A 112,015-nucleotide genomic window follows, 5' to 3' on the forward strand; every position below is an offset into this window, starting at 1 on the left:
GGGTCCGTTGAGGATCCGGTCCAGGGCCGTACGGCTCATGACCGTGCCGCCGGGGCATCCACGCTGCTGCTCTCCATGCTGCTCTCGGGTCCGGTGTCCGCGGACATGGCGGGGCCTCCCTCTGTGAAGGACTGCACGTCGAAGGACTGCCCGTCGCGGGACGGCGGGTCGAAGGACACCGCACGTCATGACGGGTCGTCATGTGGCATGGCAAGAAGGGGGTCGCCGCATCGGGTGCCCCTTGTCGCTTGCTGATCAACGGTAGGCGGGGAGGCGCACGCGGGGGCGCTCCGGAGTGCTTCCTGTACCCGATAGGGTGAACGTTTGCGATTACCAGGTTTGAAGCGCGCGGGCAGCGCTCGGCGCCGTCGCGCAGTGCTCCTGTCGGAAGATCCGGTGCGCCGGTGGTGGCCGGCTAGCGCTGCGGCGCGGCGGTTTCGGGGAAGGCGCGGCCCAGCAGCGTGCGGAGGGTCACGCGCTCGTCGGGGGTGAGCTCCTCCAGTGCGGTGAGACTGGACATCAGCTCGGTCCGGATGCGGCGGACGGTGAGCTCGCCCTGCTCGGTCAGGACGATGTTCTTGATCCGGCGGTCGGCGGGGTCGGCCTCGCGGCGGACGAGCCCCTGGGCCGTCAGCCGGTCGACGATCCCGGTGACGTTCGAGGCGTCGCAGGCCAGCAGCTCGGCGAGGGTGCGCATGGGCCGGGGGCCGCGCAGCAGGCTGAGCGTCTTGCCCTGCATCAGGGTGAGCCCGTGCCCGGCGGCCACCGTGGCGAAGTGGCGGTAGTAGGCCGCGGCCACCCGTGCGAGCTGGTCCATCAGCTCGTCGGGGGAGGGCGGCGACACGGGCCGGGGCGTCTGGGGCATGCAACCAGCATAGGGAGGATGCTTGACATCCTCAACCATCGAGGTCTACCGTCGAAATTACTTGAAGACATCAACCATCTAGGACTTCAAGCCTCCCGGAAGGACCGCGAGACCCTCATGACGCACACCCCGACCCCCGCCGAGGCGGACATCCCCGCCCTGGTCGCCCGCCTGCGCGCCACCTTCGACAGCGGCCGGACCAAGCCGCTCGCCCGGCGCCTGGACCGGCTGGCGGCCCTGCGCGCCCTGCTCACCGAGCAGGCCGAGGTGTTCCAGCAGGCGCTGGCCGCCGACCTGGGCAAGAGCGCGACGGAGGCCTACCGCACCGAGATCGGGTTCGTGCTGAACGAGCTCGACCACACCGTGGCACACCTGGAGGAGTGGCTCCGGCCCAAGCCGGCCGCCGTCCCGGGGTTCTTCCAGCCGGCCGAGGCCCACGTGGTGCGCGACCCGCTCGGCGTGGTGCTCGTCGTCGCGCCGTGGAACTACCCGCTCCAGCTCGCGCTGGCCCCGCTGGTGGGCGTCCTGGCCGCCGGCAACACCGCCGTCGTCAAGCCGAGCGAGCTGGCCCCCGAGACCTCCGCGGCGATGGCCCGGCTGCTGCCGCGCTACCTCGACCCGGAGACCGTGGCCGTCGTCGAGGGCGCCGTCCCGGAGACCACCGCCCTCCTGGAGCAGCGCTTCGACCACATCTTCTACACCGGCAACGGCGCCGTCGGGCGGATCGTGATGGCCGCGGCCGCCAGGAACCTCACCCCGGTCACCCTGGAGCTCGGCGGCAAGAGCCCCGTCGTCGTCGAGCCCGGCGCCGACCTGGCGGTCACCGCACGGAGGATCGCCCAGGGCAAGTTCCTCAACGCCGGCCAGACCTGCGTCGCCCCCGACTACGTCCTCGCCATCGGCGAGAGCGCCGCCGGGCTGGAGAAGCACCTGGCCGACGCCGTCCGGGAGATGTACGGCGACGACCCGGCGGCCAGTCCGGAGTACGGCCGGATCGTCAACGAGCGTCACTTCGACCGCCTGGCCGCCCTGCTGGACGACGGGCGGACGGTCACCGGCGGCGGGCACGACCGCGCCGCCCGCTACCTCGCCCCGACCGTCCTCGCGGACGTCTCCCCGGACGCCGCCGTGATGCGCGCGGAGATCTTCGGCCCGATCCTGCCGATCGTCGCCGTGCCCGACCTCGACGCGGCCATCGCCTTCATCAACGAGCGGGACAAGCCGCTCGCGCTCTACGCCTTCACCGAGTCCGAGCGGACCAAGCGGCGGCTGACCGAGGAGACCTCCTCCGGCGCGCTCTCCTTCGGCCTCCCGGTCTCCCACCTGGCCATGCCCGAGCTGCCGTTCGGCGGCGTGGGCGAGAGCGGCATGGGCCGCTACCACGGCGAGTACTCCATCGACACGTTCAGCCACACCAAGGCCGTGGTCGACAAGCCCCTCGTCGACCGGCCCGTCGCCGACCGGCCCCGTGCGTGAGGTGCCGGGCGTACCCGACGTGCCTGAGGTGCCGGGCACACCCGACGTGCCCGAGGCGCCTGCAGCGTCTGCCGCGCCCCTGCCCCTGCCACTGATCGAGCCCCTGACCGTACCCCTGCCCGTGCCCCAACGGGACCGCCTCCCCGGGAGAACGATGTCCGTGACCACCACCGTCGACCACGCCGCCGGCATCGCGGCCGAGACCGCCCGCTTCGTCGCCACCGTCCGGACCGCCGATCCGGCGACCCCGGTGCCCAGTTGTCCCGGATGGACGCTGACCGACCTGGTCCGTCACGCCGGAAGTGTGCAGCGCTGGTTCACCGTCCTGCTGCGGCAGCGGATCCAGGAGCCGCCGCGCAGCCGCGAGGTGGACCTCCGGCTGCCCGAGGGCCCGGACGGCTACCCCGACTGGCTGGACGACGCCGCGGCGCAGGCCGCCGCGGAGTTCGCCTCGGGCGACCTCGACGAGCCGATGTGGGCCTGGGGCGCCGACCAGCACGCCCGGTTCTGGGTGCGCCGGATGCTGTTCGAGACCCTGGTGCACCGCGTGGACGCCGAGCTCGCGCTGGGCCTGCACCCCGGCATCGACCCGGCCCTCGCGGCCGACGGGGTCTCGGAGTTCCTGACCAACCTGCCCTTCGCCGCGTTCTTCGCGCCCGGGACCGCCGCCCTCCGGGGCGCGGACCGGACCATCCGCTTCACCCGCACCGACGGGGACGGGGACTGGCTGGTCCGGCTGCGCCCCGACGGCTTCGGGCTCGACCCGGACGGCGCGGGCGCCGTCGCCGACGGGACCGCCGACGGGACCGCCGACGTGACGGTCCGGGGCACCGCCGCCGACCTGCTGCTGTTCCTCTACGGCCGGCTGGACCGGTCCGCGGACCGCATCGAGGTGCACGGGGACGAGGAACTGCTGGCGCACTGGGTCGCCAACTCCGCCTTCTGACCGGCCCGCAGGCGCGACCGGAGGGTGGTCGGATGGCGGGAGTGGACCGTACGACCTAGGTCGTACGGTCCACTCCCGCCGGGGCCGAAGTCGGTGGTCGGATCCCCAGCGCTGTTTGTACGGTGACCATATGACTGTTGATCTGGAAAAGTACTTCGCCCGCATCGGATGGGCCGGGGAGTCCGTGCCCACCCTCGCCACCCTCCGATCCCTGCACCGTGCCCACGTCCACGGCATACCCTTCGAGAACCTCGACGTGGTCGTCGGTTCGGTGCCCTCGCTCGACGTCGCCGACCTCCAGGCCAAGCTCGTCGAGTCGTCCCGGGGCGGCTACTGCTTCGAGCACAACACCCTGCTCGCCGCCGTGCTGGAGCAGTTGGGGTTCGAGGTCACCCGGCTCACCGGCCGTGTCCGCCTCGGTGCGCGCCCCGGGGAGATCCGGCCGCGGACCCACATGGTGCTGGCCGTCGGGGTGCCCGGCGAGTCCGGCCGCCACCTCGCCGACGTCGGATTCGGGGCGATCGGTGCCCTGTTGGAGCCACTCCCGATGGTTCCCGGGGAGGTCCGCGAGGGTGCCGGGCGTCACCACCGCCTGGTCGTCGAGGAGCCGGACGGCCCCGCCCCCGTGTGGGTGCTCCAGGCGAGGACGGGCGACGCCTGGGAGGACCAGACCGCCTTCACCCTGGACCCGGTCCCCGCGCCCGACATCGCGATGTCCAACTGGCACGTGGCGACCCACCCGCGCTCGCCCTTCAAGCGGATCTACGTCCAGGGCACCCGCGCCGACGCCCACCTTCGGCTCGAAGGGGCGACCCTGACCCGCACCGAGGCCGGAGGCGCGGTCTCGGTCCGGGAGTTGGACGGTGCCGAGGAGGTCGTCGAGGTCCTGGAGTCCGGGTTCGGGATCTCCCCGCCGCCCGGCCTCGGCGCGGCGATCTGACCGGCGTCCGACCGGAGCCCGTTCGGTGTCCGTTCGGTGTCCGACCGGAGCCCGTGCGGAGCCCGTGCGGAGTCTGATCAGCGTCTGATCGGCGTCCTGCCGGCGTCCGACCGGATTCCGGGGGCGGACCGGTGCGGTGTACTGCCTCGCGGTGATTCCCGTGCTCCGGGCCCCCGTTCTCAGGCGGGGCCGGAGCGGAACCGGAGGCGGTATTCCGTCGGTGTCGTGTTGAGCCTGCGGCGGAACGCCCGGATGAGCGTGTCCGTGGTGCCGAACCCGCAGGTGGACGCGATGCATTCGAGGGTCATGTCGGTGGACTCGAGCTGGTTGCGCGCCATTTCGACGCGGGCCGACTCGATGTAGACGCTCGGGGTCATGCCGAGTTCGGCCTTGAAGATCCGGGTGAGCTGCCGCTCGCTGACGTGGGCGAACGCGGCGAGGCCGGCGACGGTGTGCCGTTCGCCCAGGGTGCGGGTGATGTGGTGGCGGAGGTCCTCGATGCGCCGTGTCGTCGACACGGGCTCGAGGGGGACGCTGAACTGGCTCTGCCCGCTCGGGCGCTTCAGGTACATCACGAGCTGCCGGGCCACGCGCAGCGCGGTGGCCTCGCCGAAGTCGTCGGCGACGAGGGCGAGCGACAGGTCGAGGCAGGCGCTGATTCCCGCGCCGGTCCACACGTCGCCGTCGCGGATGAAGATCGGGTCGGCGTCGACCTCGATCTCCGGGTGCTCGGCGGCGAGTTGCTGCGCGGTCGACCAGTGGGTGGTGGCGCGCCTGCCGTCGAGCAGCCCGGCGGCGGCGAGGATGTGCGCCCCGACGCAGACGGAGGCGACCCGCCGGCTCCTGGCGGCGAGCGCCCTCACCCGGTCGACCACCGCGGGGTCGGTGAGCGGGCGGACGCGGCGCCGGTCGTCGATCTCGACCGCGCCGGGCACCAGGAGGGTGTCGACGGCCCGCGTGGACACCTCGTCGAACGTGACGTCGGGGAGGACGCGCACACCGGCGGAGGTGGTGACCGGGTCCAGGGTCTCGGCGGCGAGGACGACTTGATAGCCCGTGGCGTCGTCCGTCTCGCGCTGCACGAACGAGAACACCTCGGGCGGTCCCGTGACGTCGAGCAGGTCGACGCCCTCGAACAGGACGATGACGATGAGCCGGTTGACGGTGTTCACGGGTCTCCGCTGGTCGGCAAAGGTGATGTCGGTATCTGCATGTTAGACGGCATTGCCGCCATCAAGCGGCCGGCCGTAGCGTTCTGGACGGCGCAGCTCACCGAGGGTGAACTGCAGGACACGGCACCGGACCCAAGGCGGTATTCCCATGGCCACCACGACCCTGCGCGAGCTCAACGGCTTCGACGAGACGCCTGCCTCGCTCGCGGACTCGACCCTGATCCTGATCGACTACCAGAACACCTACGTCCGCGGCGTGATGGAGCTGGAGGGCTGGCAGGCCGCGCTCGACTCCGCGGCCGAGCTGCTGGCCAGGGCCCGGGCGGCCGGCGCGAAGGTCATCCACGTCATCAACGACGGCGGCGAGGGCACCCCGTACGACATCCGGGCGGAGATCGGCCGGATCCACCCGAGCGTGGCCGCGATCGAGGGCGAGCCCGTCGTCGTCAAGCACGTCCCGAACGGCTTCGCCGACACCGACCTGGGCAAGCACGTCGACGCGGCCGGCAACACGGACGTGATCCTCGCCGGGTTCATGACGCACATGTGCGTGACGTTCACGACGGCGGGCGCGTTCCTGCGCGGGAACCGGCCCACGGTCGTCGCCGACGCCTGCGCGACCCGGCCGCTGCGGTCGGGCGGCCACGAGCTGACCGCCGACCAGATCCACCACAGCGCGCTGGCGACGATCGCGGACCTGTACGGGGTCGTCGTGGAGTCCGGGAAGTCCCTGAGCTGAGTGCCGGGGGTGTACGGGTCGGCGGGCCGGCCGCACGGCGGGGCCGGCCCGCACGTCCGCGTCGCGGCGACGCCCGCACCGGCCCGGCCCGCCGGCCGTGGCCCGGGAGCTCAGTGCGACCAGTGGGCGTCCTCGATGTCCGGCTGGAGAGCGGCCGCGGGGCGGGCGGCGGCCGGGTCGTACTCGACGCCGTCGCCGCGGACGGACACGGTGAGGCCGAGCGTCTGGTCTGGGCCGGGCACGAGCTGGACGAAGACCCCGATGCCGTCGGGCGATTCGGCGCTGAAGTTGTAGTCCGGGCCCTTCTCCGGCTCGGAGGGGGTCCAGATCCACCCGCTCTCCTTGTAGCCGTGCGCCCGCCATTCGGCGGCGACGGCGTCCCGCAGCTCCGCGCGGTGGGAGGCGAGGATCCTGGTGCGGGCGGTGAGCTGTCGGTCGACGTGGGACAGCCTGCTCGGCACGCCGTTGGCACGCGGCCCGTACTGACGGACGTCGTAGCCGCTGTCGCTCAGCACCAGGTTCGGGCCGAGGCCGCCGACCGTGTCGCGGAGGGCCTGCTCGCTGCGTTCCCGGAACTGCGCCGAGGTGTGGCGCACGAGCTCCGGACCGGACTTCGGCGCGTACGGGTCGTCGAGCCCGATGGACCACCACACGCCCATGTTGAGGACCAGGACGGCGAGGACGATGGCGACCAGGCCCGCCACCGCCCCCAGGCAGCCCTTCGCCAGCCCCTTGTCGAACACTCCGGCCCCTTCCCCCGTCCCGCTCCCTACCGTCACCGTAGGCGGTCGGCCCGGGCCGGCGCCTGAGTACCCGTACTCAAAGGGGTTCCGACGGCCAAAGGGGTTCCGACTGCGCCAGGGCCGGTACGGGCGGCACGCGGGCGGGCACGCGGGCGGGCACGGGCGGAGTGGAGCGGGGGTGCCGGTTTTCGGGTCGCAAGATCATCTGTCGATATGCTGCGGGACCGCCGGGCACGTGGTGTGCCCGCAGCTGACCGAGGGATGGTTGTCGCGATGATGGGACCGGCACACGCGCTTTCCGGGGCGGCGGCCTGGCTGGGGGTGGGTGCCGCGGCTGCGGCCTGGGACCACCCGATGCCGTGGCCGGTGCTGCTCGCGGGAGCCCTGATCTGCGCCGGGGCGGCGCTGGCTCCCGACCTGGACCACAAGGCGGCGACGATATCGCGGGCCTTCGGGCCGGTCTCCCGGATGCTCTGCGAGGTGATCGACAAGCTCTCGTACTCGGTCTACAAGGCGACCCGGGGCAAGGGCGACCCGCGCCGCTCGGGCGGGCACCGGACGCTGACGCACACATGGCCCTGGGCCGTGCTCTGCGGCGCCGGGGCGTCGGCGGTCTGCGTGTACGGCGGGCGCTGGGGCGTGCTCGGGGTGCTGTTCGTCCACATGGTGCTCGCCATCGAGGGACTGCTCTGGCGGCACGCCCGGGTCTCCAGTGACGTGCTGGTCTGGCTGCTGGGCGCGTGCAGCGCCTGGATGCTGGTCGAGGTGCTCGACCGGCCCGGCAACGGGTCCGGGTGGCTGTTCACCGAGCCCGGCCAGGAGTACCTCTGGGTGGGCCTGCCGATCGTGCTCGGCGCGCTGGTGCACTGCATCGGCGATGCGCTGACGGTCTCCGGCTGCCCGGTCCTGTGGCCGATCCCGATCGGCCGCAGGCTCTGGTACCCGGTCGGGCCGCCGAAGGGCATGCGGTTCCGGGCCGGCAGCCGGGTCGAGATCAAGGTCCTGATGCCCGTCTTCATGCTCCTGGGCGGAGTCGGCGCCCTGGGCGCACTCGGCTTCATCGGCTGAGGCTTCGTCGGCCCGCGGGGTGCGGGGTGCGGGGTGCGGGCGCGGTGCGGGGAGCCCGGAGGGCTCGGGGCAGGTCCTTACGCGGCGCTGATTTGCGAACCCTTTACACTCCTGTAGAGCGCGCTGCGGTGCCCCGACCGGGCCCGCCCGCCGCACCGACCACCCTCGACGAAGCGAAGGAGTCGCGGTCCCCGCGATGGACGAGCCTCCCAGTGCCCACCGTGCCGTTCCCTCTCTGACAGGTCGTCCGCGTGCCGGGGCGGGGGTGGCACGGTGACCGAGGTCCTCCTGCTGCTCCTCGCGCTGGTGCTCACCGCCGCCTGTGCGGTGTTCGTCGCCGCCGAGTTCTCGCTGACCACCGTCGAGCGCGGCGCGGTGGAGCGGGCCGCAGAGCGCGGTGAGCGCGGCGCCGCGACCGTCCTGAAGGCGGTCGGTCGCCTCACCTTCCAGCTGTCCGGGGCCCAACTGGGCATCACCATCACCAGCCTGGTGATCGGCATGATCGCCCAGCCGTCCGTGGCCGCGCTGCTGCGCGGACCGCTGGAGGCGGTCGGCCTGCCGCACGGCGCCGCCGCGAGCCTCTCCGTGGTCCTCGGCGTGCTGCTGTCGACCGTCGTGCTGATGGTGGCGGGCGAGCTGGTGCCCAAGAACTGGGCCATCTCCCGCCCGCTCGCGGTGGCCAAGGCGGTGGCCGGGCCGCAGTACTGGTTCTCGGCCGCGTTCTCCCCGTTCATCGGGCACCTCAACAACACGGCCAACCGGGTGGTGCGCAGGCTCGGCCTGGAGCCCGCCGAGCACCTCGCCTCCGCCCGTACCCCGCAGGAGCTCGTCGCGCTCGCCCGGCACTCCGCCCGCGCCGGGGCGCTGGAGCCCGACACCGCCGAGCTGTTCGTCCGCTCGCTGAACCTGCGCGAGCTGACGGCGGAGAACGTGATGACCCCGCGGGTCGACGTCCGGGCGCTGGAGGAGCACGCCACGGCCGCCGACGTCGCCAACCTGACCCGGGCCACCGGCCTGTCCCGCTTCCCCGTCTACCGGGACAACCTCGACCACGTGGTCGGCGCCGTCCACATCAAGGACGCGCTGACCGTGCCCGCCGGCCAGCGCCACCTGCACCCCGTGTCGGAGCTCATGACCGAGCCGCTGCTGGTGCCCGAGACGCTCACCGTCGACCGCCTGCTGGACCGGCTGCGCGGGGAGCAGACGATGGCCGTCGTCATCGACGAGTACGGCGGCACCGCCGGGATCGCCACCCTGGAGGACATCGTGGAGGAGGTCGTCGGCGAGGTCGTGGACGAGCACGACCCGGCCGGGCCGGCCGACCTGGTCGACCTCGGCGAGGGCCCGGACGGCCGCCACCGCTGGGACGCCGACGGCATCACCCGCACCGACCAGCTCGACGCGATCGGCCTGCCGGGCACCGAGGGTCCGTACGAGACCCTGGCCGGGCTGATCGCGGAGCGGCTCGGCCGGATCCCGGTGCCCGGGGACACCGTGGACGCCGACGGCTGGACGCTGGACGTCACCGCCGTCGCCCACCACGTCGCCGAGCGCGTCCGCATCACCGCTCCCGCCCCCGAGGACGGCGACGAGGACGGCGACGGCGGCACGGGCACCGGCCGCCGGGAGGGCACCCGATGACCGCCGTCCAGCTCGTGATCGGCCTGCTCACGCTGGTCACCAACGCCTTCTTCGTCGGCGGCGAGTTCGCGCTGATCTCGGTGCGCCGCAGCCAGATCGAGCCGCGTGCCGAGGCCGGCGATCGCCGGGCCCGCACCGTCATCTGGGGCCTGGAGCACGTCTCGGCGATGCTGGCCACGGCTCAACTCGGGATCACCGTCTCCTCCCTGGTGCTCGGCGTGGTCGCCGAGCCGGCCATCGCCCACCTGCTGGAGCCGCCCTTCCACGCCGCGGGTGTCCCGGACGCGCTGATCCACCCGGTCTCGTTCGTCCTCGCGCTGGCCGTCGCGACCTACCTGCACATGCTGATCGGCGAGATGATCCCCAAGAACATCGCCCTCGCCTCGCCGGAGAAGGCCGCCTACCTGCTCGTGCCGCCGCTGGTGGCCGCGACCCGGGCGCTGCGGCCGGTCGTGTTCTCGATCAACGCGTTCGCCAACCGCATCCTGCGGATGCTGCGCGTCGAACCGAAGGACGAGGTCGCCTCGGTGTTCAGCGAGGAGGAGCTGGCCCGGATGGTCAAGGACTCCTCCGACGCCGAGCTGCTGAGCGAGCGCGACACCGCACTGCTCCAGGACGCCCTGGAACTGGGCTCCCGCCCGGTCTCCGAGGTGGTCACCCCCCGCGGGCGGATCGTCTTTGCGGGCCCCGGCACCACGCCGGAGGAGCTGGAGCAACTGGCCGCGCGGACCGGGTTCTCACGCTTCCCCGTCCTCTCCGCGGACCGGACGGTGACCGGCTACCTGCACATCAAGGACGCACTGGAGCAGGACGACGCCCGCGACCGGCCGTTCCCCGCACGCGTCCTGCGGCCGATCGCCCGCGTCCCGGCGTCCACCCCGCTGGACGACGTGCTCACGGCGATGCGCCGCTCCGGTACGCACCTCGCCGCAGCCGTCGATCCCGACGGCACCGCGATCGGCCTGGTCACGATGGAGGACGTCCTCAAGGAACTGGTCCGCCCGGTGCCCGCCGCGTCCTGACACCGCCCGGCGCCCCGCGGGGTGGGGCGCCCCGCCGGGCCGTCGCACCGGAACGAACAGGCGTGGGCCGGCCGTGCCGGGGAGTACCCCCGGCACGGCCGGCCCACGTGTCGCCCGTCAGGCGGAGGCCAGGAGCGCCTCCAGGGCCAGCGCCGTCTCCGGGTGGCGGCCCAGCAGCGCCGCTCCCGCCGGGGCCGGCCCGGCGGGAGCCCACTCCCCGGCGCAGCCCAGCAGGTCCGCCACCGCGTCGCAGGCCGCCGGGTGCGCCGCCAGCAGCGCGACGCCCCGAGCGGCCGACGCCCGCCCGGCCGGGACGGCGGCGGCCGGCTCCGGCTGCGCCCGCCACGGCGGCACCCAGTCGTCCAGCGCCGCCAGCCGGCCGGGGAAGACCCGCCCCGCCTCCCTGATCAGCAGCGGCGCCAGGTCGGCGCCGTCCGCGCGCAGGGTGGTGATCAGCGTCGGCAGCCACGGCAGCAGCACCGCGTCCGGCAGCCGCCCGAAGGCGTTTGACACCGCCTCCACGACGAAGTCGGTCAGGCCGGGTACGGGCTCCAGCGCGTGCAGCAGACCGCTCAGGTAGCGCGGATAGGCGGGCAGCACCAGCGGGTTGGCGAGCAGCTCGTCGCAGTGTGACCGCAGCTCCGCGCGGGACATCCCACCCAGGTGCACCTGCGCCGCCCACAGCAGCGCGACCTTCGACGGGTCCTGCGGATGCGACTGCGCGACGGCCAGCTCCAGCTGCGTCCGGTCGCACCCCAGCGAGAGCGCCAGGCCCTCCATGCTGAACAGGAAGCCCAGCATCGCCGCGACCTGACGGACCGTCGCGTCCTCGTCGGCGAACGCCGTCGGCAGCAGGGTGCAGTAGTGCGCGTACCCCGTCCGGACGAAGGACTCGATCCAGCCGGGCAGGACGGGCTCGCTGGTCCGGTAGAACGCCAGCAGCCGCCGCACCCGGCGCAGCACCTCCGGCGCGCCGTCGACGCTGCGCTCGGTGGCCAGTACCTCCAGGGCGCGGCTCCCCAGCTCGTGGGCGAGCCGGCGGCTGCGCAGGTAGAGCGTGGCGTCCTCGACGGCCTCCAGGACGACGGCCGCGGTGGCCTGCGGTGCGTTCGCCGTGCGCCGCAGGCGCTGCTCCAGGACCTGCTCGATGCTGACGCCCTCGTAGCCGAGCTCGATCAGCGCGCGCTGGTGGGTGCCGAGCGCGAGGTCCCAGGACTCCTGGATCGGGCGTTCGCCGAGCTTGCGCTCGCCCATGATCGGGCGGGCCGCGCCCTGCGGCAGCAGGTACCGCAGCATCCACAACACGTCGGAGCAGGGCTCCAGTTCCGGCTGGGAGGCGATGTCCAGGAGGGCCCGCTGCACGCCGCGCTGCTCCAGCTTGAGGGCCAGCGGTGCGAGCCGGTCGTGGACGTCGCGGGCCAGCGGCGGCAGCGCGTCGTAGCCGACCTGGCCGATCCGGTCGCCGCCCATCATGATCTCGACCAGCCGGGCGACGTTGCGCCGGCCCGGCACGGTGTCCTTCTCGATGCAGGTGACCGCCGCGTCCTGGAAGTCGTACGGCGTGGGCTTCGCCCGGTCGCGCATCCCGGCCAGCAGGATCGACGTCTCGAACACCGCGATGGCGTCGGCGGTGGAGGCGAGGTAGCCGTTGCGGCGGGCGGCGCGCACGATCTCCACCGACCAGCCGAGCAGCTCGGCCTCGTCCAGGCGGTCGAGCACCGGGGGCCGCCGCAGGAAGCCGGAGAGCCGGTCCTCGGGCGGCAGGTCCGGCCCGGGGGCCGCCACGGCTGCGGCCTTCCGGGCACGCGAGGGCTTCCGGGCGCCCGTCTGCCCGGCCAGCCGGAACGGCTGCACACCGGTGCGCTTGAGGTTCTTCGTCCAGAGCGTCGAGGCGATCGACACCGAGCCGGCGGCCAGCCCGAACTGGGCCTCGATCGCCGCGTGGCTGGACGGGATCAGGCCGTGCTGCCAGGTGGTGGCGGTGCGCGGGCCGATCTCGAACGTGTCGCTGCCCGCGACGCCGAACTCCGCGACCCGGCTGGCCGCGTGGAACGCGCCGCAGACGTAGAGGCAGTCCGCGGGATCCGTGCCGGTGGCGGCGAGGTGCTCGCGCATCCGCGTCCACATGTAGCGCTCGCGGTCCTCGTCCACCCGGACCCGCTGCCCGTCGCCGGGGGCCAGCCGCCGGAAGAGGCTGCCGATCAGCAGCATGACCTGCCGGTAGGTGTCGTGGTCGGCGTCGCCGAGCGGCAGCTCGACGTACTGGTGCCACCACTCCGACCAGTGCCGCACCTTGCCGTGGCGCAGCAGGTGCTCCTCCAGCTCGGCGAAGCGCGGGCGCAGGTCGCCGATCTCCACGCCGACCGCGTCGCCGTGCAGCGCGGCCTCCTCCTCGGCCGCGGGCGCGTCGGGGTCGGCGGGCCCGGAGTCCCCGGTGCCGCGCGGCTCCCACTGGAAGACGTGGTCCGAGGAGCGGTCGACCAGGACGAGTTCGACGCCCGGTGTGTCCAGCGCGTAGGCGATGGCCTGGTACTCGGCCGAGGCCTCGGTGATCGGCGCGACCACCGACAGCGGCGACCAGTCGGCAGGGAAGCCCTCGACCTCGGTGGCGAAGGCCTGTACCGCCACCGGGAGCCGGCAGTTGCGCAGCTCGGACAGGAGCGGTGCCATGTCCTCGCAGAGCTCCAGGTAGACCACCTTGGGCTGCTTCTCGCGCAGCCGGCGCGCCATCGCCACGGCCGAGGCGGGGGAGTGGTGGCAGACCGGGAAGATCTCCAGCGGCTCGCGCACCGCGCGGTCGACGTCGTCGACCAGGCCGAGCAGGATGCCCTCCAGTGCGTCCGGCCCGCCGGCGAACGCGGCTGCGGCCTCCTGGAGTTGGCCGCGCAGCGCGTCGAAGACGGCCGTCGGCCCGACGGCGCTCAAGAGAGCGTGGCGATCGCGTCGCGGCCGCCCTCCAGGAACTCCGGCCAGGGCCCGCCCTCGTCCTTGCTGCGCGGCTCGACCACGCCGTGCAGGTACTTGTTGAGGATGGCGAGGTCCTCCGGCTCGCGCCGGGCCAGCGAGCCGACCAGCGAGGAGGCCAGGGTCCGGGCGGTCAGTGCGCGCTCGCCGAAGAAGTTGCCGTGCAGGATGGCGTCCTCCAGCACGCCGATCTGCTCGGCGGTGGAGAGCGCCGACTCCAGCTTCTCGTCGTCGCTGCCGGCCGCGGCGGCCGAGGCGCGCAGGTCGCCGAAGCTCTGCAGCAGGACGTCCAGCAGCGTCGGCGGCACGTCGAGCTCGATCTGGTGACGGCGCAGCAGCTCCTCGGTGCGGAAGCGGACGATCTCCGCCTCGCTCTTGCGGTTCGTCACGACCGGGATCCGGACGAAGTTGAAGCGCCGCTTGAGCGCCGAGGAGAGGTCGTTGACGCCCCGGTCGCGGCTGTTGGCGGTGGCGATGACGGAGAAGCCGGGCTTGGCGAAGACGATGCCGTCGCTGTCCAGCTCGGGCACCGAGATGTACTTCTCGGACAGGATGGAGATCAGCGCGTCCTGGACGTCGCTGGTGGAGCGGGTCAGCTCCTCGAAGCGGCCGATCGAACCGGACTCCATCGCGGTCATGATCGGCGAGGGGATCATCGACTCCCGCGACTGGCCCTTGGCGATCACCATGGACACGTTCCACGAGTACTTGATGTGGTCCTCGGTGGTGCCGGCGGTGCCCTGCACGACCAGGGTGGAGTTGCGGCAGACGGCGGCGGCCAGCAGCTCGGCCAGCCAGCTCTTGCCGGTACCGGGGTCGCCGATCAGCAGCAGTCCCCGGTCGGAGGCCAGGGTGACGATGGCGCGCTCGACGATGCTGCGGTCGCCGAACCACTTCTGCTGGATCTCCCGGTCGAGGCCGTCGGAGCGCTCGGAGCCCAGCACGAAGAGGCGGACCATCTTCGGGGAGAGCCGCCAGGTGAAGGGCTTGGGGCTGTCGTCGATCGACTCCAGCCAGTCCAGTTCCTCGGCGTACTTGAGCTCGGCGGGGGCGCGCAGCAGGTCGGACATGCGGGGGGCCTTTCTGGGTGTGGGCCGGGGGAGTGCGGGAGGGGCCTGGGACGGCATCGGCACGCCTCAGGCGAGGAAGGTCTTGAGCTCGTGGACGAGCTTGCGGATGTGGCCGGAGAGCACCGGGGTGCCCTGGTCCTTGAAGCGTTCGCGGAACCACGGGTTGACGCTGGCGCGGCCGGAGCTGGTCACCGAGCCGACCGGGATGAACTTGGCCCCGGAGCGGTGGATCGCGGCCATGGACTCGAAGAGCTGCTCGCTCTGCCACTCGTAGAAGTCGGAGATCCAGACCACGACGGTGTTGCGCGGCTCGGCGATCTTCGGCTGGGCCAGTGCCATCGCGACCCGGCCGTCGGTGCCGCCGCCGAGGTTGGTGCGCAGCAGCGTCTCGAAGGGGTCGTGCACCCACGGGGTGAGGTCGACCGCCTGGGTGTCGTAGGCGATCAGGTGGACGTCCACCTTGGGCAGACCGGCGAAGATCGAGGCCAGGATGGTGCAGTTCACCATGGAGTCGACCATCGAGCCGGACTGGTCCACCACCACGATCAGCCGCTGCGGCGTCGTCTTCCGCGCGGTGTGGCGGTAGTAGAGGCGGTCGACGTAGAGCCGCTCCTCCTCCGGGCTCCAGTTGGTGAGGTTCTTCCAGATCGTGCGGTCGAGGTCGAGGTTGCGGAACACCCGCTTGGGCGGGACGGACCTGTCCAGCGCGCCGACCGTGGACTTCTCGACCTGGGTGCGCAGCACCTCGGCGACCTCGTCCACGAAGCGGCGGATCAGGGCCTTGGCGTTGGCCAGGGCGACGCCGGAGAGGTTGTCCTTGTCGCGCAGCAGCTGCTCGATCAGCGACATGCTCGGGGTGAGCTGTGCGGCGAGCGCCGGGTCGGCGAGCACCTCGCGCAGCCGCATCCGCTTGACGAGGCCGGCCTCGATGGCGCCGAGCTCCGGGCCGATCGCGGGGATCAGCGTGGAGAGGTCGGGCGTGGTGCCGCCGCCGCCCGATCCGCGCCCGGCCGTCGTGCCGCCGGGGCGGCCGGCCCGCAGCTCGCCGGGCTTGCAGCCGAGCGCCCGCTCCAGCCAGCCCGCGTCGGACTGCCAGCGGGCCAGCTGGCCGGCGGTCACCGCGCCGGAGCCGGTGCCGAACACGTTGAGCAGCACCTTCGAGACGAGCGCGGCCCGGCGCACCTCGGCGGCGCCGTCCCGTTCACCCCCGTCCGCCGCGGTCTCGTCGGGCACCATCAGGCCGTCGAACTCCTCGGCCAGCGCCGGGTGGCGCTGGACGACGGCGTCGACGGAGGCCTGCGGGTCCAGCAGGGCGGGCGGCAGGCCGATGGCCTCGACGACGGCCATGCTCGCCGACTCCAGGGCCGGCTGCTCCTCGTGGTCGAAGAGCCGGGCGAGCAGCCGCCAGTACAGCACCTGGCGGCGGTTCTCGTCCGCGTCCACCCCGGGTGCCGGATCCGGTGCCGGGCCGGGTGCGTGGTCGGGTGCGTGGTCGGTCGTCATTTGCGAAGGAGCCTTCCCGCTCGCTCCCGCAGCACCGTCACCGCGTCGGTGGCGGCCTTCTCGGCCTTCAGGCCGGTCTTGTCGGTGGTGCCGCCGGCCCAGGCGCCGGCGTGGACGGCGACGGTCTTCTTCTTCACGACGGTCTCGACGGCGAGCGGCTGGAGCAGGTACGCCCCGGTGTCCCAGCGCAGCAGGCCGATGCAGGCGCTCGACGCCGCGACGGCCTCGGCGGAGAGCGGACCGGCGGCCGGGATGCGGTCGGTGTCGACGGTGAGCCGGTGCCCGGCCAGGGCGAACGCCACGGCGTCGCCGTCCTGCTGGACGGTGTAGCCCTCCAGGAAGACCGGCAGGGCGATGCGGGCCGGGTGGCGGTCCAGGGGCGCCGTCGGTGCGGCGGCTGCGCCGGCCAGTGCGACGCGCGCGGTGGCGAAGGCGTCGGCGGCGGCGCCGGGCCGGGCGTGCTCGTCGTTCCAGAGCAGGTCGCCCTCGGCGGTCACCGGCATGCCGGTGAGCTCCATCGCCAGGCCCTCACCGGCGGCCGCCAGCAGCGACAGGTGGGGGCGGAGCAGCTGCCAGACGCCGGCGCCGACGACGGTGTCCGGCTTGGGCACCGCGACGCCGGCGCGCACCAGGCGGGCCGGGCCGCCGTCGGCGGGTTCGAACACCGCGTGGACCTGGGCCTGGGCGGCGGTGGCGTGCTCGTGCAGGTCGACGCCGAGCGGCAGCAGCCGGCCGGTCACGGTGGCGACGGCCGGTGCACCGGCGGCACCGGGCAGCGTCAGCAGCATCGCGCGGGACCAGAGGTCGGCCCAGCGGCGCAGCGGGATCCGCTCCAGGGTGGCGCCGGGGCAGGAGGCGGCCAGCTCGGCGGCGAAGCCGTCCAGCAGCGTCGCCAGGCGGCGCAGGGCCGGATCCGGCAGCATCGCGGAGACGACCGGGGCCGCGCCGGAGACCAGCTCGTGGTCGAGGCCCTGCCACCCGGCGCGCGCGAGGTCGGCGAGCCAGGAGCGGGCGGCGGCGAGCAGGTTCGGGGCCGTCGGCTCGCCCGTCACCGGGGCGGCGACGTCGCCGGGCGTCCGCCCGGTCGCCTCGTCGAGGCGGGCCGTCAGCGCGTCGTGGACGGAGCCGAGCAGTGCGGTGCGGGCGGCGGCGAGGGCGACGAGGTGCTCCTCGCCCGCGGCTCCGGCGGCGGCCTTTCCGGCCGCCTCGGCGACCCGTTCGGCGAGCGGCGATCCCGCGACGGCGTCGGCCAGTCCGGCGAGGCCGGTCGCCTGCGCGGGCTGCGGCCGGAGCAGGCCGCCGACGAGCGCCCGGTCGAAGGCGTCGACGGCCGCGAGGGCCTCGTCCAGCCCGTCGACCGGTTCGGTGAGGAGGTCCGTACGCATCACGCCACCGCCCTGGTGGTCGGGAACCAGTGGAGTTCCGGGAGCGGGTCGGTGGTGGGCGTCAGTTCGAGGTAGGCGAGGTGGCGCAGGAACCGGCTGAACACCGGCGCCGCCGCGGTGGCGTCCGCCTTGGCCGGCCGGGTGGCGGTCATCGCGGAGGTGATGCCCTGCGTGCTCGCCTCCCCGTGGGACGGCTCGACCCGCAGGTAGCGGGCGACGCGCTCGCCGCCGTACTGCAGCACGGCCTCGCCGATCAGGGCCGCGATGTGGTTGCAGAACGAGCCGCGGGCGCCGCCGCAGGGCCGGTTGTTGTTGGTGCTGCACGCGAACGCGTAGTCACCGGCGGCGACCGACGAGACGTAGACCCGTTCGATGTCCGAGCCGCTGGACACCACGCCCTGAAGGCGCCCGTCGGCGAGCTCGACGAACGGGACCTTGGCGAGTTTGCGTGGCCGCGCGGGCGGTATCACGCGTGCCGTGCTCGACTCCTCCCGGACTGACAACACACCATCTCCTTCACAACGAGGGGGCCGCCGCGCCGGACCGGCGGGCTGTGTTCCAGAAACCTACTCGCGGGCACTGACAGCGCCCGCAGGGCCCCTGACGTCGGCTCTCCTGCTCCGCCGGCCCCGCCGGGGCGTGGGCTCGGGTGACCGGCCGTCGGCCCGCACGCGAAACGGCCGGCCCGCCCCGGGACGGGGGCGGGCCGGCCGGGTGCGGCGCGGGTGCGGCGGTGCTCAGGGCGCCGTCCGGGCCGCGGCCACCGTCGCCCGGGGCGTCCGGGGTGCCCGCAGTGCGAGGCGGGCGTAGGCACGGACGTCGGCGTCGGGATCGGCGAGGCGGGCCCGGAGGGCCGGGGTGACGGCGGGGTCGGCGGCGGAGGCGGCGAGGGCGCGGACGGCGGCCTTGCGGACGTCCGCCTCCTGGTCGTCGAGCAGGCCGAGCAGCGGCGCGGGCGGTGCGGCGGCGGGCGGCGCGGCGGCGGCCAGGGCCGCGGCGGACGCCTTGCGCACCTGCCACGCCTCGTCCTCTGCGGCGGCCCCCGCCCGCGCGGCCAGTTCGGGCGGGCAGCCGATCCCGGCCGCGCCGGTGAGGGCGGCGGCGCGCACCAGCGGGTCGGGGTCGCCCGCCAGCCGGAGCAGGGCCGCGGCGGCGGCCGGGTCGCCGACGGTGCCGAGGCCCTCGCCGACGGCGACCCGGACCTCGCGGGCGGCGTCCCCGGCGGCGGGGGCGAGGGCGGCGGCCGCGTCCAGGGAGACCAGCCCGTGCACGGCCTGGAGCCGTACCGGGACGGCCGGGTCGGCGAGCGCGTCCGCGAAGAGCGGCACCGTCCCGGCCCGCAGCACCCGGGCCAGCTCCAGCACCCCGGCCCGCACCACCGGGTCGGACGAGGCCGCCGCCGGGAGGAGGGCCGCGCCGAGCGGGGCGTCCAGCACCTCGGCCAGTTCGCGCAGCCCGGCCACCGCCGCCGCCCGGACGGATGCGTCCGGATCGTCCAGCGCCCGCGCGAGGGCCGGGCCGGTGCCGTCCGGCGCGGTCTCCGTCAGCACGGTGACCGCGGTGCGCCGGACCTCGGTGGCCGGGTCGGCCAGGAAGGGCGCCAACTGCTCTGTCCCGGGCTGGAGTTCGGCGAGCCGGAGCAGGTCGAGCAGGCGCGGGGAGGCCGGCGTGTCGGCGGAGCCGCGGACCGGGGCCTGGGGCGCGGCCGTGCCGGTGCGGCCGACCGGCAGCGGGTGGACCTCGCCGAGGACGGTCACCGGGAGGGCGGGCGGCTCCAGGCCGTCGACCGGGACGAGGTACGGGGCGACGGGCCGGGTGAGGAACTCCATCGCGCCGGCCGCGTTCTTCCGCAGGTTGAGGTGGCTGAACCAGCGCTCGTCGTCCCGCCCGGGGTGGTCGACGCGCTCGTGGTAGAGGCCCCAGCGGCTCTCGGTCCGGGCGAGCGAGGAGCGGGCCGCCATCTCGGCGCAGTCCCGGATGAAGTCCACCTCGACGGCGCGCATCAGCTCGTGCGGGGTCCGGGCGCCCATCGCGGCGATCTCGCCGCGCATCCGCTCGACGTGTTCGAGTGCGAGCGAGAGCCGCGCGCCCGTCTTGGGCGGGGCGATGTAGTCGTTGACGAAGCGCCGCAGCTTGTACTCGACCTGCGGCTGCGGCGGCCCGTCCGGACGGCGCAGCGGGCGGTAGACCAGCTCGTGCGCGGCCGCGATCTGGTCGGGCGGCAACTCGGCCCGCCCGGACGGGAGATGGCCCGCGGCATGGGTGCCGGCCAGGTCGCCGAAGACGAACGCGCCGATCATGTAGTTGTGCGGGACGCAGGCGAGGTCGCCGGCCGCGTAGAGGCCGGGCACCGTGGTGGCGGCGTTCTCGTCGACCCAGACCCCGCTCGCCGAGTGCCCGCCGCAGAGGCCGATCTCGGAGATGTGCATCTCGACGTCGTGGGTCCGGTAGTCGTGCCCCCGCCCGGCGTGGAAGGTGCCCCGGCTGGGCCGTTCCGTGGTGTGCAGGATCGACTCCAGCGCCTGGACGCTCTCCTCGGGCAGGTGGGTGGTCCGCAGGAAGACCGGGCCGCGGTCGGAGCCGAGCTCGGCGGCGAACTCGGCCATCATCTGCCCCGACCAGTAGTCGGAGTCGACGAACCGTTCGCCGTGCCGGTTCACCTGGTAGCCGCCGAAGGGGTTGGCGACGTACGCGCAGGCGGGCCCGTTGTAGTCCTTGATCAGCGGATTGATCTGGAAGCACTCGATGCCGCTCAGCTCCGCGCCCGCGTGGTAGGCCATCGCGTAGCCGTCCCCGGCGTTGGTCGGGTTCTCGTATGTCCCGTAGAGGTAGCCGCTGGCGGGCAGGCCGAGCCGGCCGCAGGGGCCGGTGGCGAGCACCACGGCGCCGGCCGACACGGTGACGAACTCCCCGCTGCGGGTGTCGAATCCGGCGGCGCCCACGGCCCGGCCGCCGGAGGTGAGCACCCGGACCGGCATGACGCGGTTCTCGATGGTGATCCGCTCGCGCATGTGGCGCTGCCGCAGGACCCGGTACAGCACCTTCTTGACGTCCTTGCCCTCCGGCATCGGCAGCACGTAGCTGCCCGAGCGGTGCACCTGGCGGACCAGGTACTCGCCGTGCTCGTCCTTCTCGAACTTCACCCCGTACCGCTCCAGCCGCTGGACCATCGCGAACCCGCGGGTGGCGGTCTGCCGGACGGTGCGCTGGTCGACGATGCCGTCGTTGGCGCGGGTGATCTCGGCGACGTAGTCGTCCGGCTCGGCGCGGCCGGGGACGACGGCGTTGTTGACGCCGTCCATGCCCATCGCCAGCGCGCCGGAGTGCCGGACGTGCGCCTTCTCCAGCAGCAGGACGTCCGCCCCGGCCTCGGCCGCGCTGATCGCCGCCATCGAGCCGGCGGTGCCACCGCCGACCACCAGCACGTCGCAGCTCAGCCGCCGGGCCTCGGCGAGGTCGGGGATCTTCATCGGGAACCTTTCTCGGGTGTCCGGCGGCCGACGCCGGACAGTTGGGACAGCAGCAGTGCGCGCAGCGCGCGGACGGCCGGTTCGGTGCGGGCGGCGGGGTCGCGGGCGTACGGGACGTCGTGGACGGCCGCGACCGTCCCGCCGCCGAGGACGGCGACGCGGTCGCCGAGCAGCAGCGCCTCGTCGACGTCGTGGGTGACGAAGACGACCGTGCAACGCTCCTTCTCCTGGACGGCGAGCAGGAGTTGCTGCATCTCGGACCGGGTCCGCGCGTCCAGTGCGCCGAACGGCTCGTCCATCAGGACCGCCCGCGGTGCGCCGACCAGGGCGCGGGCGAGCTGCACCCGCTGCCGCTGCCCGCCGGAGAGTTCGCGCGGCAGCCGTCGTTCCAGCCCGGCCAGGCCCACCCGGCCGATCCAGTCGGCGACCGGCGCGCGCCGCTTCGCGCGCGGCAACCGCCGGACGGCGAGCGGGAGTTCGACGTTGCGCCGGACGTTCCTCCAGGGCAGCAGGCCGTCTTCCTGGAAGACCAGCGCCCGTTCGGCGCCGGGGCCGCGCAACTGCTCGCCGTCGGCGAGCAGTTCACCGCCGAGCGGCGGCAGCAGCCCGGCCAGGGCGCGCAGCAGGGTGGACTTGCCGCCGCCGGAGGCGCCGACCACGGTCAGCACCTCGCCCGGCGCGACGTCCAGGTCCACGCCGTCGAGCACCGGGTGCCCGGGGTGGCCGAGGCGCAGGCCCCGGGCGGTCAGCCGCAGACTCATACCCTCGCCTCCTGCCGTCCGGGCGCGACCGCCGTGACGGTGGCCGGCCCGGCCGGCTCCGTACGGGCCGGCGCCGTGGGAGCGCCCGCCCGGGCCGGCGGCAGCCAGGAGGTGAGCCGGCGGCCGAGCAGCTCGACCGCGCCCGAGGTGGCCCAGCCCAGCAGCCCGATGGTGGCCATCCCGACGAACACCCCCGGGTAGTCGAGCACCGTGTACGCGGACCACGTCCGGTACCCGACGCCGAACTGGCCCGAGACCATCTCGGCCGAGATCACGCAGATCCAGGCCACCCCGATCCCCACCGACAGGCCCCCGACCACGCCCGGCAGCGCGCCCGGCAGCACCACGCTCCAGAGCACCCGCCCGCGCCCGGCGCCCATGGTCCGGACGGCGTCCTCCCAGAGCGGGGGCACGGCCCGAACGGCGTGCCGGGTCGCGACCAGCACGGGGAAGAACGCGGCGGTGAAGGTGATGAACACGATGCCCTGCTCGTTCTCCGGGAAGAGCATGATCGCGACCGGTACCAGCGCGATCGCCGGGACCGGCCGGACCACCTCCAGCACCGGCCCGAGCAGGTCCGAGGCCCAGCGGGAGCGGGCGGTCACCACCCCCGCCGCCACCCCGAGGAGCGCCGCCAGCAGGAAGCCGCAGCCGATCCGCCGCAGGCTCTCGGTGAGGTCCTGCCAGTACTCCGCGGTGCCGAGCCGCGCGGCGAACGCCTGCCAGACCTGGACGGCCGTCGGCAGGTGGTCGAACCGCACCCAGCACTGCACCCGCTGCGCCGTCAGCAGCTGCCAGAGACCGACGAACGCGAGCAGCGAACCGGCCCGGACGAGCCGTCGTGCGGGCGTCATGACGCGGCCAGTGCTTCGTGGTACGAGAGCTGCCGGGCGCCGGGGTGGGCCGCCAGATAGGCCTTCGCACCGTCCTCGGTGGTGAACGGCAGCAGCGCGGCGGCGTCCTGCACCCACCAGTCCTTGTCCGCGAACCAGCGGGTGCCGGTGGCGGCGTCGGGGACGTACGCGGCGCGCACCTTCCCCGCCGGGTTCTTCAGCGCGCGCAGCAGGCAGCCGGGGTCGGCGGCGGGCCGGGTGGTCTCCTCGCCGTCGTACCAGATCTCGCCGGCCAGCCGCGGGTCCCCGACGGGCCGGCCGCAAACCGGGTCGGTGCCGGTGATCCGGGCCGGCGCGATCTCGGGCAGCCCGGCCTGCTGCTGGTAGGAGGGGTCGATGAACCTCTCGACGTCCAGCGCCTTCAGCACGCCCACCGACCGGAGGAACGGCACGTCCTCGCGCAGCGCGTCCAGCAGCTTCGGGTCCAGCGGCGTGGCGAAGGTGGCGATGCCGTTCGGGCCGTTGTAGAGGTGCACCACCTCGGGCGGCAGGCCGGTGGCCTCGGCGACCTTCCGGCTCGCGTCCAGCGGGTGCTCGTTCAGGTACCGGGTGGCCTCCGCCTGGGCGCGGAGGAAGGCCCGCACCACCTCCGGGTGTTGGGTGCCGTACTTCTGCCGGATCACCACGCCGTGCAGGGTCGGCCGGCCGAGCGCGGCGCCGTCGTACAGCAGCCGGCCGTCGCCGGCGAAGACCACCGCGCCGGGCCAGGCCACGAACTGCGCCAGCGCGTCCACCCCGCCGGCCTTCAACGCCGAGGCGCCGACGGCGGGTTGCTGGTTCTGCTTCTGGATCTCGGCGTCGGCCACGCCCGCCTTGGCGAGCGCCTGGACCAGGGTGCCGTCGGCGGCGGAGCCGACCGAGGTGGAGACCTTCCGCCCCTTCAGGTCGGCCAGTGTGTGCGCGCTCGAAGTATTCGGAACCACCACGGAGTTGAGGGCACCGAGCAGGTTGTATCCGGTCACCGAGACCAGCCGGGTGCCGGGCCCGCCGGCCTCCTGCGCGCGGGAGCCGTTGATCAGCAGCGGGTAGTCGCCCATCGAGCCGATGTCGGTCTTCTCGGCGAGCATCTGCGCGGTGATCGGCGCGCCGGAGTCGTAGTCCTGCCAGGTGACCTTGTACGTCCTCCCGTCCGTGCGCCCCTGCTCGGCGAGCTGCTGCTCGAAGTAGCCCTGGGCGCGCAGCAGGGTGCCGGCGGTCACGGTGTTGATGGTCTTCGACTGGTAGCCGACGACGACCTCGACGGTGGCGCCGCCGGCTCCGGGCGAGGACGAGCAGGCGGCCTCGGCGGCCAGCGTCGCGGCCGCCAGGAGGAATCTGAGCGGGCGTGCGGTGTACGGCATCTGACGGGATCCTCAGCGGAGTAGGTAGGGCATGTTGACGGTGACCGCGCCGGTCGGGCAGCGGGCGGCGCACGGGCCGCAGTACCAGCACTCGTCGACGTGCATGTAGGCCTTGTTGCTGTCCGGGTCGATGGCCAGCGAGTCCAGCGGGCACATCTCGACGCACAGCGTGCAGCCGTCGATGCAGAGCGAGGCGTCGATGGTCACGGGCACGTCGGAACGGTGGTCGGCGAGCGCCACGGGTTCCTCCTCAGGGGGTGTCGCGCAGCAGCCGGCCCTGCATGGTGATCCGGTCGCCGCGGAAGCGGACGTACTCCAGGTCCACGGGGCGTCCGTCGGCCAGCGCGGTCAGCCGCTCCAGCATCAACAGGGCGGAACCGCGGGGGACTTCGAGAACGGTGGCGGAGTGCGGGTCGGCGTTGACCGCCTCCAGGGTGATGTCGGCCCGGCCGAGCGGCCGGCCGGTGACCTCCTCGATGAGCCGGAAGATGTCCTGGCCGGCGAGGTCCTCCGCGACGAGCCCGGCGCCGATGTCGGGCGCCAGGTAGGTGAGGTCGAGCGAGAGCGGCAGGCCGTTGAGACGGCGCAGTCGCTCCACGTACACCACGTCCGAGCCCTCGGGCAGTTCGAGCCGGCGGGCGACCGGGCCGGGCGCGCGGACCGGCCCGAAGGCGCGGACCTCGTTGGTCACCTCGCCGTGCTCGTGCAGGGTCTCGGCGAGGCCCTGGAGCCGGTTCAGCCCGTGCGGCACCTTCTCCGCCACCACGAGCGTCCCCGAGCCGGGCACCCGGCGGACCAGGCCCTCGCCGCGCAGCAGGTCCAGCGCCTCCCGGATGGTGTTCCGCGAGGCGCCGAACTCCTCGGCCAGCCTGTCCTCGTGCGGAAGCTGGCCGTCCCGGTACGCCTCGCTCAGCACCTGCCGGCGCAGGACGTCCGCGACCTGCCGGGCGCGGTCGGCGCGCAGCCGCCGGGCACCGGCAGGGTTAGGGTTCTCGCTGGTCATCGGCACTGCTCCGGGCCTCGGGGTCGGGTTCGGCCTGAACCATAGGGCCCTACCAGCGGGTTTTTCGTTGCCACCGCATTACGCCACCTGACGCCCTGTCGAGACCCCTTCCCACCTGCGGAAAGAGCGTTCGGCCGAGCCGAACTGCCACCGGCGTGGACCGACCGCCGGGCCGGAGCCGGGCCGGAGCCGGGCCGGAGCCGGACCGTGGCCCGGGACCGCCGCCGGGGCTGCCGGGCCGATGCACCCCCGCGCCCGAAAGCCACCGCCGAGCCGGTACGCCACCACTGCGCCGGTACGCCACCACTGCGCCGGTACGCCACCGCTGGACCGGCACCCCGCCGCTGCGCCGGAACGCCACCGCCCGCGGCCACCGGGGGCTCCGGTGATCGCGGGCGGGGTCGTCAGACGGATGCGGCCGCCGTGCCGCCGGTACGCGTCACCGCCCCCCACACCGGGCGCCCCGCCGGGACAGCGAGCCGCCGGCGAGAGCGGCGCCCGCGACGGCCGCGACCACGCCGGCGGCCATCAGCCCGTTCCGTGACCGCCAGGACAGCACCGACCAGCGGGAGTTGGCGGACAGCAGCGAGCCGAGGCTGAACCAGGAGCCGGCGGAGAGCGCGGAGAGCGCCGAGCCGGCCGAACCGACCGACAGCACGCTGCCGACCGAGCCCACCGAGAGCACGGAGCCGACCGATCCGATCGACAGGGCCGAGCCGACCGAGGCGACGGCCAGGACGGAGTCCTTGGACCAGAGCGCCCACGTGGACGACGCGGACGACGCGGACGAGACGGACGACTCGCACGACGTGGACCTCGTGCACTTCGCGGACTTCGCGGACGACAAGGAAGCGGATCGCGTGGACATGCGCCGATCGTATGCCGGGGCCGGGCCGAACCGGCCGCTCCCACGGCGGGTCCGGGCCCGGTCCCGGCCCTCGGACACGTCCTCCGGGCGTGTCGGACTGCGACAGAAGGTGTCCCGGATCGACGGGGCGCGGCCGTCTTCGGCGGCGGCACCCTCGACCTGGTAGGGCTGCTAGTGGTTCCCGTGCCAGGAGCCCTGCGACTCCTCGCCGTCGGGCCCGATCCGCTCCGCCTCGATCCGCTCCGCCTCGATCCGCTCCGCCTCGATCCGCTCCGCCTCGATCCGCTCCGCCTCGATCCGCTCCGCCTCGACCCGCTCCGTCCCGTCCTGCTCCGTCTCGTCGTGCTCCGCCGCGGCGGGCAGGAGCAGGGTCGCCACCGCGCCGCCGTCGGGGTGGTTGGCGAACGTCAGGGCCGCTCCGATCACCCGGGCGTGGCCCTGCGCGATCGTCAGGCCCAGCCCGTGGCCGCGCCCGCGCTCGCGCGCACCGGTCCGGAACCGCTGGGGTCCGCGCCGCAACAGGTCCTCCGGGAAGCCGGCGCCGTGATCGCGCACGGTGATCCGCAACCCGTCCACACCCAGGAGCACGGGGCCGCTGCCGTGCCGGTCCGCGTTCACCAGCAGGTTGCCCAGGATGCGGTCCAGCCGGCGCAGGTCGGTGCGGACCACCGCATCGGCCTCGCCCGTCACCGTCACGGCCAGCCCCGTCAGCGCGACGGTGCGGCGGACCGCCCGTTCGAGCGGTACCGCCGACAGGTAGGGCGTCTCGGCGTCGGCGTCCAGCCGGGAGACCTCCAACAGGTCCTCCACCAGCGAACGCAACACCTGCACCCGGTCCCGGACCAGTTCGGTCGGCCGGCCCGGGGGCAGCAGTTCGGCTGCCGTCACCAGCCCGGTGAGCGGGGTGCGCAGCTCGTGCGCCACGTCCGCGGTGAACTGCTGCTCGTCCTCCAGCCGGCGGTGCAGCGCCCGGGACATCGAGTCGACCGCCGCCGCGAGGTCGGCGACCTCGTCCCGCCCGTCGACGAGTTCACCGATCCGGGTGTCCGTCCGCCCGCCGGCGATCCCGCGCGCGGCCGCCGCGGCGGTCCGCAGCCGGCGGCTGATCCGGTCCGCGACCAGCACCCCGCCCAGCACCGTGGTGAAGACCGAGGCGGTGACGGTGATCAGGATGATCCGGTCGAGGTCGGCGATGGCCTGCCGGTCCTGCGCGAAGTCCACCCGGACGGAGAGCACCCCGTCCTGGACCGGGCCGGCCGCCCACATGGCCTCGCCCTGCGGCCCGGCCGCCAGGAGGGACCCCTGCCGGCTGTCCGCCACCAGCCTGCGGAGCCGTTCCGGCAACGCCGGGTCGTTCACCGCGGCGCCCTGGCCGGCGACCTCGCCGCGCTTGTACGCCCCGAGTGACGATTCCAGCGCGGCCAGCGCGGACGCCCGGGCCTGGTCCATGTGCTGGCGCACCATCGCCTGGTGGACCAGCAGGCCGACCGTGACCGCGACCAGGACGGAGATCGCGGCGACGGCGGTGGCGATCTGACGGCGCAGCGTCATGCCGGGCGCCGCAGCTTGTAGCCGAACCCGCGCACCGTCTCGATCCGGCCGGCGCCGATCTTCGCGCGCAGCCGTTGCACGTGGACGTCCACCACCCGGGTGTCGGCGCCCCACTCGTAGTCCCAGACCCGCTCCAGCAGGCTGGACCGTTCCAGCACGATGCCGGGTGCGGCGGTGAACTCCAGCAGCAGCCGCAGCTCGGTCGGCGTGAGCGGGACGAGCCGGCCGTGCACCCGGACCTCCATGCTGTCGGTGTCCACCTCCATCCCGTCCAGGCTGCGCACCGTCCGCGCCGGGGGTTCGGCGGGAGCCGCGGGCGCCCCGGGAGGCGCGGGTTCGACCGGTGCCGTCGCCGAGCCCGGGACGCCGGCCGGCGCCGGGACGACTGCTGGGGCTGCGGCGACTGCGACGGTGGGAACGGCCGGGACGGGCGGCGCGGCCTCGGTGGCCGGCACCACCCGGACCCGGCGCAGCACCGTCCGGATCCGGGCCACCAGCACCGCGCTCTCGAACGGCTTGACGACGTAGTCGTCCGCACCGGCCTCCAGCCCCGAGACCACGTCGACCGGGTCGGTGCGCGCCGACATCATCAGGATCGGCAGCTGGCTCTCCTCGCGGATCCGCCGGCAGAGGCCGACCCCGTCCAGGAGCGGCAGCATCACGTCGAGCAGCAGCAGGTCCGGGCGGACGGCGTGGAACGCCTCCAGCCCCTCCAGTCCGTCGGCGGCGGTGGAGACCGGGAAGCCGTACCGCTCCAGGGCCATCCGGGTGGCCTCCCGGATCACCTCGTCGTCCTCGACGATCAGGATGTGCGGGTGGGCGGGCGGAACTGCGGCGTTCATGGCTTCGCTTCCGGGGCTGAGGTCGGACGGGCGGGCGGTGCCGGGACGGGGGTGGCGGTGCGGGGGGCGGTGCCCGCGCCGCCGGTGCCGTTCCCGGGTACGACGGTCCGGCCCGGGGGGACCGGCACGGCGGTCGGACGGACGGACGGGCGGGCCGGGTCGGGCGGTGCGCCGGGTGTCGCGGAGGACGTCACCGCAGGGTCGGTGCTGCCCTGGGCGGGGCCGGGGATCGGGCCGATCCCCTCCAGCTTCTGCTCCAGCAGGCTGAGCCGGACCCCGTCCCAGCCGTAGTGGCTTCTGGTCTGGGCGGAGACGGAGGTCGGTTCGTCCAGCCACAGGTCGGAGCCGACCGTCTTCGCGCTGAAGCCCTTCAGCACCTGGACCCGCAGCACCGGCAGCACGCGGTCCCCGGTCAGGGTGTAGACGTGCAGCACCGCCGCCGTGGCCGTGCCGACCGCGGTGACCAGCTCGGGCCGTCCGTCGCCGGTGAGGTCGCGGAACTCGGGGCTGCGGAGCTCGCAGCCGGGGCAGCCGTCGAGGGCGCGACGCTCGTCGGCCGTCACCCCGGGGTCCTTGGCCAGGAGGGCGCGGAGGTCGAGCGCCGTGAGGTCCTGGCCCGGCGCGGTGACGTCCGGGACGGGCTGCGGCGGCGGCTCGGTGGCACGGCCGCTGCCCTCCGGCGGTGAGGTCGGGGACGGAGCCGCCTCGAGGTCCGGCCAGAGCGGCTGGGGGACCGGGGGCGGGGTCACCCGCGCCGTCACGCCGTTGTCCCGCAGCTCGCCGGGCGTCGCGCAACCGGCCAGGAGCGCGGCCAGCCCCGCAGTCGCGACGGCCGCACCGGCCAGGGACGGCACACCGGCCCGCAGCCGGGCCGTCAATGCTGCTGCCACGGTCCGTGGCCTCCCTTTTGATCTGCGGCGATGCGCCGGTTCGTCCACGGTGACTAGGTCGTCCGAACAGGAGCCCCCGGTTCCGCCCGCGGCCCGGATGGTTGCGGACGGAACCGGGGGCGGCCGGGGCGGTCGGGCTGGCCAGGGTGGCCGGGGTGGCCGTGACACGCCGACGGCCGGCCCGGCCCCGGCCTCCCCTCTCACCCGGCCTTGGTGGCCAGGTCCGCCAGGATGATGATGTTGTCGGTCCAGTGGCCGTCCGGGCCGATCCGGCCGCCACAGGTGATCAGGTGCAGCTCGGGCGCCGCGGTGTCGCCGTAGACCGTCTCGGTCGGGAACTGGTCCTTCGAGGCCTGCAACAGCGTGCGGACACGGAAGTCGACCGTGCTGCCGTCGGCCCGCCTGACCTGGATGGTGTCGCCCGGGCGGAGCTTCGGCAGCGTGTGGAAGACGGCCGGGCCGTGCGCGGTGTCGTAGTGCCCGATCAGGACGGCGGGGCCGGTCTCGCCGGGGGTCGGACCGTTGCGGTACCAGCCGACCTCGCCGCCCCGGTCGGCGGCCGGCACCTCGACCGTGCCGTCGGCGTTCAGGCCGAGTCCGACGACCGGGGCGTCCACGCCGGCCGCCGGGACGAGCAGTCTGGTCGGCGGGGAGGCGGCGAAGGGCCGCGGGCTCGCGGGAACCGCGGGTGCGCTCGTGCCGGTGCCCGTGCCGGCGCCCTTCGCGGGCGTCGCGGGCGGATCGGCGGCGTTGTGCACGGAGGGTTCCACCCGCACCACGGGGGTGTGCCGGCCCGACAGCGCCACGGTGGTGCCGAGGACGAGGCAGAGAAGGCCGGCCGCGCCGAAGGCGGTCCGGCGCAGCCCGTCCACGGCCGTCCTGGAGGCCGGGCGCCCGCGGTGGGCCCCGGGGCGCCTCCCACGGCGGCCGGTCCGGTGACCGCCGTGCCCGGCGGGGTCCGTCCGTGCCGCCCGGTCCGCCGCCTCGCCGGTTCCAGGCCTCCCGTCGTCCGGCAGGGGCCCGCCGCCCCACCCCGGCACGTGACCGTGCGGGGGCGGGACGGCGGGGTGCCCGGAGGGCCCGGAACCGGTGTCAGCCGCGCGCACCGGAGCGGCGGCGCAGGAGGGCGAAGCCCAGCGCCCCGGCACCGACGGCGGCCACGGTGCCGCCGCCGACGAGCATGAGGCCGGAGTCGCCGGCCGAGCCGGAGCCGTCCCCGGCCTGGGCCGCGCCCTTGGGCACCTCGCGGACCTGCGGCGCGCCACCCCCGGCCGGTGCCGGCGCGGCGGGGGTGGCGGTGGTGACGGTGCCGTTGCCGGAGCCCGCGACGGCGGGTGCCCCGGGGCGGGACGGCTGGGGGGCGGCGGTCGGTGCGGCGCCGTTGACGGCCGGGGCGTTGGGCGCGCTGGGGGCGGCGGACGCCGGGGCCGGGGCCGGGGTGGGCTTCGTGCCTCCGTCGGCCCAGGCCGTTCCACCGGTGACGGTGGTCAGCAGCGCGGCCCCGGTGAGGGCGCAGACCGCCAGGCCCCGACGGGCGGCAAAGCGGTGGGTACGGCTCCTGGTCATGCGGTGTGTCTCCTTCGTCGTGGTCCGCCCCTGGCCGGGTTCGGCCGGGGCGTCGTCAGTGACGGTAGGAGGCGGGTGTCGCGGTCCCCGGCCGGTCGTGTCACGGGCGCCCATCGGCCGCTCATCGGCTGTGTAACGGCGGGCGCGCGCACGACGGCCGGGCAACGGCCGGCACGGTGGGGCGGGTGTCACCCCGCCTTCGTGGTGCCCTCCGGCTTCGTGGCCCGGAGTGAGTAGACCAGCGGGACGCCCCGCCCGTCGGGGAGGCGGAAGTGGCCGCCGTCGTGCTCGTGCAGGAACTCCAGGCGCAGGCCGGCGGCGGTCAGCGCGCTGACGACGTCGCCGACGCCGTGCCGCCATTCGTACGTCAGGTTGGCGGTGGTCGCGGCGTCCGGGTCGGCGTAGGTGCCGGGCTCGTCGAACACCATGGGGCTGCGGCGGAAGTAGTCGTCTTCGACGGTGCGGCCGTCCTCGGCGAGGACGTCGGCGACGGGGTGGTACTCGGCCAGGTAGAGGAAGCCCCCCGGAGCGACCAGGGCCGCCACCGTCCGCGCCCACCGGTTGACGTCCGGCAGCCAGCACAGGGCGCCGCGGCCGGTGTAGACGATGTCGAAGGCCCGTCCGTCGAGGGCCTCGACGGCGTCGTACACGTCCGCCGTGACGAACCGGGCGGTGCCGGCGCCGATCCTGGCGGCGAGGTCGCCGGCCACCTCCACGGCGGGTGCGGAGAAGTCGAGGCCGGTGACGGTCGCTCCGCGGCGGGCCCAGGACAGGGTGTCCAACCCGATGTGGCACTGGAGGTGGAGCAGGCTCTTCCCGCCGACGCCGCCGACCTCGGTGAGCTCGAAGTCCTGGAGCGTGTCGCCGCCCGCGACGAAGGAGGGGACGTCGTAGAAGCGGCCGGCGACGTGGATCGGGACGCGCTCGTCCCAGTTCGCACGGTTGGCCGTGCGCCAGTCGGCCGGGTCTGAGGTCGTTACCATGGCGGACAATCTAGTCAGCACCGCGGATGGCGTTCCATCAGATTTCGCGGGGGGCACCTGTGGAGGGGTGGTCGGCACCATGGCGACAGCGTCCGGACCGTCCGATTTCCGTGGCTTCGACCTGGTGCGGCGGGGCTACGACCGCGGCCAGGTCGACGGCTTCCTCGCCGCTCTGGAGACCGGGCAGGCGCCCGCGCAGCCGCCCCGGTTCAAGATCGTGTGGCGCGGCTACGACCGCGAGCAGGTGGAGGCACACGTGCGCGGGCTCCTGGGGCGCGCCTGAGGATTCCCGCCGGGCGCCCGACGCACTCCGCGCCGCCGGTTCAGGCGTCGGTCGGGAGGACCGGGGCGGGGCGGCGGGGCGGCGCCGTGCGGGGGTGGGCGGGGAGGGCGAGGGCGAGCGCGTCGGGGGAGTCGGCCGGGAGGGCGAGCGCGGCGGTGACCTCGGCAGGGAGGTCGCGCAGGCCGAGCAGTCCGGCGCCGAGGCGGGCGGTGGCGCGGTGCCAGTCGCCGATCCGCTGGAGCAGGGCGTGGCCGCTGCCGGTCACGGTGTAGCCGCAGACCCGGGCACCGGCCGCCCGGCCCCGCGTGGCGAAGCCGAGGGTCTCGGCGGGGGAGGTGACCTTGTCCCGGTCGCCGTGCAGCATCAGCACGTCCCGGCCGGCGAGCTGTTCGCACGGGTCCTCGGGCGGGCACCAGGGGGCGAGGGCGATGACGCCGGTGACGTTCGGGTGCCCGGCCGCGCGAAGGGCCGCCCGGCCGCCCATCGAGTGGCCGACCAGGACGGTCGGCACGTGGCCGAGCTCCTCGGCGAGGTCGCCGAGCGCGGCGGTGGTGTCCCGGGCGGCGTCGGCACGTTCGCCGTTCCAGCCCCGGTGGCGGTAGCGGACGGTGCCGATCGCCACCCCCGCGCCCGTCGTCTCGTGGCGCAGCGCGCGCAGGAACCCGTACATCCGCAGGCCGGGCAGGTTGAGCGGGCCGGGCCGGGAGAGGTTGTGCTCCTCGCCGCCGTGCAGGACCAGCACCGCGGCGGCCGGCCGCTCCGGCAGCTCGCGCCAGACGAGCGCGCGGTGCCCGCCCGCACTGGGCTCGCGGCCGGTTCTGACCGTGCCCGACGCGTCGTTCCTGCTCACCTGTACCGCCCCGCCCCGCCGTCCGTTCCGTGGACCGCCACTGTACGCCGCCGGTGGCCGGCGGGCGGGTCACCCGGGCGGCCCAGTCCGGCGGTCCGCTGCAGGACGCGTGCAGGGCGGCTCCGTCCGGGCCGGTCAGGGCGTGTGGGGGACCGTCGCGTCCGGGCCGGTCAGGGCGTGAGCAGGCCCTGTTCGCGCACCAGCCAGCAGATCGCGGTCAGCCGGTGCACCGCGTAGTCGTACCCCACCGGCTCCAGCCGGCCGGTCTCGCCGAGCGCGTCCAGGAGGCCGAGCGCGTAGTCCGAGAGCTCCGTGCGGTCCAGGGGCAGCGGCAGCAGCTCGGGGCCCTGCGCGTACAGCAGCTCGCGGATCTGGGCGGCGTGCTGGTCGACCGCGGCGCCGAAGCCGGGCCGGAGGGCGAACTCGGCGAGCCGCGGCGCGAAGGCCGCGACGATCCCGGGCAGCGGACAGCCGGCGGGCTGGTCGGGGGAGCCTCGGTGGGACTCGTCGGGCGTGGCGAACATCCGTCCACGGTAGGCGAGCCGGACGGCCCTCCGGGCGGCTCCGGCTGAGACCTTTGCCACCCCGCCGCGGACCCCCGGGGACCCTCCACGGGGAGGCCCCGGCCACCCCGTGGACCGCCGCCGTTCGCCGCCCCGACGCCCGCCGTGTCCGGCGAACCGCCGTGAGCGCGGGATGCTCTGTACCAGAATGGCCCGCATGGATCTTCGAATCTTCACCGAACCCCAGCAGGGCGCGAGCTACGACACGCTGCTGCGCGTCGCCCGGACCGCGGAGGAGCTCGGCACCTTCAGCGCCTTCTTCCGCTCCGACCACTACCTGAAGATGGGCGCTGTCAGCGGCCTGCCCGGCCCGACCGACGCCTGGATCACCCTGGCCGGCCTGGCCCGCGACACCAGCACCATCCGGCTCGGCACCCTGATGACCGCCGCCACCTTCCGGCTGCCCGGGGTGCTCGCCATCCAGGTCGCGCAGGTCGACGCGATGAGCGGCGGCCGGGTCGAGTTCGGCCTCGGCGCCGGCTGGTACGAGGAGGAGCACACCGCGTACGGCATCCCCTTCCCGAAGGAGAAGTTCGGGCGGCTGGAGGAGCAGCTGGCGATCGTCACCGGCCTCTGGAACACCAAGGCCGGCGACACCTTCGACTTCGAGGGGCGGTACTACCGGCTGACCGACTCGCCGGCGCTGCCCAAGCCCGTCCAGGAGCGGATCCCCGTCCTGGTCGGCGGCACGGGCCCGACCCGCACCCCGGCGCTGGCCGCCCGCTTCGCCGACGAGTTCAACATGCCGTTCACCTCGGTGGAGGAGAGTGCCGCCCAGTTCGGGCGCGTCCGAGCCGCCGTGGAGCAGGCCGGCCGGCAGCCCGACGACCTGGTGTACTCCAATGCCCTGGTCGCCTGCGTCGGCCGGGACGACGCCGAGGTGGCCCGCCGGGCCGCCGCGATCGGCCGCGAGGTCGGCGAACTGAAGGCCAACGGCCTGGCCGGCACGCCGGACGAGGTGGTGGAGAAGCTCGGCCGCTACGCCGCCGTCGGCACCGGGCGCGTCTACCTCCAGATCCTCGACCTGGACGACCTGGACCACCTGGAGCTGATCGCCTCCCGGGTCGCGCCGCAGCTGGGCTGACCGGCCCGGACGTCCGCCGCGCTGCCGTCGCCCCGGGGCGCCCCCGTCACCCCCGTCGCCGCCGTCACCCCCGTCGCAGGCCCGGCGTCGCCGGGCGCCGGTGCCCGGGTGGCGGCGGCGCGGTGCTGTGAGCGGACGGTGAAGGGACTCGGCCGGACCGCCGCTGACCACTAGTCTTTACTTCCTCTTGGAGGAGGGCAGGCTCCTTCGAAAGGCGGAGGCCGGGGAGTCAGGGGGGAGTGCCGGTGGCGAAGACGACGGTGCCGGGGGCGGGGCCCACCGGCACGGGACTGTCCGGAGCGGGCCTGCCCGGGGCCCAGGTGCCCGTGCCGCGATCCGCCGGCGGAGGCGCCCCGGCGAGGGCCGGCGGCCCGCCCGGTCCGCCCGGCCCGGTGCTGCGCCCGCGCGGACTGCACGACCTGCGGCAGAGCGGTCCCGGGCCGGCGCCGGCCGCGCTGCACTACCGGGCCGACGACCTGCTGGTCGTCTCCGGCCTGCCCGGCAGCGGCAAGAGCACCCTGATGCGCCGGTGCATCACCGCCCGGCTGGTCGACTCCCAGCAGGTGCGGGCCGAGTACGCGGCCCGGCTGCCCGGCTGGCTGCCGTACTTCGTCTACCGGCCGCTGGTCCGGGCCGCGCACTACCGGCGGCTGCGCCGCGCGGTGCTCGGCGGCGGCCCGCTCGCGGTGCACGACTGCGGGGCGCTGCCCTGGGTGCGGGGCTGGCTCGTCCGGGCGGCGGCCCGGCAGGGGCGGCGGGTGCACCTGATCCTGCTGGACGCCAGCGCCGACGAGGCCAGGGACGGTCAGCACGCCCGCGGGCAGCGGGTCTCCGCGTACGCCTTCGCGAGGCACCGCGAGTCCGCCCGGCGGCTGCGCCGCAGGCTGGCGGGTGCGGGGGAGCCGCCGGCCGGCTGTGCGTCGGCCGTGGTACTCGACCGGGCCGGTGCGCGTGCCCTACGGGAGATCGTCTTCGTGGCGTCGTAGTCTCGGCGAGGCGGTGCGGGGCCGCCCGCCGACCCGTCCGGGTGGCCCTCCGGGGCCTGCCGGGGCTTTCCGGGGCGGACGGGGTGTCAACTTTCGGACAACTCGGGGTCATCGCTGCGATCGCGCGACACGGGAAATGCTCCACCTGTGACCGGTGTCGATCGATCAGGCTTCCGGGTTATGTCCGAATTGTCGTCAGAACTTTCAGGCTGGAAGACAACTGACGCGTACACGCGGCCCTGCGTAGCCTTGGCTCGGCGGCTCCCCCAAACGGCCGCCACCCCCCACAACTCCCCCTCAGGAGCGCAGATGCGTCGTTCTGCCCGCGTCCCTTCGAGCGTTTCCCGCAGATTCCTCAGCGCCGCCGCCCTCGTCGCCGCGCTCGGGCTCACCCAGTTCGCCGCACCCGCCTCGTTCTCCACCGCCGCCGCCCAGGCCCCGGCCGGCCAGTGCGTCGGCGGTGACGGTGCGCAGAGCCAGGACGCGGGCGCCCGCAAGCCCGCGGGCAGCGCCGTCGGCCAGGAGCCTAACGCCGTCACCGACGCCCAGGCCAAGGCCATGGACGCGGACCTCCAGGCCCGGGTGGCCAAGCTGGCGAGCTCCTCCCAGGGCAGTACGCTGCTCGCCCCCGGCACGCTGGCCGCGACCACCACCATCCCGGTGTACGTCCACGTCGTCCACTCCGGGACGACGGGCAAGCTCAGCTCGACGGACATCAGCAAGCAGATCTCCGTGCTCAACGCCGCCTACAGCGGCCAGGGGGCGGGCAACACCGCCAGCCAGTTCCAGTTCCAGCTCGTCGGCACCGACTACACCGACAACGGGACCTGGTACAACGGCATCACCCCGGGCTCCTCGGCCGAGAAGGCGATGAAGACCTCGCTGCGCAAGGGCGGCGCCAACGCCCTCAACCTCTACACCGCCAAGCTCGGCCAGTCGCTGCTCGGCTGGGCGACGTTCCCCAGCTCCTACAAGGGGAACCCGAGCGACGACGGCGTCGTCATCCTCGACTCCTCGTTCCCCGGCGGCTCGGCCGCCAACTACAACGAGGGTGACACCGCCACCCACGAGGTCGGCCACTGGCTCGGTCTCTACCACACCTTCCAGGGCGGCTGCAGCGGCCAGGGCGACTACGTCTCCGACACCCCGGCCGAGAAGAGCGCCGCCTACCAGTGCCCCGCGGGCCGCGACACCTGCACCGCGACCGGCGTCGACCCGATCCACAACTTCATGGACTACACGTACGACTCCTGCATGACGCAGTTCACCCCCGGTCAGGTCGCCAGGATGTCCAACTCCTGGGCCGCCTACCGGGCCTGACGCGGCTCCGGCCGCCTGAATCCCTGGCGGGTGCGTGGGTGATGGGGCCCGCGCACCCGCCAGAACCATGCCCCGGCCCGGGCCGGGCTCAGCAGAGCGTCCGGATCTCAGCAGAACGTCTGGATGTAGAGCAGCGTCCGGCCGTCCTGGTCGGTGAACTCGTAGGCCAGGTACGACAGCAGCTCGTCGACGTCGTACCGGCTGCCGGCCTCCAGCCAGGCGCCCGGGCGGTCCGCCTCGGGGAGGAACGCCGGGAACCAGCGCTCCTGCTCGTCGTCGTAGGCCTCGCCCATGGACATCAGGTCGGCGCTCACGGCCAGCCGCTTGGCCCGTCGCGGGTCCAGCGGGCCCCGGGCCAGCGTCCAGCGGCAGCCGGCCGCATCGGTGAACCCGCGGTCGGCGACCGGCGACCGGGCGGGAACGGGGCTCGCGTCCCCCTCCGCCCGCTCCGGCGCCGACAGGGTCCCGGCGAATCCGGGGGTGAGATGCGGCTTCTTCGGCCTGTTCCTCGCCATCCGGTCAGGATCGCACAGACTTCGAAAGCGTTCGGCGCTCCCGGTGTGGCAATCAGTGGTGGAATATCCCTTTTGATCTATGTTCTGGGAGACAGAGGCTGGTGAAGCCGAGGTAGCACTCGAACAAGGAGCAGCGGCATGGCCAACAGCGCCACCCCCCGGATCGTCGTCGGCGTGGACGGCTCGCCCGCCTCGGAGCACGCGCTGCGCTGGGCCGTCGACTACGCCCGGCTGGTGGGCGGCAGTGTCACCGCGATCGCCGCCTGGGAGTACCCCGCCTTCTACGGCTGGGCCGGGCTGAGCATGCCCCCGGCCGAGGGGTTCAACCCCGAGGAGCTGGCCGGGCGGACCCTCTCCGAGACCGTCACCAAGGTCGTCGGGGACGACCCAGGGGTGCGGATCACCGAGGCCGTGGTGCCCGGCAACGCCGCCCAGGCGCTGCTGGAGTCGGCCGCCGGCGCCGCTCTGGTCGTCGTCGGCAGCCGCGGCCTCGGCGGCTTCTCCGGCGCGTTGCTCGGCTCCGTCAGCCGGCACCTCACCGAGCACGCCCCGTGCCCGGTCGTCGTGGTCCGCGACCGGCCGGCGCCCGCGGCGGCCGGCTGACCGCACCGCCCCGCGGTGTACCGGCCACCGGCCCGCCGATGCGCGCCGGGGCGCCGGCGGGAGAGGATGGACACATGCCAGAAGGTGACTCCGTCTACCGTGCGGCGGCTCGGCTGCACGAGACCCTCGCCGGCCGGGTGCTGACCACCGCGGACCTGCGGGTGCCCGCGCACGCCACCGCCGGGCTCGCCGGTCGGCGGGTGCTGGAGGTCGCCCCGCGCGGCAAGCACCTGCTCACCCGCCTCGAAGGCGGCCTCACCCTCCACACCCATCTGCGGATGGACGGCCGCTGGGAGGTCTACCGCCCCGGCGAGCGCTGGGCGGGCGGGCCCGCCTGGCAGATCCGCGCCGTCCTCGGCACCGAGGAGGGGACGGCGGTCGGCTACCGGCTGCCCGTCGTCGAACTGCTGCGCACCGCCGACGAACAGCGCGCCGTCGGACACCTCGGGCCCGATCTGCTCGGCCCGGACTGGGACCAGGCGGAGGCCGTCCGCCGGCTCCTCGCGCACCCCGGTCGGCCGGTCGCCGAGGCCCTCCTCGACCAGCGCAACCTGGCCGGCATCGGCAACGTCTACGCCAACGAACTCTGCTTCCTCGCCGGCGTCACCCCGTGGACCCCGGTCGGTGAACTGCCGCGCCCCGACCGGCTGGTGGAGCGCGCCCGACAGCTCCTCGACGCCAACAGGCTGCGCGACGGCCACGTCACCACCGGCGACACCCGCCGCGGCCACCAGCACTGGGTCTACGGCCGCGCCGGGCGCCCCTGCCCGCGCTGCGGCACGCTGGTGCTGACGGCGCAGCAGGGGACGCCGCCGCAGGAGCGGGTGGCGTTCTGGTGTCCGTACTGCCAGCGCGGCCCCGCGCCCGAGGCCCGGTCTACGGGCGCTCGACCAGGGCCGGGTGGCGGGGGTCGTCGACCCGGACGATGACGTCGGCGAGGTCGGCGGGGACGGTCTCGGCCTCGTAGCGGGCGAAGGCCGGAAGCGTCCACTGCTCCCCGGGCGGGGTACGGCGGGCCAGCGCGGCCGGGGAGAGCGCCAGGTGGACGGTCAGCTCCAGCGGGAGCCAGCGGCCGAGCAACAGCGCGCCGTCCAGCAACAGCACTCCGCCGGGCGCCAGTTCGGTGTAGGGGGCGCGGGTCGAACGGTCCGTCACCGGGTCGCGCAGCGAGGGCAGGACGCGGCCGCTGCCCCCCGGCTCCAGCGGGTCCAGCACCTCGCGCAGCAGGGCCCCGTCGTCCAGCCACAGGTCGTGGAAGGCGTCCGCGTCCTGCTTGCCGTACTCCAGCCGCACCGAGGCCGGGCGGAGGAAACCCGCCGCGGACACCCGCAGCGTCGGGCGCCCGCGCAGCCGCAGCGGCTCCACCAGGGCGTCCGCCAGTTCGCCGGGCCGCGCCGCCGCGGCACCGTCCACCGCCACCCGCAGCCACCGCTCCCCGGCCCCGGGGAGCTCGGTGATGCGGTCGGCGAGGAGCTCGGCGAGCCGGTCGGGCGAGATCGGGTGTACCTGCATCCGCCCATCCTGCCCCGGCACCGGCCGGCCGGGCGGCCCCGGGGTCACGAGTGGCGGCCGGGGGCCAGGAGCGGGCACCCGGAGGTCACGGGCAACGCGGTCACGGTCAACGGGTCACGGGAGGGGGAGGGCGTGCAGGACGTCGTCGTGGCCGGCGTAGAGGCGCTGGGCGTCGTTGGAGAGCGACCAGACGTCCACGCCCGGCCCGGAGTCCCGGAACGTCCACCGCTCCTCGCCGGTCGCGGCGTCGAGCGCGCAGACGCCGGACGCGGCCGGCCCCGGCACGAACAGCGTCGGCCCGGCCAGCAGCGGGCGGCTGCGGCGGTCCAGCCGGAACGGCAGCCGGTGCACCCAGAGCCTGGCACCGGTGGCCGCGGCGTACGCGGTGACCACACCGTCGTCGCGGGGCACGTAGACCCGGGTGCCGTCGCCGACCGGCGGCAGCAGGCGCCACTCCTCGTTCGGTCCGGGCGCCACCGACCAGCTCGGGGCGCCGTCGGCCAGCCGCAAGGCCCGGAGACCGGCCGTGCCGGCGGGCGCGTAGATGTGCTCGGTGTCGGCGACGGCCCAGTTCAGGCCCACCTCGACCGGCACCTCCCAGAGCCGCTTGCCGGTGGCGGTCTCCAGCAGCGTCAGGTGGGCGCCGGCGGCCGAGGTGTCGAAGAAGGGGACGCGGCCGCCGACCGCGGTCAGCGGCGTGAGCGGCCGCTCGGAGCCCGTCGACGGGCGGGCCCACGCCACCACGTTCTCGCGGTAGCGCACGGCGAACAGGTTGTCGTTCCCGTTGTACGGCCGGGGCATGGCCCGCCCGTAGACGAGGTCGCCGTCGCAGCCGAGCAGCGTGATGCCGGTGCCCAGCTCCTCGGGCAGCGGCAGGCTCCACTCCGAGGCCGGGTCGGTGAGGTGGCGGCTGTCGACGTGGCCGTTGGAGGCCGTGTACACCCGGTCGCCGCTGATGACCACGCGGCCGTTCGACAGCTCGACGTCGCTCGGCCAGTCCGTCTTGGGCAGGGCGAAGTCCAGCGTGCGCAACGGGGTGCCGGTCGCGGGGTCGAGCACCTGGAGTCCGGAACGGGAGAGGAAGACCGGCCGGGAGGGCCGGTCGCTCAGCCGCTCGGGCGTCATCGCCTCCGGGCCCCGGTACGTCCAGAGCGGTTCCGGCCCGGCCAGCCGGGTCGGCCGCGGCCTCGGCGGCGCGGGGTCCGCCCCGCCACCCGCGCGGGTGAACGCCCAGAGTGCCCCGCCCGCCACCAGTACCCCGGCCCCGGTCAGCAGCCGCCGCCGGCTCAGCAGGGGCCCGCCGTCCTCCCCGGCGCCCCCGCTCACCACGTCCTCCGGCGCCTCCGACCCTCCGTCCTCCTCGCCGTCCCACTGCCACGAAGCCCCGGCGTCCCCGTCGGGCCGCCCGGCCTGCTCGGGCACACGCGCTTCGGAACGGTCGGACCCGGCCGGCTGCATCTTCGCTACTCACTTCCCCCTGGGCGGCCGCTGCGCCGCCCTGTCCGAGGGAGGATATCGAAGGCCGCCCGAACGGTTCGCAGGCGCCCGTCCGGCGGCGCCGCTCCGTCAGCCCGTGACAGTAGGCTGTGCCGCGCGGCACCAGTCCGTCGAACAGGCTCCGGGGAGGCAGGCCGTGAGCGCCGAGATCACCGCACCCGCGTGGATGCACCGGCGGGTCACCAGCGAGCAGTACGACTCCTGGTCAGAGGAGCAGTGCGCGGGCATCGAGATCGTGGATGGAATGGTGGTCGTGAGCCCGAGCGCCTCCGAGCGCCACAACCGGTTGGCCCGTCTCCTGGCGAACGCACTGGACCGGGCCGGTGGCGTCGAGTGGAACGCCGACACGGACTTCGACGTCCGGTTGCAGGACGTGCCGTTGAACAACCGCCGCCCGGACGTGGTCGTCTACCGGGCGGACACCATCGACATCGCCCCCACCAGGCCCGAGCACGTGGCGCTGGTCGTGGAGGTCGTCCCGCCGGGCTCGGAGACCACCGACCGGGTGGTCAAGGTGGATCAGTACGCGAAGGCCGGCATCCCGTTCTACTGGAGGGTCGAGCAGGCGGCATCGGACGCCCCCGTCGTCCACACGTCGATTCTGGATCCGGCGGGCTGCGCCTACCGCGACGGTGAGGTGTTCACCGGCACGGTGAGGGCGACGGTGCCGTTCCCGGTGGAGATCGACCTCGGGCGCTCTGAACGCTACGGCGTGCCGTGGTCGGCGAGGTCGGCGAGGACCTGGGCGTGGCAGGGGAGGGGGACGCACCAGCAGCCGAGGCGGTGGCCGCGGAGGGAGGGGACCAGGGCGAGCAGCTCGGGACGGGCCAGCAGGTAGGCGCGGTAGTCGGCGAGCATCTGCTCGCGGGTGAGGTCCGGGCCGGGGCGGAAGGGGCAGTGCAGCGCGTGTTCGGGCAGGTGCCAGCCGCCGCGGTGCATCGCGCGGCCGACGTAGACGACGTCGGCGTACGCGGGGTCGTCGCGGTGACCCTTGAGGTTGACGACGGTGGTCGGGCCCGGCCGGCTGTGCGCCATGGTGACCATGCTGGCCCAGGCGGGGGCGCCGGGCACGCCGGAGCCGGTCCCGGGCTCGCCTTGACAGTCCCTTGACCCGGGCGTAGCAAGGGAGAATGCGCCAGGGCTTGCCAGCGGACCAGGCCGGTCCGCACGTGACCGGCGGTGCCCGGGCGGCGCGACCCGACGCGCACCGCCCCCGGGAGAGCGATGCCGCCGCCAGGGCGGCGCACGAGCGCGACGCGCTGCTCGCCACCGCCGTCCGGAACGCGATCGGCAGCACCGATGCCTACGGCGGCATGGCGTACCTGCGCTCGCGCGACCGGCGGTCGCTGGTGCTCTGCACGATCGCGGGCGTGCCGCTGTCCATCGTCAGCGCGTTCCGCCGGGTGGCCGCGGCCGGGCCGCTGCCGGTGGCGGTGAGCTACCGCACCGGGCGGATGATCACGCTGTCCGACACCGAGGACACGATGCGGCGCTTCCCGCAGCTCGCCGTCGGCATGCCGTACGACTTCGCCTCGGCGTGCGTGCCGGTCACCGCGGGCGAGGAACGGTACGGGGTGATCAGCGTGCTCTGGGCGGCCTCCGACGAGGGGGTGCCGGACAACGCGCGGCGGCACCTGGGCGCGGCGGCCGACCGGCTCGCGGCCGAGCTGGCGGCCCTTGAGGCGGACGGGCACCCCGTCGAGCCGAACGGCGACACCGCCGTCGTCGAGCTGGTGCCGGCGACCCCGCCGAGCACCCGGGTGGGGCTGTTCGACTGGAACGTGGCCACCGGGGCGCTCTCCGTCGACGACCAGTTCTGCGAGATCTTCGGCCTCGACCCCGCCGGGTTCGACGGCCGCGTGGCCAGCCTGACCACCCGGATCGCCCCCGGCGACCTGCCGGAGTTCCGGTCCGCCGCCCGCGCCGCCCTCGACCAGGGCCGGGTGCTGGCCGCCCGGGTCCGGGTACTGGACCGGGAGGGCCACCCGTACCCCGTCGAGCTCTGGGGCCGCGTCCCCGAGGGCGGCCCGGAGGTGCGCACCCACCTGGTCGGCGCCGTCCTCGACACCCGGACCGGCACCGCTGCGGCCGCCGCGGTGGAACGCCTGCGCGACGGCGTCTTCTCGCTCGACCCGGACGGCCGGATCACCTACGCCAACCGCAGCGTCGAGCTGCTGCTGCGCACCCGGCGGGAGGACCTGGTCGGACTCCACCCCTGGGAGGCGCTGCCCTGGCTGTCCGACCCGGTGTACGAGAACCGCTACCGGGCCGCGATGCTCTCCCAGCAACCCACCGCGTTCCTGGCGGCCCGCCCGCCGGACGACTGGTTCGCCTTCTCGCTCTACCCCGACGCCCACGGCGTCACCGGCCGGGTGGTCGCCGCCGAGCCGCCGCCCGGCGCGGCCGAGCCGCCGACCGAACCCCCGCCCGGCGTCCGGACCGGCGTCGGCGGCATGTACCACCTGCTCCAGCTCGCCAGTGCGCTCACCGAGGCCGTCACCGTCAAGGAGGTCTGCCGCGCCGTCGCGGACGAGATCCTGCCGGCCTTCGGCGGCCAGGAGCTGGCCATCTACGCCGTCCGGGACAAGCGTCTGCACCTGATCTCGCAGAGCGGCTACCCGGACGGGTTCCTGGACCGCTTCGAGGGCACTCCGATCGGCGCCCGCGTCCCCGGCGCCGAGGCGCTCAGCACCGGCACGCCGATCTTCTTCGAGTCCATCCACGACCTCGCGGCCGCCTACCCCGGCATCGCCCTGGACGAGATGCGCGCCTGGGCCTTCCTGCCGCTGATCGCCTCCGGCCACCCGGTCGGCAGCTGCATCATCGGCTTCGACGAGCCCCGCGCGTTCACGCTGGAGGAGCGCGGCCTGCTCACCGCCCTCGGCGGCTTCATCGCCCAGGCGCTGGAGCGCGCCCGGCTCTACGACGCCGAGTTCGCGCTCGCCCGCGGCCTCCAGCAGGCCCTGCTGCCGCACCGGCTGCCGCGGCTGGACGACGTCCGGATCGCCGCCCGCTACCTGCCCGGCACCCAGGGCATGGAGATCGGCGGCGACTGGTACGACGCCATCGTCACCGGCCGCGACCTCACACTCGTCATCGGCGACGTCGAGGGCCACAGCGTCGGCGCCGCCGCCACCATGGGCCAGCTCCGCAGCGCCGTGCGGGCCTTCACCACCGGCGGCCACCCGCCGGACGAGGTGCTCGTCCGCACCAACCAGCTGCTGCTCGACCTCGACCCCGGGCTGCTCGCCAGCAGCTGTCTGATCCGCTTCACCCCCTCCGACGGCAGCGCCCTGATCGCCCGCGCCGGACACCTGCCGCCGGTGCTGCGCCACCCCGACGGGCACACCGAGGCGCTGTACGTCGCGGGCGGGCCGCTGCTCGGGGTCGATCAGACGGCCGAGTACCCGGTCACCGAGCTGCGGCTGTCCCGGGGATCGCTGCTCGCGCTCTACACGGACGGCCTGGTCGAGGACCCGGCCGTGCCGATCGACGAGGGCGTGGACCGGCTGCGGGCCGCTCTGGAGCGCACCGCCGGGGTGGCGGGCCACGCCGGGGACGGGCTGGACCGGCTGGCAGAGGTGCTGCTGCACGAGGTCGGCTCCACGCACCGGGTGGACGACGTGGCGCTGCTGCTCACCGCGTACGGGTGAGGCGGGCCGGTCGGGGCGGGCGGTGCGTACGGGTGAGGCGGGCCGGTCGGGGCGGGCGGCCGGTCGGGGTGGTTGTTGCCGTGGCGGTTGCCGCAGGGGTTGCCGGGGCGGTGGCCGCAGGGGCCGCCGGGGCCGGGGCGCGACTTTCGTCAGGTGAGCGGACGCGACTTTCGTCGGGGGTGGATCTAGACGAAGGGTGAAGGCGCCCGGTGAGGCGGCTTCGCTAGCCTCGACGGGTGGATGCACTGGCGAAGGCCTGGTCGAAGGCGGTACGGACGGCGTTTCCCGGGCCCTGGCGGCCCGGGCTGGTGGTGCGCGAGGTCGGCGGCGCGCTGCTGCTGGGCGCGCTGGCGATGCCGCTCGAAGCCGGTAGCGACTCCGGCCTCTTCCTGCTCTCCGGACCGGCCACCGCCGTGCTCTTCCTGCTCCGGCGCGGGCTGCCGGCGACCGTCCTGGTGCTCACCGCCGCCGCGAGCGGCTGGGCCGCAGGGCCGCTGCCGCTGCTGGTCTGCGCCGGCTGGTCGGCCGGGGCCCGGGTGAAGCGGGTCGGCGTGCTGGCCGGCTCGTTCACCGGCGGGTTCCTGCTGATGACGGCCGTCGGCGTGGTCAAGGACATCGGGGCGGCGCCGGTCAAGCTGATGATCGGGTTCTCGCTCGGAGGGTTCCTGCTGCTCGCCGTGCTGCCCGCGCTCTGGGGCCGTTACCGGGCGCAGCGCCGGGCGTTGCTGGACGCGCTGCGCGAGCGCAACGACCAGTTGCTGCGCGAGCGGGTCATGGTTGCGCACCAGGCCCGGCTGCGCGAGCGGCACCGGATCGCCCAGGACATGCACGACAGCCTGGGCCACCAGCTCGCCCTGATATCCGTCCACACCGGGGCACTGGAGGTGGACCGCACGCTCACCGACCGCCAGCGGGAGGCCGTCGGCGTGCTGCGGCTGGCTGCCGTCGCCGCGATGCGCGAGCTGCGCGAGGTGGTCGGCGTGCTGCACGACGAGTCGACCGCCCCGCTGCCGGCGCCGGCAGCCGCAGCGACGCCCGGCACCGGGCGGACGGGGGGACTGGACGACATCACGCGGCTGGTCGAGTCCTCCCGCGCGGCCGGGACGCCGGTCTCCTTCAGCGAGGCGGGTGATCGCCGCCCGCCGGCCGCCAACGTCGGCCACGCCGCCTACCGGATAGTCCAGGAGGCGCTGACCAACGCGCACAAGCACGCGCCCGGCGCGGTCATCACCGTCGCCCTGCGCTACGAGCCGGACGCGCTGGTGGTGGAGGTCGTCAACCCGCGGGCACCCGAGCCGGTCGGTGTCCACGCGGCTGGCTTGGCGACGGCGGTCAGCGGCGGCCAGGGGCTGACCGGCCTGCGCGAGCGGGCCCGGTTGGTCGGCGGGATGGTGCACGCCGGGCCCACACCGGAGGCGGGGTTCCGGCTCGCCGCCGTGCTGCCGTACGAGGGGGCGGGCGGGGCGCCCGCGGACGGGGCGGGGGACACAGCGGCGGGTGCGGTCGGCGGCGACGGAGCCATGGCCGGGGTGGCGGGTGCGGAGGCGTGGCTGCTGGACACCTTGCCGGCGGCCGACGGCAGGCCCGGCGCACGGCGGTGGCGCAGCCCCGCGCTCGGCTGCGCGCTCGGCGGTCTGCTGGTCCTGCTCGTCGTCGGCGGCCTGCTGGCCTGGGGCGTGGTCTCCTTCGTCCGTGCCGCCGACGAGGCGACCGTGAAGCGGTCGGTGTACGACTCGCTCCAGGTCGGCACGCCGCAGGCCGAGGTGGAGAAGCGCCTGCCCGCCGGCAACGCCTTCTTCACCAAGAACTACGAGGGCTCCGGCCCGACCCCGCCGGCGGGAGCGGCGTGCCGCTACTTCCTCTCCGGGGAGACGACCGACACGTGGGGCGAGGACAACATCGTGCGGCTCTGCTTCAAGGACGGCGCCCTGGTGGAGAAGGAGCACTACCCGGTGAAGTCCTGACCGGACGGCCCGTCGGGGGCGTGACCGGGGCCCCGACCGGACGGGCTGACCCGACCGGCCGACCGGACGGGCTGACCAGACGGGCCGACCGCACCGGCCTGACCGGCTGACCGGCTGACCGGCCTGAACCGGCGGGCCTGGCCGGCGGCTTGACCGGGAACCTGGCCGGAACCCCCGACCGCGGGAAGGGCCGGGTACAGGAGGTGTGAGGATGGTGCCGAGCAGCGCCACCCGCACCACCGAGGGGATGACCAGCAGTGATCCGAGTCCTCGTCGCCGACGACGAGCCGCTCATCCGGGCCGGAATCAGGATGATCCTGTCCTCCGCCGACGACATCGACGTGGTCGCCGAGGCCGCCGACGGCCGTCAGGCCCTCGATCTCGCCCTGGCGCACAGAGTGGACGTCGTCCTGCTGGACATCCAGATGCCGGTGATGGACGGGCTCACGGCGCTCGGCGAGCTGCGCCGGGTGGTACCGGGGGCGCGGGCGCTGATCCTCACCACCTTCGGGGAGCGCGACAACGTACTGCGAGCCGTCACCGAGGGCGGCGCGGGGTTCCTGCTCAAGGACACCGCGCCGGCCGAGCTGATCCAGGCCGTCCGGGCCGCCGCCACCGGCAACGCGTTCCTGTCGCCCGCCGCCACCCGGCACATCGTGGACTCGCTGGCCGGTACGCGCACCGGCCCGGTCGCGGCCAGGGGCACGGCGGCCCGGCGGCGGCTGGAGGTGCTGACCGCGCGCGAGCTGGAGGTGCTGGCGCTGTTGGGCGAGGGGCTCTCCAACGCGGACGCCGGCGCCCGGATCCACATGAGCGAGGCGACGGTGAAGACGTACGTCAGCCGGATCCTGGCCAAGTTGGGCTGTGACAACCGGGTGCAGGCGGCGTTGCTCGCGCGGGACGCGGGGCTGGACGGCGGGGGCTGACGGTTCCCGGCCGGGCCTCACCCTCGGCCGGCTGTCCCGTCCTTGCGCAGCTGTCCCGCCCTTGCGCGGCCGTCCCCTTTCCCTGCCCGTCCTCGGCCGGACCGCTCGGGGGCGGTGGGGCGGTGGGGCGGCGCGGGCACGGTGGCAGGGGCGGCGCGGGCGCGCGAGAGGGGTGCGGTGGCGGCGTACGGAGGCACATCAGATACGTCGGATACGGACCGGTCGTGCACCATACGCTGCGCCACCGAGTGGCCACGGCGGGTAGCGACTGTGGGCGACGCCACGCCGGCCCGGCGCGGAACCGGGAACTCCGGCAGGGGTGGTGACGATGCGTCAGTTCCCGGTCGCTCTGGGTTGATGGTGTGAGCGGACTTACGGATGGACAGATGTGAGCGAGGGCACGGGAATTGACCATCCGATCTTGAAAATGCGGTCAAACCTGGTCATTTCGGATGGGGTTTCATGATCGATACCGCCGGTAACAGTCAACTGACCTGCGGCGTCCAAGAATTGCTTGTGGCGGCCCGGGAGGGCCCGTAGCTTCATTGGCGGTGCAACGAGCACCACCCGGGTTCACCCCCGACGCACAGCCCGCCGACTGACCCCCGGCGCGAGGGCGGTGCCCGCCGACACGGCCGGCTCGAACAGGCCGTCGGCGAGCGGGGGTGGCCGCGGCGGCACGGCACGTCCGACACGTGCGTGGCCGCCCGTCGAGTGAGGTGAGCGCGACGGCCCTGCCAAGGGTCTGGTTCCGCCTGCCCGCCCGGGGCTTGTCGAGAGGACTTTCATGACACTCCGTAACGAGACTGCCGCCGCCACCACCAACACCGCCACCACGGGCAAGCGCCGCAACCGCGCCCGCCTGGCGCTGGTCGGCGGGGCTGTCGCGGCCCTCCCGGTGGCCGGCCTCGTCACGGCCACCTCGGCCTCCGCCGCATCCACCTCCGCCTGGGACGCCGTCGCCCAGTGCGAGAGCGGTGGCAACTGGAGCATCAGCACCGGCAACGGCTTCTACGGCGGACTGCAGTTCACCTCGTCCACCTGGGCCGCGTACGGCGGCACCGCGTACGCGTCGCAGGCCAACCACGCGACCAGGGCGCAGCAGATCTCGGTCGCCGAGAAGGTCCTCGCCTCGCAGGGCCCCGGCGCCTGGCCGGTCTGCTCCGCCAAGGCGGGCCTGACCAAGGGCGGCGCTCCGGCGGCCGTCGACACCTCGGCCCCGGCCGCCAAGGCCGAGGCCCCGAAGGCGGCTGCGCCCAAGGCGGCCACGCCCAAGACCCAGCAGCAGACCAAGCCCGCGCAGACCCCGCAGGCGGGCCCGGCCCAGGGCGCGAAGGGTCGGCCGGTCGCGAAGTCCCAGAAGCCGCAGCCCAGGGACTCGCAGGACGCGGCCAAGCCGTCCAAGCCGGCCGCTTCCGGCACCAACACCTCCGGTGGCAGCTACACCGTCAAGAGCGGTGACACCCTGAGCGACATCGCGGCCAAGTTCGGCACCGACACCGCGAGCCTGCACGCCAAGAACGCCAGGACGATCGGTGGGAACCCGGACCTCATCTTCCCGGGTCAGACCCTGAGCCTCTGACAATTCGCGGATGACAGAAGGCTCCTGACGGTGAGTCTCCGGCAGCGGGCTTCTGGCAGTCCGGCCTCCGTCGGTCAACCCTGCCCGTGCCGAGCGGCCGCCCCCTCCCGGGGGTGGCCGCTCCGGCGCGTCCGGCGCGTCTGGGGGGCCGGGGCGTCCGGGGCGTCCGGCGCGACCGTCGTCGCGAACGACGCGACGAACCGCGGCGGGGGAGGGCTCAGCGGCGTGAGCAGCGACGTCAGGGCGTCGGCCCTCGACCCGGCCGAGTGGCTGAGTGCCCGCAGCCCTGGACCTGGTCGCGGCCATGGCACCGGTCGCGGCCAGGGGGCGGCCCGGCCTGGCTCGGCCTGTGCGGTGGGGCGGGCATTCGCCGCAGCGGCCCGCCGGCCTGCCGGTCCGCCGGTCCGTCGGCTCCCGGCGGTCGGGCTGTGTCGGGCTGTGTCGGGGCGTGCCGGCGCTGCTGCGAGGACTGCCGGGGCGACGAAACGCCCCGTCGGCACCGCAGTACCGACGGGGCGGACGTGCCGAACTACATGTCGTACTCACGGGGCTTGTCGAGCCAGCCTGCCGTGGTCACGGGGTGCCCGGTCGGGCGGTACTCCCACGCGGCGGTGTTCGGAAGCGCGTTCCGATGCGGGTCGCCCGCCAGGGCGCGGTGTTCCTTGTGGTTGATCCAGGCGTTCACGGCGCCCTGGGCAGGCATGTCCGGGGCAGCCGGGGCATCCGGGGCAGCCGGAGCGGCCGGGGCCCGATGGTGATCGGGGCTGATGGAGGTCTGGTGGGCGGTCGGTCGTGCGGTGCTGTCCTGCGTCGCGTTGGCGACCGCCGCACCGGCGCCGAGTGCGCACAGGGTGGCCGCTGCCATGCCGACGGCTACACGCTTGATCACGGGGGTTCTCCAGGGTCTCGAAGGGGTGGTCTGTGCTTGCAGTAGACCGTCCGCGTGTGGACATCCGATCGACGTCGGCCGTGTGCGGCCGCCCTGAGGAGGTTGCGAGGGCCACCGGAGGAGGACCTGCGGGTCCTCGTCGCGAGGGCGAGGGCCCGTGAGATTTCGAGGGGCCGGGTGTCGGGCCGGTCCACAGCAGCCTTGGCCGGTAGCCCGATCGGCGGCCCTGACCGGTCCGCAGCAGCCCTGAGGAGGGCTTTCGCGGCGTGCTCGTCGAATGACCGGCTCGGCACGATCGTCCGCTCGGCCTGCTTCGAGTGCCGCGTGCGTCGGCACCCGCTGGTCGTGCGGCGGCGCCTGCTGGTGCTGGGCGGCAGGCGGACCGTCCGGCCGCCCTTGGAGTGCTCCGAGCCCCACCCGGGCGGCCCGGACGGGATGGTTGTTGAACGTTGAACGCGATGTCCGAATGCCGCCGGACTCGCGGGCCCCATGGGGCGAGGATCGAGTCATGTCGGAGAACGAGTCAAGGAGTTCAAGCGATATGACGACGAGTGAGACCGTGACGACGGCGGCCGTGAACGGGTTCGCGAAGCTCGACGGCAAGGTGGCCCTGGTGACCGGCGGCAGCCGGGGGATCGGGGAGGCGGTCGCGTTGCGGCTGGCCGAGGACGGTGCCGATGTCGCGCTGACCTACCAGGGCAGCGCCGAGCGGGCCGAGGCGGTCGCGGCGAAGATCACGGCGATGGGCCGGCGGGGTTGGGCGGTCCGTGCGGACAGCGCCGACCCGCAGGCCGTCCGGGATGTCGTGGAGGCGGTGGCCGAGCGCTTCGGGCGCCTCGACATCCTGGTGAACAACGCGGGCGTCGGCGTGCTCGGCCCGATCGAGGAGCTGGCGTTGGACGACGTGGACCGGGTCCTGGAGGTCAACGTCCGGGCGCCGTTCCTGTTCGCCCAGGCCGCCGGCGCCCACCTGACCGAGGGCGGGCGGATCGTCACCATCGGCAGCTGCATCGCCAAGCGCGTCGCCTTCCCCGGCGCCTCGCTCTACGCGGCCAGCAAGGCCGCGACGATCGGGCTCACCAAGGCGCTGGCCCGTGAGCTGGGTCCGCGGGGGATCACCGTCAACGTGATCCACCCCGGGCCGATCGACACCGAGATGAACCCGGCGGACGGTCCGTCGGCGGAGTTCCAGGCGGGCCTGACCGCGCTCGGCAGGTACGGCAGCGGCGCCGACATCGCCGCCACCGTCGCCCACCTCGCGGGCGAGGACGGCCGTTACATCTCGGGCGCCGAGATCGCCGTGGACGGCGGGTTCGCGTCCTGACCCGCTGAGCCCGGGGGCGGGCACGGGGATCCGGCCACCGGCCCGGCGCGGTGTCGCGCCGGGCCGGTGGCGGCGGTCCCGTTTACGATCGGCCGGTCCGAGCACATGTCCCAGCCCCGAAGAGGTGTCGCCATGACCGCAGCGGAAGACCCGATCGACCTGCTCGCCCGGGCGCTCGCGCAGACCGCCGGCCTGATCGACGGCGCCGGCACCGAGCAGGCCGGTCACCCGACGACCTGCCGTTCCTGGGACGTCGCCGACCTGATCAGCCATCTCCTCCACGACCTGCGGCAGTTCACCGTCCGGGCGAACGGCGGCAACCCGGACTGGTCGCAGCCCTTCGAGCGGGTCGAGGACGACTGGCTGCACGCGTTCGAGGCCGGTGCCGAGGAGCTGGTCGCCGCCTGGCGGAACGCCGGGGACCTCTCCGGGACCATCGAGATCCCCGGGGGCGGCACGCTGCCCGCACGCTTCCCGGTGGACCAGCAGATCGCCGAGTTCGCCGTCCACGGCTGGGACTTGGCCCGCGCCACCGGCCAGTCCACGGCGGGCCTCGACCACGACGTGGCCCGCGCCTCGCTCGCCTGGGGCCGCGGCGCGCTGCGCCCCGAGTACCGCGGGAGCGAGGAGGACGGCCGCGCCTTCGGCCCCGAGGTGACCGTTCCCGAGGACGCGCCGCCCTACGACCGGCTGGCCGCCTTCTTCGGCCGTGACCCGCGCAAGGTCTGAGCCGCTCCGGCGGGGGCCGGGGCGCAGGCCCGGGGCGGCAACGCGTCCGGTCAGTGGAAGGCGGCGAGGACGGCGCCCCACTGCGCGGTGGTCTGTCCGGTCGCGGCGCAGCGACCGGAGTCCGTCGCGACCTGGTGGGCGGTGGTGAGGCGGTAGGAGGAGAGCCGGAGCACCGGGAGGGTGGTCCAGCCGGGGCTGAACTCGGGGGCGGTGCCGGTGTTGGTGCCCACCGTGCCCACCAGCAGGTCGCCGGCGGTGCAGTCGAGCGGGCCGGCGCTGGTCGTGAAGGCGGTCCCGCCGCTCTCGCCGGAGGCGTGGGCGCTACCCCGGGCGGCGGAGACACCGCGGAACTCGTCCACCGCGACGTGGTACTTGCTGGAGTGCGGGTAGGACACGTGGATCGCGTCCGCCGTGGTCAGCGCGGGGACCCCGAAGGCGGCCAGCACGAGCACCCGGTGCCGGAGCGAGTCCGTCACGTCCCCGACGATTCCGAACCTGTCGCCCTGGGTGTCCGTCACCGTCACCTTTCCGGGGCAGGTGCTGGTCAGCATCATCGTCACGATCAGGGCGTCCCCCCGGGTTACCGGCGAGAGGACGGGCAGGACGACGTCGGTGCCGGAGAGGATCTGCTGGTCGAAGGCGGGCCGGGACACCCAGGAGGGAGCCGGGCCGGCGGTCGCCGTGCGGTCCGTCGCCGGAAACGGACCGGGAGGGGCGGGGTGGGCGGCCGAGCCGGCCTCCGGTTCGGCGGGCCGACGGGTGGCGGCGTCGCCGACCGGGCAGTCCTGCGGCAGTGCGGACTGCGCGACGGGGCCGCGGAAGGCGACCAGACCGAGCGTGCCGCAGGCTCCGAGCAGCGTGCCGACGAGCAGGCTGACCGCGTGGGTCCAGAGGCGGTGACGGTGTAGCGGCAGTCCGGTGCTCCCGGAGGCGCGTGAGGTCGGCGGCTCCACGGGGCTCTCGGCGGGAGTGGCCGCCGGCGGGGGCACCACCGGCCGGGTGTCCGCGTCCGCGGCCGGGCTCTCGTCGGTGATGGACATCCAGCGGCGGTGCCACTCGGCCTCGTCGCCGCCGCAGGCCTGGACGTAGGCCCTCGTCGTGGGCCAGGACGGCAGCCTCGACCCGGAGGCCGCCTCGTACAGGGTGGTGTGGGAGATCGAGCCGGCTTTCCTCGCCATGGTGCGGAAGGAGGGCTGGCCCGCCTCCCGGCGCAGCCTGCGCAACTCGGCGGCGAAGTCCTCGGCCGCTCTCACGCGTTCAGGGCCTCCCGGTCGTGACTCCCGCTCCGCCATGACGCCCCCCGCTGTCAGACGGTGTCAGATCCCCCGGCACCGCTCCTCGCTTGTCGCGTACGGATCATAGCGACGCGTGACGGCGGTGTTCGGACATCGGTTGAACGATCCCGGCGGAAGGCGGCTCCCGGGCCGGCCCGTCGCCGCAGTCAGCTGTTGTCAGTTTCCGTCAGGCGGTACCGAACACCGCAGGTGGTCGGGTCAGCTGTCCCCGCCGTCGCAGTCACGGCGACCGGCCAACGGGACGACAACGACAGACGACAACGACAGGGGAAATCGACATGCGCAAGGGACTCCTCCACAGGCTCGGGCGGCGCGGCGCGACCGTCGCAACCTTCGCGGCCGTGGCGGTGCTGGCGGCCGGTGGCGTCGGCCTGGCGGCGGGCAGCGCGTCCGCCGACGGGGTGTACTTCCTCCACGACCACCCCAGCGGTCACGGAGTGGGCCTGTACAACTCGTCCTGGGGGACCACCAAGGTCACCCAGGACCTGACCCTGCAGTCCTTCAGCTGGTCCGGGGACTGGATCTCCCCCGACTGCTGGATCAGGGGTGTGGACATCAACAACCAGGGCAACGTGTGGTACCGGATCACTTCCGCGTCCCACCCGAACGGCGATCCGTACGTCGGCACCGCGTTCGTCTACGGGGCCTACGCGGACGGCAACTGGCTCTTCCACAACGGGCTGCGCGCGTGCTGACGGCCCGCTGAACCGGTCCGCCCCGCCCGCACCGCCGGGCGGGGCGGACCGCTACGGGGCCTGGCGGGCGGCGGCCTGCTTGATCGCCTCGCGGATGCGGGGGTAGGTGCCGCAGCGGCAGATGTTCTGGATCTGGTCGATGTCCGCGTCGGTCGGGGCCGGGGTGCGGCGCAGCAGGGCCGCCGCGGTCATGATCTGCCCGGGCTGGCAGAAGCCGCACTGGGCGACGTCGCAGGCGAGCCAGGCTTCCTGGACGGGGTGCAGGGTGTCGCCGTCCGCCAGCCCCTCGATGGTGGTGACGCTGCGCCCGGCACAGTCCCTGACCGCCATCGTGCACGGCTGGAACTCCTCGCCGTCCAGGTGGCTGGTGCAGGCGCGGCAGACGCCGACCCCGCAGCCGTACTTGGGGCCGGTGACGCCGAGCTTGTCGCGCAGTACCCAGAGCAGCGGCATGTCGTCCGGTGCCTCGACGGTGACGGGCTGCCCGTTGAGGACGAAGGTGTGGCTGGGCATGGGGAGTTGCGCCCTTCGGGGGTCGGTTGAACGCAGGGGACGCGCAGAGGTCGAGCGCTCAGAGGTCGAGTGGTCGGAGGTCGAGCGCTCGGAGGTCGAGCGCTCGGAGGCCGAGCGCTCAGGAGGCGAGCGCTCAGAAGTCGATCGGGAACGAGCGCGGGCTGGTGCCGGTCGCCCGGGCGTACGCGTTGGCGACCGCCGCCGAGGCGGCCGGGACGCCCAACTCGCCCGCGCCGCCGGGTGGTCCGCTCGGCGGCATGAGGTGGATCTCGACCGACGGCGGGCTGTTGCGCTGCCGGGCGTAGCGGAAGTCGGCGAAGCTCCCCTCCCGGACGGCGCCGCGGTCGATGTGGTTGCCGGCCTGGAGGACGACCGAGATGCCGTCGATCAGCGCGCCGGTCAACTGGGCTTCCAGTCCACGGGGGTTGATCACCAGTCCGAGGTCGGCGGCGATCACGGCCCTGGTGACGCGGGGCTGCTTCGGGTCGGTGGCGTCCAGCTCGACGAGGTAGGCGACGCGCCCGCCGTTCTCGTCGTGGTAGCCGACGCCCTGGGCCTGGCCGGCGGGCATCGGGCGGCCCCAGCGGCCGGCCTGGGCGACCTTGTCGAGCACGGCACGGCCGGCGGCGTCGCGGACCCGGGCCCGGCGGAAGACGACCGGGTCCTGGCCGAGGCGGCGGGCCAGTTCGTCCATCATGATCTCGTCGGCGACGCGGACGGTGCCGGAGTAGACCGAGCGCCAGCTGCCGGTGTGCATGTCCAGCGGGACCTCGGCGAGCAGCTGGGTGGGGATGCCGACGTCGTACGGGTTCTTCTCGCTGAGCAGGAAGAACGCCTGGGCGAGGCTGATCCCGGCCACCGAGAGGTTGAAGCCGGCGGCGGTGAGCGCCTCGCCGAGCCCGTGCCGGAAGTCGGTCCGGACGGTGGCGACCCGGTGCTCGTAGCTGATCACCTGGCCGAGGCCGTAGGTGGCGCGGACCCGGTGGTGGCTGGCGGGGCGCATCCGGCCGTGGCGCATGTCGTCGTTGCGGGTCCACATCAGCTTGACCGGGCGGCCGGCCGCCCGGGAGATCCGTGCGGCCTCCAGCGCGGCGTCGAAGAACAGCCGCCGGCCGAACGAGCCGCCGCCGCGCACCACGTGGACGGTGACGGCGTCCTGCGGCAGGCCGAGCTCGGCGGCGATGGTCTGCTGGGCGACGATCGGGGTCTGCGAGGCGAACCAGATCTCGGCGCGGTTCGGGCGCACGTCGGCGACGGCCGTCAGCACCTCCATCGGCGCGTGGTTGACGAAGGCGAAGTCGAACTCGCCGTCCACGTACTGGGTGAGCAACGGCGGGACGAGGAACGGCAGGTGGGCGGCGCGCAGCCTGGCCCGGATGTCGGCGTCGGAGAGCGCGGCGACCGGGCCGGGGTTCCAGGAGGTGAGCAGCGCGTCGCGGGCCTTGAGCGCCTGGTCGAAGGTCTCGGCGAGGACGGCGACGCCGGTCGGGACGGTGACCACGCCCAGCACGCCCGGCATCGCGCGGGCGGCCGAGGCGTCCAGCGACCTGAGGGTGCCGTTGATGGTGGTCGGCCGGGCGACCACGCAGGGCACGGCGCCCGGAACGGCGAGGTCCCCGGCGTACTTGGCGCGGCCGGTGACGATGTCGCGGGCGTCGATCCGGCCCGTCGGCCGCCCCACCAGGCGCTGCCGGTCCGGTGACTTGGGCACGGCGGGCACGGCCGGGACGGCGATTCCCGCGGCCTCGGCGGCGAGTTCGCCGTAGCCGGCCCGGCGGCCGTCGGGGGCGAGGACGGCGGAGTCGGCGGTGCGCAGCGTGCCGGCCGGCAGCGACCAGCGGCGGGCGGCGGCGGTGACCAGCCGGGCCCGGGCGGCGGCAGCGGCGGCGCGGACCGGGTCGTACAGCGAGCGCACCGAGTTGGAGGCGCCGGTGAGCTGGTTGAAGAGGAGTTCCGGGCGGCCGTCGGAGAGCGGGACGTCGACGTCGGTGAGCCGGGCGTCGAGCTCCTCGGCGACCAGCATGGCGATGGCGGTGGTCAGGCCCTGGCCGACTTCCAGGCGGGGGAGGTGCAGGGCGGCGCGTCCGTCGGCGGTGACCTCCAGCACCAGCAGGTGGGAGGTGGGCAGGCCGGCCACGATCAGCGCGTCGCCGAGGTCGAGGATGTCCGGAATGCCCGGCAGGCCGAGCAACTGCGATGGCGCGGAGGTCTGTTCGGCGACTGCCCGCTCGGCGGCGGTCCGGACGGCGGCCTGCGCGGTGGCGGGCGCGGCGGCGTCGAGACCCAGCCGGGCGGCCACGGTGAGCGTGGGGGCGGCGAGCAGGTAGGTGAGGAAGCGCCGGCGGCCGGTGGGGTCCGCGGGTCCGCCGGAGGGGCTCGCCGCGGGTCCGCCGGCCGGGCTCGCTGCGGGCGCCTCCGCCTCCGTCTCGGGCGGGGCCTCGGTGACGGGAGCGGCGGTGGCCTCGGCGGCGGGAGCGGCGGTGGGATCGGTGGCGTTCCGGGCGTTGCCCGAGGGTGCGATGGAGGTGCTGATGGGAGGAGCCCTTCGAGCCGGCGACGGCTCCGGCCGGGCGGGCCTGGGCGGCCCCGGCCCCGCTGCCGGATCGCGAACGCGGACGAGCATAGGAGGGGGCTACTGGCCGGTCAACACGGGCACTTCGGTCCGGACCGGACAACCCGCCGGATGTCGGATGGGGCGGCTCCGGATGTCGGATGGAGTGGATACGGACGGCACGGGGCGGGCGGGTCGCGGCCTCGGTACCGCCGTCCGGGTGAAGCCCGGGTGACGGATCGTCCGTTCCCGCACGGCAGTTCGGCCGCCGAGGGTCCGTGTGGGGCGCCCCGGGACGGACCCGTGGAGGGGCCCGGCGGAGACGGCCGGTGGCGGGGCCGTCCGGGGCGTCGAAGTGGCCCACCTGCCAGGGTGGTGAATGGACCTTTCCACTGGGCCACCCGACTCCTAGGATTGATCTTGTCAGTCAGTAGAGGAACGGGTGGCCTCCCGGCGGGGCCGCCGCACTGGGGGAGTCTCCTTGCCGATCCGCCTTGTCCCGCCCGCAGGCGTCCAACGGACGCTCGCCACCGCTCAGTTGGTCGGCTCGATCGGCGACGGCGCGTACTACACCTGCTCCGCGCTCTACTTCACCCGGGTCATCGGGATGTCCCCCACCCGGCTCGGTCTCGGCCTGGCCGTGGCCTGGGCGGTGGGCTCGCTGGCCGGTGTCCCGCTCGGCCACCTCGCCGACCGGCGCGGACCGCGCGGCACGGCGGTGCTGCTGGCGCTCGCCACCGGTGCAGTGGTCGCGTCGTTCCTGGTGGTCCGCTCCTTCGTGCCGTTCCTGGTCGCCGTCTGCCTCTACGCCACGACGCAGTCCGGGCTCTCGGCGGCCCGGCAGGCACTGGTCGGCGGCCTGGTCGACCGGGCGGAACGGACAACGCTGCTCGCCCAGTTGCAGGCGGTCCTCAATGCCGGACTGGCCCTCGGCGCCGCGATCGGCGGCGTCGTGCTGAGCACCGGGAGCCGGACCGGGTTCCTGGTCGCCTTCGCGGTCACCGCCGTCGGGTTCCTGGTCAGCGGCCTGATCCTGCTGCGTCTGCCCGAGGTCCCGCCCGCCCCCGCGAGCCCGGGCACCGGACCGAAGCTGGCCGTGCTCTCCGACCGTCCCTACGCCGTGGTGACGCTGGTCAACACCGTGCTGCTGCTGCGGATGCCGCTGCTCAGCCTGATCATCCCGCTCTGGATCGCCGCCAGGGCGGAGAACCTCGCCTGGCTCGGCTCGGCCCTGTTCGTCCTCAACACCGTGGTGGTGATGGCCTTCCAGGTCCGCGCGGCCCGCGGCGTGACCGGGCTGCGCTCCGCCTCGCGCGCCGTCCGCGACGCGGGCGTCATCCTGCTCGCCTCCTGCGCGGTCTTCGCCCTCTCGGCCGGGGACGTCCCGGTCTGGGCGATGGCCAGCCTCCTGGTGGTGGCCGCGACGCTCCAGGTGATCGGCGAGATGAAGCAGTCCGCGGGCTCCTGGCAGATCAGCTTCGACCTCGCGCCCGCCCACCAGACCGGCCAGTACCAGGGCTTCTTCGGCTCGGGCGTGGCGGTGGCGCGCACCGTCGGACCGCTGCTGCTGACCACGCTGCTGCTGGACTGGGGCGCACCAGGGTGGCTGCTGCTGGGCGGGTTCTTCCTGGCGGCGGGCTGCGCGATGGGGCCGGTGGTGCGGTGGGCGGAGCGCCGTCGCCCGGGGGTGGCGGATTCGGATTCGGCGCGGGAGTCGGAGGCCGAGCCGGCGCGGGCGCCGGAGTCAGGCGAGGTCGTGGCGCGGACCTGAGGGGACTGGCGCCGGGCCGGACGCCGGCCCGGACGCCGGGTCCGGCCCCCACGGGTGGCGGATGACCGCCACCCGTGGGGGAGCCGGGAGCTGGCGGTGAACCGTCAGCGCGCCGTGGATCCTGTACCAGATGGCCCGTCAGAGCGCTGAAATCACTGCGACATGACGATTGGCCAGAAGAATTCGTTGTCGTTCATGGTCTTCCCCTCCCGCGCCCCGGCTGCCAGGCTGGCCGGGTTTGCAGAACCGGAGGAGGTCGCGTGTCCCGCATACCCAGTCTGGCGTTGGCCGTTGCCAGCGCGTTCGCTCTCGTCGCCGGAACCGCCGTCGCGGCGGCGGCCGCACCCGAACCACCCTCGGCCGCGCCCGCCGCCGAGGCCCGGGTCGACCCGGTCGCCTGGACGCCCTGCAACCCCGACCCGACGAAGCCGGACCCCGGGATCTACGACTGCGCCGTCTACCCGGTGCCGCTCGACTACGCGGACCCGTCCGGTGAGAAGATCGGCATCGCCATGATGCGCCGCCGGGCCGGGGACCCGTCCAAGCGGATCGGCTCGCTGTTCCTCAACCCCGGCGGCCCCGGTGGCAGCGGCTACCTGTGGGCCACCACCAGCCGGTTCGGCCCCGATGTACAGGCCCGCTTCGACCTGGTCGGCTTCGACCCGCGCGGCGTCGCCCGGAGCAACCCGCTGAAGTGCTTCACCACCGACGAGGAGGCGAGCGCCGTCACCGACCGGCAGGTCGGAGTACCCGTCACCAAGGCAGAGATCGACGGCACCCTGGCCGCCACCCAGGACTACACCGACGCCTGCGAACGCAACGCCGGCCCGCTCATCGAGCACATGTCGACCGAGAACGTCGTCCGCGACCTCGACCGGATGCGCCGGGCCGTCGGCGACAAGCAGCTGAGCTTCGCCGGGTTCTCCTACGGGACGCTGATCGGCGCCACCTACGCCAACATGTACCCGGACAAGGTCCGCGCGCTGATCATCGACGGCAACGTCGACCCCAACCTGCGACTGCACAACGGCCTGGAGTACGACCGCCAGCGCGCCGGCGGCTTCGAACTCGCCCTGGACGAGTACCTGAAGCGCTGCAAGACCGCAGGCGCCCCCCGCTGCGCCTTCGGCGACGGCGACACCCGGGCCAAGTTCGACGCGATCCGCGACCACCTGCGCACCAGCCCGGTCACCCTGCCGGACGGCACCAAGGTCACCCTCTCCAGCTTCACCAGCCAGGTGGCCAACGCCCTCTACGCGCAGACCCGGCAGGCGCCGCTGGCCAAGTCGCTGCAGGCCCTGCACGAGGTGCTCCAGCAGCAGGGCGCGCCGTCGCTGGCGGCCCCGAAGGCCGCCGACGACGCGAACGCGCTGGCCGTGACCGTCCCCACCGCGCTGCGCGAGGCCCTGCCGGAGACCCCGTACAGCGCCGACGACTCGTACTACGGCGTCAACTGCCAGGACAAGCCCTACCCGTCGAACCCGCGGGTCTTCGCCAACGTGGCCCGCGCCTGGGAGAAGGAGTCGCCGACCTTCGGCCGCTACCAGGCCTTCGACGCGCCCGCCTGCGCCACCTGGCCGGCCCCGGCACGTGACGTCGAGCGGTACACCGGCCCCTGGAACCGCCGCACCGCCAACCCGGTCATGGTGATCGGCAACCTCTACGACCCGGCCACCCAGTACAAGTTCGCCCAGAACATGCAGCGCCAGCTCGGCAGCGCCGTGCTGGTCAGCGTCGACGTGATCGAGCACTGCGCGGTCGGCCGGAGCACGGAGCTGAACAAGCTGGTCACCGACTACCTGGTGAACAAGGCCGTGCCGGCGCCGGGCCAGCTGCTGAAGCCCGACGCCGAAGCCTTCCCGCCGGTCGCCTGACGGCCGTGCACCGGGCCCCGGCGGCCTGATCCGCACCGCGAGGCCCGCCCCGGGGCACCATGCCCGGGGCGGGCCTCACCCGTGCCGTTCCCGCGGCCGCCGTCCTCGGTGAGCGTCCGGCGGGCAGGGGCCGGCCCGGGGCGCGTCAGAGGTCGGTCAGGGGGACGTCCGGGTCGGCCAGGGCCTTCGGGTCCACCACCCGCTTCGACCGGACCAGTTCACGGATCGGGTCGGTGACGTCCCAGACGTTGACGTTCATGCCCGCCAGGACCCGGCCGCCGGACAGCCAGAAGGCGATGAACTCGCGGGCGGCGCGGTCGCCCCGGAAGACCACCTGGTCGTATTCGCCCGGTTCGACGTAACCGATGTACTCCATCCCCAGGTCGTACTGGTCGGTGAAGAAGTACGGCACCCGGTCGTAGACCGCCTCCGGGCCGTCCTGGCCGAGCATCGCGCGGGCCGCCGTCTGCGGCTGGTTGAGCGCGTTGGCCCAGTGCTCGACCCGGATGTGGCGGCCGAGCAGCGGGTGGAAGGCGTTCGCGACGTCCCCCGCCGCGTAGATGTCCGGGTCCGAGGTGCGCAGGTGCTCGTCCGTCCTGATGCCGTTCACGACCTCCAGGCCGGCCGACTCGGCGAGCGCCGTGAGCGGGGCGATGCCGATGCCGATGATCACCGTGTCCGCCGCCACCGTGGCGCCGTCCGCGAGGCGCACCCCGGTGACCGTGCCGCCGGTCCCGGTGAGCTCCTCGACCTTGGCGTTGAACCGCAGGTCCACGCCGTGGTCGCGGTGCAGGTCGGCGAAGACCTGGGCGACCTCTCGGCCCAGCACCCGCAGCAGCGGCAGCTCGGCCGCCTCCAACACGGTCACCTCGGCCCCCGCGGTCCGGGCGGCCGCCGCCGTCTCCAGGCCGATCCAGCCCGCGCCGATCACCACGACCCGGGCCCCGGGCCGGAGCGCCGCCCGGATCCGGTCGCTCTCCTCGACCCGGCGCAGGTAGAGCACGCCGTCCTGGTCCGCGCCCGGCACCGGCAGACGGCGCGGTACCGAGCCGGTGGTGAGGAGCAGCTTCGCGTACTCGATCCGGCCGTCGTCGGCGAGCGTGACGGTGTGCCCGGCCGGGTCGACCGAGACGACCGGGGCGCCGAGCCGGAGCGTGACGTCGTGCTCGGCGTACCACTGGGGCGGGTGGACGTAGATCTTCTCGCGCGGCGTCTTGCCGAGCAGGTAGCCCTTGGAGAGCGGCGGACGCTCGTACGGGCGCTCGTGCTCGTCACCGATCAGGACGATGCCGCCGCGGTAGCCGGCCTCGCGCAGCGCCTCCGCGGCCTTCGCCCCGCCGAGGGAGGCGCCGACGATGACGATCGGGCGCTCTCGCCCGCCGCCGTCGGCCGTTCCTGCTGTGCCCGTGCTCATGCTGAACTCCTCGCTCTCCGGCCGGAATCACGGACAGCCTGCCGCCATCCGGCGCAGCCTGTCGAGACCACGCCAGGCGCGCCGCAGTTGGTCGCCCCAACGGGTGAACCGGGGCGCGAGGCGTTTGGTGTGCGCCCGGTGGGCCCGTCCGGTGGGTCGTCCCGGCGGGTTCCTGTGGCGGTCCTTCCGGTGGGCGCCTCCGGGACGGCGGGCCCCTCCGGGATGGTGGGCGGCTCCTGGACGGTGGGCGGCTCACGGGGGGTGGGCGCCTCCGTGTCGTTGGGGATCCGCGGGACGTGCGGTCGGACCGGGCCGCCCGCTACGGAGTCATGGCGTCCCGCACCAGGGCGGTGTCGACGAACTGCTCGAAGCGCACGATCAGTCCGCCGCGCACGGTGAAGTGGTGCGCCACCCGGACCGCCAGCGGGCGACGGGTGGACCGGTGCACGGCGGTGTAGCGGGCCAGCACCACCACGTTCTCGCCGTCCACCACGTAGTGGTCGTCGTGGGCCGTCCAGCCGTCCCACTCGGCGGCCAGGCGCTCCATCACCCCGTTGGTGACGCCCTTCGGGGTGCGGTAGGTGCCGGCCAGCGGGAAGCCGGCCATTTCCGTCCACTCGACGTCGTCGGCGAGCGTGGCCCGCAGGGCGGCCAGGTCACCGCGCGCCGACGCCAGGTACTGGCGGCGGACCACGTCGGCGGGGGCGTCGGACTCGGCGAAGGCGGCGGCGGACCTCGGGATCTCGATCATCTCGGCTCAGCCCCAGGTCATCTCGCCCATGGCGACCTTGGTCCCGAGGTCGACCGCCAGCTTCATCCCCAGATCCGGGAAGCGCCGCTCCAGCGCCTCCTTGGCGGAGGTCGCGTCCGCCGCCCGGCCGATCTCGGTCTCGAACGCCCGCAGGTAGGCGCGGGTGTGGTCGATCGCGGTGGCGATGGCGGGCGCGCCGGCCGTCCGGTGGCCGGGCACCACGAGGGCGGGCTGCAACGCCTCCATGCCGTCCAGCAGGTCGATCCAGGCGGCCCGCTGCTCGGGTCTCGGGGTGTCGGCGGTCCAGACGTGCAGGCCCTCGAAGAGCAGCACCCCGCCGAGGACCGTGCGGTGGTGGTGCTGCCAGAGGTAGTGCCGGTCCGGCAGGTGGAAGTCGGCGCCGCGCAGCTCGAACCGGTGTCCCTCGAAGACGAGTTCGTCGCCGTGCAGCACCTCGGGGCGCACCAGCCTGGACGGCAGCTCCGGGCCGAGGTGGGCCCAGGCCCTCAGCTTGTCCTCGTAGGACTCCTGGATGTGCTCCACCGTGCTGGCCGTGGCGAGGAACCGTGCCTTCGGGAAGGCGTCCTGCACCTCCTGCGCCCCGAAGTAGAAGTCCGGGTCGCCGTGGCTGACGAACACGGTGGTCAGCCGCTTGCCGCTGGCCCGGACCCGCTCGACCAGCCGGCGCCCGTCGGAGCGGGTGAAGCCGGCGTCCACCAGCAGGGCGTGGTCGGGGCCGGTCACCAGCACGGAGGTCTTGTTGAGCGAGCTGTCGGGGCTGTCGATGACCTCGAAGTCGAGGGAGCTCATGCGGGGTCGTCCTTCCTCGGGCCGGCCCGGGCGCCGTACACCGGACACGCGTCGACGCCCAGCATCGGCGACCTGCGAACCGGTCGCACGTCGGGAGGCGCGGGCGGAGCGGACCGCGGACACGGGTTCCGCCTCCGCCTCCGGTGCCGTGGCGGGGGCGCGGTGCGGGCGTTCCGGGGCAGTGACGAGGCGCCGGTGGGCGTGCTGTCCGGGACGGGGTCCGCGGTGCGGGTGGGCGTGGTGGCGGGGTCAGCCGCCGGTGCCGGCGCGGGTCCAGAGGGTGAGGTCGCTGCTGGTGGCCACGGCCAGGGTCCGGCCCGAGGGGGAGAAGCCCGCGGCGCGGAAGGTGGACCAGGAGGAGTGGTACACGTGCCACCAGTTCTCGCCGTGCCCGCCCTCGAACGGCCCGCGGCCGGTGCAGAGCAGCACCCGCTCGTTGGGCCACTCCGGGGTCAGCACCTCGACGTGCCACCCGCCGGTGGCGTGGGTGTGCAGTCCGCCGCCGTACAGGCCGGCCACCGGGATGCGGACGTCCGCGACCGGGCCGATGCCGGGGCAGGAGAGGTCCGGGCCGTAGGGCTCCTCCTCCGGGTCGTACTCGCGCTCGATCTTCTCGCCGGTCACCGCGTCGAAGAGGCCGTGACCGCTGCTGGACACCGTCAGCACGAGGTCGTGGCCGGTGGCGGGGTCGGTGGCGAAGCCGATGCCGAGCAGTCCGCCGACCGGGATCAGGCCGCCGCCGACCGGCTGCCACGGCGGCGGTGGCGCGACCACGGGTGCGGCGAGGAACCGGTCGCGGAGTTGCTGCTGGTAGACGGTGACGGCCATGAATGTGATCATCGCACGGGTTGGAGCGTGGTTGGGGCGTGGTGGGGGATCGGTGCGCAGCCGGGGTCTGGACGGGGTCTGGACGGGGCCTGGACGGGGCCTGGATGAGGCCCGATCGGGGCCCGGTCGTCCTGAGGGCGGCGGTCCCGGACGCTTCGGCCGGACCGTGTGCGGCGCTCTTCGCACCGCGTGGCCGCGGGTGGCGGCGCGAGTTGGGGGCGCGCGTCGCGTGGCGCACCACCGGTCGGTGGGGGAGGCCGGGAACAGCGGGCCGAAGGGCGGTGTTCGAGCGGTCATGACCAGTGACGCCGCGCCCTTGGCCGCCCCCGAGCCCGACATCCTGCGCTACGCCGCCTTCGCCACCGACCCGGGCGGGGGGAACCCGGCAGGCGTGGTGCTCGACGCCTCGGGCCTGTCCGCCGATCGGATGCTCGCCATCGCGGCCGAGGTCGGCTACTCCGAGACGGCGTTCCTGATACCCGACACCTCGGGCGACGCCGGAGGTGCCTACACCGTGCGGTACTTCAGCCCGCTGGCTGAGGTGCCGTTCTGCGGCCATGCCACCGTCGCCTCGGCCGTCGCGCTCGCCGACCGGAACGGTCCCGGCCGGTACGTCTTCGCCACACAGGCGGGTGAGGTGCCGATCGAGGTCGACAAGGGCGCGGACGGCGTGCTGCACGCCACCCTCACCAGCGTGGAGCCGCACGTCGAGGAGGTCGGCGAGGCGGACGTCGCCGAGGCGCTCGCCCTGCTCGGCTGGTCGGCCGACGACCTGGACGCCGCCCTGCCGCCGCGGATCGGTTACGCGGGCGCCCGCCACCTGGTGCTGGCCGCCGCCACCCGCGACCGGCTGGCCCGCCTGGAGTACGACTTCGACGGCCTGGCCGCCTACATGACGGCCCGGGACCTCACCACGATCCAGCTGGTCTGGCGCGAGAGCGAGCACCTTTTCCACGTCCGCGACCCGTTCCCGGTCGGCGGCGTCGTGGAGGATCCGGCCACCGGCGCGGCGGCCGCAGCCTTCGGGGCCTACCTGCGCGAGCGGGGCGCGGTGACCGTCCCGGCCACCCTGACCCTCCACCAGGGCGAGGACCTGGGCCGCCCGGGCGTGCTGACGGTCGAGCTGCGCGAGGGCGACACCCGGATCCGGGTCTCGGGCACGGCGGTGCCGATCCCGTAGCCGGGCCGGGACGGGCGACGGAGCAGGGGCGGCGGGGCCGGGCGGTGGCTGCTGCACCCGCGGGGCCCCTGGTTGTCCGTGGCCTGCGCGTGCTCGGCGGCCCGCGGCGGCCCGCCAGTGCTCGGGCGTGCGGGCCGGGCTCAGGCCGCCTGGGCGGCCTCCTCCGTCCAGACCCCCTGCGGGTGGGCGTCCACCGGCAGCCAGAGCTGCGGCTGGGCCCGGCAGCCGGAGTCGGCCGCCCGCTCCCAGGGCCACCGCTGTTCGGCGTCCGGCCAGACGAGCTGGACGACCGGTACCGGCTCCCGCTGGTAGAAGCCGACCGCCGTGCCGAGCAGCGGCCGGTGCCAGCCCGGGTCCACCGGCTTGACGGTGAGCGGGTAGCCGTCCAGGACACCGGTGAGGAGGCTGTCCTCCGTGGTCGGCGCCCCCTCGCGCAGGCGTGTCGCGGCGGTCCCGACCCAGTGCATCAGGTCGTGCACCCGCAGGCCGAACACGGCCACCTCCGGGAGCCGGTGGGAGTGCCAGAGCCCCACCGTGAACGCCCAGTCCGGTACGTCGCCGCCGACGATCCCGACCACGTGCACGCCGTGGGCCCGGACGTAGGCCGTCTCCTGCGCCCAGTGCTCGGAGCGGTACTCCTCCGACACCCCGGGGGCGCAGAGCCGGCAGGCGCAGCCCGGTCGGTCCGGTGCGTTCGGTGCAGGTGAGTTCGGTGCGGCGGTCACGGGCGCCATCCAAGCAGCCGGCGACCGCCGGTTCCCGGGCAGGTCACCCCCGGTCCGGGCCGGCCACCGGAAAATGGGTCGCACGGATCGGGTCCGATCGGCGAACCTGCCCGGATGAAGCAAGCGAACAGCCGGTCGGTCACGGCCCACCTCACGTACGGTGACGAATATTTCGGTCCGCAGGGCCCCTACGAGGTGGACGAGGCGTGGTGGTCGGCCGCCGCGCCGGTGGTCGAGCGGCTGACGCAGGAGCTGGGCGTGCCCGTGGTGGTGCTCCGGCTGGCCGGGGTGACGGACGGCGAGGGGGGCAACGGCGGCCACGTGCTCTACCACGTCGAGGCGCTGGAGCGGCCCGCCGGACTGGTGCCGCGTCAGGCGGGCCCGGACACCGCCGCGCTGCTCGGCCCGGCCGAGCGACGGGCCGGCTGGGCCACGCCCGCCGGACTCCGGGAGACGCTCGACTGGGCGGAGCAGGCGCTGGACCGGGCCGGTCGCCCCTCGGCCGGACGACCCGAGCAGATCCGGACGTGGAACCTCTCCGGCCTGTTCCGCTACCGCACCGCCACCGGCGGCGACGCCTGGCTGAAGGCGACCAACCCCGCGTTCAACGCCGACGAGGGCGACGTGATCGCCCTGCTCGGCTCCGCCGACCCGACGCTGGTGCCGCCGGTGCTCGGCTCCGACCCGGAGCGCGGCCGCCTGCTGACCGACCACGTGCCCGGGCAGGACTGCTGGGGACCGTCCGCGGAGGAGGTCGCCGACGTGGTGCCCCGCCTGGTCGCCGCCCAGGCGGCGCTGGCCGCCGACGGCCGGGCCGCCTCGGCGGGCCTGCGCGACCGCACCCTGCCCACGCTGGTCGCGCAGGTGAACAGCCTGATCGACCGGCTCGCGGCGGAGCCCGGCGGTGAGCTGACGGCCGGTGAACGCGACGCCGCGCGGGCCCTCGCCGCGCGGCTGCCCGCGCTGGTGGCGGAGCTGGCCGGCTGCGGGCTCCCGGACACCCTGGTCCACGGCGACTTCCACCCCGGCAACTGGCGCTCCGACGGCACGGACGGCACCCACGTGGTGGTCGTCGACTTCGCCGACTCCTGCCTCGGCCACCCCGCCCTGGACGGGCTGCGCCCACGCCAGTACGTCGCGGAGGAGCGGTGGGCACAGGTCGCCGAGGTGTGGGCGCGGGCGTGGCGCGAGCACGTCCCCGGGTCGGCACCGGAACGCGCGCTGGAGCTGGTCGAGCCGCTGTACCACCTCATGTACGCGGTGCGGTACCAGGAGTTCCTGGACCACATCGAGGCCAGTGAGCGGCCGTACCACGAAGGCGACCCGGTGAGTGAGCTGCGCAGGGCCCTGGCCTGCGCGGACCGGGTCTGACGCGGCCGTCGCCGTCGGGCGGGCGGCGCCGTGCGGCGACGTGGCACGGCTTGGTGACACGACCCGGCGTGGTGACGTGGCACGGCGCTCGGTCGTAGGCGCCACCCCGCGAGCGGGGCGGCGCCTACGACCGAGCGGCGCCGTTGGCGGGGTGCTGGGCGGGGCGGTGGACGGGGAGCGCCGTGGGCCTCACCTGGTGTGGGCGATCCGGCGTCCGTCACGGGCGGAGTACAGGGTGAGCGCCTCGACCGGGCAGAAGCCGACGGCCTCGGCCAGCTTCGCCGTCAGCGGTTCCCCGACGGGTGGCGCACCGTCCGGCCGCGGCGCCCGTACCGGGTGGGCCAGCCCGTCCGCGCCGAGCACCAGGGAGCCGGGTACGGCGAGGGCGCACATGCCCGAGCCGACGCAGCGCCCGTGGTCGACCCGGACCACCACCGGGTCGTCGGTCGCCCGTCCGGCGGTCCCCGCCGAGTCCGCCGTCACCAGGCGACCTGGAGCGTGCGCGGACTGCGGGTCACCAGGCCGCGCCGCCAGTCGATGGCGTCCGTCGGTGCGGTGAGCCGCAGTGCGGGCAGCCGGCGGGCCAACCGGTGCAGCGCCAGCTCCATCTCCATCCGCGCCAGCCAGGCACCCAGGCAGTGGTGCGGCCCGGCCCCGAAGGTGAGCATCGGTGCGGCCGGCGGGGAGAACAGTTCGGTCAGCAGGTCACCGGTGAACACCTCGGGGTCATGGTTGGCCGTGCGGGTGTCGGCGGCGACCACGCTGCCGGCCGGGATGACCACCCCTCCGATCTCCACCTCCTCGCTGCTGCGCCGCAGCAGCCCGGGGAGGTGATCGGTGTCCACGAGCGGAATGGCGCGCAGCAGTTGCTCGGTGGCGGCCGCCGCGCTCCGCTCGTCGGAGGCGAGCTGCTTCCAGGCCTCGCGGCCGTCGCCGAGAAGGTAGACCAGGGCGTTTCCGAGCGCCGTCATGGTGGTCTCGTGCCCGGCCACCACCAGGCCGATCACCAGGGAGACGAGCTGCGGCTCGGTGACGTCGCCGCTCTCCCCGGCCGCCGCGAGCAGGCTGCTGACCAGGTCCTCGCCGGGGGAGGCACGGCGTTCGGCGATCAGCCCGGCGCCGAACGCGGCGAACTCCTCCAGCGCCGCCCGGATCGCCTCGGCGGAGTAGGCGGTGGTGGAGAACGCGTGGTCGCTCCAGTGCCCGAGGCGCTCGCCGTCCAGATCGTCCAGCCCAATCAGCCTGCTGATCACGGCCGTCGGAAGCGGACGGGTGTAGGCGGCGACGATGTCGGCGGGGGAGCCGCGGTCGATCAGCTCGTCGAGCAGGCCCTCGACCACCGACGCCACCCACGGGCGCCACCGGGCGATCGCCCGGGGGGTGAATGCCCGCTGTACGGTGCGGCGCAGCCGCTGGTGGTCGGGGCCGTCGAGGCTGAGCAGGCTCTGCGGGTCGTCCAGGAGGTTCGGGACCACCGACACCGGGGGCGCGTCGGGGGCGAGGAGCGGCGCCCGGCCCAGCCGCGGGTCGGTGAGCACCTGCCGGACGTCGGCGTGGCGGCTGACCAGCCAGACCGGGGTGCCGGTCGGGAGCACGCCGAGCCGCGGCGGGCCCGGGTCCAGCCGGCGCAGGCAGTGCAACGGGAGCAGCGCGGGTTCCGTGGTCGTTCCTGCTGATGGTGCCTCTGCCGCGGTCGCGGCGGCGGTGCCGGTGCCGGCGCAGGTGACACTGTTCTCGGCGGACATCCGTACTCCAGACTCCAGGGCGGTGGGCCGCTCGGGGCGGCCCGGCGGGGGCGGATCCGGGGAGGCGCGCGGGGACGGTTCGGGTGGGTCCCCCGGGCGGGCGGGGGCGGAGCCGACGGGACGGGTGGGTCGGACGGGTCGGGTTCGGTACGACCGTACGTGGGCGGCGTGCCACAGTCAGCAACGATTCCAGCCAACGCCGGTTGGGTGAGCGGACGATGACGGGCACTCGGCGGTCGCTGCACGCCCTCGGCCCGGCCGACGGGCCGTGCGGTCCTGGGCGGGCCTTGGCGGGCCTGGGGGCGGGGCCGGCCGGTCCGGGGCGGCGGCCGTGGGCCGGTACGGGAGGGTCTGAGGGGAGCCTGCGGCAGGGCCGGACGAGGGGCCCGGGCCTGCGGCAGGGCTGGAGGAGGCCCTTGGGTCTGCGGCAGGGCTGGAGGAGGGTCCCGGGCAAGCGATCTGAGACGGAGTCGGAGAAGGGGCCGGACAGGGGAGCCGGGGAGGGGGGCCGGACAGGGGAGTCGGCGAGGGTGAGCCGGATCACCGAGGCTGTTCGCCGGGCGCGGACCGGCGCGGACGATACGCTTCGTGGACAAGTCGTTTGAGCAGGTCCCGCCGGTGCAGAGCCGCATCGGCCGACGGAGGTGGAATCGGATGGCCCAGCAGGTCAAGGCAGTCATCGCGCGTGCCAAGGGTGCGCCCGTGGAGGTGACGACGATCGTCGTGCCCGACCCCGGGCCGGGCGAGGCGGTGGTCCGGATCCAGGCCTGCGGCGTCTGCCACACCGACCTCCACTACCGTGAGGGCGGCATCAACGACGAGTTCCCGTTCCTGCTCGGTCACGAGGCCGCGGGCATCGTGGAGTCGGTCGGCGCCGGTGTCACCGAGGTCGAGCCCGGTGATTTCGTGATCCTCAACTGGCGTGCGGTCTGCGGCCAGTGCCGCTCCTGCAAGCGCGGGCGCCCGCAGTACTGTTTCAACACCCACAACGCCAAGCAGAAGATGACCCTGCTGGACGGCACCGAGCTGTCCCCGGCGCTGGGGATCGGTGCGTTCGCGGAGAAGACCCTGGTCGCGGCCGGCCAGTGCACCAAGGTCGACCCGGCGGCCGAGCCGGCCGTCGCGGGCCTGCTGGGCTGCGGTGTGATGGCGGGCATCGGCGCCGCGATCAACACCGGCAACGTCGGCCGCGGCGACTCGGTCGCAGTGATCGGCTGCGGCGGTGTCGGCGGCGCGGCGGTGCTCGGCTCCAGGCTGGCCGGTGCGGCGAAGATCATCGCGGTGGACATCGATGACCGCAAGCTCGCCACCGCGCAGAAGCTCGGCGCCACGCACACCGTCAACTCCCGCACCACCGACCCGGTCGAGGCGATCCGCGAGCTGACCGACGGCAACGGCGCGGACGTGGTCGTGGAGGCGGTCGGCCGCCCGGAGACCTACCAGCAGGCCTTCTACGCCCGCGACCTGGCCGGCACCGTCGTCCTGGTCGGCGTGCCGACGCCGGAGATGAAGCTGGAGCTGCCGCTGATCGACGTGTTCGGCCGCGGCGGCGCGCTGAAGTCCTCCTGGTACGGCGACTGCCTGCCCTCGCGGGACTTCCCGCTGCTGATCGACCTCTACCTCCAGGGCCGCCTGGACCTCGGCGCCTTCGTCACCGAGACCATCGAGCTCGACGCCGTGGAGCAGGCGTTCACGCGCATGCACGAGGGCGACGTGCTGCGCTCGGTGGTGGTCCTGTGAGCACGGGAGGCACCGCCCGGATCGACCGGCTGGTCACCGCCGGAACCTTCGACCTCGACGGCGGCAGCTGGGAGGTGGAGAACAACGTCTGGATCGTCGGCGACGACACCGAGGCCGTGGTGATCGACGCGGCCCACGACGCCGCGGCCATCGAGGCGGCGCTCGGCGGGCGCCGGCTGGTGGCGATCGTCTGTACCCACGCGCACAACGACCACATCGACGCGGCCCCGGCGCTCGCGGCTCGCACCGGTGCGCCGATCCTGCTGCACCCGGACGACCTTCCGCTGTGGAAGCTCACCCACCCCGACCGGCTGCCGGACGGCGAACTCGCCGACGGCGAGCGGATCGAGGTGGCGGGCACCGTACTGACCGTGCTGCACACTCCCGGCCACGCGCCGGGCGCGGTCTGCCTCCACGCGCCCGACCTCGGGACGGTCTTCACCGGCGACACCCTGTTCCAGGGCGGCCCCGGCGCCACCGGCCGGTCGTTCTCGCACTTCCCGACGATCATCGACTCGATCCGGGACCGGCTGCTCTCCCTCCCGCCGGAGACGACGGTCCGCACCGGGCACGGCGACCCGACCACCATCGGTGCCGAGGCCCCCGCACTGCCCGAGTGGATCGCGCGCGGCCACTGACGTCTTGGCGTCGTGACGTTGTGACGTCGTGACTCCGTGACGTCGTGACGTCGTGACGTCGGCGGACGCCCGGCCCGGTGCCCGCGCACCGGGCCGGGCGTCGTACGATCGCGGGCATGGCCCATGATCCGCGCGAACTCGACGACGCGTTCCTAGCCTTCTGGCAGGAGCGGCACATCTCCACACTGACCACGCAGCGGCCGGACGGCTCACCGCACGTGGTGCCGGTCGGGGTGACGTACCAGCCGGAGACCGGGACCGCACGCGTGATCAGCAGCAGGACCAGCCGCAAGGTGCGCAACGTCCTGGCGGCCGGACCGGCCGGCATGCGGGTGGCGGTCTGCCAGGTGGACCGCGCCCGCTGGTCGACGCTGGAGGGCGTCGCCGTCGTGCGGGACGAGCCGGAGGCGGTGGCCGAGGCCGTCCGGCGCTACACCGAGCGCTACCGGGAACCGCGCGTGAACCCGGACCGCGTGGTCATCGAGATCACGGTCGACCGGGTGCTGGGCCGGGCCTGAGGCCGTCCGCGGAAGCCGACGGGAGGCCGTCCCGGAGCAGGCGTCCCGGAGCAGGCGTCCCGGCGCCGGCGGGAGAACGTAGGGAAGCAGCCGTCCGGCGCCGGCGGGAGGACGTCCCCCAGCCGATGGGGGAGTGACGACGATCAGCTCCTCCACGGAGGCGGTCGACGACGACCACCGCGGCCCCCACCCCCACCCCCCACCCTCCACCGGCCGGGCCGTGGGACACGAGGAGCCACGGCCGGTGTCACGACCGGACCCGCGTCGACTCCCGGGTCCTGCCGTGGGGAGAACGGCTTTGGTCAACCGATTGTTCGGCCGCGTGTCCGGCCCACCGGTACCGCGTGACCTGCGGTTCCTCGGTGACGCAGGCCCTGGGCGGGGCGGGGGCGGGGCGGCGGGGACGTTGTTTATCGGGCGTTGATCGGCAGGCCCTAACGTCGGGGGCATGAACGAGGGAACGATCGATACGCGGGGCGTACGGGTGCTGCCCGAGGGGCGGATGACGGAGCAGGACGCGGAGCGGTTCCGGGTGTTGCTGGCCCGTCTGGAGAGCTCGCTGGTCGCCGACCGGCGGGCGGCGGAGACGGGCTCCGATGCCTGAGGACGAGCCGGCGAGAGCCGGTTCGGGGCGGCGGGTCGAGGTGCTGCCGTTGTGGGAGCGCGGCCCGGCGGCGCCGGAGCCGGGGATGTGGGTCGGGGGCGGTGAGGTGTCGTCCGGTCCGGGGCTGCACCGGGCCGAACCGGACGACGGGGTCGGCTACTTCAGGAGGCGCACCTCCGGGTAGGCCGCAGACGGGTGGTCCAGCAGCGGTCCCGGGCGGCCGAGCAGGTGTCGGTCGAAGAACGCCCCGAGGTAGGCCCGGGTGGCGACGAGCCCGCGCGCGCCCTTGATGGTGCCGTACTGTTCCGGCGCGACGTCCGGCGGCACCTGGTCGCGGACCCCGAACGCGTCCACCAGCCAGTGCAGGTCGCAGAAGGTCAGGTGGCCGCCCTCGGGGAGGTCGAGCCAGCGCTTCCAGCCGGTCAGGTGCTTCCACGTCCGCTCCCAGTTGGCCTTGGGCGGGGAGTCGCCACCGCGCTGGGCGCCGAGCAGCAGCACCGGGCGGGCGAGGCCGTCGACGGGCGGCGGGACGAAGAAGTCGCCGTCGAGGTCGGCGGCGGCACGGATCCTCCCGTCCTCGTGCATCGCCTCGATCGCGCTCGCCCCGCCGAGCGAATGCCCGGCCACGCCGATCCGGGACCGGTCGATCCGGAGCCCTCGGACCGGCCCGGAGCCAGGTCCGGAGCCGGGTTCCGCGGCAGGCCCGGAGCCAGGTCCGGAACCAGGCCCGGCGGTAAAGCGGTCGATCAGCAACCGGATGTCCTTCGCCCGGGTGAGGGTGACCTCCGCCGCCCGCTGGTCGTCCACCCGGTCGCAGATCAGGCAGTGCTCCACCCGCCCGTCCGGGAACTGCACCGCCGTCTCGTAGGTGTGGTCGAGTGCCGCCACCGCGTAGCCACGGGCGGCGAGGTCCTCGGCGAGGGCGGTGAGCGAGGTGCGGCTCAAGCCGAAGCCGGGTGAGAGCACGATCAGCGCGTGGGATCCGGGTGCCGGGGGCACGCCGACCAGCGAACCCGTGCGCACGCGGCTCGCCTCCGGGCCGCCGAACAGCACGGTGGACAGCTCCGCCGACATGTACGGGGCCCGTTCGCCGCGCCCCGACAACGCCGGGTACCAGAGCGTCGCCATCAGCTCGCGGGTGGCGGCGTCGGCCCGCCACGGATCACGCCGGCCCGCGTCCACCAGGTGCAGCGAGGCGGTGCCGACCGGCCGCCGGACGGTGGGCGGTGGTACCTGCGGCGCCTCTGCGCTCCGGGGAGGGGACAGGCCGGCGGTGGTCGGGCCGGGGGCGGCAACCGCGGCCTGCGGCGCCACGAGGCACAGCAGCGCGAACAGGACGGCCAGCGGTGCGGAACGGCTGACGACACGGGTGACGGCGGTGCGGTGCCGGGGAGTTCTCAACATGACGCCACGTTAGATCGCGTACGCCCGGCTCCGCGTCCTGCCTGTGGTGGAACCGTCGTCCACCGCAGGCAGGAGCCGCCACGCGGGCGGGCTCGCCACTCGGACGGGCCGCCTCCACCTGTGGTCGTGTCAGTTTCCGTTGAAACCCGGGGTGTTCCCGGGGGTGGTTCCGGGAATGCGCCGGTGTGCCCAGGGGTCGGGCTTCAGCAGTTGCAGCCGCCGCAGTCGCATCCGTCGCAACCGCAGTCACAGCCGTCGCAGCAGCCGCCGTCCCCGCAGCACTGGCAGCACTGGAAGCAGTCCCCGCAGCCGCTGCAGTCCCCGCAGCCGCAGTCGCAGTTCTGCCGGGCGCACCAGCCGGTCCGGTGCTCGCGCGAGAACGGGTCGTTGTGGTCGCAGCACATCAGCTGGCACGTACAGGCCATCAGCGCCCAGACGGCGCAGCCGGCCAGCAGGTTGCGGCGGTGCGGGGGCGGGGTGCCGGGCGGGGAGAAGCCCGGCCCCTGCGGCACCCACGGCGGGACGGGCGCGCCCGGACCGGCCGGCGGTGCCTGGTTCGGGTCGTGCCGGGGCGGCGACTGGTAGGGGTTGGAGCCGGCCGGAGCGGTGGCGGTGTCCCCGCCGCCGGGCGCCGTCCGGGTCTTGCAGGCGGCGGTGTGCGAGGCCGGGCCGAAGACGCGCTCGACCGCGCGCTCGGTCTCGTGTGCGAGCAGGACGTGGACCAGCGCCCGGTCGGTCAGCTCGACCTCGCGCAGGGCGAGCCGGATGCCGTGGACGGCGTCCCGGCAGAGGCGTTCGGCCTCGGCCCGGTCGGTGCCGGTCGCGGTGAGCGGGTTCCAGGCGCCGCCGGCGGCGTCCTCGGCCTGGTCCTCGGCGGCGTCCAGCAGGTGGGCGAGCCGGCCGAACAGCCGCCCCGCCTCGGCCAGTGGCGCGGCGTTGCCGGGCCGCCCGGACAGTGCGGCGGTGTGAGCGAAGGCGGCCGACGTGGCGCTCTCGGTGGGCTCGGTGACCAGGAGTACGGAGCCGCCCGGCTCCAGCCCGCGCTCCAGCTCGCCCTGGCGGGCGGCGGCGTCGAGCAGCACGGCGGTGTCGAAGCCGACCACCGAGGCGCTGCCCGCGCTCCTGCGGTCCCAGCGCCTGGTCACGGCGCGCGCCCCGGCCGCGACCGGACGGCGCGCGAACACGCCGTCCCCGTCCTCGACGTGGTCGCGGATCTTCACCGAGGCGAGCGTCAGTGAGACGGCCGCCGCCAGCCGTGCCCCCTCGCCCTTGGCGACCGAGGCGGTCCGCATCCCCCGCAGCGGGCAGGGCCCGGCAGTGCGGCGACCGGAGGGGTCGTCCTTCGCGCTCTGCGCCTCGACCAGCACCGAGATGATCAGACCGTCGTAGTTGGTCGCGGTCCGGGCCAGCTGTCCGTGGTCGTCCCGAAGCGCGAGGCAGAGCCCGCACAGGTGCGCCATCCACGACGCCTGCAACCGCTCGGACAGCCGGTGCCGACACGGCCTGATGATGCCGAACATGATCCCCCCAGCCTGCACGGGCCGTGATCGGCCCTGGTCGCGGACATCATATGACCGGTCAGGGGGCCTGGGGAGGGCGGTGTCCGGGCGACCCTCGACTCCGTCGGCCGGTCCCACGACCGGGACTTCAACCGGGGCAGGCAACGGCTGCGGGACTTCGGCGCCGCGCGGATCGAGGTCTTCGAGCTACGGCCCGGCCGGCTCGTCCTCGACGTGGGAATGGCCGACGGCTTCACGGACCGGAAGGCGCGGGACGGGCTCAAGGAGCAGATCCTGCGACTGCCGGGCGTCGTCGAGGTACGTCTCTGCACGTTCCACAGCTGTGACCAGTAGTAGTAGTACTTCGCTGGGTCCGACCGGCCTAGAGTCCTTCCCATGACGGATCATCGGGACGAGACCAGGGCGGCCTACGACGGGGTCGTCGAGCTCTACGCGTCGCTGTTCGCAGACCGGCTGGAGGAGCGGCCGTTCGCCCGGGCCATGATCGGCACCTTCGCCGAACTGGTGCGCGCGACGGGCAACCCGCGGGCGGCGGACGTCGGGTGCGGGCCCGGACACCTGACGGCCATGCTGCACGAACTGGGCCTGGACGCCATCGGACTCGACCTCTCCCCGGGCATGGTCGACCACGCCCGGCGGGCCCATCCGGCACTGCGCTTCCAGGAGGCGAGGATGGAGTCCCTGCCGGTCGAGGACGGTGCGCTCGGCGGCGTACTGGCCCACTACTCGATGATCCACACCCCGCCGGGGGAACTGCCGGCGCTGCTCGCCGAGCAGGTCCGCGTCCTCGCGCCGGGCGGCCTGCTCCTGGTCTCCTTCTTCGGGACCGACGGACCGGAGCCGGTCCGCTTCGACCACAAGGTGACGCCTGCCTACAGCTGGCCGGCGGACCGCCTCGCCGAACTGCTGGCCGACGCCGGGCTCGTTCCCTTCGCCCGCCTGCTCCACGACCCGGCCTCCGAACGGGGCTTCCTCGATGCCCACCTGCTGGCCCGCCGCTCGTAGGCCCGGTCCGACGCTGCCCGCCGGACGGTCGGCCCGCCCCCGGACGGTCGGCCCGCCCCCGGACGGTCGGCCCGCCCCCGGACGGTCGGCCCGCCCCCGGGTGGTCGACACGCCCAGGCGGCCGGCACACCCCGGCGCCCCTCCGGCAACCTGCACGGAACACCCCTGAATGCCTCGCTCCGAGGCTGCTGTTCCGCCTGAGGGCTGTCCCGTGACCGACCTCCGGGACGGCCACCCGGGTCCTGCCGACGGTCGGCCGCCAGGACGATCGAGGGGTGGCTCTCGTGGGGGATCGTGATCCTGCGTGTGGCCGACGTACTGTCGTTGAGGTTTGGCGAGGCTGGGGTCATGCCGATCACACGCCTCGCCCTTCCCCTCGGTGACACCGAGCGCCCCGTGCCCGTCTGGGCCCTCCGGCTCGCCAAAGCCCTCCCGTTCGTCGTGCTGCCGCACTGCCTGTGGCGGCTGCCGTTCGCCGCCGACTTCCGGATGGGGATGGTCGACCCGGCGGCACCGGTCGCTCCGTGGTGGAGCCCGTTCTACGTCGTCGGGCTCAGCGTGCTCACCGAGGCGCTGGCCCTGCTCACCACCGGCCTGGTCAGCGGGTGGGGCGAGAGGCTGCCGGGCTGGGTGCCGTTCCTCGGCGGCAAGCGGGTGGCGCCGCTCGCCGCGGTGGTCCCGGCGACCCTGGGCGGCCTGGCCCTGGTGGCGATGTTCGACCTCTACCCGCTCGCCTGGGCGGGCATCCTGCCCGAGGTGGGGTTCAGCAACGGATGGTGGATGGCCCTGGCCCGGGTGTGCATCACGCCGGCGATGTTGTGGGGACCGATCGTGCTGGCCCTGGCCTGGGCCTACTACCGGCGCCGCCGACCCGCCTGATGGGTTCGTCGGCCGGACCGGGCACGCGATCGACCGCAGGGCCGGCGCGGCCACCGGCCGGCGCACGAAGCTGACACTGCGGCAGCTCGGGCCACTGTCCGCGGTGTCCAGGTCGGCGTCTACGTCGAGCACTCCTGCATCCAGGGGACCGGGTGGTGCCGTGACGCCAAGCCCCTGGTCCGCACCCGGCGGTTTCCAGGGGTAGTGGAACAGGGCTTCGCCGTACGCGGAGTCGCGCTCGGACCGAACCTCTCGCGGAGCGCCGACGGTAGTGGCTCCCGCATCACCCGGTCGCGTGAACCGATCCGGACCGAACGCTTGCTTTCCGTCCCCGTTCGGTCTCCCTCCGGGTGCCCGGGGCCGGTGTCCATCGGAAGGTGAGCGCGTGGGGCGGAGCGGGCGCGGCGACAGAGACACGGAGACATGGAACTCATGAGGTTCGATCGAGGCGGGCGCCCACGCTCCTGGCGAGCGCGAGCAGGCCGGACCCTGGCCGTCCTCGGCCTGGTGCTGGCCGGAACGGGCATGGGATTCCGCGCGGCGCCGGCCTCCGCCCTTGTCATGGCGGATTTCCGCAGCACCTCGGTGGTCCTGACCAACAACAGCGACCTGCCGCTGATCCTCACCGACCACTACCTCCAGCACGGGTGCTGGGAGACCGAGCCACCGGAGCGGATCGAGCCGGGCAAGGTGGTGCTCTGGAAGTCGGTGTCCTGCGGGGCCGGAACGGGCACCGAGGGATCGGCCTTCTACCGGATCGACAACGACAAGGGCCCGAACCTCCGCGTGCACTGGGACAACGCCGCCGTCGGCGGGCAGAGCTACGACGAGACGGTCCCGAACGGCTACGCGGTCTCCCGCAGCGGTGGGGACGGAGACCATGCCACCGTCAACTACACCTTCGACTGCAACTCGCGGATGTGCGACGGCATCCCCGACGGCTGGAAGCTCCACGGCGTCGACATCGATCCGGGGGACGGCAGCCCGATCAAGCACCTCGACCTGCCCGGCATGGGCGCCGACGTGAACCGGCCCGACATCTTCGTCCACCTCGACTGGATGGCGGACGGCACACCCGGCAACGTCCACAGCCACCAGCTGTCCTCCCAGGCGATCCGGAAGGTGGTCGACGCCTTCGCCAACGCGCCCTACCAGCGGCGAGGAGCCTCCAGACCCGGCATCAACCTGCACGTCGACGCCGGCCCGGACAGCATCCTCGACTTCGCCACCGACCGGACCTGGGGAGCGCTGAGCCGGGCACGACAGGTCACCGAGGTCGACAACCTCGGCGCGTTCCGAGGGAATTGTCCGAATCCGGCCGACCCGGACCCGGACAATGACGCGTGCAAGTACGTGTGGGACGACTTCTACAAGATCAAGACGGCCCCCGGCGGCTTCGTCAGCGCCGGCCGTTCGCCCGTGTTCCACTACGCGCTCTCCGCTCACCTGCTCGCCCCCGGCACCACGTGGAACGGCCTCGCTCCCAGCGGCACCGGCGATTTCGCCCTCGCTCTCGGCAACCAGTCACGCCAGGTCGGCACCGAGGACCAGCAGGCCGGCACCCTCATGCACGAACTCGGCCACAATCTGAGCCTGGACCACGGCGGTTCCGATGCGGTCAACTTCAAACCGCAGTACTTCAGCGTGATGAACTACTCGTACATGGCGGGGCTGACGAGCGGGCCCGCCACGTACATCGACTACTCGCACGTGGCGACCACCCTCGACGAGGCCCGGCTGGACGAGAACACCGTTCCCAGCACCGGAACCATGCCCTACGGCATCCGCCGCTACTGCGAAGCGGTCAGGAGGTTCGTCAATACGACGAGCAGCGGCAACTGGATCGACTGGAACTGCGACGGCAACACCGACATGGATCCCGTCCCCGTCGACGTCAACGGCGACGGCCGGCTGACCCCGCTCGCCGGATACGACGACTGGGCGCATCTGAAGCTGACCGGCGGAGCGATCGGTCACCCCGGGGTGCCGCCGCTCCCGGAACCGGAGGCGGTCCGGGAGTTCGACGACAACGCGGCCCGGCGGATCCAACCGCCGGACACCACCGCCCCGGTCACCGCCGCCACCGCCGAGCCGCCACCGAACGACGCCGGGTGGAACAACACCGACGTCACCGTCACCCTCGGCGCGACCGACGACATCAGCGGCGTGGCCAGGACCGAGTACGACGTCGACGGCAACGGCTGGACGGGTTATACGGGCCCGGTCCTCCTCAACACCCCGGGCAGTCACGCCCTGTCGTACCGCTCCATCGACCGGGCACAGAACATCGAGGACACCAGGACCCTTCCGGTCCGCATCGACCGGACACCACCGGTCACCACGGCCACCATCAGCCCGAACCCCAACCCGGCCGGCTGGATCAACGCGGACGGCACCGTCACCCTCACGTCCACCGACGACCTCAGCGGAGTGGCGGGCATCACCTACAGCACGACGGGCGCCCAGACGACGCCACTCACCACCGTCCCCGGCGACGCCGTCAACGTGAAGATCGACCAGGAGGGCGAAACCGTTCTCACCTTCCACGCCACCGACCATGCCGGCAACACCGAGACGGACAAGACCCTCACCATCAGGCTCGACAGGACCGCGCCCGTCTCAACGTTCACCACCGCGCCCGAGACGATCTTCGTCGCCGCCCCCGCCGGCGGCCCCCACGACGACCAGTACGTCACCGGCACCGCCGCCGACACCGGCTCGGGCGTCGACCACGTCGAGCTCACCTTCACCTCGCAGGTGCCCGGACCGACCCTGGTCCAGCGGGCGGCCCTTTCCTGCACCGACACCGCGCACCACGACTGCACCTGGCGGGTGCGGCCGCCCTCCGGCCTCGGCATCTACCGCGTGACCTCCACCGCCACCGACACCGCGGGCAACACCGAAGTCCCGGGACGCGGCATCCGCATCATCGTCGCCCGCACGGATTCGTGAACCACCGTCAGGGGTGAGATGACACGACCTGCGTCCGCGTCCTCGGCGTCAGCGGCGCAGGCGGGTGTTGAGCCGGGCGGCCTGGCGCGTCAGGTGATCGCGTTCGGCGAGGTCGGGTGCCTTGTGGGCCGCCTCGGCGTACAGCCGCGCCGCCGTCGCCAGGTCGCCGTCGCGCTCGTGGAGGTACGCCGACACCGCGGTGTGCCGGGGCAGTGAGTCGTCCAGTGCGGCGAGTGCGGCCAGTCCGGCGCGCGGGCCGTCGGCCTCACCGACGGCGACCGCGCGATTGAGCCGGACGACCGGGCTGTCGGTCAGGCCGGCGAGCTCGTCGTACCACTCGACGATCTGCACCCAGTCGGTCTCCCCGGCGGTCGGCGCGTCCGCGTGGAGGGCCGCGATGGCGGCCTGGGCCTGGAACTCGCCCAGCCGGTCGCGGGCGAGGGCCGCCTGGAGGATCCCGACGCCCTCGGCGATCGACGCGGTGTCCCACCGGGAGCGGTCCTGCTCGGCGAGCGGCACCAGGCTGCCGTCGGGCGCGGTCCGGGCCGCGCGCCGGGCGTGGTGGAGCAGCATGAGGGCGAGCAGCCCCGCCACCTCGGGGTGGTCGATCGCGGCCGCGAGCTGCCGGGTGAGCCGGATGGCCTCGACGGCGAGGTCGACGTCACCGCCGTAGCCCTCGTTGAAGACCAGGTAGAGGACGCGCAGCACGGTGGCGACGTCGCCGGGCCGTTCGAAGCGCACACCGGAGACGGTGCGTTTGGCCCGGCTGATGCGCTGCGCCATGGTCGCCTCGGGCACCAGGTAGGCCCGGGCGATCTGGCGGGTGGTCAGCCCGCCCACGGCGCGCAGCGTGAGCGCGACCGCGGACGACGGCGTCAGCGACGGGTGGGCGCACAGGAAGTAGAGCTGGAGCGTGTCGTCCACCGCGGGGGCGGGCCCGGGCGGCGGCTCCTCGTCGACGAGGTCCTCCCGCCGGCGGCGGGAGGCGTCCGCGCGGGTCGCGTCGAGGAACCTGCGCCACGCCACGGTGACCAGCCAGCCCTTCGGGTCCCGCGGCGGGTCGGTGGGCCAGACGCGGACCGCCTCCACCAGCGCGTCCTGCACGGCGTCCTCGGCCGCCGCGAAGTCGGCTCCGCGGCGGACGAGGATTCCGAGCACGCTCGGTGTGAGGCTCCGGAGCAGGGCCTCCTTCATGGCCGGGTCACTCCGTGATGGTGGGCGGCTCGGTCAGGAACGGGCGCAGTTCGAGCCACTCGTGGATCGGCCTCCCGCCCGCTCCGGGCGCGGCCGACAGTTCCCCGGCCAGCTCGACGGCGCGCTCGTAGCCGTCGACGTCGATCACCATCCAGCCGGCGATGAGGTCCTTGGTCTCGGCGAAGGGTCCGTCGGTGACCGGCGGGCGGCCCTCGCCGTCGTACCTGACCCAGGTGCCCCCGGGGGCGAGCGCCTGACCGTCGACGAACTCGCCGGTCCCCTCCAGCCGGGCCGCGAAGTCGTTCATGTACTGCACGTGTGCCGAGATCTCCTCCGGCGTCCACCGGTCCATGGGCACGTCGTTGACCGGAGCCGGGGCGCCGCGGTAGTGCTTCAGCAGCAGGTACTTGGCCATCGTGTTCCTCCTCGGTGCCGTGCGGCCCATTGTGGCCGCTTGCACCCCTGGGACGGAGCCGCCCACGGGTTCTCGACATCCTCGACCGGGAAATCTTCCGGCGATCGTCGACGCGCGGGTGCGCCGGGCCGAGGGCGCCCCCGCCACCGCCCGCTACCGGCCCGCCCGGCCCGGCTCACCCCCGCCCGGCCAGGACTGGTCCGGCCGTCGGGTCCGGCCGTCGGGTCCGGCCGTCGGGTCCGGCCATCCGGTCCCGTATCCGGGATAGCATCGCGAATATGGGAATCGACACGGTCGCCGACGAGCGACTGGCTTCGCGCCTCGCCGAGCTGCGGCTCGAACGCGGGTGGACGTTGGAGGAGTTGGCGCGTCGGGCGGAGGTGAGCCGGTCGACGCTGTCGCGGGTGGAGCGGGCGGAGGTGAGCCCGACGGCGGCGCTGCTGGGGCGGCTCTGCGCGGTGTACGGGCGGACGATGTCGCGGCTGCTGGCCGAGGTCGAGCCGGCGCCGGCGCGGTTGGTGCGGGCCGCGGACCAGGCGGTCTGGCGCGACGAGGAGACCGGGTTCGTCCGGCGGGCGGTGTCGCCGCCGCACGGCTCGCTGCGGGCCGAGGTCATCGAGGGCCGGCTGCCGGCGGGGGCCGACATCGCGTACGACCGGCCGTCCGTGCCCGGGCTGGAGCACCACCTGTGGCTGATGGCAGGCGGCCTGGAGCTGACCGTCGACGGGGAGCCGCAACTCCTCGCAGCCGGTGACTGCCTGCGCTTCGTCGCCGAGAGCACCCGCTTCCGCTGTCCCGGCCCCGAAGAGGCCCGGTACGTGCTGGTGGTGGTCGCACCGTGAAGCGGTCCTCCTCCGGCCCGATAGCCGAGGCGCCCCGGGAGCGGTTCGACGCGGCGGGGCGCCGGGTCCTGCTGGTCTGCGTCGCGGGCGGGTTCACCACGCTGCTCGACCAGTCCGTGCTCAACACCTCGATCCCCGCGCTGCGCGAGAGCCTGCACGCCCAGCCGGCCCACCTGCAGTGGATCGTGGCCGGCTACTCGCTCGCCTTCGGGCTGGCGCTGGTGCCCGGCGGGCGGCTCGGGGACGTCCGGGGCCGCAAGTGGTTCTTCGTCACCGGTCTTGCGCTGTTCACCGCCGTGAGCCTGCTCTCGGCGACCGCCACCGAACCGTGGGTCCTGGTCGCGGCGCGGCTGCTCCAGGGCGCGGGGGCCGGACTGGTCAACTCGCAGATGATCGGCACGATCCAGGACGTCTTCAGCGGCCAGCTGCGGGCACGGGCGCTCGGCATGTACGCCGTCACCGGCGGGCTCGCCTTCGCACTCGGGCCGCCGGTCGGCGGTGCGGTGCTGGCCGCGTTCGGGCCGGAGCACGGCTGGCGGCTGACGTTCCTGCTCAACGTGCCCTTCGGGCTGGCGACCGTCGTCCTGGCCGCCCGCCACCTGCCACGGCCGCGCCCGAGCGCCCGGCACGCCGACCTCGACCTGGTCGGGCTGCTGCTGGTCGGCGCGCTGACCCTGACGCTGATGCTGCCCTTCGTCCAGCCGCCCGGCTGGACCGGCTGGCTGGCCTTCGCGGCCGGTGACTGCCTGCTGCTCGGCCTGCTCGTCCGGTGGCAGCGGCGCTACGCCCGGGCCGGCGGCCACCCGCTGATCCACCCGGCGCTCACCCGGTCCGCGCCCTACGCGCTGGGGACGGCGGTGGCGATGGCGCAGTTCGGCTCCTCGCTCGCGGCCGGGCTGGTGCTGGCGATGTTCCTGCAGGACGGCCTCGGGCTCTCCCCGATGGGCGCGGCGCTGGTCTCGCTGCCCTCGGCGGTGTCGATGGGGGTCGCCTCCGCGCTCGCCTGGCGGGTGGTGCAGCGCTTCGGACGGCGGACCGTCACCGCGGGCATGACCGGCTCGGCCCTGGTGATGCTGGCCGGCGGGCTGGTCGTGCACTGGGGGCCGGCCGGTGCGCTGCCGTGGCTGCTGGCCGCGCTGCAGCTGGCCGGGGGCGCCGCCGTGGGCCTGATGGGGGCGACCAATCAGGCGTACGTGCTGCGCCACGCGCCCGCCGAGGCGGCCGGGGTGAGCGGGGCGATCCTGCAGATGGCGCAGCGGATCGCGGCGGCGGTGTCCATCTCGGCGCTCTCCGGCGTCTACCTGCGCGCCACCGCGGGCGGCGGCGGGCACCGGGCGGCGTACACCTACGCGAGTGCGGTCTGTGCGGCGGTGGCCGGCCTGGCGGTGCTGGCGTCGGTGTGCGCGGGCCGGGCAGGGGCGGGCCGGGAGGCTGATGCCGAGGCCGAGGTCGGTGCCGGTGCCGAGGCCGGTCCGGGCGCGCGGGGTGACCATGAGGCCGCGGTCGGGCCCGGGCCGACCGGGACACGGGCGCAGCAGTAGCGCGCGGCGGCGGGGCGTTGAGCGCTGGGCGAACGGGTCGTCCGCGGGCGGCGTCCGCGGCATACGGTGACCGCCATGACTGCGCATCGGATCGTGGAGCTGCCGGACGTCGCCCTCGCCTGCCGGGAGAGCGGCAGGCCCGGCGGCCCGCCGCTGGTGCTGCTGCACGCGCTCGGTGAGCGGGCCGCCGACTGGGACGTGGTCCTGCCCGGCCTCGCGCCGCACCACCACGTCCACGCGCTCGATCTGCGCGGCCACGGCGACAGCGGCCGGCCCGGTCGGTACGGCCTGGAGCTCATGCGGGACGACGTCCTGGGCTTCCTGGACGCGTTGGGGCTGGACCGGGTCGACCTGGTCGGCCACTCGATGGGCGGCGTGGTGGCCTACCTGCTCGCGCAGGAGTACCCCGGGCGGATCGGCCGGCTGGTGCTGGAGGACGTCCCGGCCCCCCACCCGCGGCCGGCGACCCCGGTGGCCGCGGCGCCCGACGGGCCGGTGGACTTCGACTGGGCGGTGGTGCGGGCGGTCAAGCGCCAGATCGACACCCCGGAGCCGGTCTGGCTGGAGCGGATGGCGGCCATCACGGCGCCCACCCTGGTGGTGGCGGGCGGCCCGGCCAGCCACGTGCCGCAGGACCGGATCGCGGAGATGGCCGAGCGGATCCCGGACTGCCGGGTGGTCACCATCGGGGCCGGGCACCTGGTGCACCGCGCCCGGCCGGCGGAGTTCGTCGCGGCGGTCGCGCCGTTCCTGGACCCCGCCGGCCCGCGGTGACCGGCTGTCAGACGCCGTGCTCGGCCGGGAGCCGGCCCGCCCGTATGGCGGCGAGCAGGCCGGCGTGGTCCGCCTCGGTGCGGTCCGCGTACGCCACCGCGAAGGCGGCGACCGCCTCGTCCAGCGCCTCGTTCTTGCCGCAGTAGCCGGTGATGAGGCCGGGGTCGGCGGTGTGCGCGTGGGCCCGGGCCAGCAGGGCGCCGGTGATCCGCGCGTAGTCGTCGAGCTGGCCGGGGAGCAGCGCCGCCGGGTCCACGCTGCCCTTGCGGTTGCGGAACTGCCGGACCTGGTAGGGCAGTCCGTCCACCGTGGTCCAGCCGAGCAGGGTGTCGCTGACCACCTGCATGCGCTTCTGGCCGAGCACCACCCGGCGGCCCTCGTGGGCGTCCTGGGCCGGCTCCGCGACCGGGAAGCCCGCGCGGGCCAGGTGGGGCAGCAGCACCGACGGGCGCGCCTCCTTCACCTGGAGCACGAGCGCCTGCTCGCGGTGGTCGGTGAGCAGGACGACGTACGAACGGGTGCCGACGCTGCCGGTGCCGACGACGCGGAACGCCACGTCCTGCACCTGGTAGCGGGAGAGCAGCGGGTGCAGTTCGGCGGGTACCGTCCGCACGTACGGGCCGAGCGACGCGGCCACCGCGCCGGCCGTCGCGTCCGGCACCTCGCTGAGCACCGGGGGAGCGGACGTGAACCGCCAACCGCCGTCCTCCGTGCGGACGGTCGACTTGGCGGCGAACCTGGCGCCGGTGTTGCCGAGCGCCTTGGCGCCGACCTTCTGGAGCACCTCGGCCAGGTCGTGCGCCTGGGCGAAGGAGACCAGCTGGTCGTCGGCGACGGCGTTCCAGGCGTCCAGCACGGGCAGCTTGGCCAGCGTGCGCATGGTCCGCCGGTACGAGCCGGCCGCGTCGAAGGCGGCCCGGCGCGCGGTCGTCTCGTCGGCGCCGATCTCCCGGCCGGCCAGCACCAGGCTGGCGGCCAGCCGCTTGAGGTCCCACTCCCACGGGCCGGGCACGGTCTCGTCGAAGTCGTTGATGTCCATGACCAGCCGGCCGCGGGCGTCGCCGTAGAGGCCGAAGTTGGCGGCGTGCGCGTCACCGCAGAGCTGGGCGGTGATCCCGGTGGCCGGGGTGGTCGCGAGGTCGGCGGCCATCAGGCCGGCCGAGCCGCGCAGGAACGCGAACGGGGTGGCCGCCATCCGGCCGAGCCGGATCGGCACCAGGTCGGTGAGGCGGCCGGCGTTGGAGGCCTCGATCGCCTCGACGGCGGTCGGCCGGTCGCCGGCGAGGGCCAGCTCGGCGTGCCGCTCGCGCGGGGTGCGCCCGCGCAGCGCCTTGCCGCGCTCGCGGGAACGGCCGTCGTGGCGCGGCGCGAACCCGTCCACGGCGAACCGGCGCCCCGGCCCCCGGCCGTCCTCCCCTGCGTCCGCCCGCAGGCCGGACCCCTCCACCGCTTCGGTCAGCTGCGTCACTGCGCCCGCCCCGTCCTTCTGTCGTTCCCGTCCGCGACCTGCGCGGACCCGGCCCTTCGGCGGGCCGGCCAGCAGGGTACCGGGCCACCGGTCCGGCGCCCGGACCGGCCCGTCGGGAGGGAGGGACGCCGGGCGGGCGGCGGCGGTTCCGGGACACCCGCCTGGACGCCGAGCGCTTAGGGTGGCCGGTGTGAATGATCTTCGGGGGAGGCGGGCCGTGCGCATCGCGGCCGCGGTGGCGGCGGTCCTGACGGTGGCGGCCGGGCTCGGCGTACGGGCGGTGACCGGCGGGGAGTTCGCCAAGTGCGCGGGGGACGCGCTGTACACCGTGCTGGTGTACGCGCTGGTGCTGGTCGCTGCGCCGCGGCTGCGGCCGCTGCCCGCGGCGGGGCTGGCCGCCGCTCTGAGCTGGGCGGTCGAACTGTTCCAACTGACCGGCCTGCCCGACGAACTGGGCCGCCGCAGCGTGCTCGCCAGGCTGGTCCTCGGCTCCACGTTCAACGCGCCGGACCTGCTCTGGTACGTCGTCGGCGCCGCGCTGGCCGCCGTGGTGCACGCGGGTGCGGTCCGGTTGGTCCGGCAGCCCGGCACGGGCCCCCGCGGTTCGCGCAAGGGGCCCGCGCCGTCCCGTTACTGAGGCTGCGTCAGAGCGGCGTCAGCTCGGGCCGCTTGGCCTCGACGTTGTCGCCGGAGGACTCGCCGCGCAGCCGTCGGCCGACCCACGGCACCAGGAACTCGCGCGCCCACTGGAGGTTCTCCCGGCGGTGGTCGGCGGCCGACTGGACGGGGAGGGCCGGCCACGGCGCCTCCGGGTCCTGGTCGGTGCGCAGGCCCAGGGAACGGGCGGCCAGCAGGGCGACCCGCTGGTGGCCCTCGGGGGAGAGGTGGAGCCGGTCGTCGCTCCACGCCCGGCGGTCCTGCACCGCGCGCAGCGACCAGAGGTCGGCGACCTTGCAGCCGTTGCGGTCGGCGACGGCCCGCATGTGGCCGTTGTACGTGGCGATCTTGCCGCGCAGGTGCTTCAGCAGCGGCACGCCGCGGGTGTCGAAGCCGGTGCAGATCAGCACCGTCCCGGCGAACTCGGTGAGCTGGGCGACGGCCGCCTCGAAGCGCTCGGCCACCTCGTCCGGGTCGCTGCCCGGGCGCAGGATGTCGTTGCCGCCGGCGCAGAAGGTGACCAGGTCGGGCTGGATGCGCCGGACCTCCGGCACCTGTTCGGCGGCGATCTGGTCGAGCAGCCGGCCGCGCACCGCGAGGTTGGCGTACCGGAACGCGCCCGGCGGCCGTCCGTCGGCGAGGAGACCGGCCAGCCGGTCCGCCCAGCCGGCGAAGGCACCGTCCGCTCCCGGGTCGTTCAGGCCCTCGGTGAAGCTGTCCCCGAGGGCGGCGTACGAACTGAGGTCAAGGGTCTCCTGGAGGTTCGGCATGAAGTAGATAGTTCACCGTCTCAAGTGACCTACGCCACCGTAGGTGGCCCTTGCCGGTACGTGAGATCGGCCACGTAGGGACGGGCGGCAGACCGGTGGTGTGCGGGCCGGCAGACCCGGCGCTGTGCGGGCAGGCGGGCAGGCGGGCATGCCCGGCGGTGAGCGGGGCGCGCGGCGCGGCGTCGTGCGCCGGGTGCCGCGCCGGGTGCGCGGGGGCCTGCGTCGGCCGGGGGCGCCCGCGCGCGTGTGCGAACCGCGTGGGCGGGGCAGCCGCCCTCTGGGCAGCGCTCGCACGACCCGTGCCGTTGCCGGCCCCCGAACCCCCGGACGGCGGAGGTTGCCGCATGCCGAACCGAACCCCGGAGCGCACCGCCAGGCCGCGGCGCTACCTGATGTGCCGGCCGACGCACTTCACCGTCGACTACGCCATCAACCCGTGGATGGACCCGGCGCGCCCGACCGACACCGCGCTCGCCCTCCGCCAGTGGGAGCGCCTGCGCGCGCTGTACCTGAGCCTCGGCCACACCGTCGAGCTGATCGACCCACTGCCCGGCCTGCCCGACATGGTCTACACCGCCAACGGCGCCACCGTGCTGAACGGCCGGGCGCTGGTCGCCACCTTCCGTCACCCCGAACGGGCGGCCGAGTCGGACGCCTACCAGGAGTGGTTCCGGGCCCGCGGGTACCGGGAGGTCCGCCGGGCCGGCCACGTCAACGAGGGCGAGGGCGACCACCTGGTGGCCGGCCGCCGGGTGCTCGCCGGGACGGGGTTCCGCACCGACCCGGCCGCGCACGCCGAGGCGCGGGCGCTGTTCGGCGTGCAGGTGCTCGGCCTGACCCTGGTCGACCCGCGGTACTACCACCTGGACACCGCGCTCGCCGTCCTCGACGACGACCACGTCATGTACTACCCCGCGGCCTTCTCGCCGGACAGCCAGGCGCTGCTGCGCAGCCTCTACCCGGACGCGATCCTCGCCGACCGCGCCGACGCCGAGGTGTTCGGCCTCAACGCCGTCTCGGACGGCAGGCACGTCCTGCTGCCGGAGACCGCCAAGGCGCTGGCCGGCCGGCTGTCCGAGCAGGGCTACGAGCCGGTTCCGGTGGACGTCTCCGAGCTGCTCAAGGGCGGCGGCGGGGCGAAGTGCTGCACGCTGGAGCTGCGGCCGGCCTGAGCGGGTGCGACCGCGCCGGCGGCGGCGCCGGCGCGGTGGCGTCACTCCGGGGTGACCAGTACGACCTCCAGGGTGCGCGGGCCGTGCACGCCCTCGACCCGGTCGAGTTCGATGTCGCTGGTGGCGGACGGCCCGGAGATCCAGGTCTGCGGGCGGGCGGGGTCGAGCCGGGGGAGGGCGAGCGGCACGGAGGCGACCACCTGCCCGGGTGCCAGGACGACGCAGATGTGGTGGTCGGGGACGAGGGTCAGCAGGCGCCGGCCCTGGGCCGGGCCCGCGTCCAGGACCAGGGTCCCGGTCTCGGCAATGGCCAGGGCGCAGCCGGTCAGCACGCTGTCCGTCCGGTCCAGCCTGGCCGCGGTGAGGGTGCCGTCGTCCGGCCGCGCCTCGACCGCCGTCGCCGCGGAGAGCCAGGCGGGCGGCAGGCCGGCCGGGACGGCGACGCTGCGCGAGCCGCGCCCGGCGAGGAGCGCGGCGACGAGGGCGGGCAGCCCGGCGGACGGGCAGCGGTGGACCACGGCGCGGTAGTCGGCGAGGTTGTGGTGCAGCAGGTCGAGCAGGGCCGCCGGGTCGTCCGCCGGTGCGTGGCTCGCCAAGTAGTCGCGGGGCACCGGCTGTTCGTCCGGCGCCGGCGCGGCCCGCCGGTCGCCCGTCGCCGGACGGCCGGCGCCGAGCGCGGCCCGGATCCGGCCGAGGACGAGCTCGCGGGAGCCCGGAGGGCGGTGCGTCGTCATCGGCGGTTCCTCCGCCACCAGTCGCGGAAGGGCTCGGGCGGCAGCTCCGGGAGGTCCCGGGTGTCCGTCCAGGCCCGGCCCGGTCCGGGCAGGCGGCGCGGGTGGAAGCGCCTGGTCCGGGCCGCCGCGCGCTCGGCCGCGCGGAGCAGTTCCGGGTGGTCGAGCACGTAGCCGACCGCCGCGACGGCCGCCCGCTCCAGCCGGTGCCCGCGTTGCGCCGCGACCCGCTCGCGCAGGTGGACCAGGACCTCGGGGATGTCGATCGCCACCGGGCAGACTTCGTAGCAGGCCCCGCAGAGCGAGGAGGCGAACGGCAGCGAGGCCTCCACCGGGCCGGTGATGCCGCGTAGTTGGGGCGTCAGGATGGCGCCGATCGGCCCCGGGTACACCGAGCCGTACGCGTGCCCGCCGGCCCGCTCGTAGACCGGGCAGACGTTGAGGCAGGCCGAGCAGCGGATGCAGCGCAGCGCCTGGCGGCCGACCTCGTCGGCGAGGGTGGCCGTCCGCCCGTTGTCGAGCAGCACGAGGTGGAACTCGGACGGGCCGTCGCCCGGGGTGACCCCGGTCCAGAACGAGGTGTACGGGTTCATCCGCTCGGCGGTGGAGGAGCGCGGCAGGAGCTGCAGGAAGACCTCCAGGTCCCGCCAGGTCGGCACCACCTTCTCGATGCCGACGACGGAGATCAGGGTGCGCGGCAGGGTGAGGCACATCCGCCCGTTGCCCTCGGACTCCACGACCACCAGCGTGCCGGTCTCGGCGACCATGAAGTTGGCCCCGGAGACGGCGACCCGGGCGCGGAGGAACTTCTCGCGCAGGTGCAGCCGGGCCGCCTCGGCGAGTTCGGCGGGCTCGTCGGTCAGTCCCTCGGGTGCCGGCCGCCCCCACGAGGCCATCCGCCCGGCGAAGATCTCCCGGATCTCGGCGCGGTTGCGGTGGATCGCCGGGACGAGGATGTGCGAGGGCCGGTCGTCGCCCAACTGCACGATCAGCTCGGCGAGGTCGGTCTCGTACGCGGTGATGCCCGCGGTGGCGAGCGCCTCGTTCAGCCCGATCTCCTGGGTGGCCATCGACTTGACCTTGACCACCTCGGCCTCGGCCTCACCGGCGTCGGGGCCGACGGCCGCGCGGACCAGCCGGGTCACGATCGCGTTGGCCTCGTCCGCGTCGGCGGCCCAGTGCACGGTGCCGCCGGCCGCCGTGACGGCCTCCTCCAACTGGACCAGGTAGCGGTCGAGATGATGCAGCGTGTGGTCCTTGATCGCCTTGCCGGCCGCACGCAGCCCGGCCCAGTCCGGCAGCTCGGCCACCGCGCGGGCCCGCTTGTCGCGGATGGTGTGGGTGGCGTGCCGCAGGTTGGCGCGCAGCGTCGTGTCCCGGGTGGCGCGGGCGGCGGCCTCCGGGAACGGCTCGCCCGCCACGGTGCCGCCCGTCACGGTGCCGACGGTTCCGGTGCCGCCCGTCACGGTGCCGTCCCTTCCGGTGCCGCCCGGGGTGGGCGCGTTGCGGGAGTGCCTGCCCGGGAACGAGGGCAGGCCGAGGAAGGCGGGGCGGCTCAACTCGGCCTCCAGGGTTCGGCCTCGGTGCTCGCCAGGATCTCGGCGAGGTGCAGTGGGCGCAACGCGTCGCCCCGGCGGCGCAGCATCCCGCCGAGGTGCAGAAGGCAGGAGTTGTCGGCGCCGCAGAGCACCCGGGCGCCGGTGGAGAGGGCGCTGCGCACCTTGTCCTCGCCCATCGCCGCCGAGACGGCCGGGTTCTTCACCGCGAAGGTGCCCCCGAAGCCGCAGCACTCCTCGGCTCCCGGGAGCTCCACCAGCTCCAGCCCGCGGACCGCCCGGAGCAGCCGGCGGGGCCGCTCACCGAGGCCGAGCACCCGCAGCCCGTGACAGGAGGGGTGGTAGGTCACCGTGTGCGGGAAGGAGGCGCCGACGTCCTCGACGCCCAGCACATCGGTCAGGAACTCGGTCAACTCGTGAACTCGTGGGACGAGTTGCGCGACCAGGCCGGCGAGGCCGGTGCCACGGCCCTCGGCGGCGGCCCTGGCCCCGATCCGCGGGTAGTTGTCACGGACCATCGCCACGCAGGAGCCGGACGGCGTCACCACGTGGTCGTAGCCGGCGAACGCGCGCGCCGTCCGCCGGACCAGCGGCTCGCAGGCCCGCCGGTAGCCGGTGTTGAACTGCGGCTGCCCGCAACAGCTCTGCGCGGCCGGGAAGTCGACGTCCACCCCGAGACGCTCCAGCAGCCGGACGGTGGCGATCGCCGTGGACGGGTAGAGCGCGTCGTTCACGCAGGTGGCGAAGAGTGCGACCCGCATCGTCCCTCCCTGCGCCGGTGGTCGGGGAGCCGTCGGCCGGCCCGCCGGTGATCGTGCGGCAGCGATGCTACCGAGCGGGCCGATCGGGCGGGAGGGTGCCGCGCCGGGTGCACGGGTGCGCGGGTGTGCGCGCGGACGTGCGGGTGCGCGTATGCGTCTGTGTGTGCGTGCAGGCGGGCCGCCACCCACCTGCACGCACACACCCCGGCCGCACGGGCCTTCCCGGCCGTGCGGGCCCTCCGGCCGTTCAGGCGTACGGGCCGGTCAGGCGTCCCCGGCCGGTCAGGCGTCCTGGCCGAGCCAGAGGTCGGGGCCGAAGACCTCGTAGTGGATCGACGCCGCCGGGACGCCCGCGGTGAGCAACTGCTCCCGCACCGAGCGCAGGAAGGGCAGCGGGCCGCACAGGTACGCGGTGGTCCCGGCCGGGACCGGCACCGTCGCGAGGTCGACCAGGCCGGTGCGCTCCTGCGGCCAGTCGCCGAGCGGCTGCTCGTAGAAGACGTGGGCGGTGGCGTCCGCCAGCTTGGCGGTCAGCTGGCCGAGGTCGGAGCGGAAGGCGTGCGAGAGCTGGTCGCGGTCGCCGTGGACGGAGATCACCGTCCGGGTGGAACCGGTGGCGGCGAGGTGGGAGAGCATGGCCGTCATCGGGGTGTTGCCGATGCCGGCCGAGGCGAGCAGCACCGGCCCGTCGGCCTCCGCGAGCGCGACGTCGCCGAGCGGCGGGGCGATGTCGAGGACGTCCCCGGCGTGCACGTGGTCGTGCAGGTGGTTGGAGACCTCGCCGACCGGTCCGCCGGCGGCTGCCGCGGTCGCCCGCTTGACGGTGAACTGGAGCGCGCCGTCCGGGTTCCCGGAGAGGCTGTACTGGCGGATCTGCCGGGCGCCGTCCGCCATGGTGGCGCGCACCGAGACGTACTGGCCGGGGCGGGAGGGCGGCACCGGGCCGCCGTCGGCCGGACGGACCAGGAACGTGGTCACGTCGTCGGTCTCCTGGTAGCGGGCGACCACGGTGTACGGGCGCCACAGCGAGGCCGGGTCAGCGCCCTGTGCGGCGGCGGACTCGGCGCGCAGGCGGTCCTCGACGGCGATCAGCGCGTTGGCCATCAGCCAGTAGACCTCGTCCCAGGCGGCGGCGACCTCGGGCGTCACGGCCTCGCCCAGCACCTCGACGATGGCGGCGAACAGGTGCTCGTGGACGATCCGGTACTGCTCGTTGCTGATGCCGACCGAGACGTGCTTGTGGGCGATCCGGGCGAGCATGGCGTCCGGCCGCTGGTCGGGGTGGGCGACCAGGGCCGAGGCGAACGCGGCGATCGAGCCGGCCAGTGCCTGCTGCTGGCTCTGGTTGGCCTGGTTGCCCCGGTTGAACTGGTCACGCAGCAGCGCCGGGTGGGCGGCGAAGAGCTTCTTGTAGAACAGCGGCGTGATCTCGCCGATGGCACCGCCCACGACGGGCAGGGTGGCTTCGACGACCTCGGCGGACTTGGCGGACAGCATCGGGTTCGCTCCAAATTGGTATCTGAGAGTCGTATTTTTGGGCGTGCGAGGCCCCGGCTCTGGGCTGGTGGTGCGGATGGGCTGGTGGTGCGGATGGGCGGGCGGTTCGGATGGGCGGGCGGTTCGGGTGGGCCGGGTGTGCCGGTCGGAACGGTTGTGTCAGTCGGCGGGCCTGCCGGTGAGGCTCAGCAGGACCGGTCCGGTGGGGGAGGCGACCAGGTCGCCGATGCAGAGCGGGTCGAGCGTCGCGAAGAACGCCTCCTGTGCGGTGCGCAGTGCCCCGCGCAGCCGGCAGGCGGACCGCAGCGGGCACGGCGGCTCGTCCTCGCATCCGACCACGTCACCGACGCCCTCCAGCTCGCGCAGCAGCAGCCCGAGCGAGCCGGTCCGGCCGGCGAAGGTGAGGACCAGGCCCCCGCCGCGCCCGCGCCGGGCCTCCACCACGCCGAGGTGCTGCAGCCGGCTGACCACCTTGGCCGCGTGCGTGTACGGCACGCCCACGGCCTCGGCCACCTCGCGGGTGGTCGGGTTGGCGCCCTCGTCGAGGACGGCCAGCCGCATGGCGATGCGGAGGGCGATGTCGGTGCTCTTGGTCAGCCTCACGTTCGAAGGCTATCTAATGCGACTCCAGGAATCCAATTTGCCTGCCGGTCTGGAGCCGGGCGGCGGTGGGCGCTCGAACCGTTGCCGGGGGAGCGAGGCGTTCGACCTACCCGCCGCTGGGTCAACTGCTCTACTGACCCTGTTCGTTATCCTGGCCGAGACCGACCGTGAGGAACCCCCTGAGAACGTTCTCCGGCGGCGGGTGGACACCGTGGTCGACGCGCTGAAGACGGTGGCGCCGCCGAGGGCGGCGGTGGCGGGGCTCCGGAACGCCTTCGCAGCGCTGATCGGCTGAGCGGCCGGGTGCGGGCCGGCCCGGGGTTTCCGGGCGGCCCGGCCGGTTCCCGGTGTGCCCTGCGGCGTCCTGGTCGTGACGATGCGTCATGCCCCTGGCGGGTGCCCGCACCCCGGGGCCGGGCAACCGCCCTGCGGGTGGCATGATGGCGCGGTCCCGGCCGCACGGCCGAGGCGGAGGGGGAGTCCGCCGGTGGGCCGACGGCGCCAGGCGCCGGTGCGCGCGGCCGCCGGTGCAACCAACGGGGGACCGGAACATGTGGATCATCGGCATGCTGGTCGGCGGCTTCGTGCTGGTCGTGCCACCCGCCCTGCTCGGGCGCCGGCTGCTCGGCATCGAGGCCGGTCTGTCGCGGGCGGTGGCGGCGGGAGTGGTCGGGATCTCGGCCGCGGGCGGCCTGCTCGGCAACCACCTCCAGCGGGACGAGCAGCGGCTCGTGCTGAGCCCGCTGCTCATCGCCATCGCGCTGCTGGTGGCCATGGTGACGCTGGTCGTCCTGGACCTGGCGGTGCCGGCCGGCAGCGTCCGCCCGCTCTCCTGGCCGCGGTCGCTGCGCGGCCGGCTGGCGCGGATGCGCCGTTACTCCAAGATCGTCGGCATCGCCGGGCGGCACGGCCTCGGCCCCTACCTGCGCGGCCGGGGCCAGGACGGCGGGACGCGGCACGAACTGCTGGCGCAGGAGCTGCGCCAGGCGCTCCAGGCGGGCGGCACGACGTTCGTGAAGCTCGGCCAGGTGATGTCCACCCGCCGGGACCTGCTGCCCGCGCCGTACGTCGAGGAGTTGAGCCGGCTCCAGGACCAGGTCCCGCCCGCGCCGTGGCCGGAGGTGGAGCGGGAGCTCGTCGCCGCGCTCGGCGCCGCCCCGGCGGAGGTGTTCGCCGAGTTCGACCACCGTCCGCTCGCCGCCGCCTCGATCGCCCAGGTGCACGCGGCGGTGCTCGCGGACGGCACCCGGGTCATCGTCAAGGTGCAGCGGCCCGGCGTCCGCGAACTCGTCGAGCGCGACCTCGACATCGTCGGCCGGCTGGCGGTCACCCTCCAGTCCCGCACCGACTGGGGGCGTAGCCTGGGCCTGGTGGAACTGGCGCAGGGCTTCGCGGTCGCCCTGCGCGAGGAACTCGACTTCCGGGTCGAGGCACGGAACATGACGGCCGTCCGGCGCGCCGCCGAGGCCCGCCGCGACGACAGCGTCACGATGCCGCGGGTGCACGAGGCGCTGAGTACCGAACGCGTCCTGGTGATGACCAGGATCGACGGCACCCCGCTCGGCCAGGCGCGGCCCGCGGACGAGGAGCAAGGCCGCGAGGTCGCCGACACCCTGTTCACCGCGCTGCTCAACCAGGTCGTCCGCGACGGCGTCTTCCACGCCGACCCGCACCCCGGCAACATCCTGCTCCAGCCGGACGGCCGTCCGGCGCTGCTGGACTTCGGCTCGGTCGGCCGGATCGACCCGGGGCTGCGCGACGCCATGGCCGGGCTCTTCCTGGCCGTGGACCGCGCCGATCCGGCCGCCCTGCGGGACGCCCTGCTGGACGTGACCGACCGCCCCGAGGACGTCGACGAGCAGCGGTTGCAGCGGGCGCTCGGCCAGTTCAGCGCCCGCCACCTCGGCCACGGCTCGGCGCCGGACGTGCAGATGTTCACCGACCTGTTCCGGCTGGTCACCGACTTCAGGCTGGCCGTCCCGCCGGAGATCGCCGCGGTGTTCCGCGCCCTCGGCACGCTGGAGGGCACGCTGCTGCGGCTCAGCCCCGGCTTCGACATGCTGGCGGCCTCCCGCTCCTACGCGGCCGCCCGGCTCGGCGACCGGCTGGCGCCGGGCAGCGCCCGGGAGGCCGCCCAGGACGAACTCCTCACCCTGCTGCCGGTGCTGCGGCGGCTGCCGCGCCGGCTGGACCGGATCGGCAGCGCACTGGAGGAGGGCCGGCTCGCGGTGAACGTCCGCCTGCTGTCCGACCCGCGCGACCGCCGGGTGGCCGGCGAACTGCTGAGCCGGGTGCTGTTCACCTTCCTGGGGATCTTCTTCGGCGTCACCGGGGTCCAACTGCTCGGCCTGCGGGGAGGACCCATGGTGACGGGCGACCTGAGCCTGTACGCGCTGATCGGTTACCACCTGCTGGTGTTCTCCGCCGCGGTGGTGGTCCGCACGGTCTACGTCCTCGGCCGGCCGTTGGCGTGAGGGCGGCCGTTGGCCCGAGCGCGGCCGTTGGCGTGAGCGCGCCTTCGCGGGACGACGGCGGCTTCGCGGGACGAGGCCGCCCGCCGGGCCGCCGGCCTCGCGCGTGACCTGCCGGGGACCAACCAGGTGGCCACGCACCACCACCAGGCGGTGGACTCCCCGGGGCCGGGTCGGTCGTGGGTGCCCGTACGGCGGACGGCACCGTCGAGGCCGTCGAGAGCACCCGGCACCGCTTCGCCGTGGGCGTGCAGTGGCACTCCCGGACGGGTTTCGACGCGGCGGCGGTGCACGCCCGGCCGGCGGCCGCGAGGCCACCGCGAACGCTGGTCCGGACCGCGCCGTCGAGCGCACGGCGCGCCCGGGACGAAGCCCGCCGGGAGTCGCCCTGCCGGCGCAGGTGTCTTGACACCGCCGTGCCGCAGCCTCCAGGATCAGGCCCGTGAACCTGTCAGACAGCCAGACAGGTGGTGCGATCCCGCGGCGCGTCAGCGCGATGGAAGCGGTGTTCGGCCACCTGCGCAGCGCCATTGAGCGCGGTGAGTACGCCGTAGGGGACAAACTTCCGTCCGAGGCGGAGCTGTGCCGGACCCTGGAGGTCAGCCGGCCCGTGCTGCGGGAGGCGCTCCGGGCCCTGCAGGCCATGGGCCTGACCGTCTCGAAGACCGGCAAGGGCACCTTCGTCGTGGCGAACACCGTTGAGGACCCCACGTTCGGTGACTACGCCGCCAGCGACCTGCTCGAGGTGCGCCGGCACGTCGAGATCCCGGTCGCCGGATACGCGGCGCTGCGCCGTACTCCGGAGGACCTCGACCACCTGGACCACCTGCTCGACCGGATGGAGCGGGAGACCGACACCACCGCGTGGGTCGCGCTGGACACCGTCTTCCACCTGGCGGTGGCCGAGGCTTCGCGCAACCCGGTCTTCCGCCGGGTCATCGAGGAGATCCGTGACGCACTGGCGCGGCAGTCGACCTTCCTCAACGAGTTGGGAGGTCGCCGTGAGCAGTCCAACTGTGAACACCGGGCGATCGTCGAGGCGCTGATCGACGGTTCCGAGCACGACGCGGTCGAGGCCATGTCCCACCACCTCCTCCGCGTCGAGACGACCCTCACCGACATCGTGCGCCCCAAGCGCGCGGACACCCCCACGGAAGGCGGACCCGAGGCGTGAGCGAGCAGTTCCTCAAAGACGAGAAGCGCCCCACGACCCGTCACGTCGACGCCGGAGACACCGGCTACAGCAAGTCCTTGAAGCCCCGGCACGTCAACATGATCGCGATCGGCGGTGCGATCGGCACCGGCCTCTTCCTCGGCGCGGGCGGACGCCTCGCCGATGCCGGGCCCTCCCTGTTCGTCGCCTACGCCGTCTGCGGCGCCTTCGCGTTCCTCGTCGTGCGCGCGCTCGGTGAGCTCGTCCTGTACCGGCCGTCCTCCGGGGCCTTCGTGTCGTACGCCCGGGAGTTCCTCGGGGAGAAGGGCGCGTACACCGCGGGCTGGATGTACTTCCTCAACTGGGCGACCACCGGCATCGCCGACATCACCGCCGTCGCCACCTACACCCATTACTGGCACCTGTTCTCCGACGTCCCGCAGTGGGTGATCGCGCTCATAGCCCTGGCCGTGGTGCTGACCGTCAACCTCATCTCGGTGCGGATCTTCGGCGAACTGGAGTTCTGGTTCGCGATCGTGAAGGTCAGCGCCCTCGTCGTCTTCATGGGCATCGGGATCTTCCTGCTCGTCACCCGGCACCCGGTGGACGGCGCCGTTCCCGGTCCGTCGCTGATCGCGGACAACGGCGGGATCTTCCCCAACGGCCTGCTGCCCATGCTGCTGATCGTCCAGGGCGTCGTCTTCGCCTACGCCTCGGTCGAACTGGTCGGCGTCACGGCCGGGGAGACCGAGAACCCCGAGAAGATCATGCCGAAGGCGATCAACTCGATCATGTGGCGCGTGGGCCTCTTCTACGTCGGTTCCGTCGTCCTCCTGTCGATGCTGATGCCGTGGAACAGGTACACCGCCGGGCAGAGTCCGTTCGTCACCGTGTTGTCCCACGTCGGCGTCCCGGCGGCCGGCAGCGTGATGAACCTGGTCGTCCTCACCGCGGCCATGTCCTCGCTCAACTCCGGCCTCTACTCCACCGGGCGCATCCTGCGCTCGATGGCGGTCAACGGATCCGCCCCGAGTTTCACCGCCCGGATGAGCCGCAGTCAGGTCCCGTACGGCGGCATCCTGCTCACCAGCGGCATGTGCGTCCTGGGCGTCGGCCTCAACTTCGTCGTCCCGGCCGACGCGTTCGAGATCGTGCTCAACCTCGCAGCGATCGGCATCCTCGCCACCTGGGGCATGATCATGGTCTGCCACCTCCTGTTCTGGCGGAAGACCCGCAACGGCGAACTGACGCGCCCCGGCTACCGCCTGCCCGGCTCCCCGTGGACCGAGCTCGTGACCCTCGCCTTCCTCGTCTCGGTCCTGGTCCTCATGTACGCCGACGGCGGGGCCGCGCGCACCACCGTGCTGTGCGTGCCACTGATCGCCGGAGCGCTGGTCGTCGGCTGGTACGCGATCCGCGGCCGCGTCGCGCGCGCCGCCGCCACGACCGACGGCTGAGCCGAACGGCGACCCGGCACGATCCACGGGCCGGCCACGCCTTCAGCAGTACCCGTGCCCCGCACCCCGGCCAGCAGCACCAACCATCGAACGAGGCAGTGATGCGCAGCAGTTTCCTCGCGGACGCGCCCGCGATCCGTGAGCCCCTCCACTCACCCGTCGCCCACGTCATCCGGGACGGCGTGGTCGAGGGGGTCCACTACGGCTCCGTCGTCGTCCTCGGCGGCGACGGCGAGGTCCGGTTCCGCCTCGGCGACATCGAGGCGGCCTGCTACCCGCGGTCCGCTCTCAAGCCCGTCCAGGCCGTCGCCATGGTGCGGGCCGGGCTGCCCCTCGACGGCGACCTGCTCTCGCTCGCGATGGGCAGCCACTCCGGCGAGGAGCGCCACCTCGCCGGGGTCCGGCGGATCCTCGAACTGGCCGGCGTCACCGAGGACGATCTGCGCAACGTCCCGGACCTGCCGTACGGCCCGGCGGTGCGGGACGTCTGGGTGCGCGAGGGCCGCCCACCCTCCCGGCCGGCCCAGAACTGCTCCGGCAAGCACGCCGCGATGCTGTACCTCTGCGCGCTCAACGGCTGGCCCCTGCAGACCTATCTCGACCCAGCCCACCCGCTCCAGACGGCGGTCGCCGAGGTCGTCGAGGAGCTCACCGGCCAGCGCACCGCGAACGTCACCGTCGACGGCTGCGGCTCCCCGCTGTTCTCCGTCTCCCTGCACGGCCTCGCCCGCGCCGCCGCCCGCGTCGCCACGGCGGCGCCGGGCACGGCCGAGCGCCGGGTGGCGGACGCGCTGCGCGAGCATCCGGAGATGGCCTCCGGCACGGGCCGGGACGTGGCAGAGCTGATGCGCGCGGTGCCCGGGCTGCTCGCCAAGGACGGCTTCGAAGGCGTCCAGATCGCCGCACTGCCGGACGGCCGGGCCGTCGCCGTCAAGATCGCCGACGGGGCGAACCGGGCGCGCATCCCGGTGGCCGCCGCCGCCCTGGTACAGGCGGGAATCGACCCGCGGCTGCTGACCGGTTTCGCCGGGGAGCCGATCACCGGCGGTGGCCGGCCCGTCGGCGGCGTACGGCCGGTGGCCGCGCTGGACCCGTCCGCCGTTCCCACCCCCGCCTGACCCGCATCAGGTCACGACCTCGCTCACCCACCTCAGGAACAGGACCCGTACGCCCATGACCGCCGCCACCCGCAGCGAACACGACCTGCTCGGAGACCGCGACGTCCCCGCCGACGCCTACTGGGGCGTCCACACCCTGCGCGCCACCGAGAACTTCCCCATCACCGGCACGCCCATCTCGGCCTACCCGCACCTGATCGACGCCCTGGCCGCCGTGAAGGAGGCCGCCGCCCTCGCCAACGAGGAACTCGGCCTGCTGGAGCCCCGGAAGGCGGAGGCGATCGTCACCGCCTGCCGCGAGATCCGCGGCGGGAAGCTGCACGACCAGTTCGTCGTCGACGTCATCCAGGGCGGCGCCGGCACCTCGACCAACATGAACGCCAACGAGGTCGTCGCCAACCGGGCGCTGGAGCTGCTGGGCCACGCCAGGGGCGAGTACCGGCACCTGCATCCCAACGAGCACGTCAACCTCGGCCAGTCCACCAACGACGTCTACCCGACCGCGGTCCGGATCGCGACCGTCTCCGCGGTACGCGGCCTGCTCGACGCGATGGCCGTCCTCCAGGAGGCCTTCGCCCGCAAGGCCGTCGAGTTCCGCGACGTGCTGAAGATGGGGCGCACCCAGCTGCAGGACGCCGTGCCGATGACGCTCGGGCAGGAGTTCTCCGCCTTCGCCGTCATGCTCGACGAGGACCGCAGCCGGCTCGCGGAGGCCGTCGAACTGATCCACGAGATCAACCTCGGCGCGACGGCCATCGGAACCGGGCTCAACGCCCCCGCCGGATACGCCGAATCCGCCCGCCGCCACCTCGCCGACATCACCGGGCTGCCCCTGGTCACCGCCGCCAACCTGGTCGAAGCCACCCAGGACTGCGGCGCGTTCGTCCAGATGTCCGGGGTGCTCAAGCGCATCGCCGTCAAGCTGTCCAAGACCTGCAACGACCTGCGGCTGCTGTCCTCCGGGCCGCGCGCGGGCCTCGGCGAGATCAACCTGCCTCCGGTGCAGGCCGGTTCGAGCATCATGCCCGGCAAGGTCAACCCGGTGATCCCCGAAGTCGTCAACCAGGTCGCCTTCGAGGTGATCGGCAACGACGTCGCCGTCACCATGGCCGCCGAGGCCGGGCAGCTCCAGCTCAACGCCTTCGAACCGATCATCCTGCACTCCCTGTCGGAGTCCGTCACCCACCTGCGCGCGGCCTGCCTCACCCTCGCCGAGCGCTGCGTGGCCGGCATCACCGCCAACACCGAGGTGCTGCGCGCGACCGTCGAGAACTCCATCGGCCTGGTGACCGCCCTGAACCCGCACATCGGTTACACGGCCGCCACCGACATCGCCAGGGAGGCCCTCGCGAGCGGCCGGGGCGTGGCCGAACTCGTCCTGGAGAAGGGGCTGCTCCCGCCCGAGACGCTCGCCGCCCTGCTCCGCCCGGAGGTGCTCGCGGGCACCGGAGCGCCGGTGGCCTGACGACGGATGGTCGCAGGCTTTGCGGCATCGCACCACCCACGTCCGGCTGCGAAGACGGGGCGCTGCCGCCTCGGGCACCGGGGAGGCAGCGCGCGCCCCTGGCAGCTGCGGACCGGCGGCCCGGACGGCGCCCTGCACGTCAGCGGTCCGGCCCGGCCGTTCCCGGGAGCGGGAACGACGGGTTCGGGCAGCCGGGAGGCGACGGTCGCCATCTCACCCGGGCCCGCGCCGCGAGAGCGGACACGGGCGGGGCGCCCCGGTCGAGGTGTCACTGGTCGCTGTAGCTGAGGTCTCCCACCGTCCAGCTGCTGACGTCGGCGATAGCGATGCGGTACATGCCCCCCGTGTGGGGCAGACCGAAGCTGCCCTGCAGGATGCGGGCGACGTGCAGGTGCAGGTGGGTGGGTCGTACGGAGGGCGGAGCCACGCCGTCGCCCTCCGCTCCGCCGTCGCTGGTGGCGGGCGTGAACAGTGCGGCGAAGGGCTTCAGGTGGTCGGAGCCTGCGAGGACCTCGGCCACCCGCTCGTGCCACAGACGTTCCGGAGCCAGCCGCCCGGTGATGACCGCCCCCGGGACGACGACGGTCAGGGGCATCTGGTTGCTGCGCTCGGACTCCACCATGGCGGCGATGTCGACGAGCAGCGCATCAGGGTTCGACATGAACCCGAGGATAGTCCCGCCGAGACCGCCCGGGGGGGGTGATGCGACGGCCCGCCGTCCCGCGCTGCCCGCGGGTTGCGCGGTCGAGGGCCAGCTGGTCCAGCTGCTCGAAGGCCATGCCGCCTCTGGCGCGCCACCAGCCCCGTGTCAGGAGACCCGGTCCGGGCCATTGCCGAGATGCTGCTGCAGAGCCACAACGGCCCCGCGGCGACGCGCGGCGGTTCCGGGTCCACCTTCCGGCCGGCAGCCGCCACCGGCTCTCCTGCCCGGAGCCGGACACCGGCCACTGAACGAGGCGCCCGCCTACCGCCGGTCGGGCGGGGGAGGGAGCGTGGCGGTGCCCGGGGCCGGCTCCGGCCAGACCAGCAGGACGGGGCAGGGGGCGTGGTCGACGACGAAGCGGGTGGTGGGCCCGAGGCTGTGGGGCCCGAGGCGGGTGCGGTCGCCGTCGCGCGCGAGGACGAGCAGCTCGGCACCCTCGGCCGCGGCGACGACCTCGCGCTCGATGCGGCCGGTGTGCTCCACGTGGGCGCAGGGCCGCCCGAGACGGTCGGCCGCGGCGGCGAGGAGGTGCTGAGCGGAGTCCGCCGCCAGGGCCTCCAGCCGGGTGCCCGGATCCCGCTCGCGGTGGCCGCGGCCGAGGAGCCCGGCGAACGCGCCGTGCGCGACGCCCGGGACCTCCTGACCGCTGACGTGGAGCAGGACGATCTCCGCGTCCTGCGGTGCGTGGATGCGGGCGGCATCGACGCAGGCGGGCCAGGTGCCTTCGGTGATCCAGACGACGACGGTCACGGGCTCATCCTCCGACGATCTGCAGTGACCCCCACAGTGCCACCACCGCCAGTGCCAGCGCGGCGGGCACGACGAGCAGTCCGAGGAGGGTGAACTCGCCGAGGCCGATGTCGGTGTCGTGTTCGCGGACGATGCGCCGCCACAACAGGGTGGCCAGGGACCCGGCATAGGTGAGGTTGGGGCCGATGTTGACCCCGAGCAGTACCGCCAGGACCGCTCCGGCGCCGGACGGGACGGCCAGCGGGAGGAGGACGAGGACGGCGGGCAGGTTGTTGATGACGTTCGCCAGGACGGCCGCCAGCGCCGCGACGCCGAGCAGCGCGGGAAGCGAGGTGCCGTGGGGGACGAGGTGGCCGAGCACGGAGGACAGCCCGTTGTCGACGACGGCCCGGACCACGATGCCCAGCGCCAGGACGAAGGCCAGGAACGGCACGGCGGCCGAGCGCACGATCGCGGCCGGCGTGGTGCGGCGCCGGGCGAGGGCCCGGGCGGCGAGCGCGAGCGCGCCGACCAGGGCCGCCCAGGCCGGATCGACGCCGAGGATCGAGGTGAGGACGAATCCGGCGAGCGTGCAGGCGACGGTGACGAGGGCGAACAGGGGCATCTCCGGAGCCGTCACCTCAGCCGCGGGCGGGGCACCCGCGTCCAGGTCGGCGGCGAAGAACCGGCTCAGCACCACGTACTCGACGGCGATGGCCGCCAGCCACGGCAGCGCCATCAGTGCGGCGAACCGCGTGAAGCTCAGGCCGCTCGCGGCGAAGGCCAGCAGGTTGGTGAGGTTGGAGACCGGTAGCAGCAGCGAGGCGGTGTTCGACAGGTGGGTGCAGGCGTAGACGTGCGGTTTGGGCCGGGCGCCGAGCCGGGCCGCGGTGACGAACACCACCGGGGTGAGCAGCACCACGGTGGCGTCCAGGCTGAGCACCGCCGTGATCACGGAGGCGACCACGAACACCTGCACCAGCAGCCGCCGCGGATTCCCGGCGGAGGTCCGGGCCATCCACGCCCCGCAAGCGAGGAACAGGCCTTCGTCATCGCACAGCTGAGCCAGCACCAGGACGGCGGCGAGGAACCCGATCACCGGACCGAGCCGTTCCGCCTCGGCCCATGCGTCCGTCGGCGAGATCGCGCCGGTGACGATGACCAGCCCGGCTGCGGGAACCGCGACCACGGCCTCCGGCCAGCCCCACGGCCGCACCACCGCACAGACCAGCACCAGCACCAGCAGCCCGCTGGACAGGGCCTCCGCGAACGACGTACTCAGGGCCGTGCTCCTTGCAACCGACGATGAAGGTGCCCACCATCGAACCAGAACCCTGAGGCTGCGGCGCATCGGCGCGGCTCAACCGTACGCCCTGGTCAGCGGGCATACCCAGGATGTCCCGGACGACGGCGGACGCCCGACACCCGTGGTCCCGGCAACGACGAGTCCCGGCGTTGGACCGGCTGTGCAAGGGGCCGAAAGAGAACGGGCCAGTCCCGTGAACAGTTCTGTCGGCGCCTTCCGGGCTGTCGCCACCGGGTGACCGAGGACGTGGCGGACGGGGGTGGCTGGGCCGGTCACGCGGCGGGGTGTCGCCGTTCCTCCGGGTGGCCGCAGGACGTCCGAAGCGGCCCTCGCCATCAGGGCCGCCTGCGGGACGAGTCGCAAGCCGGGGCCGCGAGGCTGGTCAGACTCCAGTGGCAAACGGTCAGATGAATCGAATGACGGAAGACACTCGTCGTCCGGGGTTCTGTCTCAGATGATCCGGTCCGTGTGGAACATGCCGCCCGGGCGCAGGCGCCGGCGTCAGCGAGCGAACTTTTCGATGGCCATCGGCGTGACGGGGGTGAAGAAGTTGACGAGGTTGCCGTCGGGGTCGCGGAGCAGGAGTGACCGGTTGCCCCAGGGCATCGTGGTGGGCTCGGTCACGAAGTCGGCGATGAAATCGGCCAGGTTCCGGTACACGCCGTCCACGTCGGCGACGAGGAATTCGATGATCACGGTGTTGTTGTCGGCCGGCCGGGCGGAGCCGGGTGCGAACAGTGCCACGGTGCGGGTGCTGCCGATCGCAAGGGTCGCGCTCGCGGTCCGCAGTTCGGCGAAGTCCTCGGTGGACCAGTGCGCCTGCGCTCCGGTGGCTCGCTCGTAGAAGTCGACGAGGCGCGCGACGTCGCCTGTGATGATCCGGGTCGAAACGAAGTCCATGGTGCTCTCCTCGGGTTGGTGAAGCCGTTGCACCACGGACGCTAGAGCAAATAGTGGACAGAATCGGTCCGGTATCAACGCTAGGATCGTGGACATGGCTCGACCTACCGGCCGCGTGCTCACCCTCCTGGAACTGCTGCAGTCGGGCGGTATCAGAACGGTGGCCGAACTCGCCGACCGGCTCGGCGTCGACGGGCGGACCGTGCGGCGCTATGTGGACCACCTGGTCGACCTCGACATCCCCGTCGAGGCGGTCCGCGGCCGTTATGGCGGGTACCGGCTCGCTCCCGGGTACCGTCTGCCTCCGCTCATGCTCAACGACGACGAGGCGCTCGCGGTGCTGCTCGGCCTCGTCGCCGGCCGCAGGACAGGGTTGCTGACGGCGACCGAGACTGCGGGCGAGACGGCGGCGGCCAAGATCCGCCGGGCACTGCCCGAGCGTCTGGCCCGTCGGCTCGACGCCGTCATGGAGTCCCTCGCCTTCACGGATCCGCCCGGCGAGTCGGCCACCCCGGAGACGGGGGTCCTGCTCGCCGTCGCCGACGCGGTACGCCATCGCCGCCCGATCTCCATCAGGTACACCACCCGGGACGGCCGGCGAAGCGAACGCACGCTGCACCCGTACGGGATCGTGACCCATGCGGGCCGGTGGTACGTCACGGGTGCAGATCCCGGGATCGGCCAGGACCGGACTTTCCGGCTCGATCGCATCGCGGACGCGAGGACCCTGCCGGGCTCGTTCGAGCCGCCCGCCGGACTCGATCCGGCACAGCACGTCCTGTCGGGGCTCGCCAAGGCCGCGTACCGGCACGAGGTGACCCTGCGGATCCACGGGACCGTCGAACAGATCCGCGCCCGACTGCCCGCCAGCGTCGCGAGCGTGGAGGGCCCCGTGCCCGCGGAAGGCGATCCGCACACCGAGCGTTGGTTCCACGTCGAATTGAGAGCAGAGCGGCTGGACTGGTTGCCTCCCGTGCTCGCCTCGCTCGACCGGCCGTTCGTCATCGAGCGACCGGACGAACTCCGGGACCTCGTCAGCGCGCTCGCCGACCGGCTCGCCACCTATGCCCGCCAGGCCTGACTCCGCTGTCCACCGGCGGGGTGGAGATCGTCGCCGTGGTCGCCCGGACCGACCCGGACGAGCCGGAGGGCGTCCGGCTGATCGATCCGCCGCAGTGGCTGATGGATCGGATCGGCTCCCGCGCGAGGGCATCCGTGACGTCCGGCCGAAGGGGCCGCGCACTGCGCGAACGCCGCCGACCCGCGCACCGGGCCGGGCGGTGGGGACGCCAGGGTGGACAGCCGAGGGCACCAGGGTGGACATCCTCGGGGCGGTAACCGGGCCGACGGCATCGACGTCGCGTGCCCGGCCGCACCGCCGACCCGGGTCACCAGCCACCCGACGTGGCGTCAGTTCTCCTGCCCCACACCGGTGATCCGGCGGACCGCCTCGTCGTAGCGGTGGAAGAGTCGCGGGCCGGGGGCCGGGTCGGCGTGCTCGGCCCGGAGCAGCAGGCGCCAGCACTCGGCGGTCAGGGCGCGGGCCTCGGCGCCCGGCCAGGGGCGGGGCAGCAGCTCGGGCGGCAGGAGCGGGTCGGGGGCCGTGGCCCGGGTGAACTCGGCAGCCAACTCCACGGTGGCAGCGAGGCGTTCGGTCCGCCCCGGGGGAGCGGCGGCGGTCAGCCGGGCCAGTCGCGAGCGGGCGACGGCCGCCAGCCGTCGGTGTCCGTCGGCGAGTTCCTCCAGCGGCCAGAGGCGACGGGCGAGGGCGAGCGGCTCCGACTCGCCGCCGATCCGCAGGTCGGTGCTGGTCAGCAGGGTGAGGCGGTCCCGGACGCCGAGCCGCTCCGCCTCCGCCTCGACGTACGGCTCCCACGCGTTGGCGCAGGCGTAGAGGCCGCCCTGGACGGCTGCGCCGCCGAGCCGGACCAGCGTTTCGCGCAGCGCGTCCCGGGCGTGGCGGGCGGACTCGGGGACGGCGAACGCGGCGAGGTGCCAGCCGCCGTCCCAGGGGGCGAGCCCGGCGTCCTGGGCGTACATGTGCCGGACGAACTCCACCTCGGGGTCGGCGGCCCGCCGGGCCTGCTCGGTCTCCCGCAGCACCGCGCGTCGGCCGCGCCCCTCCTGGACCAGCAGGCCCTCGGCGGCCATCCGCTTGATGCAGAGCCGCACCTGCTGGTCGGACATCCCGAGCGCGCCCGCCACCTCGTAGAGCTCGCCCGCGTCCACCGTGCCGTCCGCCCGGACCAGGCCTTCGACCAGTGTCCTGGTGGGGACCTCGGCCTGCGCTTCCTCCGCCATCGCGCCACTCCCTTCCTCCGGTGAGTGTAGTACGCTCGAAACTATCGAGAAGCAAACGATAGTTTTGAATTCGATAGATATGGGGGTGCCGCAGTGCGGCGTACCTGGCTGAGGCGGGTGCTCGGCGCCCTGCTGGCTCTGGTGTTGACGGCCGGCGCGGCGGTCGCCTGGGTGGCCTACCAGAACAGCTACGACCTGCGCGAACAGCGCGTCACGATCACCGGTGGCGTCCAGCCGCTGGACGGTGTGCTCGCCCGGCCGGAGAGTGGCGACGGGCCGTTCGGCCTCGTCGTCTTCGTCCACGGCGACGGGCCGGCCGACGCCACCCGGGACACGTTCTACCGCCCGATCTGGGAGTCCCTGGCCCGGGCCGGCTACGCCTCGCTGTCGTGGAACAAGCCCGGCGTCGCAGGCGCCCCCGGTGACTGGCTCGACCAGAGCATGGACGACCGGGCCGCCGAGACCGCCGCCGCCATCGCCTGGGCCAGGGCCCAGCCCGGCATCGACCCCGGCCGGATCGGTCTCTGGGGCATCAGCCAGGCCGGCTGGGTCCTGCCCAAGGTCGCCAACCGGGTGCCCGACGTCCGGTTCGTGATCGCCGCCTCCCCGGCCGTCAACTGGCTCCGGCAGGGCCGCTACAACCTGCTCGCCGAACTCGCCGACGAGCACGCCCCGCAGGCCCGCGTCGACGCCGAACTCGCCCGCCGCGAACGGGTCGACGAGCAACTGCGCAAGGGTGCGACGTACGAGCAGGCGCGGGCCGCCGTCGGTGCGGACCTCGGCGACCTGACGCCCGCGCGCTGGCGGTTCATCGGCCGGAACTTCACCGTCGACGCCACCGCCGACCTGGCCGCGCTGAAGGTGCCCGTGCTGCTGGTCCTCGGCGGCCGGGACCGCAACGTCGACGTCGCCGACACCGAGGCCGGCTACCGCCGGCTCCTCACCGCCCCGGGCCAGTTGACCGTCCACAGCTACCCGGTCGCCACCCACGGGCTGGCACACCCGTACGCCGAGGACGGCTCGGTCCGCGGCCTGCTCACCGCCGTGGCCGCGCCGCGGTCGGTCTACGTCGACGGCTACCTGGACGACCTGCGCCGCTACCTGGAGTCCACCGCACCGACGGGAGTGCACCGATGAGGATCCTCGCCCTCGGCGGCGCCGGGGCCACGGGCGCGGCCGCCGTCCGCGCGGCCGTCGCGCTGCCCGGCGTCCGCGAAGTCGTCGTGGCCGACCGTGATCTGGCGGCGGCCGGCCGGCTCGCCGGCGAACTCCGCCTCGGCGGACCGGCGTTGTCGGCGCAGCAGGTCGACGTCACGGACGCCGGACAGCTCGACCGGGCCCTCGGCGCCGCCGACGTCGTGCTCAACACGGTGGGCCCCTACTACCGGTTCGGGCCGGCCGTGCTCGCCGCGGCGATCCGCGCCCGCACCCACTACCTGGACCTCTGCGACGACTGGGAGCCGACCGTCCGGATGCTCGAACTGGACGGCGAGGCCCGGAGGTCGGGTGTCACGGCCGTGCTCGGCATGGGCGCCAGCCCCGGCGTCTCCAACCTGCTCGCCGCGCTGGCGGCGGAGCGGCTCGACACCGTCCACGACCTGTACACGGCCTGGCCGGTGGACGTCCCCGACACCGGTGAGGAGCTGACCGGGCCGGACGGGAGGGCGGGCGCCGCCGCCGTCCACTGGATGGAGCAGATCAGCGGCACCGTCGCCGTGGTCGAGCGGGCGCGGCTGGTGCAGCGGCGCCCGCTGCGGCCGGTCACGCTCGCGCTGCCGGGCGGCCGGGCCGGGACGGCCTACACCGTGGGCCACCCCGAACCGGTCACCCTGCACCGCAGCCTCGCGCCCACCGGGAACGCGGCCTGCCTGATGGTGGTCACCCGGGGCACCGTCGCCTTCCTGGACGGGTTGCGGCGCGACCTCGACCGGGGGCGGCTGGACAACGAGTCCGCGGCGGCCCTACTGGCCGGCCCCCCGCTCGGGCGCGCCCTGACCGCGGGCGTCCGGGCCGCCGGGCTCCGCGGCCCGGGCGGCCTGCCGCCGTTCTTCGCCGCCGCCACCGGGCTGCGCGACGGCCGGCCGCTCGGCGTCCTCGCCCGCCCCGCCGAGGACCCGCCGCGCCTGCTCGCCGACATGGCCCTTGCCACGGGTGTCCCGCTCGCCCTCGGCCTCGCGCAGCTGCTGGACGGGACGGCCCGTCGGCCGGGTGTCCACCCGCCGGAGGCCGTCGTCGACGCGGCGCGGTTCTTCCGCGACCTGGAGCCCTGGTCCCCGGGGGGCGTGGTGGTCGAGGAGGTGGCCGGAGGGCGGTGACGGGGCGGGCCCCCTGTCGTCCGCCGCGAAAGGCCCCGGAGCCGGGCCCGTCCGCCGCGAAGGGTCCGGAGCCGGACGAGGGGCGGGCCCCTGCCGAGGGCGGGCGCGGTGCCCGTCCGTCCGCGGCGCTCACGGGCGGGGGTCGGCGCTCCCGGGGAGGAGGAGCGCCCGGTCCTGCCAGGCGCGCTCCCACTGGCGGGTGAGCGCCGGGTAGACGATCAGGTAGCGGAACGGTGCGATGAGCGCCATGTACAGCCGCCCGAACCGGCCGTTCGGCTTGACCAGGACCGCCATCCGCAGTTCGTGGCCGCCGTCGCCGGTCGGCACCCAGCCCAGGTGCATCAGCGTGTGGACGGTCTTGTTCGCCAGTTCGCGGACGGCCTCGTCGGGGAGCTCGTAGACGGGGGTGAGCGGCATGTCGCCGGAGTCGGAGCCGGCCACGGTCTCGCGGAGGTCCCGCGGCAGGCGGTCGCAGAGCGACGGGACCCGCGACCCGAGGCCCGTGTCGGGCCTGTCCCACCCGAGGAGGGCGCCGAGCTTCCAGCGCACCGCGAAGAGGAAGCGGACCGGAGGGCTCTGCCGGTCGAACCCGCCGCCCGCCCGCATCGCGTCGAGCATCACGGGGAAGTCGTCCGGCCCGGCCCCGGGGGTGCGGTACGACCACACGTCCTCGACCCGGAAGTCACGGGCGAACTCGTGGACCCGCCAGGGCCGATCGGTGTGGGCTTCGACAGGAAGTTTCATGGCCGGTGCCGCCTTTCCCGCTCGGGGCGCCGTCTGCCGCCCCCGTTTTATACGCTTGCGTACAAGACGAGGCTAGACCCGGATATACGGCGGTTGCGTATATCCGGCGACGAGTGAGGTGGGACACACCGTGGGCACTGCTCGCACTCCGCGCGACCGATGGGTGGAGGAAGGCCTGGCCGCACTGGCGGAGGGCGGTCCGGACGCCGTCCGGATCGAGGTGCTGGCGAGGCGGCTCGGCGTCACCAAGGGCGGGTTCTACGGGTACTTCGCCGACCGTGACGCGCTGCTGGAGACGATGCTGGACACCTGGGAGCGGGAGAGCACCGACGAGGTGATCGACCGGGTCGAACGCGAGGGGGGCGACGCGAGGACCAAGGCCCGGCGCGCGGGCGTGCTCACCTTCTCCAACGACCGCCTGCGCCCGATCGACCTGGCGGTCCGGGACTGGGCCCGGCGCGACGCGGCCGTCGCCGAGCGCCTGCGACGGGTGGACAACCGGCGGATGGCCCTGCTGCGCGAGATGATCGGCACCCTCTGTCCCGACCCCGACGAGGTCGAGGCCCGCAGCCTGATCGCCTTCTGCGTGGCGATCGCGCACCACAACG

102 protein-coding genes and 3 pseudogenes (2 of these 105 only partly in view) are annotated in these 112,015 nt (G+C 74.3%); 48 read left to right on the plus strand and 57 right to left on the minus strand.

Annotated features, from left to right (window positions below; genetic code table 11):
* Positions 1–18, minus strand: a pseudogene (locus tag J5Y04_RS18335) (family 2 encapsulin nanocompartment cargo protein terpene cyclase) (its annotated part extends 1,035 nt beyond the left edge of the window); the annotation flags it as partial.
* A gap of 397 nt (positions 19–415) precedes the next feature.
* Complete coding sequence (locus tag J5Y04_RS18340) at positions 416–865, minus strand: MarR family winged helix-turn-helix transcriptional regulator (RefSeq protein WP_245205017.1); 450 nt, start codon at positions 863–865, stop codon at positions 416–418.
* 117 nt (positions 866–982) lie between these two features.
* Between J5Y04_RS18340 and J5Y04_RS18345 the strand changes: the two genes are divergently transcribed.
* The 3 genes from J5Y04_RS18345 (at position 983) to J5Y04_RS18355 (ending at position 4,227) form a co-directional block, all read left to right on the plus strand.
* A complete protein-coding gene (locus tag J5Y04_RS18345) occupies positions 983–2,341 on the plus strand; it encodes an aldehyde dehydrogenase family protein (RefSeq protein ID WP_209413124.1) in 1,359 nt (452 codons plus the stop codon).
* 154 nt (positions 2,342–2,495) lie between these two features.
* Positions 2,496–3,287 (plus strand): maleylpyruvate isomerase family mycothiol-dependent enzyme, encoded by a 792-nt coding sequence (locus J5Y04_RS18350; protein ID WP_209413125.1) that lies wholly within the window; start codon positions 2,496–2,498, stop codon positions 3,285–3,287.
* 130 nt (positions 3,288–3,417) lie between these two features.
* Positions 3,418–4,227 carry an arylamine N-acetyltransferase gene (locus J5Y04_RS18355; protein ID WP_209413126.1) on the plus strand — a complete coding sequence of 270 codons (810 nt, stop codon included), beginning with the start codon at positions 3,418–3,420 and terminating at the stop codon, positions 4,225–4,227.
* A gap of 179 nt (positions 4,228–4,406) precedes the next feature.
* On the opposite strand, the gene J5Y04_RS18360 is transcribed toward J5Y04_RS18355, so the two are convergent.
* Positions 4,407–5,399, minus strand: coding sequence for a GlxA family transcriptional regulator (locus tag J5Y04_RS18360; protein ID WP_209413127.1), 993 nt, complete (start codon positions 5,397–5,399; stop codon positions 4,407–4,409).
* Between the two features lie 148 nt (positions 5,400–5,547).
* Between J5Y04_RS18360 and J5Y04_RS18365 the strand changes: the two genes are divergently transcribed.
* Positions 5,548–6,138, plus strand: a complete 591-nt coding sequence (locus tag J5Y04_RS18365; RefSeq protein ID WP_209413128.1) for an isochorismatase family protein — start codon at positions 5,548–5,550, stop codon at positions 6,136–6,138.
* Positions 6,139–6,248: 110 nt separating this feature from the next.
* Here J5Y04_RS18365 and J5Y04_RS18370 read toward each other — a convergent pair whose 3' ends face one another.
* Positions 6,249–6,881 (minus strand): hypothetical protein, encoded by a 633-nt coding sequence (locus J5Y04_RS18370; RefSeq protein ID WP_209413129.1) that lies wholly within the window; start codon positions 6,879–6,881, stop codon positions 6,249–6,251.
* 273 nt (positions 6,882–7,154) lie between these two features.
* On the opposite strand from J5Y04_RS18370, the gene J5Y04_RS18375 reads away from it, so the two are divergent.
* The 3 genes from J5Y04_RS18375 (at position 7,155) to J5Y04_RS18385 (ending at position 10,612) form a co-directional block, all read left to right on the plus strand.
* Positions 7,155–7,949, plus strand: coding sequence for a metal-dependent hydrolase (locus J5Y04_RS18375; protein WP_209413130.1), 795 nt, complete (start codon positions 7,155–7,157; stop codon positions 7,947–7,949).
* A gap of 273 nt (positions 7,950–8,222) precedes the next feature.
* Positions 8,223–9,590, plus strand: a complete 1,368-nt coding sequence (locus J5Y04_RS18380) for a hemolysin family protein (protein WP_209413131.1) — start codon at positions 8,223–8,225, stop codon at positions 9,588–9,590.
* Complete coding sequence (locus J5Y04_RS18385; protein WP_209413132.1) at positions 9,587–10,612, plus strand: hemolysin family protein; 1,026 nt, start codon at positions 9,587–9,589, stop codon at positions 10,610–10,612. The genes J5Y04_RS18380 and J5Y04_RS18385 overlap by 4 nt, the downstream gene beginning before the upstream one ends.
* 117 nt (positions 10,613–10,729) lie before the next feature.
* Here the strand turns inward: J5Y04_RS18385 and J5Y04_RS18390 are convergent, their stop codons facing one another.
* The 19 genes and pseudogenes from J5Y04_RS18390 to J5Y04_RS18480 all read right to left on the minus strand — a co-directional run bounded on the left by J5Y04_RS18390 (position 10,730) and on the right by J5Y04_RS18480 (position 31,701).
* On the minus strand, positions 10,730–13,537 hold the full coding sequence (locus J5Y04_RS18390; protein WP_209413133.1) for a DUF5682 family protein: 2,808 nt from the start codon (positions 13,535–13,537) through the stop codon (positions 10,730–10,732).
* Positions 13,534–14,646, minus strand: a complete 1,113-nt coding sequence (locus J5Y04_RS18395; RefSeq protein ID WP_209413134.1) for an AAA family ATPase — start codon at positions 14,644–14,646, stop codon at positions 13,534–13,536. Before J5Y04_RS18395 ends, J5Y04_RS18390 begins: the two co-directional genes overlap by 4 nt.
* A 66-nt stretch (positions 14,647–14,712) precedes the next feature.
* Positions 14,713–16,149, minus strand: coding sequence for a VWA domain-containing protein (locus J5Y04_RS18400; protein WP_245205018.1), 1,437 nt, complete (start codon positions 16,147–16,149; stop codon positions 14,713–14,715).
* Positions 16,146–17,564 carry a hypothetical protein gene (locus J5Y04_RS18405; protein WP_209413264.1) on the minus strand — a complete coding sequence of 473 codons (1,419 nt, stop codon included), beginning with the start codon at positions 17,562–17,564 and terminating at the stop codon, positions 16,146–16,148. The genes J5Y04_RS18400 and J5Y04_RS18405 overlap by 4 nt, the downstream gene beginning before the upstream one ends.
* Entirely contained in the window at positions 17,534–18,037 is a 504-nt protein-coding gene (locus J5Y04_RS18410; protein WP_209413265.1) for a hypothetical protein, read from the minus strand. Before J5Y04_RS18410 ends, J5Y04_RS18405 begins: the two co-directional genes overlap by 31 nt.
* Positions 18,038–18,271: 234 nt before the next feature.
* A complete protein-coding gene (locus J5Y04_RS18415) occupies positions 18,272–21,004 on the minus strand; it encodes a fumarate reductase/succinate dehydrogenase flavoprotein subunit (protein WP_209413135.1) in 2,733 nt (910 codons plus the stop codon).
* On the minus strand, positions 21,001–21,765 hold the full coding sequence (locus tag J5Y04_RS18420; protein WP_209413136.1) for an ABC transporter ATP-binding protein: 765 nt from the start codon (positions 21,763–21,765) through the stop codon (positions 21,001–21,003). The genes J5Y04_RS18415 and J5Y04_RS18420 overlap by 4 nt, the downstream gene beginning before the upstream one ends.
* Complete coding sequence (locus tag J5Y04_RS18425; RefSeq protein WP_209413137.1) at positions 21,762–22,619, minus strand: ABC transporter permease; 858 nt, start codon at positions 22,617–22,619, stop codon at positions 21,762–21,764. The genes J5Y04_RS18420 and J5Y04_RS18425 overlap by 4 nt, the downstream gene beginning before the upstream one ends.
* The gene (locus tag J5Y04_RS18430) at positions 22,616–23,998 is read right to left on the minus strand and encodes an ABC transporter substrate-binding protein (protein WP_209413138.1); all 1,383 of its coding nucleotides are present in this window, start codon (positions 23,996–23,998) and stop codon (positions 22,616–22,618) included. The genes J5Y04_RS18425 and J5Y04_RS18430 overlap by 4 nt, the downstream gene beginning before the upstream one ends.
* A gap of 12 nt (positions 23,999–24,010) precedes the next feature.
* Positions 24,011–24,238 carry a ferredoxin family protein gene (locus tag J5Y04_RS18435; RefSeq protein WP_209413139.1) on the minus strand — a complete coding sequence of 76 codons (228 nt, stop codon included), beginning with the start codon at positions 24,236–24,238 and terminating at the stop codon, positions 24,011–24,013.
* Between the two features lie 10 nt (positions 24,239–24,248).
* A complete protein-coding gene (locus J5Y04_RS18440; protein WP_209413140.1) occupies positions 24,249–25,001 on the minus strand; it encodes a GntR family transcriptional regulator in 753 nt (250 codons plus the stop codon).
* A 439-nt stretch (positions 25,002–25,440) separates the two neighbouring features.
* Positions 25,441–25,869, minus strand: a complete 429-nt coding sequence (locus tag J5Y04_RS18445; RefSeq protein WP_245205019.1) for a hypothetical protein — start codon at positions 25,867–25,869, stop codon at positions 25,441–25,443.
* A 66-nt stretch (positions 25,870–25,935) separates the two neighbouring features.
* Positions 25,936–26,034: pseudogene (locus tag J5Y04_RS42925) on the minus strand (family 1 glycosylhydrolase); the annotation flags it as partial.
* A gap of 6 nt (positions 26,035–26,040) precedes the next feature.
* Positions 26,041–27,420, minus strand: coding sequence for a HAMP domain-containing sensor histidine kinase (locus J5Y04_RS18455; protein WP_209413141.1), 1,380 nt, complete (start codon positions 27,418–27,420; stop codon positions 26,041–26,043).
* Positions 27,417–28,262, minus strand: a complete 846-nt coding sequence (locus J5Y04_RS18460) for a response regulator transcription factor (RefSeq protein WP_209413142.1) — start codon at positions 28,260–28,262, stop codon at positions 27,417–27,419. The genes J5Y04_RS18455 and J5Y04_RS18460 overlap by 4 nt, the downstream gene beginning before the upstream one ends.
* Positions 28,259–29,152, minus strand: coding sequence for a hypothetical protein (locus tag J5Y04_RS18465; protein ID WP_209413143.1), 894 nt, complete (start codon positions 29,150–29,152; stop codon positions 28,259–28,261). The genes J5Y04_RS18460 and J5Y04_RS18465 overlap by 4 nt, the downstream gene beginning before the upstream one ends.
* Before the next feature lie 200 nt (positions 29,153–29,352).
* Positions 29,353–30,024, minus strand: coding sequence for a class F sortase (locus J5Y04_RS18470; protein WP_307853178.1), 672 nt, complete (start codon positions 30,022–30,024; stop codon positions 29,353–29,355).
* Between the two features lie 220 nt (positions 30,025–30,244).
* On the minus strand, positions 30,245–30,718 hold the full coding sequence (locus J5Y04_RS18475; protein WP_209413144.1) for a hypothetical protein: 474 nt from the start codon (positions 30,716–30,718) through the stop codon (positions 30,245–30,247).
* 188 nt (positions 30,719–30,906) lie between these two features.
* Complete coding sequence (locus J5Y04_RS18480) at positions 30,907–31,701, minus strand: bifunctional 2-polyprenyl-6-hydroxyphenol methylase/3-demethylubiquinol 3-O-methyltransferase UbiG (RefSeq protein WP_209413145.1); 795 nt, start codon at positions 31,699–31,701, stop codon at positions 30,907–30,909.
* Positions 31,702–31,780: 79 nt separating this feature from the next.
* Between J5Y04_RS18480 and J5Y04_RS18485 the strand changes: the two genes are divergently transcribed.
* Positions 31,781–31,984 carry a hypothetical protein gene (locus J5Y04_RS18485; RefSeq protein ID WP_209413146.1) on the plus strand — a complete coding sequence of 68 codons (204 nt, stop codon included), beginning with the start codon at positions 31,781–31,783 and terminating at the stop codon, positions 31,982–31,984.
* A 40-nt stretch (positions 31,985–32,024) separates the two neighbouring features.
* Here J5Y04_RS18485 and J5Y04_RS18490 read toward each other — a convergent pair whose 3' ends face one another.
* Complete coding sequence (locus J5Y04_RS18490) at positions 32,025–32,834, minus strand: serine aminopeptidase domain-containing protein (RefSeq protein ID WP_307853179.1); 810 nt, start codon at positions 32,832–32,834, stop codon at positions 32,025–32,027.
* Positions 32,835–33,004: 170 nt separating this feature from the next.
* Entirely contained in the window at positions 33,005–33,358 is a 354-nt protein-coding gene (locus tag J5Y04_RS18495) for a DUF6401 family natural product biosynthesis protein (protein ID WP_209413147.1), read from the minus strand.
* Between the two features lie 196 nt (positions 33,359–33,554).
* Here J5Y04_RS18495 and J5Y04_RS18500 point away from each other — a divergent pair, with 196 nt between their 5' ends.
* The 3 genes from J5Y04_RS18500 (at position 33,555) to J5Y04_RS18510 (ending at position 36,787) form a co-directional block, all read left to right on the plus strand.
* Positions 33,555–34,481: an LLM class F420-dependent oxidoreductase gene (locus J5Y04_RS18500; protein WP_209413148.1), complete on the plus strand. Its 927-nt coding sequence runs from the start codon at positions 33,555–33,557 to the stop codon at positions 34,479–34,481.
* A 245-nt stretch (positions 34,482–34,726) separates the two neighbouring features.
* The gene (locus tag J5Y04_RS18505) at positions 34,727–35,467 is read left to right on the plus strand and encodes an AAA family ATPase (RefSeq protein WP_307853180.1); all 741 of its coding nucleotides are present in this window, start codon (positions 34,727–34,729) and stop codon (positions 35,465–35,467) included.
* A gap of 309 nt (positions 35,468–35,776) precedes the next feature.
* Positions 35,777–36,787, plus strand: coding sequence for a zinc metalloprotease (locus J5Y04_RS18510; RefSeq protein ID WP_209413149.1), 1,011 nt, complete (start codon positions 35,777–35,779; stop codon positions 36,785–36,787).
* Between the two features lie 107 nt (positions 36,788–36,894).
* Here J5Y04_RS18510 and J5Y04_RS18515 read toward each other — a convergent pair whose 3' ends face one another.
* Positions 36,895–37,302 carry a hypothetical protein gene (locus J5Y04_RS18515; RefSeq protein WP_209413150.1) on the minus strand — a complete coding sequence of 136 codons (408 nt, stop codon included), beginning with the start codon at positions 37,300–37,302 and terminating at the stop codon, positions 36,895–36,897.
* 138 nt (positions 37,303–37,440) lie between these two features.
* Here J5Y04_RS18515 and J5Y04_RS18520 point away from each other — a divergent pair, with 138 nt between their 5' ends.
* Both J5Y04_RS18520 and J5Y04_RS18525 read left to right on the plus strand, forming a co-directional pair.
* Complete coding sequence (locus J5Y04_RS18520) at positions 37,441–37,905, plus strand: universal stress protein (protein ID WP_209413151.1); 465 nt, start codon at positions 37,441–37,443, stop codon at positions 37,903–37,905.
* A 74-nt stretch (positions 37,906–37,979) separates the two neighbouring features.
* Complete coding sequence (locus tag J5Y04_RS18525; protein WP_209413152.1) at positions 37,980–38,834, plus strand: Fpg/Nei family DNA glycosylase; 855 nt, start codon at positions 37,980–37,982, stop codon at positions 38,832–38,834.
* Here the strand turns inward: J5Y04_RS18525 and J5Y04_RS18530 are convergent.
* Together J5Y04_RS18530 and J5Y04_RS43555 are read right to left on the minus strand one after the other, a co-directional pair.
* The gene (locus J5Y04_RS18530) at positions 38,782–39,417 is read right to left on the minus strand and encodes a uridine kinase (RefSeq protein ID WP_209413153.1); all 636 of its coding nucleotides are present in this window, start codon (positions 39,415–39,417) and stop codon (positions 38,782–38,784) included. The two genes, J5Y04_RS18525 and J5Y04_RS18530, sit on opposite strands and share 53 nt — an antisense overlap.
* A 114-nt stretch (positions 39,418–39,531) precedes the next feature.
* Positions 39,532–40,839 carry a PQQ-binding-like beta-propeller repeat protein gene (locus J5Y04_RS43555; protein ID WP_209413154.1) on the minus strand — a complete coding sequence of 436 codons (1,308 nt, stop codon included), beginning with the start codon at positions 40,837–40,839 and terminating at the stop codon, positions 39,532–39,534.
* A 211-nt stretch (positions 40,840–41,050) separates the two neighbouring features.
* On the opposite strand from J5Y04_RS43555, the pseudogene J5Y04_RS18540 reads away from it, so the two are divergent.
* Positions 41,051–41,608, plus strand: a pseudogene (locus J5Y04_RS18540) (Uma2 family endonuclease); the annotation flags it as partial.
* A gap of 11 nt (positions 41,609–41,619) precedes the next feature.
* Here the strand turns inward: J5Y04_RS18540 and J5Y04_RS18545 are convergent.
* Positions 41,620–41,949, minus strand: a complete 330-nt coding sequence (locus J5Y04_RS18545; protein WP_209413270.1) for a DUF4326 domain-containing protein — start codon at positions 41,947–41,949, stop codon at positions 41,620–41,622.
* A 107-nt stretch (positions 41,950–42,056) separates the two neighbouring features.
* Here J5Y04_RS18545 and J5Y04_RS18550 point away from each other — a divergent pair, with 107 nt between their 5' ends.
* The 4 genes from J5Y04_RS18550 (at position 42,057) to J5Y04_RS43235 (ending at position 49,039) form a co-directional block, all read left to right on the plus strand.
* Positions 42,057–44,567, plus strand: a complete 2,511-nt coding sequence (locus J5Y04_RS18550) for a SpoIIE family protein phosphatase (protein ID WP_245205020.1) — start codon at positions 42,057–42,059, stop codon at positions 44,565–44,567.
* A gap of 236 nt (positions 44,568–44,803) precedes the next feature.
* Complete coding sequence (locus tag J5Y04_RS18555) at positions 44,804–46,531, plus strand: sensor histidine kinase (protein WP_209413156.1); 1,728 nt, start codon at positions 44,804–44,806, stop codon at positions 46,529–46,531.
* Between the two features lie 257 nt (positions 46,532–46,788).
* The gene (locus J5Y04_RS18560) at positions 46,789–47,457 is read left to right on the plus strand and encodes a response regulator transcription factor (RefSeq protein WP_209413157.1); all 669 of its coding nucleotides are present in this window, start codon (positions 46,789–46,791) and stop codon (positions 47,455–47,457) included.
* Between the two features lie 787 nt (positions 47,458–48,244).
* Positions 48,245–49,039, plus strand: a complete 795-nt coding sequence (locus tag J5Y04_RS43235; RefSeq protein ID WP_209413158.1) for a transglycosylase family protein — start codon at positions 48,245–48,247, stop codon at positions 49,037–49,039.
* Positions 49,040–49,568: 529 nt separating this feature from the next.
* Here J5Y04_RS43235 and J5Y04_RS18570 read toward each other — a convergent pair.
* Entirely contained in the window at positions 49,569–49,928 is a 360-nt protein-coding gene (locus J5Y04_RS18570; protein ID WP_209413159.1) for a hypothetical protein, read from the minus strand.
* Positions 49,929–50,469: 541 nt separating this feature from the next.
* Here J5Y04_RS18570 and J5Y04_RS18575 point away from each other — a divergent pair.
* On the plus strand, positions 50,470–51,252 hold the full coding sequence (locus tag J5Y04_RS18575; protein ID WP_209413160.1) for an SDR family NAD(P)-dependent oxidoreductase: 783 nt from the start codon (positions 50,470–50,472) through the stop codon (positions 51,250–51,252).
* 132 nt (positions 51,253–51,384) lie between these two features.
* Entirely contained in the window at positions 51,385–51,981 is a 597-nt protein-coding gene (locus tag J5Y04_RS18580; RefSeq protein ID WP_245205021.1) for a TIGR03086 family metal-binding protein, read from the plus strand.
* Positions 51,982–52,031: 50 nt separating this feature from the next.
* Here J5Y04_RS18580 and J5Y04_RS18585 read toward each other — a convergent pair whose 3' ends face one another.
* Entirely contained in the window at positions 52,032–53,234 is a 1,203-nt protein-coding gene (locus J5Y04_RS18585) for a helix-turn-helix transcriptional regulator (protein WP_307853181.1), read from the minus strand.
* A gap of 320 nt (positions 53,235–53,554) precedes the next feature.
* Between J5Y04_RS18585 and J5Y04_RS18590 the strand changes: the two genes are divergently transcribed.
* Positions 53,555–53,971 carry a hypothetical protein gene (locus J5Y04_RS18590; protein WP_209413163.1) on the plus strand — a complete coding sequence of 139 codons (417 nt, stop codon included), beginning with the start codon at positions 53,555–53,557 and terminating at the stop codon, positions 53,969–53,971.
* A 51-nt stretch (positions 53,972–54,022) separates the two neighbouring features.
* Here the strand turns inward: J5Y04_RS18590 and J5Y04_RS18595 are convergent, their stop codons facing one another.
* Together J5Y04_RS18595 and J5Y04_RS18600 are read right to left on the minus strand one after the other, a co-directional pair.
* Complete coding sequence (locus J5Y04_RS18595) at positions 54,023–54,484, minus strand: (2Fe-2S)-binding protein (RefSeq protein ID WP_148640998.1); 462 nt, start codon at positions 54,482–54,484, stop codon at positions 54,023–54,025.
* A gap of 133 nt (positions 54,485–54,617) precedes the next feature.
* Entirely contained in the window at positions 54,618–57,107 is a 2,490-nt protein-coding gene (locus J5Y04_RS18600) for a molybdopterin cofactor-binding domain-containing protein (RefSeq protein ID WP_209413164.1), read from the minus strand.
* 409 nt (positions 57,108–57,516) lie between these two features.
* Here J5Y04_RS18600 and J5Y04_RS18605 point away from each other — a divergent pair, with 409 nt between their 5' ends.
* Both J5Y04_RS18605 and J5Y04_RS18610 read left to right on the plus strand, forming a co-directional pair.
* Positions 57,517–58,806 (plus strand): MFS transporter, encoded by a 1,290-nt coding sequence (locus J5Y04_RS18605; RefSeq protein WP_209413165.1) that lies wholly within the window; start codon positions 57,517–57,519, stop codon positions 58,804–58,806.
* A 260-nt stretch (positions 58,807–59,066) separates the two neighbouring features.
* The gene (locus tag J5Y04_RS18610) at positions 59,067–60,680 is read left to right on the plus strand and encodes an alpha/beta hydrolase (RefSeq protein WP_307853182.1); all 1,614 of its coding nucleotides are present in this window, start codon (positions 59,067–59,069) and stop codon (positions 60,678–60,680) included.
* A gap of 145 nt (positions 60,681–60,825) precedes the next feature.
* On the opposite strand, the gene J5Y04_RS18615 is transcribed toward J5Y04_RS18610, so the two are convergent.
* The 4 genes from J5Y04_RS18615 to J5Y04_RS18630 all read right to left on the minus strand — a co-directional run bounded on the left by J5Y04_RS18615 (position 60,826) and on the right by J5Y04_RS18630 (position 64,483).
* Entirely contained in the window at positions 60,826–62,094 is a 1,269-nt protein-coding gene (locus J5Y04_RS18615) for an NAD(P)/FAD-dependent oxidoreductase (RefSeq protein ID WP_209413166.1), read from the minus strand.
* Between the two features lie 319 nt (positions 62,095–62,413).
* A complete protein-coding gene (locus J5Y04_RS18620) occupies positions 62,414–62,845 on the minus strand; it encodes a nuclear transport factor 2 family protein (protein ID WP_209413167.1) in 432 nt (143 codons plus the stop codon).
* Positions 62,846–62,851: 6 nt separating this feature from the next.
* Positions 62,852–63,655, minus strand: coding sequence for an MBL fold metallo-hydrolase (locus J5Y04_RS18625; RefSeq protein ID WP_209413168.1), 804 nt, complete (start codon positions 63,653–63,655; stop codon positions 62,852–62,854).
* Between the two features lie 249 nt (positions 63,656–63,904).
* On the minus strand, positions 63,905–64,483 hold the full coding sequence (locus J5Y04_RS18630; protein ID WP_209413169.1) for a hypothetical protein: 579 nt from the start codon (positions 64,481–64,483) through the stop codon (positions 63,905–63,907).
* Positions 64,484–64,778: 295 nt separating this feature from the next.
* On the opposite strand from J5Y04_RS18630, the gene J5Y04_RS18635 reads away from it, so the two are divergent.
* Positions 64,779–65,663, plus strand: coding sequence for a PhzF family phenazine biosynthesis protein (locus tag J5Y04_RS18635; RefSeq protein ID WP_209413170.1), 885 nt, complete (start codon positions 64,779–64,781; stop codon positions 65,661–65,663).
* Positions 65,664–65,803: 140 nt separating this feature from the next.
* On the opposite strand, the gene J5Y04_RS18640 is transcribed toward J5Y04_RS18635, so the two are convergent.
* The gene (locus tag J5Y04_RS18640; protein ID WP_209413171.1) at positions 65,804–66,388 is read right to left on the minus strand and encodes a DUF4262 domain-containing protein; all 585 of its coding nucleotides are present in this window, start codon (positions 66,386–66,388) and stop codon (positions 65,804–65,806) included.
* A 114-nt stretch (positions 66,389–66,502) separates the two neighbouring features.
* Between J5Y04_RS18640 and J5Y04_RS18645 the strand changes: the two genes are divergently transcribed.
* Positions 66,503–67,759 (plus strand): phosphotransferase, encoded by a 1,257-nt coding sequence (locus J5Y04_RS18645; protein WP_209413172.1) that lies wholly within the window; start codon positions 66,503–66,505, stop codon positions 67,757–67,759.
* 189 nt (positions 67,760–67,948) lie between these two features.
* Here the strand turns inward: J5Y04_RS18645 and J5Y04_RS18650 are convergent, their stop codons facing one another.
* The gene (locus J5Y04_RS18650) at positions 67,949–68,242 is read right to left on the minus strand and encodes a ferredoxin (protein WP_307853183.1); all 294 of its coding nucleotides are present in this window, start codon (positions 68,240–68,242) and stop codon (positions 67,949–67,951) included.
* Positions 68,239–69,504 carry a cytochrome P450 gene (locus J5Y04_RS18655; protein WP_209413173.1) on the minus strand — a complete coding sequence of 422 codons (1,266 nt, stop codon included), beginning with the start codon at positions 69,502–69,504 and terminating at the stop codon, positions 68,239–68,241. The genes J5Y04_RS18650 and J5Y04_RS18655 overlap by 4 nt, the downstream gene beginning before the upstream one ends.
* A 654-nt stretch (positions 69,505–70,158) precedes the next feature.
* Here J5Y04_RS18655 and J5Y04_RS18660 point away from each other — a divergent pair.
* The 4 genes from J5Y04_RS18660 to J5Y04_RS18675 all read left to right on the plus strand — a co-directional run bounded on the left by J5Y04_RS18660 (position 70,159) and on the right by J5Y04_RS18675 (position 73,004).
* Positions 70,159–71,244, plus strand: coding sequence for an S-(hydroxymethyl)mycothiol dehydrogenase (locus J5Y04_RS18660; protein WP_209413174.1), 1,086 nt, complete (start codon positions 70,159–70,161; stop codon positions 71,242–71,244).
* Entirely contained in the window at positions 71,241–71,882 is a 642-nt protein-coding gene (locus J5Y04_RS18665) for an MBL fold metallo-hydrolase (protein ID WP_209413176.1), read from the plus strand. Before J5Y04_RS18660 ends, J5Y04_RS18665 begins: the two co-directional genes overlap by 4 nt.
* 116 nt (positions 71,883–71,998) lie before the next feature.
* Positions 71,999–72,400, plus strand: a complete 402-nt coding sequence (locus J5Y04_RS18670) for a pyridoxamine 5'-phosphate oxidase family protein (protein WP_148640984.1) — start codon at positions 71,999–72,001, stop codon at positions 72,398–72,400.
* 448 nt (positions 72,401–72,848) lie between these two features.
* The gene (locus J5Y04_RS18675; RefSeq protein WP_209413177.1) at positions 72,849–73,004 is read left to right on the plus strand and encodes a hypothetical protein; all 156 of its coding nucleotides are present in this window, start codon (positions 72,849–72,851) and stop codon (positions 73,002–73,004) included.
* Between the two features lie 156 nt (positions 73,005–73,160).
* Here the strand turns inward: J5Y04_RS18675 and J5Y04_RS18680 are convergent, their stop codons facing one another.
* Both J5Y04_RS18680 and J5Y04_RS18685 read right to left on the minus strand, forming a co-directional pair.
* Positions 73,161–74,408: an alpha/beta hydrolase gene (locus J5Y04_RS18680; protein ID WP_209413178.1), complete on the minus strand. Its 1,248-nt coding sequence runs from the start codon at positions 74,406–74,408 to the stop codon at positions 73,161–73,163.
* A 203-nt stretch (positions 74,409–74,611) separates the two neighbouring features.
* The gene (locus J5Y04_RS18685; protein WP_209413179.1) at positions 74,612–75,928 is read right to left on the minus strand and encodes a DUF5685 family protein; all 1,317 of its coding nucleotides are present in this window, start codon (positions 75,926–75,928) and stop codon (positions 74,612–74,614) included.
* A gap of 375 nt (positions 75,929–76,303) precedes the next feature.
* Between J5Y04_RS18685 and J5Y04_RS18690 the strand changes: the two genes are divergently transcribed.
* The 3 genes from J5Y04_RS18690 (at position 76,304) to J5Y04_RS18700 (ending at position 80,764) form a co-directional block, all read left to right on the plus strand.
* On the plus strand, positions 76,304–76,933 hold the full coding sequence (locus J5Y04_RS18690) for a class I SAM-dependent methyltransferase (RefSeq protein ID WP_209413180.1): 630 nt from the start codon (positions 76,304–76,306) through the stop codon (positions 76,931–76,933).
* 348 nt (positions 76,934–77,281) lie between these two features.
* Positions 77,282–77,812: a hypothetical protein gene (locus J5Y04_RS18695; protein WP_209413181.1), complete on the plus strand. Its 531-nt coding sequence runs from the start codon at positions 77,282–77,284 to the stop codon at positions 77,810–77,812.
* Positions 77,813–78,244: 432 nt separating this feature from the next.
* Positions 78,245–80,764, plus strand: a complete 2,520-nt coding sequence (locus J5Y04_RS18700; RefSeq protein WP_209413182.1) for an OmpL47-type beta-barrel domain-containing protein — start codon at positions 78,245–78,247, stop codon at positions 80,762–80,764.
* A gap of 48 nt (positions 80,765–80,812) precedes the next feature.
* On the opposite strand, the gene J5Y04_RS18705 is transcribed toward J5Y04_RS18700, so the two are convergent.
* Positions 80,813–81,958 (minus strand): RNA polymerase sigma factor, encoded by a 1,146-nt coding sequence (locus tag J5Y04_RS18705; protein ID WP_209413184.1) that lies wholly within the window; start codon positions 81,956–81,958, stop codon positions 80,813–80,815.
* Positions 81,959–81,965: 7 nt separating this feature from the next.
* A complete protein-coding gene (locus J5Y04_RS18710; protein WP_209413186.1) occupies positions 81,966–82,373 on the minus strand; it encodes a YciI family protein in 408 nt (135 codons plus the stop codon).
* 278 nt (positions 82,374–82,651) lie between these two features.
* Between J5Y04_RS18710 and J5Y04_RS18715 the strand changes: the two genes are divergently transcribed.
* The 3 genes from J5Y04_RS18715 (at position 82,652) to J5Y04_RS18725 (ending at position 85,530) form a co-directional block, all read left to right on the plus strand.
* Positions 82,652–83,215, plus strand: a complete 564-nt coding sequence (locus J5Y04_RS18715; protein ID WP_209413189.1) for a helix-turn-helix domain-containing protein — start codon at positions 82,652–82,654, stop codon at positions 83,213–83,215.
* Entirely contained in the window at positions 83,212–84,756 is a 1,545-nt protein-coding gene (locus tag J5Y04_RS18720) for an MFS transporter (protein ID WP_307853184.1), read from the plus strand. The genes J5Y04_RS18715 and J5Y04_RS18720 overlap by 4 nt, the downstream gene beginning before the upstream one ends.
* A gap of 75 nt (positions 84,757–84,831) precedes the next feature.
* A complete protein-coding gene (locus J5Y04_RS18725; RefSeq protein ID WP_209413190.1) occupies positions 84,832–85,530 on the plus strand; it encodes an alpha/beta fold hydrolase in 699 nt (232 codons plus the stop codon).
* Positions 85,531–85,537: 7 nt separating this feature from the next.
* On the opposite strand, the gene J5Y04_RS18730 is transcribed toward J5Y04_RS18725, so the two are convergent.
* Positions 85,538–86,989: a DUF2252 domain-containing protein gene (locus J5Y04_RS18730; protein WP_245205045.1), complete on the minus strand. Its 1,452-nt coding sequence runs from the start codon at positions 86,987–86,989 to the stop codon at positions 85,538–85,540.
* 226 nt (positions 86,990–87,215) lie between these two features.
* On the opposite strand from J5Y04_RS18730, the gene J5Y04_RS18735 reads away from it, so the two are divergent.
* Complete coding sequence (locus J5Y04_RS18735) at positions 87,216–87,635, plus strand: DUF2809 domain-containing protein (protein WP_307853186.1); 420 nt, start codon at positions 87,216–87,218, stop codon at positions 87,633–87,635.
* Positions 87,636–87,642: 7 nt separating this feature from the next.
* Here J5Y04_RS18735 and J5Y04_RS18740 read toward each other — a convergent pair whose 3' ends face one another.
* Entirely contained in the window at positions 87,643–88,425 is a 783-nt protein-coding gene (locus J5Y04_RS18740) for an SGNH/GDSL hydrolase family protein (protein WP_209413193.1), read from the minus strand.
* 344 nt (positions 88,426–88,769) lie between these two features.
* On the opposite strand from J5Y04_RS18740, the gene ddaH reads away from it, so the two are divergent.
* Positions 88,770–89,597, plus strand: a complete 828-nt coding sequence (gene ddaH, locus J5Y04_RS18745; RefSeq protein ID WP_209413194.1) for a dimethylargininase — start codon at positions 88,770–88,772, stop codon at positions 89,595–89,597.
* A 41-nt stretch (positions 89,598–89,638) separates the two neighbouring features.
* Here the strand turns inward: ddaH and J5Y04_RS18750 are convergent, their stop codons facing one another.
* The 5 genes from J5Y04_RS18750 to J5Y04_RS18770 form a co-directional block, all read right to left on the minus strand.
* Entirely contained in the window at positions 89,639–90,331 is a 693-nt protein-coding gene (locus J5Y04_RS18750; protein ID WP_209413195.1) for an LUD domain-containing protein, read from the minus strand.
* Positions 90,328–91,764, minus strand: a complete 1,437-nt coding sequence (locus J5Y04_RS18755; protein ID WP_209413274.1) for a lactate utilization protein B — start codon at positions 91,762–91,764, stop codon at positions 90,328–90,330. The genes J5Y04_RS18750 and J5Y04_RS18755 overlap by 4 nt, the downstream gene beginning before the upstream one ends.
* A 119-nt stretch (positions 91,765–91,883) precedes the next feature.
* On the minus strand, positions 91,884–92,645 hold the full coding sequence (locus J5Y04_RS18760; protein WP_209413196.1) for a (Fe-S)-binding protein: 762 nt from the start codon (positions 92,643–92,645) through the stop codon (positions 91,884–91,886).
* A 282-nt stretch (positions 92,646–92,927) separates the two neighbouring features.
* Positions 92,928–94,142 (minus strand): globin domain-containing protein, encoded by a 1,215-nt coding sequence (locus J5Y04_RS18765; protein ID WP_209413197.1) that lies wholly within the window; start codon positions 94,140–94,142, stop codon positions 92,928–92,930.
* A 159-nt stretch (positions 94,143–94,301) separates the two neighbouring features.
* On the minus strand, positions 94,302–94,745 hold the full coding sequence (locus J5Y04_RS18770) for an Rrf2 family transcriptional regulator (protein ID WP_148640969.1): 444 nt from the start codon (positions 94,743–94,745) through the stop codon (positions 94,302–94,304).
* Between J5Y04_RS18770 and J5Y04_RS18775 the strand changes: the two genes are divergently transcribed.
* The 7 genes from J5Y04_RS18775 (at position 94,720) to aspA (ending at position 102,409) form a co-directional block, all read left to right on the plus strand.
* Positions 94,720–95,040, plus strand: coding sequence for a hypothetical protein (locus J5Y04_RS18775; protein WP_209413198.1), 321 nt, complete (start codon positions 94,720–94,722; stop codon positions 95,038–95,040). The two genes, J5Y04_RS18770 and J5Y04_RS18775, sit on opposite strands and share 26 nt — an antisense overlap.
* 256 nt (positions 95,041–95,296) lie before the next feature.
* Entirely contained in the window at positions 95,297–97,219 is a 1,923-nt protein-coding gene (locus J5Y04_RS18780; protein ID WP_245205023.1) for an AarF/ABC1/UbiB kinase family protein, read from the plus strand.
* A 176-nt stretch (positions 97,220–97,395) separates the two neighbouring features.
* Entirely contained in the window at positions 97,396–97,662 is a 267-nt protein-coding gene (locus tag J5Y04_RS41885; protein WP_307853187.1) for a gamma-glutamyl-gamma-aminobutyrate hydrolase family protein, read from the plus strand.
* On the plus strand, positions 97,659–98,390 hold the full coding sequence (locus J5Y04_RS18790) for a FadR/GntR family transcriptional regulator (protein WP_209413199.1): 732 nt from the start codon (positions 97,659–97,661) through the stop codon (positions 98,388–98,390). Before J5Y04_RS41885 ends, J5Y04_RS18790 begins: the two co-directional genes overlap by 4 nt.
* Entirely contained in the window at positions 98,387–99,826 is a 1,440-nt protein-coding gene (locus J5Y04_RS18795; RefSeq protein WP_209413200.1) for an amino acid permease, read from the plus strand. The genes J5Y04_RS18790 and J5Y04_RS18795 overlap by 4 nt, the downstream gene beginning before the upstream one ends.
* A gap of 101 nt (positions 99,827–99,927) precedes the next feature.
* A complete protein-coding gene (locus J5Y04_RS18800) occupies positions 99,928–100,944 on the plus strand; it encodes an asparaginase (protein WP_209413201.1) in 1,017 nt (338 codons plus the stop codon).
* Between the two features lie 55 nt (positions 100,945–100,999).
* Positions 101,000–102,409: an aspartate ammonia-lyase gene (gene aspA / locus J5Y04_RS18805; protein ID WP_209413202.1), complete on the plus strand. Its 1,410-nt coding sequence runs from the start codon at positions 101,000–101,002 to the stop codon at positions 102,407–102,409.
* Positions 102,410–102,677: 268 nt separating this feature from the next.
* Here aspA and J5Y04_RS18810 read toward each other — a convergent pair whose 3' ends face one another.
* The 4 genes from J5Y04_RS18810 to J5Y04_RS18825 all read right to left on the minus strand — a co-directional run bounded on the left by J5Y04_RS18810 (position 102,678) and on the right by J5Y04_RS18825 (position 106,047).
* Positions 102,678–103,070, minus strand: a complete 393-nt coding sequence (locus tag J5Y04_RS18810) for a hypothetical protein (protein WP_209413203.1) — start codon at positions 103,068–103,070, stop codon at positions 102,678–102,680.
* A 303-nt stretch (positions 103,071–103,373) separates the two neighbouring features.
* Complete coding sequence (locus J5Y04_RS18815; protein ID WP_209413204.1) at positions 103,374–103,862, minus strand: universal stress protein; 489 nt, start codon at positions 103,860–103,862, stop codon at positions 103,374–103,376.
* Between the two features lie 4 nt (positions 103,863–103,866).
* Complete coding sequence (locus J5Y04_RS18820; protein ID WP_245205050.1) at positions 103,867–105,123, minus strand: SLC13 family permease; 1,257 nt, start codon at positions 105,121–105,123, stop codon at positions 103,867–103,869.
* Between the two features lie 525 nt (positions 105,124–105,648).
* A complete protein-coding gene (locus J5Y04_RS18825; RefSeq protein ID WP_209413206.1) occupies positions 105,649–106,047 on the minus strand; it encodes a glyoxalase/bleomycin resistance/extradiol dioxygenase family protein in 399 nt (132 codons plus the stop codon).
* A 94-nt stretch (positions 106,048–106,141) separates the two neighbouring features.
* Between J5Y04_RS18825 and J5Y04_RS18830 the strand changes: the two genes are divergently transcribed.
* Positions 106,142–107,128, plus strand: a complete 987-nt coding sequence (locus J5Y04_RS18830) for a YafY family protein (protein WP_209413207.1) — start codon at positions 106,142–106,144, stop codon at positions 107,126–107,128.
* 329 nt (positions 107,129–107,457) lie between these two features.
* Here J5Y04_RS18830 and J5Y04_RS18835 read toward each other — a convergent pair whose 3' ends face one another.
* Entirely contained in the window at positions 107,458–108,348 is an 891-nt protein-coding gene (locus tag J5Y04_RS18835) for a PaaX family transcriptional regulator C-terminal domain-containing protein (protein WP_209413208.1), read from the minus strand.
* 93 nt (positions 108,349–108,441) lie between these two features.
* Here J5Y04_RS18835 and J5Y04_RS18840 point away from each other — a divergent pair, with 93 nt between their 5' ends.
* Together J5Y04_RS18840 and J5Y04_RS18845 are read left to right on the plus strand one after the other, a co-directional pair.
* Positions 108,442–109,485: a serine aminopeptidase domain-containing protein gene (locus J5Y04_RS18840; RefSeq protein WP_307853188.1), complete on the plus strand. Its 1,044-nt coding sequence runs from the start codon at positions 108,442–108,444 to the stop codon at positions 109,483–109,485.
* Positions 109,482–110,663, plus strand: a complete 1,182-nt coding sequence (locus J5Y04_RS18845; RefSeq protein ID WP_209413209.1) for a saccharopine dehydrogenase family protein — start codon at positions 109,482–109,484, stop codon at positions 110,661–110,663. The genes J5Y04_RS18840 and J5Y04_RS18845 overlap by 4 nt, the downstream gene beginning before the upstream one ends.
* Positions 110,664–110,792: 129 nt before the next feature.
* Here the strand turns inward: J5Y04_RS18845 and J5Y04_RS18850 are convergent, their stop codons facing one another.
* Positions 110,793–111,407, minus strand: a complete 615-nt coding sequence (locus J5Y04_RS18850; RefSeq protein ID WP_209413210.1) for a DUF2867 domain-containing protein — start codon at positions 111,405–111,407, stop codon at positions 110,793–110,795.
* 130 nt (positions 111,408–111,537) lie between these two features.
* On the opposite strand from J5Y04_RS18850, the gene J5Y04_RS18855 reads away from it, so the two are divergent.
* Positions 111,538–112,015, plus strand: the 5' portion of a protein-coding gene (locus J5Y04_RS18855) for a TetR/AcrR family transcriptional regulator (protein ID WP_307853189.1). 104 nt of this gene lie beyond the right edge of the window; only the first 478 of its 582 coding nucleotides appear in the window; it begins with the start codon at positions 111,538–111,540; its stop codon lies off the right edge, out of view.

The sequence above is a fragment of the Kitasatospora sp. RG8 genome (assembly GCF_017813315.1).
In the GTDB taxonomy this organism is placed as follows: domain Bacteria; phylum Actinomycetota; class Actinomycetes; order Streptomycetales; family Streptomycetaceae; genus Kitasatospora.

What these genes read in the sequence shown, in the direction of transcription:
- J5Y04_RS18340 (WP_245205017.1), bottom strand. Translation starts at nt 865, where the DNA reads ATGCCCCAGACGCCCCGGCCCGTGTCGCCGCCCTCCCCCGACGAGCTG.
- J5Y04_RS18345 (WP_209413124.1), top strand. Translation starts at nt 983, where the DNA reads ATGACGCACACCCCGACCCCCGCCGAGGCGGACATCCCCGCCCTGGTC.
- J5Y04_RS18350 (WP_209413125.1), top strand. Translation starts at nt 2,496, where the DNA reads ATGTCCGTGACCACCACCGTCGACCACGCCGCCGGCATCGCGGCCGAG.
- J5Y04_RS18355 (WP_209413126.1), top strand. Translation starts at nt 3,418, where the DNA reads ATGACTGTTGATCTGGAAAAGTACTTCGCCCGCATCGGATGGGCCGGG.
- J5Y04_RS18365 (WP_209413128.1), top strand. Translation starts at nt 5,548, where the DNA reads ATGGCCACCACGACCCTGCGCGAGCTCAACGGCTTCGACGAGACGCCT.
- J5Y04_RS18375 (WP_209413130.1), top strand. Translation starts at nt 7,155, where the DNA reads ATGATGGGACCGGCACACGCGCTTTCCGGGGCGGCGGCCTGGCTGGGG.
- J5Y04_RS18385 (WP_209413132.1), top strand. Translation starts at nt 9,587, where the DNA reads ATGACCGCCGTCCAGCTCGTGATCGGCCTGCTCACGCTGGTCACCAAC.
- J5Y04_RS18395 (WP_209413134.1), bottom strand. Translation starts at nt 14,646, where the DNA reads ATGTCCGACCTGCTGCGCGCCCCCGCCGAGCTCAAGTACGCCGAGGAA.
- J5Y04_RS18400 (WP_245205018.1), bottom strand. Translation starts at nt 16,149, where the DNA reads ATGACGACCGACCACGCACCCGACCACGCACCCGGCCCGGCACCGGAT.
- J5Y04_RS18415 (WP_209413135.1), bottom strand. Translation starts at nt 21,004, where the DNA reads ATGAAGATCCCCGACCTCGCCGAGGCCCGGCGGCTGAGCTGCGACGTG.
- J5Y04_RS18420 (WP_209413136.1), bottom strand. Translation starts at nt 21,765, where the DNA reads ATGAGTCTGCGGCTGACCGCCCGGGGCCTGCGCCTCGGCCACCCCGGG.
- J5Y04_RS18425 (WP_209413137.1), bottom strand. Translation starts at nt 22,619, where the DNA reads ATGACGCCCGCACGACGGCTCGTCCGGGCCGGTTCGCTGCTCGCGTTC.
- J5Y04_RS18430 (WP_209413138.1), bottom strand. Translation starts at nt 23,998, where the DNA reads ATGCCGTACACCGCACGCCCGCTCAGATTCCTCCTGGCGGCCGCGACG.
- J5Y04_RS18440 (WP_209413140.1), bottom strand. Translation starts at nt 25,001, where the DNA reads ATGACCAGCGAGAACCCTAACCCTGCCGGTGCCCGGCGGCTGCGCGCC.
- J5Y04_RS18445 (WP_245205019.1), bottom strand. Translation starts at nt 25,869, where the DNA reads ATGTCCACGCGATCCGCTTCCTTGTCGTCCGCGAAGTCCGCGAAGTGC.
- J5Y04_RS18455 (WP_209413141.1), bottom strand. Translation starts at nt 27,420, where the DNA reads ATGACGCTGCGCCGTCAGATCGCCACCGCCGTCGCCGCGATCTCCGTC.
- J5Y04_RS18460 (WP_209413142.1), bottom strand. Translation starts at nt 28,262, where the DNA reads ATGAACGCCGCAGTTCCGCCCGCCCACCCGCACATCCTGATCGTCGAG.
- J5Y04_RS18475 (WP_209413144.1), bottom strand. Translation starts at nt 30,718, where the DNA reads ATGACCAGGAGCCGTACCCACCGCTTTGCCGCCCGTCGGGGCCTGGCG.
- J5Y04_RS18480 (WP_209413145.1), bottom strand. Translation starts at nt 31,701, where the DNA reads ATGGTAACGACCTCAGACCCGGCCGACTGGCGCACGGCCAACCGTGCG.
- J5Y04_RS18485 (WP_209413146.1), top strand. Translation starts at nt 31,781, where the DNA reads ATGGCGACAGCGTCCGGACCGTCCGATTTCCGTGGCTTCGACCTGGTG.
- J5Y04_RS18495 (WP_209413147.1), bottom strand. Translation starts at nt 33,358, where the DNA reads ATGTTCGCCACGCCCGACGAGTCCCACCGAGGCTCCCCCGACCAGCCC.
- J5Y04_RS18500 (WP_209413148.1), top strand. Translation starts at nt 33,555, where the DNA reads ATGGATCTTCGAATCTTCACCGAACCCCAGCAGGGCGCGAGCTACGAC.
- J5Y04_RS18510 (WP_209413149.1), top strand. Translation starts at nt 35,777, where the DNA reads ATGCGTCGTTCTGCCCGCGTCCCTTCGAGCGTTTCCCGCAGATTCCTC.
- J5Y04_RS18515 (WP_209413150.1), bottom strand. Translation starts at nt 37,302, where the DNA reads ATGGCGAGGAACAGGCCGAAGAAGCCGCATCTCACCCCCGGATTCGCC.
- J5Y04_RS18520 (WP_209413151.1), top strand. Translation starts at nt 37,441, where the DNA reads ATGGCCAACAGCGCCACCCCCCGGATCGTCGTCGGCGTGGACGGCTCG.
- J5Y04_RS18525 (WP_209413152.1), top strand. Translation starts at nt 37,980, where the DNA reads ATGCCAGAAGGTGACTCCGTCTACCGTGCGGCGGCTCGGCTGCACGAG.
- J5Y04_RS18530 (WP_209413153.1), bottom strand. Translation starts at nt 39,417, where the DNA reads ATGCAGGTACACCCGATCTCGCCCGACCGGCTCGCCGAGCTCCTCGCC.
- J5Y04_RS18545 (WP_209413270.1), bottom strand. Translation starts at nt 41,949, where the DNA reads ATGGCGCACAGCCGGCCGGGCCCGACCACCGTCGTCAACCTCAAGGGT.
- J5Y04_RS43235 (WP_209413158.1), top strand. Translation starts at nt 48,245, where the DNA reads ATGACACTCCGTAACGAGACTGCCGCCGCCACCACCAACACCGCCACC.
- J5Y04_RS18575 (WP_209413160.1), top strand. Translation starts at nt 50,470, where the DNA reads ATGACGACGAGTGAGACCGTGACGACGGCGGCCGTGAACGGGTTCGCG.
- J5Y04_RS18580 (WP_245205021.1), top strand. Translation starts at nt 51,385, where the DNA reads ATGACCGCAGCGGAAGACCCGATCGACCTGCTCGCCCGGGCGCTCGCG.
- J5Y04_RS18590 (WP_209413163.1), top strand. Translation starts at nt 53,555, where the DNA reads ATGCGCAAGGGACTCCTCCACAGGCTCGGGCGGCGCGGCGCGACCGTC.
- J5Y04_RS18595 (WP_148640998.1), bottom strand. Translation starts at nt 54,484, where the DNA reads ATGCCCAGCCACACCTTCGTCCTCAACGGGCAGCCCGTCACCGTCGAG.
- J5Y04_RS18600 (WP_209413164.1), bottom strand. Translation starts at nt 57,107, where the DNA reads ATGCTCGTCCGCGTTCGCGATCCGGCAGCGGGGCCGGGGCCGCCCAGG.
- J5Y04_RS18615 (WP_209413166.1), bottom strand. Translation starts at nt 62,094, where the DNA reads ATGAGCACGGGCACAGCAGGAACGGCCGACGGCGGCGGGCGAGAGCGC.
- J5Y04_RS18620 (WP_209413167.1), bottom strand. Translation starts at nt 62,845, where the DNA reads ATGATCGAGATCCCGAGGTCCGCCGCCGCCTTCGCCGAGTCCGACGCC.
- J5Y04_RS18625 (WP_209413168.1), bottom strand. Translation starts at nt 63,655, where the DNA reads ATGAGCTCCCTCGACTTCGAGGTCATCGACAGCCCCGACAGCTCGCTC.
- J5Y04_RS18630 (WP_209413169.1), bottom strand. Translation starts at nt 64,483, where the DNA reads ATGGCCGTCACCGTCTACCAGCAGCAACTCCGCGACCGGTTCCTCGCC.
- J5Y04_RS18635 (WP_209413170.1), top strand. Translation starts at nt 64,779, where the DNA reads ATGACCAGTGACGCCGCGCCCTTGGCCGCCCCCGAGCCCGACATCCTG.
- J5Y04_RS18645 (WP_209413172.1), top strand. Translation starts at nt 66,503, where the DNA reads ATGAAGCAAGCGAACAGCCGGTCGGTCACGGCCCACCTCACGTACGGT.
- J5Y04_RS18655 (WP_209413173.1), bottom strand. Translation starts at nt 69,504, where the DNA reads ATGTCCGCCGAGAACAGTGTCACCTGCGCCGGCACCGGCACCGCCGCC.
- J5Y04_RS18660 (WP_209413174.1), top strand. Translation starts at nt 70,159, where the DNA reads ATGGCCCAGCAGGTCAAGGCAGTCATCGCGCGTGCCAAGGGTGCGCCC.
- J5Y04_RS18670 (WP_148640984.1), top strand. Translation starts at nt 71,999, where the DNA reads ATGGCCCATGATCCGCGCGAACTCGACGACGCGTTCCTAGCCTTCTGG.
- J5Y04_RS18675 (WP_209413177.1), top strand. Translation starts at nt 72,849, where the DNA reads ATGAACGAGGGAACGATCGATACGCGGGGCGTACGGGTGCTGCCCGAG.
- J5Y04_RS18680 (WP_209413178.1), bottom strand. Translation starts at nt 74,408, where the DNA reads ATGTTGAGAACTCCCCGGCACCGCACCGCCGTCACCCGTGTCGTCAGC.
- J5Y04_RS18685 (WP_209413179.1), bottom strand. Translation starts at nt 75,928, where the DNA reads ATGTTCGGCATCATCAGGCCGTGTCGGCACCGGCTGTCCGAGCGGTTG.
- J5Y04_RS18690 (WP_209413180.1), top strand. Translation starts at nt 76,304, where the DNA reads ATGACGGATCATCGGGACGAGACCAGGGCGGCCTACGACGGGGTCGTC.
- J5Y04_RS18695 (WP_209413181.1), top strand. Translation starts at nt 77,282, where the DNA reads ATGCCGATCACACGCCTCGCCCTTCCCCTCGGTGACACCGAGCGCCCC.
- J5Y04_RS18700 (WP_209413182.1), top strand. Translation starts at nt 78,245, where the DNA reads ATGAGGTTCGATCGAGGCGGGCGCCCACGCTCCTGGCGAGCGCGAGCA.
- J5Y04_RS18705 (WP_209413184.1), bottom strand. Translation starts at nt 81,958, where the DNA reads ATGAAGGAGGCCCTGCTCCGGAGCCTCACACCGAGCGTGCTCGGAATC.
- J5Y04_RS18710 (WP_209413186.1), bottom strand. Translation starts at nt 82,373, where the DNA reads ATGGCCAAGTACCTGCTGCTGAAGCACTACCGCGGCGCCCCGGCTCCG.
- J5Y04_RS18715 (WP_209413189.1), top strand. Translation starts at nt 82,652, where the DNA reads ATGGGAATCGACACGGTCGCCGACGAGCGACTGGCTTCGCGCCTCGCC.
- J5Y04_RS18725 (WP_209413190.1), top strand. Translation starts at nt 84,832, where the DNA reads ATGACTGCGCATCGGATCGTGGAGCTGCCGGACGTCGCCCTCGCCTGC.
- J5Y04_RS18740 (WP_209413193.1), bottom strand. Translation starts at nt 88,425, where the DNA reads ATGCCGAACCTCCAGGAGACCCTTGACCTCAGTTCGTACGCCGCCCTC.
- ddaH (WP_209413194.1), top strand. Translation starts at nt 88,770, where the DNA reads ATGCCGAACCGAACCCCGGAGCGCACCGCCAGGCCGCGGCGCTACCTG.
- J5Y04_RS18750 (WP_209413195.1), bottom strand. Translation starts at nt 90,331, where the DNA reads ATGACGACGCACCGCCCTCCGGGCTCCCGCGAGCTCGTCCTCGGCCGG.
- J5Y04_RS18760 (WP_209413196.1), bottom strand. Translation starts at nt 92,645, where the DNA reads ATGCGGGTCGCACTCTTCGCCACCTGCGTGAACGACGCGCTCTACCCG.
- J5Y04_RS18765 (WP_209413197.1), bottom strand. Translation starts at nt 94,142, where the DNA reads ATGCTGTCCGCCAAGTCCGCCGAGGTCGTCGAAGCCACCCTGCCCGTC.
- J5Y04_RS18775 (WP_209413198.1), top strand. Translation starts at nt 94,720, where the DNA reads ATGTCGGTGCTCTTGGTCAGCCTCACGTTCGAAGGCTATCTAATGCGA.
- J5Y04_RS18780 (WP_245205023.1), top strand. Translation starts at nt 95,297, where the DNA reads ATGTGGATCATCGGCATGCTGGTCGGCGGCTTCGTGCTGGTCGTGCCA.
- J5Y04_RS18800 (WP_209413201.1), top strand. Translation starts at nt 99,928, where the DNA reads ATGCGCAGCAGTTTCCTCGCGGACGCGCCCGCGATCCGTGAGCCCCTC.
- aspA (WP_209413202.1), top strand. Translation starts at nt 101,000, where the DNA reads ATGACCGCCGCCACCCGCAGCGAACACGACCTGCTCGGAGACCGCGAC.
- J5Y04_RS18810 (WP_209413203.1), bottom strand. Translation starts at nt 103,070, where the DNA reads ATGTCGAACCCTGATGCGCTGCTCGTCGACATCGCCGCCATGGTGGAG.
- J5Y04_RS18825 (WP_209413206.1), bottom strand. Translation starts at nt 106,047, where the DNA reads ATGGACTTCGTTTCGACCCGGATCATCACAGGCGACGTCGCGCGCCTC.
- J5Y04_RS18830 (WP_209413207.1), top strand. Translation starts at nt 106,142, where the DNA reads ATGGCTCGACCTACCGGCCGCGTGCTCACCCTCCTGGAACTGCTGCAG.
- J5Y04_RS18835 (WP_209413208.1), bottom strand. Translation starts at nt 108,348, where the DNA reads ATGGCGGAGGAAGCGCAGGCCGAGGTCCCCACCAGGACACTGGTCGAA.
- J5Y04_RS18845 (WP_209413209.1), top strand. Translation starts at nt 109,482, where the DNA reads ATGAGGATCCTCGCCCTCGGCGGCGCCGGGGCCACGGGCGCGGCCGCC.
- J5Y04_RS18850 (WP_209413210.1), bottom strand. Translation starts at nt 111,407, where the DNA reads ATGAAACTTCCTGTCGAAGCCCACACCGATCGGCCCTGGCGGGTCCAC.